Annotated in this window: 92 protein-coding genes and 1 tRNA gene (2 of these 93 only partly in view); 37 read left to right on the forward strand and 56 right to left on the reverse strand. The window is 43.1% G+C overall.

What is annotated here, in order from left to right; translation table 11 throughout:
- From L4D74_RS06980 to L4D74_RS07025, 10 genes are all read right to left on the reverse strand, one after another.
- On the reverse strand, positions 1-387 hold the 5' portion of the coding sequence (locus L4D74_RS06980; RefSeq protein WP_428751405.1) for a hypothetical protein. It extends 93 nt beyond the left edge of the window; the window shows 387 of its 480 coding nt (coding positions 1-387); it begins with the start codon at positions 385-387; the stop codon falls past the left edge of the window.
- Positions 387-1,208 (reverse strand): carbohydrate ABC transporter permease, encoded by an 822-nt coding sequence (locus L4D74_RS06985; RefSeq protein WP_428751406.1) that lies wholly within the window; start codon positions 1,206-1,208, stop codon positions 387-389. Before L4D74_RS06985 ends, L4D74_RS06980 begins: the two co-directional genes overlap by 1 nt.
- Positions 1,205-2,086: a carbohydrate ABC transporter permease gene (locus L4D74_RS06990; protein ID WP_428751407.1), complete on the reverse strand. Its 882-nt coding sequence runs from the start codon at positions 2,084-2,086 to the stop codon at positions 1,205-1,207. The genes L4D74_RS06985 and L4D74_RS06990 overlap by 4 nt, the downstream gene beginning before the upstream one ends.
- Before the next feature lie 42 nt (positions 2,087-2,128).
- The gene (locus L4D74_RS06995) at positions 2,129-3,373 is read right to left on the reverse strand and encodes an extracellular solute-binding protein (protein WP_428751408.1); all 1,245 of its coding nucleotides are present in this window, start codon (positions 3,371-3,373) and stop codon (positions 2,129-2,131) included.
- A gap of 109 nt (positions 3,374-3,482) precedes the next feature.
- A complete protein-coding gene (locus tag L4D74_RS07000) occupies positions 3,483-4,469 on the reverse strand; it encodes a LacI family DNA-binding transcriptional regulator (RefSeq protein WP_428751410.1) in 987 nt (328 codons plus the stop codon).
- A gap of 188 nt (positions 4,470-4,657) precedes the next feature.
- Positions 4,658-8,041 carry a GH36-type glycosyl hydrolase domain-containing protein gene (locus L4D74_RS07005; protein ID WP_428751411.1) on the reverse strand — a complete coding sequence of 1,128 codons (3,384 nt, stop codon included), beginning with the start codon at positions 8,039-8,041 and terminating at the stop codon, positions 4,658-4,660.
- A gap of 42 nt (positions 8,042-8,083) precedes the next feature.
- Entirely contained in the window at positions 8,084-9,193 is a 1,110-nt protein-coding gene (locus L4D74_RS07010; protein WP_428751412.1) for an ABC transporter ATP-binding protein, read from the reverse strand.
- A 419-nt stretch (positions 9,194-9,612) separates the two neighbouring features.
- Positions 9,613-9,966: a DUF2799 domain-containing protein gene (locus L4D74_RS07015; RefSeq protein WP_428751413.1), complete on the reverse strand. Its 354-nt coding sequence runs from the start codon at positions 9,964-9,966 to the stop codon at positions 9,613-9,615.
- Positions 9,967-10,361: 395 nt separating this feature from the next.
- Entirely contained in the window at positions 10,362-12,077 is a 1,716-nt protein-coding gene (locus tag L4D74_RS07020; RefSeq protein WP_428751414.1) for a sulfatase family protein, read from the reverse strand.
- An 86-nt stretch (positions 12,078-12,163) separates the two neighbouring features.
- Positions 12,164-13,495, reverse strand: coding sequence for a hypothetical protein (locus L4D74_RS07025; protein WP_428751415.1), 1,332 nt, complete (start codon positions 13,493-13,495; stop codon positions 12,164-12,166).
- 720 nt (positions 13,496-14,215) lie between these two features.
- Between L4D74_RS07025 and L4D74_RS07030 the strand changes: the two genes are divergently transcribed.
- From L4D74_RS07030 to L4D74_RS07060, 7 genes are all read left to right on the forward strand, one after another.
- Positions 14,216-14,554 (forward strand): hypothetical protein, encoded by a 339-nt coding sequence (locus L4D74_RS07030; RefSeq protein ID WP_428751416.1) that lies wholly within the window; start codon positions 14,216-14,218, stop codon positions 14,552-14,554.
- 83 nt (positions 14,555-14,637) lie between these two features.
- Positions 14,638-16,068 carry a sulfatase-like hydrolase/transferase gene (locus tag L4D74_RS07035; protein WP_428751417.1) on the forward strand — a complete coding sequence of 477 codons (1,431 nt, stop codon included), beginning with the start codon at positions 14,638-14,640 and terminating at the stop codon, positions 16,066-16,068.
- 307 nt (positions 16,069-16,375) lie between these two features.
- Positions 16,376-17,677, forward strand: a complete 1,302-nt coding sequence (locus L4D74_RS07040; protein WP_428751418.1) for an anaerobic sulfatase maturase — start codon at positions 16,376-16,378, stop codon at positions 17,675-17,677.
- Positions 17,678-17,797: 120 nt separating this feature from the next.
- Positions 17,798-20,416: a glycoside hydrolase family 3 C-terminal domain-containing protein gene (locus L4D74_RS07045; protein WP_428751419.1), complete on the forward strand. Its 2,619-nt coding sequence runs from the start codon at positions 17,798-17,800 to the stop codon at positions 20,414-20,416.
- 150 nt (positions 20,417-20,566) lie between these two features.
- On the forward strand, positions 20,567-21,976 hold the full coding sequence (locus L4D74_RS07050; protein WP_428751420.1) for an efflux transporter outer membrane subunit: 1,410 nt from the start codon (positions 20,567-20,569) through the stop codon (positions 21,974-21,976).
- Complete coding sequence (locus L4D74_RS07055) at positions 21,973-23,265, forward strand: efflux RND transporter periplasmic adaptor subunit (RefSeq protein ID WP_428751421.1); 1,293 nt, start codon at positions 21,973-21,975, stop codon at positions 23,263-23,265. The genes L4D74_RS07050 and L4D74_RS07055 overlap by 4 nt, the downstream gene beginning before the upstream one ends.
- On the forward strand, positions 23,258-26,374 hold the full coding sequence (locus L4D74_RS07060; protein ID WP_428751422.1) for an efflux RND transporter permease subunit: 3,117 nt from the start codon (positions 23,258-23,260) through the stop codon (positions 26,372-26,374). Before L4D74_RS07055 ends, L4D74_RS07060 begins: the two co-directional genes overlap by 8 nt.
- A gap of 100 nt (positions 26,375-26,474) precedes the next feature.
- Here the strand turns inward: L4D74_RS07060 and L4D74_RS07065 are convergent, their stop codons facing one another.
- The 4 genes from L4D74_RS07065 to L4D74_RS07080 form a co-directional block, all read right to left on the reverse strand.
- Positions 26,475-27,917: a pyridoxal phosphate-dependent decarboxylase family protein gene (locus tag L4D74_RS07065; protein ID WP_428751423.1), complete on the reverse strand. Its 1,443-nt coding sequence runs from the start codon at positions 27,915-27,917 to the stop codon at positions 26,475-26,477.
- Positions 27,918-28,002: 85 nt separating this feature from the next.
- On the reverse strand, positions 28,003-29,040 hold the full coding sequence (locus L4D74_RS07070) for a helix-turn-helix transcriptional regulator (RefSeq protein WP_428751424.1): 1,038 nt from the start codon (positions 29,038-29,040) through the stop codon (positions 28,003-28,005).
- 215 nt (positions 29,041-29,255) lie between these two features.
- Positions 29,256-30,029, reverse strand: coding sequence for a helix-turn-helix transcriptional regulator (locus L4D74_RS07075; protein ID WP_428751425.1), 774 nt, complete (start codon positions 30,027-30,029; stop codon positions 29,256-29,258).
- A 245-nt stretch (positions 30,030-30,274) separates the two neighbouring features.
- Positions 30,275-31,315 (reverse strand): hypothetical protein, encoded by a 1,041-nt coding sequence (locus tag L4D74_RS07080; protein ID WP_428751426.1) that lies wholly within the window; start codon positions 31,313-31,315, stop codon positions 30,275-30,277.
- Between the two features lie 361 nt (positions 31,316-31,676).
- Here L4D74_RS07080 and L4D74_RS07085 point away from each other — a divergent pair, with 361 nt between their 5' ends.
- Complete coding sequence (locus L4D74_RS07085) at positions 31,677-33,569, forward strand: DUF3604 domain-containing protein (protein WP_428751427.1); 1,893 nt, start codon at positions 31,677-31,679, stop codon at positions 33,567-33,569.
- A gap of 87 nt (positions 33,570-33,656) precedes the next feature.
- On the opposite strand, the gene L4D74_RS07090 is transcribed toward L4D74_RS07085, so the two are convergent.
- The 8 genes from L4D74_RS07090 to L4D74_RS07125 all read right to left on the reverse strand — a co-directional run bounded on the left by L4D74_RS07090 (position 33,657) and on the right by L4D74_RS07125 (position 45,726).
- Positions 33,657-34,598, reverse strand: coding sequence for an esterase/lipase family protein (locus tag L4D74_RS07090; protein WP_428751428.1), 942 nt, complete (start codon positions 34,596-34,598; stop codon positions 33,657-33,659).
- A 90-nt stretch (positions 34,599-34,688) separates the two neighbouring features.
- The gene (locus L4D74_RS07095) at positions 34,689-35,963 is read right to left on the reverse strand and encodes a hypothetical protein (RefSeq protein WP_428751429.1); all 1,275 of its coding nucleotides are present in this window, start codon (positions 35,961-35,963) and stop codon (positions 34,689-34,691) included.
- Complete coding sequence (locus tag L4D74_RS07100) at positions 35,963-37,213, reverse strand: hypothetical protein (protein ID WP_428751430.1); 1,251 nt, start codon at positions 37,211-37,213, stop codon at positions 35,963-35,965. Before L4D74_RS07100 ends, L4D74_RS07095 begins: the two co-directional genes overlap by 1 nt.
- Complete coding sequence (locus L4D74_RS07105) at positions 37,206-40,283, reverse strand: DEAD/DEAH box helicase (protein ID WP_428751431.1); 3,078 nt, start codon at positions 40,281-40,283, stop codon at positions 37,206-37,208. Before L4D74_RS07105 ends, L4D74_RS07100 begins: the two co-directional genes overlap by 8 nt.
- A 5-nt stretch (positions 40,284-40,288) precedes the next feature.
- Positions 40,289-41,113: a serine/threonine protein kinase gene (locus L4D74_RS07110; RefSeq protein WP_428751432.1), complete on the reverse strand. Its 825-nt coding sequence runs from the start codon at positions 41,111-41,113 to the stop codon at positions 40,289-40,291.
- Positions 41,104-43,152, reverse strand: coding sequence for a protein kinase domain-containing protein (locus L4D74_RS07115; protein WP_428751433.1), 2,049 nt, complete (start codon positions 43,150-43,152; stop codon positions 41,104-41,106). Before L4D74_RS07115 ends, L4D74_RS07110 begins: the two co-directional genes overlap by 10 nt.
- A gap of 25 nt (positions 43,153-43,177) precedes the next feature.
- Positions 43,178-44,065 carry a hypothetical protein gene (locus L4D74_RS07120; RefSeq protein ID WP_428751434.1) on the reverse strand — a complete coding sequence of 296 codons (888 nt, stop codon included), beginning with the start codon at positions 44,063-44,065 and terminating at the stop codon, positions 43,178-43,180.
- Positions 44,065-45,726, reverse strand: coding sequence for a DUF3696 domain-containing protein (locus L4D74_RS07125; protein WP_428751435.1), 1,662 nt, complete (start codon positions 45,724-45,726; stop codon positions 44,065-44,067). Before L4D74_RS07125 ends, L4D74_RS07120 begins: the two co-directional genes overlap by 1 nt.
- 262 nt (positions 45,727-45,988) lie before the next feature.
- Here L4D74_RS07125 and L4D74_RS07130 point away from each other — a divergent pair, with 262 nt between their 5' ends.
- Complete coding sequence (locus tag L4D74_RS07130; protein ID WP_428751437.1) at positions 45,989-46,519, forward strand: hypothetical protein; 531 nt, start codon at positions 45,989-45,991, stop codon at positions 46,517-46,519.
- Positions 46,520-46,643: 124 nt separating this feature from the next.
- Here the strand turns inward: L4D74_RS07130 and L4D74_RS07135 are convergent, their stop codons facing one another.
- The 7 genes from L4D74_RS07135 to L4D74_RS07170 form a co-directional block, all read right to left on the reverse strand.
- Entirely contained in the window at positions 46,644-47,810 is a 1,167-nt protein-coding gene (locus tag L4D74_RS07135; RefSeq protein WP_428751438.1) for a restriction endonuclease subunit S, read from the reverse strand.
- Complete coding sequence (locus L4D74_RS07140; protein WP_428751439.1) at positions 47,807-49,345, reverse strand: type I restriction-modification system subunit M; 1,539 nt, start codon at positions 49,343-49,345, stop codon at positions 47,807-47,809. The genes L4D74_RS07135 and L4D74_RS07140 overlap by 4 nt, the downstream gene beginning before the upstream one ends.
- Before the next feature lie 193 nt (positions 49,346-49,538).
- Positions 49,539-52,916, reverse strand: a complete 3,378-nt coding sequence (locus L4D74_RS07145; RefSeq protein WP_428751440.1) for a DEAD/DEAH box helicase family protein — start codon at positions 52,914-52,916, stop codon at positions 49,539-49,541.
- Between the two features lie 134 nt (positions 52,917-53,050).
- Positions 53,051-53,299, reverse strand: coding sequence for a hypothetical protein (locus L4D74_RS07150; protein ID WP_428751441.1), 249 nt, complete (start codon positions 53,297-53,299; stop codon positions 53,051-53,053).
- A 504-nt stretch (positions 53,300-53,803) separates the two neighbouring features.
- The gene (locus L4D74_RS07155; RefSeq protein WP_428751443.1) at positions 53,804-54,037 is read right to left on the reverse strand and encodes a hypothetical protein; all 234 of its coding nucleotides are present in this window, start codon (positions 54,035-54,037) and stop codon (positions 53,804-53,806) included.
- A 581-nt stretch (positions 54,038-54,618) separates the two neighbouring features.
- Positions 54,619-54,693 (reverse strand) — tRNA-Gly (locus L4D74_RS07165).
- 244 nt (positions 54,694-54,937) lie between these two features.
- Positions 54,938-55,585 (reverse strand): outer membrane beta-barrel protein, encoded by a 648-nt coding sequence (locus L4D74_RS07170; protein WP_428751444.1) that lies wholly within the window; start codon positions 55,583-55,585, stop codon positions 54,938-54,940.
- 276 nt (positions 55,586-55,861) lie between these two features.
- Here L4D74_RS07170 and L4D74_RS07175 point away from each other — a divergent pair, with 276 nt between their 5' ends.
- From L4D74_RS07175 to L4D74_RS07190, 4 genes are all read left to right on the forward strand, one after another.
- A complete protein-coding gene (locus tag L4D74_RS07175) occupies positions 55,862-57,025 on the forward strand; it encodes a threonine/serine exporter family protein (protein ID WP_428751445.1) in 1,164 nt (387 codons plus the stop codon).
- 434 nt (positions 57,026-57,459) lie between these two features.
- Positions 57,460-57,669, forward strand: a complete 210-nt coding sequence (locus L4D74_RS07180) for a cold-shock protein (protein ID WP_428751446.1) — start codon at positions 57,460-57,462, stop codon at positions 57,667-57,669.
- Between the two features lie 147 nt (positions 57,670-57,816).
- Positions 57,817-58,353, forward strand: a complete 537-nt coding sequence (locus tag L4D74_RS07185; RefSeq protein ID WP_428751447.1) for a YaeQ family protein — start codon at positions 57,817-57,819, stop codon at positions 58,351-58,353.
- The gene (locus L4D74_RS07190) at positions 58,350-58,889 is read left to right on the forward strand and encodes a hypothetical protein (RefSeq protein WP_428751448.1); all 540 of its coding nucleotides are present in this window, start codon (positions 58,350-58,352) and stop codon (positions 58,887-58,889) included. The genes L4D74_RS07185 and L4D74_RS07190 overlap by 4 nt, the downstream gene beginning before the upstream one ends.
- 60 nt (positions 58,890-58,949) lie before the next feature.
- Here the strand turns inward: L4D74_RS07190 and hmpA are convergent, their stop codons facing one another.
- On the reverse strand, positions 58,950-60,146 hold the full coding sequence (hmpA, locus tag L4D74_RS07195) for an NO-inducible flavohemoprotein (protein ID WP_428751449.1): 1,197 nt from the start codon (positions 60,144-60,146) through the stop codon (positions 58,950-58,952).
- A gap of 412 nt (positions 60,147-60,558) precedes the next feature.
- Here hmpA and norR point away from each other — a divergent pair, with 412 nt between their 5' ends.
- The 3 genes from norR to L4D74_RS07210 all read left to right on the forward strand — a co-directional run bounded on the left by norR (position 60,559) and on the right by L4D74_RS07210 (position 63,147).
- Entirely contained in the window at positions 60,559-62,142 is a 1,584-nt protein-coding gene (gene norR / locus L4D74_RS07200) for a nitric oxide reductase transcriptional regulator NorR (RefSeq protein ID WP_428751450.1), read from the forward strand.
- A 162-nt stretch (positions 62,143-62,304) separates the two neighbouring features.
- A complete protein-coding gene (locus tag L4D74_RS07205; RefSeq protein WP_428751451.1) occupies positions 62,305-62,652 on the forward strand; it encodes a DOPA 4,5-dioxygenase family protein in 348 nt (115 codons plus the stop codon).
- A gap of 135 nt (positions 62,653-62,787) precedes the next feature.
- A complete protein-coding gene (locus L4D74_RS07210) occupies positions 62,788-63,147 on the forward strand; it encodes a glutaredoxin family protein (protein WP_265674947.1) in 360 nt (119 codons plus the stop codon).
- Positions 63,148-63,251: 104 nt separating this feature from the next.
- On the opposite strand, the gene L4D74_RS07215 is transcribed toward L4D74_RS07210, so the two are convergent.
- Positions 63,252-63,995: a type 1 glutamine amidotransferase gene (locus L4D74_RS07215; RefSeq protein ID WP_428751452.1), complete on the reverse strand. Its 744-nt coding sequence runs from the start codon at positions 63,993-63,995 to the stop codon at positions 63,252-63,254.
- A 308-nt stretch (positions 63,996-64,303) separates the two neighbouring features.
- Between L4D74_RS07215 and L4D74_RS07220 the strand changes: the two genes are divergently transcribed.
- Positions 64,304-65,431: a ribosomal protein uL16 3-hydroxylase gene (locus tag L4D74_RS07220; RefSeq protein WP_428751453.1), complete on the forward strand. Its 1,128-nt coding sequence runs from the start codon at positions 64,304-64,306 to the stop codon at positions 65,429-65,431.
- A 93-nt stretch (positions 65,432-65,524) separates the two neighbouring features.
- Here L4D74_RS07220 and L4D74_RS07225 read toward each other — a convergent pair whose 3' ends face one another.
- The 3 genes from L4D74_RS07225 to L4D74_RS07235 all read right to left on the reverse strand — a co-directional run bounded on the left by L4D74_RS07225 (position 65,525) and on the right by L4D74_RS07235 (position 67,958).
- Positions 65,525-66,178 carry a DUF3313 family protein gene (locus L4D74_RS07225; RefSeq protein WP_428751569.1) on the reverse strand — a complete coding sequence of 218 codons (654 nt, stop codon included), beginning with the start codon at positions 66,176-66,178 and terminating at the stop codon, positions 65,525-65,527.
- 95 nt (positions 66,179-66,273) lie between these two features.
- Positions 66,274-66,501 (reverse strand): hypothetical protein, encoded by a 228-nt coding sequence (locus L4D74_RS07230; protein WP_428751570.1) that lies wholly within the window; start codon positions 66,499-66,501, stop codon positions 66,274-66,276.
- Positions 66,502-66,779: 278 nt separating this feature from the next.
- Positions 66,780-67,958, reverse strand: a complete 1,179-nt coding sequence (locus tag L4D74_RS07235) for an MFS transporter (RefSeq protein WP_428751454.1) — start codon at positions 67,956-67,958, stop codon at positions 66,780-66,782.
- Positions 67,959-68,282: 324 nt separating this feature from the next.
- On the opposite strand from L4D74_RS07235, the gene L4D74_RS07240 reads away from it, so the two are divergent.
- From L4D74_RS07240 to L4D74_RS07250, 3 genes are all read left to right on the forward strand, one after another.
- A complete protein-coding gene (locus L4D74_RS07240; RefSeq protein ID WP_428751455.1) occupies positions 68,283-69,023 on the forward strand; it encodes a nucleoside recognition domain-containing protein in 741 nt (246 codons plus the stop codon).
- A complete protein-coding gene (locus tag L4D74_RS07245) occupies positions 69,023-69,490 on the forward strand; it encodes a YjiG family protein (protein ID WP_265674953.1) in 468 nt (155 codons plus the stop codon). The genes L4D74_RS07240 and L4D74_RS07245 overlap by 1 nt, the downstream gene beginning before the upstream one ends.
- Before the next feature lie 134 nt (positions 69,491-69,624).
- Positions 69,625-70,119, forward strand: a complete 495-nt coding sequence (locus L4D74_RS07250) for an RNA methyltransferase (RefSeq protein ID WP_428751571.1) — start codon at positions 69,625-69,627, stop codon at positions 70,117-70,119.
- Positions 70,120-70,299: 180 nt separating this feature from the next.
- Here L4D74_RS07250 and L4D74_RS07255 read toward each other — a convergent pair whose 3' ends face one another.
- From L4D74_RS07255 to L4D74_RS07300, 10 genes are all read right to left on the reverse strand, one after another.
- A complete protein-coding gene (locus tag L4D74_RS07255; protein ID WP_428751456.1) occupies positions 70,300-71,670 on the reverse strand; it encodes an MATE family efflux transporter in 1,371 nt (456 codons plus the stop codon).
- Positions 71,667-72,122 (reverse strand): GNAT family N-acetyltransferase, encoded by a 456-nt coding sequence (locus L4D74_RS07260; protein ID WP_428751572.1) that lies wholly within the window; start codon positions 72,120-72,122, stop codon positions 71,667-71,669. Before L4D74_RS07260 ends, L4D74_RS07255 begins: the two co-directional genes overlap by 4 nt.
- A gap of 32 nt (positions 72,123-72,154) precedes the next feature.
- Complete coding sequence (locus L4D74_RS07265) at positions 72,155-73,372, reverse strand: type III PLP-dependent enzyme (protein ID WP_428751457.1); 1,218 nt, start codon at positions 73,370-73,372, stop codon at positions 72,155-72,157.
- The gene (locus L4D74_RS07270) at positions 73,363-74,703 is read right to left on the reverse strand and encodes a DUF6271 family protein (RefSeq protein WP_428751458.1); all 1,341 of its coding nucleotides are present in this window, start codon (positions 74,701-74,703) and stop codon (positions 73,363-73,365) included. Before L4D74_RS07270 ends, L4D74_RS07265 begins: the two co-directional genes overlap by 10 nt.
- Complete coding sequence (locus L4D74_RS07275; RefSeq protein WP_428751459.1) at positions 74,685-75,689, reverse strand: phytanoyl-CoA dioxygenase family protein; 1,005 nt, start codon at positions 75,687-75,689, stop codon at positions 74,685-74,687. Before L4D74_RS07275 ends, L4D74_RS07270 begins: the two co-directional genes overlap by 19 nt.
- A 938-nt stretch (positions 75,690-76,627) precedes the next feature.
- Complete coding sequence (locus L4D74_RS07280) at positions 76,628-78,628, reverse strand: methyl-accepting chemotaxis protein (RefSeq protein WP_428751460.1); 2,001 nt, start codon at positions 78,626-78,628, stop codon at positions 76,628-76,630.
- A gap of 172 nt (positions 78,629-78,800) precedes the next feature.
- Positions 78,801-81,338, reverse strand: coding sequence for a choice-of-anchor D domain-containing protein (locus L4D74_RS07285; RefSeq protein ID WP_428751461.1), 2,538 nt, complete (start codon positions 81,336-81,338; stop codon positions 78,801-78,803).
- A 276-nt stretch (positions 81,339-81,614) separates the two neighbouring features.
- Entirely contained in the window at positions 81,615-82,934 is a 1,320-nt protein-coding gene (locus L4D74_RS07290) for a TRAP transporter large permease (RefSeq protein ID WP_265674956.1), read from the reverse strand.
- On the reverse strand, positions 82,924-83,616 hold the full coding sequence (locus L4D74_RS07295; RefSeq protein WP_265674957.1) for a TRAP transporter small permease subunit: 693 nt from the start codon (positions 83,614-83,616) through the stop codon (positions 82,924-82,926). Before L4D74_RS07295 ends, L4D74_RS07290 begins: the two co-directional genes overlap by 11 nt.
- Positions 83,617-83,677: 61 nt before the next feature.
- Positions 83,678-84,694 carry a TRAP transporter substrate-binding protein gene (locus L4D74_RS07300; RefSeq protein ID WP_265674958.1) on the reverse strand — a complete coding sequence of 339 codons (1,017 nt, stop codon included), beginning with the start codon at positions 84,692-84,694 and terminating at the stop codon, positions 83,678-83,680.
- A 233-nt stretch (positions 84,695-84,927) separates the two neighbouring features.
- On the opposite strand from L4D74_RS07300, the gene L4D74_RS07305 reads away from it, so the two are divergent.
- The 6 genes from L4D74_RS07305 (at position 84,928) to L4D74_RS07330 (ending at position 92,836) form a co-directional block, all read left to right on the forward strand.
- Positions 84,928-86,355, forward strand: coding sequence for an NAD-dependent succinate-semialdehyde dehydrogenase (locus L4D74_RS07305; RefSeq protein WP_428751463.1), 1,428 nt, complete (start codon positions 84,928-84,930; stop codon positions 86,353-86,355).
- A gap of 3 nt (positions 86,356-86,358) precedes the next feature.
- Positions 86,359-87,681, forward strand: a complete 1,323-nt coding sequence (gene gabT, locus L4D74_RS07310; protein ID WP_428751464.1) for a 4-aminobutyrate--2-oxoglutarate transaminase — start codon at positions 86,359-86,361, stop codon at positions 87,679-87,681.
- A gap of 180 nt (positions 87,682-87,861) precedes the next feature.
- Positions 87,862-89,643: a MocR-like pyridoxine biosynthesis transcription factor PdxR gene (gene pdxR / locus L4D74_RS07315; protein ID WP_428751465.1), complete on the forward strand. Its 1,782-nt coding sequence runs from the start codon at positions 87,862-87,864 to the stop codon at positions 89,641-89,643.
- A gap of 176 nt (positions 89,644-89,819) precedes the next feature.
- Complete coding sequence (locus L4D74_RS07320) at positions 89,820-90,737, forward strand: LysR family transcriptional regulator (protein WP_428751466.1); 918 nt, start codon at positions 89,820-89,822, stop codon at positions 90,735-90,737.
- A gap of 196 nt (positions 90,738-90,933) precedes the next feature.
- Complete coding sequence (locus L4D74_RS07325) at positions 90,934-92,097, forward strand: hypothetical protein (RefSeq protein WP_428751467.1); 1,164 nt, start codon at positions 90,934-90,936, stop codon at positions 92,095-92,097.
- Between the two features lie 73 nt (positions 92,098-92,170).
- Entirely contained in the window at positions 92,171-92,836 is a 666-nt protein-coding gene (locus L4D74_RS07330; RefSeq protein ID WP_428751468.1) for a hypothetical protein, read from the forward strand.
- A gap of 210 nt (positions 92,837-93,046) precedes the next feature.
- Here L4D74_RS07330 and L4D74_RS07335 read toward each other — a convergent pair whose 3' ends face one another.
- The 8 genes from L4D74_RS07335 to L4D74_RS07370 form a co-directional block, all read right to left on the reverse strand.
- Complete coding sequence (locus L4D74_RS07335; RefSeq protein WP_428751469.1) at positions 93,047-94,681, reverse strand: ABC transporter ATP-binding protein; 1,635 nt, start codon at positions 94,679-94,681, stop codon at positions 93,047-93,049.
- A gap of 15 nt (positions 94,682-94,696) precedes the next feature.
- Positions 94,697-95,719 carry an ABC transporter permease gene (locus L4D74_RS07340; protein WP_265674966.1) on the reverse strand — a complete coding sequence of 341 codons (1,023 nt, stop codon included), beginning with the start codon at positions 95,717-95,719 and terminating at the stop codon, positions 94,697-94,699.
- Positions 95,720-96,808, reverse strand: coding sequence for a microcin C ABC transporter permease YejB (locus L4D74_RS07345; protein ID WP_428751470.1), 1,089 nt, complete (start codon positions 96,806-96,808; stop codon positions 95,720-95,722).
- 9 nt (positions 96,809-96,817) lie between these two features.
- Entirely contained in the window at positions 96,818-98,635 is a 1,818-nt protein-coding gene (locus L4D74_RS07350) for an extracellular solute-binding protein (protein ID WP_428751471.1), read from the reverse strand.
- A 183-nt stretch (positions 98,636-98,818) separates the two neighbouring features.
- Positions 98,819-99,760 (reverse strand): sensor domain-containing diguanylate cyclase, encoded by a 942-nt coding sequence (locus L4D74_RS07355; protein ID WP_428751472.1) that lies wholly within the window; start codon positions 99,758-99,760, stop codon positions 98,819-98,821.
- 309 nt (positions 99,761-100,069) lie between these two features.
- Positions 100,070-100,972: a protein translocase subunit SecF gene (secF, locus tag L4D74_RS07360; RefSeq protein ID WP_428751573.1), complete on the reverse strand. Its 903-nt coding sequence runs from the start codon at positions 100,970-100,972 to the stop codon at positions 100,070-100,072.
- 2 nt (positions 100,973-100,974) lie between these two features.
- A complete protein-coding gene (secD, locus tag L4D74_RS07365) occupies positions 100,975-102,801 on the reverse strand; it encodes a protein translocase subunit SecD (RefSeq protein ID WP_428751473.1) in 1,827 nt (608 codons plus the stop codon).
- A gap of 131 nt (positions 102,802-102,932) precedes the next feature.
- Positions 102,933-103,475, reverse strand: coding sequence for a hypothetical protein (locus L4D74_RS07370; RefSeq protein ID WP_428751474.1), 543 nt, complete (start codon positions 103,473-103,475; stop codon positions 102,933-102,935).
- 176 nt (positions 103,476-103,651) lie between these two features.
- Between L4D74_RS07370 and L4D74_RS07375 the strand changes: the two genes are divergently transcribed.
- The 3 genes from L4D74_RS07375 to nfsA all read left to right on the forward strand — a co-directional run bounded on the left by L4D74_RS07375 (position 103,652) and on the right by nfsA (position 105,647).
- A complete protein-coding gene (locus tag L4D74_RS07375; protein ID WP_428751475.1) occupies positions 103,652-104,041 on the forward strand; it encodes a hypothetical protein in 390 nt (129 codons plus the stop codon).
- 263 nt (positions 104,042-104,304) lie between these two features.
- Positions 104,305-104,676 carry a thiamine-phosphate diphosphorylase gene (locus tag L4D74_RS07380; RefSeq protein WP_428751476.1) on the forward strand — a complete coding sequence of 124 codons (372 nt, stop codon included), beginning with the start codon at positions 104,305-104,307 and terminating at the stop codon, positions 104,674-104,676.
- Between the two features lie 248 nt (positions 104,677-104,924).
- Positions 104,925-105,647, forward strand: a complete 723-nt coding sequence (gene nfsA / locus L4D74_RS07385; RefSeq protein WP_428751477.1) for an oxygen-insensitive NADPH nitroreductase — start codon at positions 104,925-104,927, stop codon at positions 105,645-105,647.
- 96 nt (positions 105,648-105,743) lie between these two features.
- Here nfsA and L4D74_RS07390 read toward each other — a convergent pair whose 3' ends face one another.
- Complete coding sequence (locus tag L4D74_RS07390) at positions 105,744-106,262, reverse strand: hypothetical protein (RefSeq protein WP_428751478.1); 519 nt, start codon at positions 106,260-106,262, stop codon at positions 105,744-105,746.
- Positions 106,263-106,484: 222 nt separating this feature from the next.
- On the opposite strand from L4D74_RS07390, the gene L4D74_RS07395 reads away from it, so the two are divergent.
- Both L4D74_RS07395 and L4D74_RS07400 read left to right on the forward strand, forming a co-directional pair.
- Positions 106,485-107,219, forward strand: coding sequence for an IclR family transcriptional regulator (locus tag L4D74_RS07395; RefSeq protein WP_428751479.1), 735 nt, complete (start codon positions 106,485-106,487; stop codon positions 107,217-107,219).
- A 63-nt stretch (positions 107,220-107,282) separates the two neighbouring features.
- A complete protein-coding gene (locus tag L4D74_RS07400) occupies positions 107,283-108,146 on the forward strand; it encodes an arginase family protein (protein ID WP_428751480.1) in 864 nt (287 codons plus the stop codon).
- A 185-nt stretch (positions 108,147-108,331) separates the two neighbouring features.
- Here the strand turns inward: L4D74_RS07400 and L4D74_RS07405 are convergent, their stop codons facing one another.
- A complete protein-coding gene (locus L4D74_RS07405; RefSeq protein ID WP_428751481.1) occupies positions 108,332-108,757 on the reverse strand; it encodes a septal ring lytic transglycosylase RlpA family protein in 426 nt (141 codons plus the stop codon).
- 319 nt (positions 108,758-109,076) lie between these two features.
- On the opposite strand from L4D74_RS07405, the gene artP reads away from it, so the two are divergent.
- From artP to artM, 4 genes are all read left to right on the forward strand, one after another.
- Entirely contained in the window at positions 109,077-109,805 is a 729-nt protein-coding gene (artP, locus tag L4D74_RS07410; RefSeq protein WP_428751482.1) for an arginine ABC transporter ATP-binding protein ArtP, read from the forward strand.
- Between the two features lie 138 nt (positions 109,806-109,943).
- Positions 109,944-110,675 (forward strand): arginine ABC transporter substrate-binding protein, encoded by a 732-nt coding sequence (locus L4D74_RS07415; protein ID WP_428751483.1) that lies wholly within the window; start codon positions 109,944-109,946, stop codon positions 110,673-110,675.
- A 1-nt stretch (position 110,676) separates the two neighbouring features.
- The gene (gene artQ / locus L4D74_RS07420) at positions 110,677-111,369 is read left to right on the forward strand and encodes an arginine ABC transporter permease ArtQ (protein WP_428751574.1); all 693 of its coding nucleotides are present in this window, start codon (positions 110,677-110,679) and stop codon (positions 111,367-111,369) included.
- Positions 111,366-112,037, forward strand: coding sequence for an arginine ABC transporter permease ArtM (gene artM, locus L4D74_RS07425; protein WP_428751484.1), 672 nt, complete (start codon positions 111,366-111,368; stop codon positions 112,035-112,037). Before artQ ends, artM begins: the two co-directional genes overlap by 4 nt.
- 187 nt (positions 112,038-112,224) lie before the next feature.
- On the opposite strand, the gene L4D74_RS07430 is transcribed toward artM, so the two are convergent.
- A complete protein-coding gene (locus L4D74_RS07430; RefSeq protein ID WP_428751485.1) occupies positions 112,225-112,710 on the reverse strand; it encodes a hypothetical protein in 486 nt (161 codons plus the stop codon).
- 422 nt (positions 112,711-113,132) lie between these two features.
- On the opposite strand from L4D74_RS07430, the gene L4D74_RS07435 reads away from it, so the two are divergent.
- Positions 113,133-113,291: a DUF3012 domain-containing protein gene (locus L4D74_RS07435; RefSeq protein ID WP_428751486.1), complete on the forward strand. Its 159-nt coding sequence runs from the start codon at positions 113,133-113,135 to the stop codon at positions 113,289-113,291.
- Between the two features lie 119 nt (positions 113,292-113,410).
- On the opposite strand, the gene L4D74_RS07440 is transcribed toward L4D74_RS07435, so the two are convergent.
- The gene (locus tag L4D74_RS07440; protein ID WP_428751487.1) at positions 113,411-113,812 is read right to left on the reverse strand and encodes a DUF4345 family protein; all 402 of its coding nucleotides are present in this window, start codon (positions 113,810-113,812) and stop codon (positions 113,411-113,413) included.
- A 355-nt stretch (positions 113,813-114,167) separates the two neighbouring features.
- Between L4D74_RS07440 and L4D74_RS07445 the strand changes: the two genes are divergently transcribed.
- On the forward strand, positions 114,168-115,343 hold the 5' portion of the coding sequence (locus L4D74_RS07445) for an MATE family efflux transporter (protein WP_428751488.1). It continues 189 nt past the right edge of the window; only the first 1,176 of its 1,365 coding nucleotides appear in the window; the start codon lies at positions 114,168-114,170; its stop codon lies beyond the right edge, outside the window.

Below are 115,343 nucleotides of genomic sequence, written 5' to 3' on the forward strand. Positions count from 1 at the left end.
TTCGAGCAGTATTTCTGCAACCTCAGGGACGTATTTACTATCTAACTGCACATACAAGTCGATGAATTGGTATAGCTCTTCGTCAGACAGCTTTGGCATGAGCCGCTCAGGCGCTAACAGGGCATCATCATAAAACGACGGTGTTATCCCTAAGGTGACATTGTCCCAAGCCTCTATCACTTGTTGATAGCCCCCTAGGTATTGCTCATCGTTGCGGACCTCCAATTTATTCGATCCCTTTAGCGCAATGACGTAATTACCTTGTTTTTCTTGTTGTTGAGCGAACTCAAAATAACTTTTTGATAAAAAATAGACTTTGCCCCACGCGAAGAAATAAGCAATCAGTATGAAGCCAAGGAGCATGCTGATTCGTTTTAACTGCACCATTATTTGACTCCTACGCCCGTGAATGCCTTGATAAAGTTTTTCTGCATAAAGAAGAAGACGAATACAACGGGTACAGCGATCATAGTTGTCATCGCCCAGACCTGTTCAAGGTTACCTGCCGGTATATCTTGCTGGAACTTGAATAGTGCCATTTGCAGCGTCAGCATAGAATCATCACGAATATAAAGTAGCGGTCCCATGAAGTCGTTCCACGCCCCCATAAACGTTAAGATACCGACGGTTGCCATCGCGGGGCGCATCATTGGCAATACCACTTTAAAGAAGATACGCATTTCACTTGCGCCATCAATTCTCGCCGCTTCCAAATACGCCTCATCAACCTGCGTCATGAACTGGTACAGAAGAAATATATTGTAAGCACTAATCGCACCGGGAATGATAAGCACGCGATAAGTATTAATCCAATCCCATTCGTACATCATCATATAGACAGGGATGGTAAACAAAATCGCCGGAACCATCATAGAAGACAAGATCAATCGCAGCCACACCTGACGACCGGGCATATTGGTTTTAGCAATAGCAAACGCAACCATCGCCGATAACAAACAGTTCAGTACTGTGACTGATACCGATACAAATATCGTATTGAAAAATATACGTCCAAGATTCACGCTATTAAAAATCTCAATATAACCATTTAGTGACCATGTCGTTGGCAATGAGTTTGGAGAGTGCATAATTTCCGAACCCGGTTTAAACGAGTTAATAATCATAAAGAAAAATGGATAGAGCACGACAATACTAGCAATCGTGAGTGATACGTATATCATCACCTTGCCTTTATTCAGTTCTTTCATTCTTTATTACTCCCGTTTGTTATTTTTAACTGAATCATCGTCAATATAAAAATCACGATGGCAAGCAATAAGCCGACGGTCGATGCTTCGCCCATTTTCATTTGCTCAAAACCAATTTGGTACAAGTGAAGTACAGGTGTTAACGCCGAATTATGAGGACCACCTTGCAAATCAAAGTTCATAAATACTTCGGTAAACATCTGCAAGCCATTGATAACGTTAATCGTAAGGACAAAGATAATCTGTGGCTTAATGAGCGGTAGAATTATCTTTGTGATCTTTCTAGACCACGTGGCACCGTCAATATCAGCAGCCTCTAACAGTGATTTGTTAATGCTTGCAATACCACCGAGGAAAATGATCATTTGTACACCAAACCACTTCCAAGCACTAAACACAGCAATGACTGGCATAGGCAACCACTTTTCAAACTTCCAGAACACGGGAGAATCAAGCATTTGAATCTCGAGCATCGTCGCTTGAATAGGTCCGTTTGGTCCTGCGATGAAATCAAAGATCAGCATGGCAACGGTGACCGATGTCACAACGGGTATAAACAATACTGTTCTAAATAAGCCAGACAACACGGTCACTTCGTTCAGCATCAGAGCCGCACCTAGTGCAATCACAAAGCTTAGTGAAATAAATATCGCCTGATTAAAGAAAACATTAAATATCGATTTCCAAAACTTATAATCTGTAATGGCATTAACCCAGTTTCCTATACCAACAAATTCAGTATTTTCAGGGTTTAGTATATTAATATCCAAAAAACTATTTTCTAACGACAGAAAAAACGGATACAACATAAAAACCAGAAAGTACGCAACCCAAGGCAACATAAAAAGGTAAGACACCCAGTAACGCTTAATATTCATAACTATTCCAATATAATAATTGTCAGAGATGTTTTATTCACACTATCTTTTTAGTATTTTTTTAACGTCTTCTGCCGCAGCTTCTACCGCAGCTTCTGGCGTCATTTTTTCCATAACAACAGATTGAGAATAGTACTTAAGCACAATACTAGACACTTCAGACACGGCAGCGGATGATTCGTTCATTACGACATTATTCAACTGATCGACAAACGGCTTGATATCTTCTTGTTGGAAATAAGGATGAGACTGTAATGAACCTAATGTCGGGAGGTTCTGCAACTCCATGTTCGCTTGCAAATGATTATCCTCTTCCATTAGAAGCTCAATAAGTTGCCAACTGCGTTGTTCAATTTTTCGTGTATTTTTGAATACCATCAACGCTCGACCATCCAAATTGGAATAATGTGTTCCCTCTTCCGATAATGTAGGAATCGGCGCTATCCCAACATCTTGACCAATTTGCATCGGATAACCCGCTGCGTCTTGTAAGTTGGCTTTCCACGCAATACCGTATTGTGGCCACATCCCTATTGTTCGAGAGAAAAAATTCTGTTCCATTGTCAACGGGGCGAATTGCTGTACTTTTTTCATCGTTTCTAAAAACGCAACCATCGATGCTTCATCTTTATCAAATACAGGGTGCGTACCATAACGATTCAGTAACTGATACTTTCCATCATTAAAGTTGTAGTAAAGCGGTGACAGCATATTCCAATACCAGCCTCCCCAAGATAAAGCATCATTCCATAACGCTGCACCGTGGACATTAGCCCCATTTTCTCTTGCTGGAAGATTACTAATTTTTTCAGCCGCAGATAAAAAATCATCCCATGTTTTTGGTGGCGAATCTGGATCTAACCCTGCCTCTCTAAACAAATCCTTGTTGTAGATCATCATTTGAGTCGTAGCGTGCCAAGGAATATAGTAATTACGATTAAAATGCTTAGCCATAAATTGAGGTTCAATTCTTTCTTCTAATTGATTGAATCCGTCGAACTCATTTAAATACATTAAACGTCCGAGCTTTGCATATCTCGGCACCATATAACCAAAAACACCGGCATAAACATTCGGATAATCTCCGGCAGCCATACGTGTTTCTAAATTTGAATCATTGGTCAATATTAAAGTTACATCAGGATAACGGCGCTCATATTCGGGTTTTATAAACTCGTTTACAAACGTCATTTGCTCCCCTGACGACACCATAAACTCAATTCGTTCCTTTGCCACTACTGAAGAAGTAAATGTCAGTAGCATAATCGTAAGCCAACGGTTTATCATGTGTTATCCTCGTAAGGCTATGTAAATCACATCTGAACAATTGCGGCACATTATTGCCATGATTTCTCATGGCAATAATAAAGAACTAAAAAAGTGTTTTATTTAAATATTAAATAGAGTCTCGAGCAACGTACTTAGTTGGTAATATTGTTACAGGCTCAATATACTCTTCATTATTCATTGCATTAAATAGTACTTCGACAGATTTAACTCCCATATCAAATTTGTCATGAGTGACGGTACTTAACGCAGGCAAACACCTTTCAGATTCTCGAATGTCATCAAAGCCAACCAGCTTTAATTGTTCAGGAATTTTAATATCTTTCTCATTAGCGGCTTTAATTACACCGAGGGCCATTTCATCATTACCCGCAAAGATTGAACCTGGTATCGATTTCTTAGAAAAAAGCTCAAGCGCTTTTTCATAGGCGTCTTTTTCAGTAAAATCTGAACGAATGATCAGTTCATTATTGAACTTTAGATTATAAAACCCGAGTGCGGCGATATAGCCATCTAACCGTTTCTGGTTGTCGTACGAGTCGGTAGGACCACTCATATAGTAAACTTCTTCACTACCACTATCGATCAGTTGCTTAGTCGCACTAAATGCACCACCAAAGTTATCAATCAAGATATTGTAGATATTAGGTGCGGTAATTTCTCTATCAAGCACAACAATAGGAAGGTTGTTTGCTGCCACAGATTCTAAGAACTCATCATCAAACGCATTACTCAAGATAATAGCGCCATCGATCATCTGATCTTTCAGATAACGATGAGCTGTTGACTCTGCACCACCAAAAAGGCTACAGGCAATTAAGTCATACCCCATTTCATGCACTTTTTGCTCAATTCCTTGCACAAGTTCACTATAAATTGGACCAAACCAAGAGTTAAAGAACACCCCTATCGCGCCAACATTTTTTTGTCTTAGACGTTTTGCATTACTGTTTGCCGAGTAGTTGAGTCTTTTTGCAACTTCGAGAACATGTTTCCGCGTTTTCTCACTAATACGGTCACTGTTGTTCATTGCGTAAGAGACGGTCGAAATTGACACATTCGCTTCTCTGGCAACATCTTTGATTGTATGTCTCATTTCAGTATTGACCCTTCACTTTAATAGTATCCTTATCTAGCTGAATCACTTGCGTTTTCTAACCGCTTTATTGGAGTATACTGCATTAGATAAAACGTTTCTACTAATCAGCAATAGGCATAATCTTTAATAGAGCTACATTCAAATCATGGTATATTCCCCCCCACCTAGGTGGGGGGAGACAGACATTACAGCCAAACCGTCAACTGATTAGACTCATCACCTAACATACTGTTTAAAATAGTTTTTTCTATCTTAGCACCACCCGTCCGATAGGCATTACTCGTTAATAGAACCTCTATGTCATTACCATTTAGATCAATTCGTTTAGGCGTAAATTCCCCTTCTTCCGGCACAATGTGTAACTTGCAAGGTTTACCGTAAAGCGTGAAGTCTAAACTCACCTTACCCATCGATTTTGCGATGATTGGATCGAGAATAAGAGAATCGTTTTCATAACGAACGCCAAGTACGTTGCTGATCACTTGGTTAATGTAGATACCCGGGCCACTAGAATAAATTCTCCAACCACCTTTTACCGCCACATCACCGGATTTTAGTTTGTCAAAATCACGATAGGCTTCATAGCGATCGTTGAATTTGCCGTCTGAGCTTGAGAAATAAGCATTAGACTGACGAATTTCAGCGTTAGGCACAGCTTGTTGAATTCCAACTGGCACAATTTTATATAGATTTTCTAGAACTTTATCCGCCTTACCCATCTTACAAAGCGCTTCAATAAAGCGAATATGAGCGTGACAGTATTGCAGACCTACTTCTCGGCCAAGGTTTGCGGCTAACTCAGCGCGTTTAAAGTAACTTTGCTTGCCGCCGTTGTACTCCGCCATTTTTTCCATCAATCGAACACCATCCGGATGAACCAGATTTTCTTCGATAATATTCATATGACTTTCAGCCATCTCTTTGCTGAATGTCTCAGAGATGATAGAGCGTGATGCTGGAAGTAAGCGGTACTTGATACCCGTTTTTTCATCTGACGGATGTAGAAGATACTCGACTTTACTCACATCTTTGTTTGGTAAATGAATGAAGCCAGCGATCACGCCGTCCTTTACCAAAAGTTTGTTGTAGTCAGCTTCCATATTAATCGTAAGTTCACTAATTAGATTAACAAAGTCACCATATTGCTCATGCGGGTTCAATGCTTTTGCCAGTGTTTTCAACGACTGAAGTGTTAGAGGAATCGTCCAACCACTCACCATATTTTCACGCAATGATTGATTCGCTGGTTGCAACGTATCATCCCAGTCACCATCGCCGTAACAAGACAGGTGTGTGCCCGGTACTAGGTTGTCAAAAATATGCTTAATTTGGCGCTCAACATGGGCAAAAATTGTGTACTTTTCATCAGTGAAAGCAAAGCCATTTTCAATGCTTGTATAAGGGACTTCGCGATTAAGAACATCGATATCACCTGTCGTCGTGATGTAATCGGCAATTGCCTTTAACGGCCAAACCACAATATCGCCATGACAATCTTCTTGCTGAATCTTTGAGTATTGATCAAACATAAACCATTGTGGCCACGTACCGGTTTCAATGTGTTGGTGGCTATAAATAGTATCCAGTAAGTCAATCACTCGATCGTAGCGTTGCATAGACATGAACAGCTCAAATGGGCCTTGAGAGACGTCACGCGTTCCCCAAGCGGCCCCAGAATACTGCTCTAGGCCATGTGGCGTCGCATAGTGAACCAGCGCGTTGTGAGTAAACCACTGCATGGTGTCGTTTAGTTTTTGAGCATTATATGCATCACGTTCAAATTCAACATGGAACTGATTTAACAGTCCATTTTGCGCAATTTGATAAGCCTTAACTTCATTATCAAAATCTAGTGTCGTTGTATCTAGACCTGTTTTACCATCCAATGTACCAGAGATCGTCAGACTCGCTTTGCCTGTTACTGACCCGTTGAGTAACAGGTATCGAGTCGAATCTTTACAGACAATCGTAGAAACATCCGTTAGGAAATCACTGGCAGACATTACGTACGACATTTCTGGGTAAGTGGAACCTACCAGTTCATTATTACCATCAATGCGGAAAGTATTCCCTTCACAAGTCACCGTCACATCATTTTCGTTTTCATTATTCCCCATCAACAACTGGTTGGTGATAACGATGTCTAACGCATCTGACAAACCTTGCGTTTCTATATCAAGTTGAACCGCCGTTTGGTCTTGTGAGCTAAAGCTAGTGACAATGATGTAGCCGCCTTGGTACTTATAGAACCAACGAGAAAAGTTAAGACCGATTTCGTATGCTGATGGCATGGTTAAAATACGGTACTCTTCGCCCTCTTTCACCCAAATTCTTTGACCACTAAACTTGAACATATTTAATGAAGTACGCTCAACGCCTAATAATTTGTTAAAAGAAGTATTACCGAGAACAATGTGAGAGTTGAACACACCATACATGCAATGAGTCGAACTCATCACAGCATTTTCGAAATTTTGGTTGTTTCCAGTTGATACCATATGGCCAGTCGAACGCTCAAGAAGACGTTCTTTACTCGCTAATGTGACATAGCGACTTTCACCTTGCTTGTCACCGTAGAAAAACGACAGCAACTGACCATGATTCTCTTCTGAAAAACGCTGTTCTTTTGAAAAAAACGTTTCGACTTCAGCTAAAGAAAAATCTTCGCCAGCAACGCTATTAGATGCATCTAAATAGAAGTGAATCAATGACTGCTCTGATGCACAGATACGATTTGGTTGAAGGTAATCATTACGAAGTTGATTAAGCTCTTTGGCTTCGCTTACGTTAGAAAGAGGAAGATTAGAGCCGAAGTCGATATAGAAAACCGATTCTTTAACGTCTGATGCCAACAAGCTAACTTTTTCAGTCTGCAACGCAATATAGCCCATTTCAAACTGAAGTTTAAAGTTCTCTAACTGCTCTTGGAACAAGGCTTCTGGTTGCGCTTCAAAGCGGTAGCTCTTGCCAAAAAACTGATAACCGTCAGTAGAATAACCTACAATCCTGTCAGTCAACGAGCCGATTTGAGTGCACGGGTTTCCCGTACTTTGTGGTAGGTTTTGTCGTGAACAAACGACATAGCCTTCTTCTTTAGTTTCAAATACTTGATGATCTAGGTATTGGCTCACATAACATTCGTTGCTTTTCACTGCGCCTTCATCGGCTAGCGCTAAGTCTTGCCCGAACACAAGATCATATGTCATTGTTGATGCAGATAGATTTTCAACCTGAGTAGTGAAGTACAGCTTTTCGGTATCTGCCGCGAAAGAGATAACAACGGAAGCACAAAAGGCGTCCGTTTTCGTTTCCCAAACGACTAAACCTTCATCATTACGATAGGTGCGCATAGTTTTGTTGAAATGCATTAATGGCGTGAACTCAATCGTATCTTCATGATGAGTACGAAGATAAATATTGGATAGCGCACTCTCAAATTCGCTTGGGCTATACAAATTAAGCATCACCGTGCCATGCTTAATTGTATGCAGAACGTTATGCTCTGAGAAATCTAACGTTAGATGTCCGTTAGTGATTGAATGAAATGAATCAGAAATAGCGTGAATCATGTAAAAGTACCTACTTACTAAAAATTAAAATGGGTCATTCTGTTAGAGAAAAATATTTTGTTCGGTTTCTTTATCAAACACATGAACTTTATTCATATTCAGTGACACGCTATGGACACTCTGCTTGCAAAGAGAAAGCTCCGGATTCGTTTCCTTACAAATAAGCTGCTCTCCATTAAAATTCAGATAAAGGAACGACTCTGAGCCCATCTCCTCAACCTCGGTGACATATGCATCAAAATTATTGTCACCTGGTGTCATCGATAATTGCTCTGGGCGCACCCCTAGATAGACTTCCTGACCAACATAGCCAGCAAGGTGACTTTGCTTGTCTTTAGGAAAAGTAAAGATGTTGCCATTAACCTGGATAACAACCTCACCATTTGTCCCTTCAATTAGCCTGCCCGAGAGCATGTTCATCGTGGGAGAACCAATGAACTCTGCAACAAATTTATTCGCAGGCTTGTGGTATAGGTTCATCGGTGTATCGACTTGCATGATGGCACCCCGATTGAGCACACAAATGCGGTCACCCATCGTCAATGCTTCAACTTGGTCATGAGTCACGTAGATCATTGTGGCGGGCTTACCGGACGTTTTTAAGTCTTCATGAAGCCTAGAGATTCGCATACGCATTGAGACTCGAAGTTTGGCGTCTAAATTTGATAGTGGCTCGTCAAAAAGAAAAACTTCTGGCTTTCGAACCATCGCTCGCCCTAGCGCAACGCGTTGACACTGACCACCAGACATTTGTCCCGGCTTGCGATCAAGTAGCTCTGTAATCTCTAAAATATCAGCCGCTTCATTAACGCGTTTCGCGATTTCATCTTTCGGCTTTTTACGTGTCTCTAGACCAAATGCTAAATTCTCTCGAACGGTCATATGTGGATATAAAGCATAGTTCTGGAATACCATCGCAATACCACGATCTTTTGGTTGGACGTCATTACATAACTTTTCGCCAATGACGAGCTCTCCACTCGAAATACTTTCTAATCCAGCAATCATTCTTAATGTCGTTGATTTGGCACATCCCGACGGACCAACCAAAACCATGAATTCGCCATCTTTAATGTCGAGTGTGAAATCATGAACAGCGTGAAAACCACCTTTATAAATCTTGTTTATATTTTTGAGCTTGACCTGAGCCATAAGCATACTCTTCTGAATAAGGTTGTAGAAACGTTTCAATAGATATTATGAGAGACAGCTATAAGTGTCAACAAAAGGTGCGAAATCATGAACTTTGGTCACACTTTTTTTTAGACATGTGTCAAAACAGTAAATTGGAGTTTTGCCACTATTAAGAGAGGATAAAACTTTAAGATAAGCAATTGAATAATATAGACTTAACTCGTAAGTCACTTTATAGCCAAAGCTCTAACCCATCACACCAAAAAGTGGCTAGTTGAATAAAGTGTGAGCAAGCTCTAACTAAACTTAATTAACATCGAAACGTTAAATGTTGAAATGATGAAATTTTGTAGAAAAACGCAGCCACCATTTGAGCTAGATGAAAACAATCGAGACGAGTAAAGCTGAAGATTGCCCGCAACTTTACTCGATGTAATTCAATCTCGACTTAGATAGTCCCAATCTTCTTGTTGCATGTCATTTAAACCCATGTTGTATTGCGCCATGAACAATGGATTGAGCTTCTCACAGGTATTTTCGTAATCGACTCCTGCCCAAGCCACTTCATAACCATTTTGGCGACAGAACTCTGTTAAGCCTTTATCATAACCGGCCTGATACAACGCCACTTTATCGGTAGGAATGGACTGGTCTTGCGCCATTGCTTTACCTTGAAATGCTAAGTCATAGCCCCTTTGTCCCCAATCCTTTGATGCAACATCGTTGGTTGAAGAACACCCGGACACTAGAAGAATAGTACTCAATACAACTGCTGATTTTAAAAACCTCATATCCCCTCCTTATGTGACTTCATAGCAAACAATATTAGGATGTTCGTGAAGCTACATTTGCCTATCTACAAGAGCCTTCTAAGCGTAGCTTAATTAGCATGACTCGTCGGATTCACTTTCAGTATAGCAGTAAAAAAACCCTATAAATCATATAAATAGCTTTCGACACAGAATCGGCACTCTAGCGAATATTTGTCAAAACGTTTAAGCCTATTGGCAGCAATGAGTTAACTGTAACTTGGGCATTTCAAATTTCTGTCAAAAAAATTCTTCTCCATTCAATTCCTTCGAAATAATGGAAACGTTAAAGCTAGGGTTGTTATTCAATTCCAGCAGTGATTAGACATAAAAAAGCCAGTAGCATAGCTACTGGCTCGATCCATCACGGGGTTCGTTTATAGACCTAATTTCTCTCGCTCTTGTCTCATCATGAACGGGTATGGTGCTTTAAAGTAATCTTTTGGTACTTCATAGCGAACTCGCGCATTCTCAAGCTCTTCCATCATTTTATCTTGGACTTCTTTGTACTTAGGATCACCATAAACATTATTGACTTCTTTCGGATCCATTTTCAGATCATACAATTCAAAGATACCTTTACCGTTTTCCTGAGAGTAAAAATCAATCAGCTTATAGCGCTCACTTCTAACACCATCATGACGCGGCACATTATGAGCCCCTTCCATGTAATAATGATAGTAAACCACTGGACGTTCTTCATGCCATTGAGCATCCGACGTTTCACCAAGCAGAACCTTCAAAAATGATTTACCCTGCATCTCTTTCGGAGCTTCTAAACCAACCGCGTCTAAAAACGTTGGTCCAAAATCCATATTTTGAATCATTGCCTGTGGACGCTGCTCTGCTGGAATTTTAGCAGGCCAACGAATCATGAATGGCATTTTAAAACCTTCTTCGTACATGTAGCGCTTTTCTGCCCATCCATGCTCACCAATAAAGAAACTTTGGTCAGAGCTATATACTACAATGGTATTTTCCGCTAATCCCGACTCATCTAAATAATCAAGGATACGACCAACGTTCTCGTCAATCGTCATCACGGTCGCCATGTAGTCACGCATAAAGCGTTGATACATGTATTCGGTACGTGCCACTTTAAGATCTCTTGGCACATCGCCCCAACGACGTGCATACATAGGATCCTTCATCTTTTGCCAGTAATCGACATTCACATCATCATAGGCATCGTGAAACGCTGCCAATTGCTCTTCATTTAGTCGATTAACAAACTGATCGAAATGCCACTTTTCGTCGTTTGTCATGCTCTTAATCCACTCTTCTCGAATGCGCGCCTTTTCTGGTGTGCTTGGAGCTGGAGGAAATGCGTTAATTCCAACAGGTGTCATACCATATAGCTGCATCCAAGCATTGTTCGCATGGTCACCTCGTGTTGCATAATCATCAAACAACGTGTCAGGTGTTGGGAAATTATGGTTAATGAAGGTCTTCATATGACGAGCTGGCGGGCGCCTCGGGGTATGAGGCGCTTTATATTGCACCTTCAGTAAAAATGGCTTATCCGCATCTCTGCTTTCTTCAAGCCAATCTAACGACATATCAGTAATCAGATCAGTAGAATACCCTTCCATGACTGTTATCTTGCCATTTTGATCAATAAACTCCGGGTTATAGTAGGTTCCCTGTCCACCAGAGCCATTTAATACAAACGAGTAGCCAAATTCATTAACTGGCGTTGGCTTCATATGCCACTTCCCTATCAACGCCGTATCGTAACCACTTTGCTCCATGATTTTAGGGAAAATGACCTGATTTGGGTTCCAGCGGGAGCTGTTATCGATCACACCATTTTTATGCGAATGCTTACCTGTCATTACTGATGCGCGACTTGGCTGACAGATAGAGTTCGTCACAAACGCTCGCTCGAAGATGGCACCTTCATCAGCGATACGATCAATATTAGGAGTATGACCTAACGTAGGGTTGTATGAGCTAATAGCTTGGTTTGCATGGTCGTCAGAGAAAATAAATAAAATGTTTGGCCTTGTATCTTCTGCAGCAACGCTTGCCATCGCACTTGATGCCAGTAATAGCCCAACCCCTTTAGAGAGAATAGAACGATTGATATTCATATATATAACCTATTAAAGATGAATACTTAGCGAGCGTAAATAGATATTCACACTCACTACGTAGTTTTGTATTTTCTGCTACTTAATTAGTTGTTGTAGTGATTGTTTTTATTGAAGAAATCAAGGCCTAAGTGCTCTGGCATTGCTGCCAAACCAAACAAGAACGTGGAAAAATCAACACCTTCTATCCACTCAGCCTTCCACTCAGGTTGGTCATGGCTATAACGCCATAGAATTTCATACCCACCGTCTAATTCAAACTTCGCGTTAATCGAATCATCTCGATACGTCGCAATGAGATCGTCTTTCGCTCGCTCATTGAACGGTAAATAACCCGCAAGGATATGGGGTGAAACAACGAGGTTCTCGTTAAACTGGCGATCACCTTCAAAGTGAAAACGGTCGACACAATAGCCGTTGGGACAAGCACCAGCGCCACTTCCCCATTCATATTCTTTGATGTCTACACCTTCAATATCAACATCTTGCCAAAAAGCATAGTCCGCTTTTGCCGATTGCTTCAAAGCTTCAGAAAATTGAGTATTAGTCGAAAAGTCACTCATTAAGTAATTATTAAAAAGGAAATTAAACTGAGAGGTAAACCATGTTTCACCTTCCGAAAGCACTGGGATATTATTATATTTAGCTACTGGCAAATATTTGGTCGATGCATACCAAATATCCCAAAATTTACGAGCATTCGCTGGATTAGCCGTCTTGATTCGCTTATCTTTTGCCTGCTGATTGGCCACTGACGCTACGAGCATATATTCATTAAACGCTTTCGTTCGCCATTTTTTAAAGCTACCGTCTGTGTACTGAGCAAGATAAATTCGCCCTGTTCTCACATCCGCGATATACGGTGTTAAATCCGTATTGCTATATAAAAAATCGGCTAAGCGGGTAATTTCAGGGTTGTCGCTGAAATAATTTTTTGCGAACTGAGCACCAAGAATCATAATTGCACTATCCACAGGGCTCCAGTCATCTCCTGCTGCTTCACCGGTTTGCGTATTATAGAAGTGGATAAATGTATTCGTGGCATTTTGGGGAACAGTAATTGTGGGATCTTCTCCTGCAAGCATGCGTAATGTTTGTAATGCCAACTGTTCAGCTTCCGGCTCCCAGCCATTTGCGTGACCAATAGTTAAAGCGACTAACCCCATACCCGAGTTCGCAATCGAGCCCAGATGGTCTCGGTGACCATTTAAATGCAGTTTATCTTCATAAGAACCATTATCATTGCGCAGTTGCTGCCAGTATGCGTAGCCACCTCGGTACAAACTTTCAATTATTTCAGCATCACTCTTTTGCTCTACTCGAACGGGGGAAGTTTGTTCGACGTCATTTGATGCATAGGTTGGAAGGCTAGCTGATAACATTGCCCCGACGATAAGAGCCGTGATTTTCTTTTTCATGTGTTTGATTCCAATATTATACCGACATACGTCCTGACCATCATACGCAGTCAGACTGTCACTAAATCTCAACCCAGTATAAACGTTTCTATATATCACACAATACGAGCATGAATAGACTGTGCGCTAAATCACTTGATACAAGCTCTAAAACAACTCTCCAACACAGTAAAACACCCTTAATACAGCACCCTATCTAACTGAATTATATTAATTTTAATCGAATTTTTCGGGCAAATCCCCACGCTACCTACTAAAACAATTAGCGCCGTACTTTGCTGGATAACTTACTTTATATCGAACGATAGAAATATTTCCCCAAATGCAATACTACAAAGAATTATGATTTAACAATCAGTGAGTTAAGTTTCAACACACCACCAAAACCATTAAAAACAATAAAATCATGAACTTAAGTGAAACAATATTTTACAAAATTGCATTACCACTGCGCATTGATAGCAATAGGTTTTGCTCGCTATTAGCTAGGTTCCACACCAAGCTCGATTTTTCCTTCTCCCTAACTAAAGCTACGAAAGACCATAAATTCATATGGGGAACAGTTATACATTCGTGATCCCCATCTCGAATACAATATACAAACAAGACCTTAATCACACTAACCTAGCTATTCATTTGCCATTTCAAATATGTACGCATAAGTTAGCCTCAACCAATGCGAAACGTTTATATTAATTCACTATTTGGAGACCTACAATTATGAGAAAACTGTTTATTGCGGCCACTGCCATTACTACGATGTTTCTTTCCACTACCGTATTGGCAAATGTTGAAATTAAACCCAACGACTTAAAGCGAATCACTGGTGAAGTTCATGAAATGACCGTATTTCTAGACCTATCAGAAGCAGAGTCCAACGCGATTCTAGATGCAAAAAAGAACCTAGCAAGTGCTAACTATGACCTTGTCGATAAATACGGCGCTCGTACTGCGGAATATAAAGAAGCAAGAAAGCCAGTGTGGCGCGACTACCAAAAGTCTCTTTTTGCTGTCATTAGCAAGGAAGACTTAAAGCGATTTAATCAATCAAAAAAGTAACACTCATTATGAAATCCGGTGTGCGCATTGAGGCTAGTAATCAGTTCGTTACGCCGTCTACCTTGCCAATGGAACTATAATTCATGACTTCTAAATTTGTAAAAAAAGGAATGGGCATTGCTATTGCCTCTGTGATGGCAGGCGGTATGGTGGCTAATACAGCTGTCGCCGATACCCCCTCTCCAGAACCTCAACAACCCAATGTTGTACTTATTTTCGTCGATGACATTGGCTATGCGGACATGGGATTTCAAAAGATTAGAGATGACGTTGTCACCCCGCACATGGATAAGATTGCCCATGATGGTGCGATATTTTCTGCTGGATATGTCACAGGTTCTGTCTGCGGCCCATCTCGAGCTGGTCTATTAACTGGACGCTACCAACAACGGTTTGGCTATCACGACAATATTGGACCACGTATTAGCGAAAAGGGTATAGAGCAAGGGCTAGATCTCTCAATTAAAACGTTTGGCAACTACTTCCAAGACGCTGGTTATGTCACAGGGTACATTGGTAAATCACACGACGGTGATGATAAAAAATACTGGCCTCATAACCGCGGATTCACTGAGTTTTATGGATTTAATAACGGCGCTGCAGATTACTTTGTAAGTGGCCACAACGTTGAAAACTCAGAAGAAAAAGCTTTTTCTTCTCTGCATCGTAATGATGAAGTAGTCGAAAACTTTGATGGCTATTTAACGGATATTTTCGGAGACGAGTCCGTCAGTTTTATCGAACGCCACAAGGACAACCCATTCTTCTTATATGTACCATTTAATGCCTCTCATGGCCCTATGCACGCAAAAGAAGAAGACTTAAAGAAATTTGCTCATATCAAGGATCCGCTTCGCCAAAAATCCCTCGCCATGACTCACAACATGGATATCAACGTTGGTAAGATTGTTGATAAATTAGAGCAGCATGATTTGATGGACAACACCATGATCATTTTCTTATCTGATAATGGTGGCAAGCCAAAAAATAATGGTTCAATGAATACGCCATTAAGAGCGATTAAAGGCACCACATGGGAAGGCGGTATCCGAATTCCATTCGCCATCTCCTATCGCGGTCACATTCCTGCTAATCAGGTGATCGATGAGCCAGTGATCTCTTTAGACATTTTACCGACAACTCTCGCTATTGCCCGTATTGAACCTAAAAAAGAGTGGCAACTAGAAGGCGTAAACCTAATGCCAAGATTAACGGGTGAAGTCGATAAACTTGAGCCTCGATTCTTATACTGGCTGACCGCTGCTCGTAGCGCAATCCGTGATGATGAATGGAAGCTTGTTGTACCAAATGTTCATGTAAAGCGTCCTCGCTATGAACTGTACAAAATTAGCGAAGACATCAGCGAATCTAATGATCTTGCAAAATCGCACCCAGAACAAGTCGAGCGACTAAAACAAGAGTTTGAGCGTTGGGACTCTGAAAATGAAACTTCTCGATGGGGCTGGAATAAAGACCGTTATCCATATACCAATGGATGGAGAGGTCGCGACTAATTAGAAGCAACACTCAATGCGCTAGTCAGGAGTACCGCTGGCTAGCGTATCACTGTGATATCTAGTTAACTTGCTTAAGACTGCCATCACACTAATCAATAAAAGCTCATAGATAACGAAGTTAGTCATGAGGCAAGCCTTGAATAGAAATCGCGCCTCTTGTATAAACCTTAGCAATATAAACGTTTAAACAGATTCACAATAAGTCGCCATTACGGCGACTTCCTCCAAGGTGGAGCAGTGGTAATCACGGATATGGCTAAACAGAACACCACTAATTTGAATATCGATCGACTGAGGAGAAGCAATGACTTCCGCTAATCAATGTCACGTAATGGCAAAGCCCAGCAGTTCCGTTTGCAACCTGGATTGTACCTATTGCTTTTACCTAGAGAAGGAAAAGCTTTATCCAGAACGTAAAAGCCAATGGAAGATGTCGGAAGGTACGCTGGAACTATACGTGCAACAATATATAGACGCACAAGATGGCGAACATATTGAATTTGCTTGGCAAGGTGGTGAACCGACACTGCTTGGCTTGGACTTTTTCCGTAAAGCGGTTGAGTTTCAAAGTAAGTACAAAAAACATCACCGTATCACAAATGCATTCCAAACCAATGGTCTGCTACTAAACGAAGAATGGTGCCAGTTCTTTAAAGAGCATAACTTCTTGATTGGTATCTCCATCGATGGACCCGCTCACGTCCATGATCATTACCGAGTATCGCGCTCTGGCAACCCAAGCCACGCTAAAGTGATGGCTGCTATTGATTTAATGAAGGAACACTCTGTCGATTTCAATACTTTGACAGTAGTTAATAACGAAAATGCTAAGTATCCAGAAGAGATTTACGACTTTCTGGTAGGGATTGGCTCTTCTTATTTACAGTTCATTCCAATTGTTGAACGTGAAGCACAAACGGAATCAGAAAATGGCTTGTATTTAATCAGCCCAGAGCACACTCAAGATGCTAAGGTAACCAATTGGTCTGTGGCACCAAAAGCTTACGGTGAGTTTCTAAATCGCATTTTCGATCGCTGGGTAAAAAAGGATGTTGGCAAAATTTTCGTTAACACCTTTGATTCAACATTGGCGACCTGGTGTAACGAGCCTTCCGGTATTTGCGTGCAATCAGAAACCTGTGGCCATGCCTTCATTCTTGAAGCTAACGGTGACATGTACAATTGTGACCATTTTGTTTACCCCGAGCACAAACTCGGTAATGTTCATCAATACAGCATCAAAGAGATGAACCAAACCGATCGTGCCCATCAATTCGGGCAAGCGAAAAAGGACACCCTGACTTCACAATGCAAACAATGTGAATATCGACATGCTTGCCATGGCGGTTGTCCTAAACATCGCTTTGCACTTTCACAGTCTGGCCAACCCGGTCATAGCTATTTTTGCGAAGGTTACCAAACCTTCTTTAAACACACAGAAAAAGATATGAAGACCATGCGAAACCTCATCAATCGCGGTCGCCCACCCTCAGACATCATGTACGTTTACTTGCAAAAACAACTTGCTAGCCACCAATTCACCGGTGGTCGTAATAGCCCTTGTCATTGTGGTAGTGGCAAAAAAACAAAACGCTGTTGCGGGTAACATCTTGCCCCTAACTTCAGGACAAATAGTGAACTAACATTCATTATTAACTCGTTAATGAAGAGCAACTAGACTCTTCATTTTTTTAACTCTCAATAGAAACGTTTCAACGGACTCATTATGAAAAAAGTATTACCTCTGTGTTTTGCCGTGTTGAGTACATCGGCGCATTCTAGCCCTCCACCAAACGTTAACCAAGATATTCCTTTTTACGATCATACTCTATCGATTGAACAACGACTCAACGATATCAGCGAACGTTTAACTGATGAAGAAAAGGGACACATGATCACCCTGTGGAATCAAGGGGTTCCGCGCTACGGACTAAAGTCTTTTATGCCAGGTGAAGCCCTACATGGTCTGGCATCACCTCGAAATAACGCCGCTACCGTCTTTCCTCAGTCAATTGGGCTCGCCGCTACTTGGGCACCAGAAGCCATTCAACGAATGGGAGATGCGGTTTCGGATGAAGCAAGGGCGCAGTACCATAATGGTCCAGTGTTAAAAGACGGTAAGAAAGGCCCTCTCACTTTTTGGTCTCCAGTTATTAATATCGCCCGAGATCCTCGTTGGGGTAGAACACAGGAAGCTTATGGTGAAGATCCTCTAATTAATGGCACGATGGCAAGCCACTATGTCAAAGGCTTACAAGGTGATCACCCTAAATATTTGAAAACAGCAGCAGGCGCAAAACACTTCGTTGCCAACAACGAAGAACACAACCGCTTCAACGGTAACGCGAATATTTCAGAAAAACAGTTACGCGAATACTATTTCCCAGCCTATAAACAAGTTGTCCAAGATGCTAATGCGCAAATTGTGATGACAGCGTATAACAAGCTTAATGATGAGCCAGCTGTGACCAATACTTGGTTAATTCGAGACGTGTTACGTGGCGAATGGGGATTTGATGGATTCGTGCTCGGTGATTACGGCTCTGTACTGATGACGACAAAAGGTTGGGGAGAGCGAAGCTTCCACGGCCACGACATCTATGACAACTATGTTGATGCGACTGCAGCGGTACTCAATGCGGAAACCTTGGATTTTGACAACACCAGACTTTTCCGCCAAGAAGCGATAACGGCTATCGCACAAAACAAAACCACCAGTGCTCAATTAGACCGAGCATTTAGAAATACAATGCGCGTCGGGTTAAGACTTGGCATGTTCGACCCAGAAGAGCTGTCACCATGGAAAGATATCCCGTTTGAAACAATGACGACATTTAAGCCGCTCGCGCTCGAACTTGCAGAAAAAAGCATGGTTTTGTTACAAAATGAGCCCGTGGATAGCAAACCCGTGCTACCTATCGACAAATCGACAACCAAAACTGTCGCAATCATTGGCCCTAACGCGAACGTTTTAAACTTCGGTACATATTCGGGCACAGCCAAAGATCCCATCACGCCATTACAAGGCATCCGCAATTATCTTGGTGATGACGTAAACGTCATGTATATCCCATGGACTCACAACCAAGGTGAACTAAACCCTATTCCGCTTGAAAGTATTACCTTGCTTGATAATCAAGGGCTCGGTGTCTGGAGCGCAGATTATTACACTAACCGAAATGGCAGCGGCACCCCTATTGCTAGCAATACGGTTGGGAATATTGATTTTGACTTTGGCAAAAACACACCGCACCAAGACTTAAACAGTGAAAACTTTGCCATTAAATACACCACGACTATCGTCCCTCCTCAAAGTGGGCTATATACGCTAGGGGTCGAGTCCAAAGGCTATGAGATGGTGTTTGATATAGATGGTTCCACTATTTTCCGAGACCACGGTAATAACAACGAGCCACTTCGAACCACAACAGAGATTGAATTAGACTCTCAGCAAACTTATACGTTTACAGTCCTAGCAATGGAGAAACGTGGCAGCTCCGAGCGTTCAGTTAAATTTGGTTGGGAATTGCCATCAGAAGACACTTCCTATGAAGGTGCAGAGCTAGACGCTGCAAAAAAGGCCGATGTCGTCATAGCTGTGATGGGTTTATCGACAGAGTACGAACGAGAATCCATCGACCGTACCTCAGAAGGACTGCCTTCAGAGCAAATAGACTTGCTAAAAAGTGTCCTTAAGGTCAATCCAAAAACCGCTGTTGTGCTGCAATCGGGATCTTCTATCGAAAGTCCATGGTTGAAAAATAACGTTCCAGCGATTTTACAAAGCTGGTACCCGGGCGAACAAGGTGGCGCTGCTATCGCCAATACTCTGTTTGGTGACAATAACCCTGGAGGAAAATTACCGCTAACCTTCGTTAAATCTTGGCAAGATCTCCCGGCATTTAACGACTACGACATTACTAAGGGCCGCACCTACCTTTATTTTGATAAAGAGCCTCTATGGGCATTTGGTCACGGACTGAGTTACACCAACTTCAACCTCAAAAATCTTGAGATGAAATCAACCTCAGTAAAAGCAGACGGCACAATCGAGCTATCGGTGCAGGTTGAAAATACCGGTGACCTAGCCGGAGACGAAGTGGTTCAAGCCTACATTGTTGACATGTTTGAGCGTAGCGAAAAGCCGAAACAACGACTCAAAGCGTTCCAACGAGTGAGTGTACCAGCGGGTCAAAGCCAATCTGTCACGCTAAACATTGATGTCTCTGATCTTACTTATTGGGAAGAGTCCACCAGCAGTTGGCAGTTGGGCGATCAATATAAAGTAATGGTTGGCAACGCATCAGACAATCTTGTCCTATCCAAATCTTTCACTATTAAATGAATATAATCCAGGCCGTAGTACAAGCCGTTTTGTACTAACCCTCGATTAAATGAAAGACATCAGTGGCGAGTGAATTCACTCTGCCACTGATGTAACCAAATACCTTTCTATGAGGTCATCATGCACCACAACGGCACACGACTAAATATCATGATAGTAACTAGAGTCCTCACCGCCTCCTTGGCAGCGATGACTTTACTTGGCTGTAGCAAAACAATCCTAGTCGACCCTCAACCTCTATTAGTTAACTATCCAGATAGTTTTAGCGAAACAGGCTTGATTAGCACCAACGATAATTGGTGGCGGGAGTTTGATGATCCAGCCTTAAACGCCTTAATCAATAAAGCATTTACAGATAATTATTCGCTACAATCTTTTCAATCTAGACTGACGAAGGCAAGAGCATTAGCCAACGTAGCGGATGCGCGTCGCTACCCTGAACTAATGGCATCAGCCTCAAGCCAGATCGAGGCAGAACGAGGAAACTCAGACAACAACATCGACCAGCATTCATCTCTATTTACGTCCTTAAACGCCAGCTGGGAACTTGATTTATGGGGAAGAAATCAAGCGCTGTCTGATTCTTCCTTCTACAACTTACTCGCGACAGAAGAACAATTCCGCGCATTCAGCGATACGTTAGCGGCGAATATTGCCCGTACTTGGTATCAGCTCGTGGAGCAAAAAAAATCCATCGACATACTCAGCAAACAAATCTCCAATACCAAGATAATTACTGAAGTCACCGACCATCGGTATAAAACAGGTCAGGAAGGTATCAGTGCGGTTTGGCGCCAAGAGCAACTCCTTGAAAATCTACAGTCAAGACAAGCCTCTGCAACGAGTAATTTCGACGTGTTAACCAAACAGCTTAATGTATTGATTGGCAGCGTGCCGAACTCTGCCATTGACTTAACGACGTTAGCCTTTCCTACCTATCCCGGGTTGCCAGTCGCTGGGTTGCCAGCCGAATTATTGCAACGACGCCCAGATGTCAAAGGGGCATGGTATCACTATCAATCTTATGAAATGAGTGCCGATGCAGCCGAGAGTGCTCGCCTCCCAAACATCACGTTGAGCAGCCAACTTCAATCAAGCGATATGTTAGACAGCATTGATCTGTGGCGTCTAGGGTTGGGTATTCGAATCAACGCCCCGCTTTTCAACGCAGGTAAACTAAAGAACCAACAAAAAGCCGCCGAAGCTGATGCTCAAAGTGCACTCTATCAATATACCCAAACTGTCATAGAGGCCATTGCTGAAGTTGAAATGAGTCTGCTAAAAGAGAAGCAGCAACAAACTACACTCCTCTCTCTAAAACGACAAACTAAGCTCGCTTCCAACACCCTAGATGCAGAAGCGATTCGTTACAGCCTTGGTGCTCAAGGCTATTTAGATGTGCTCAACGCTCAAGAGCGATTATTCACCCTAGAACAACAGTCATTAGTTGCAGAAAGGCAGTTGTTACTTAGCCGTATCACCACTTATCAGTCACTGGGCGGCCACTCCTCTATTCAACCGCGCCCTAGTTACGCTGCACACGATGAGACATTAAAATGAAGACCAAGTTTCAATCCCAGCCCTCACAACTATTACAGCGTATCAGTACGGCTCTTAAGGTGTTATTACCCTGCGTCATTTTGATTGCAGGTGTATTCATCACCTCTCATTTCTTAGAGGGCAAACCACCGGGTCGAACGCGAGTCGGTGAGCCACCAAAACGCACTGTCGATATCGCCCCCATTTTATTTACTCAGCAAACACCACGTGTCCGAACCAGTGGTGAAGTTGAGCCAACATTGTCGGTTAACCTGCGATCTCAATTACGAGGTATCGTCACCGACGTCAACGCACAGCTTCTGCCCGGTGGCTTTGTTTCTAAAGGGGAAAAGCTGCTTACTATCGATGCGCGAGAGCATGAGTTAGCGGTACTTGAAGCAAAAGCAAACCTTGCTCGCCAACACGCGCTCTATCAAGCCGAAGACGGGCGTAGGAAAGCCGCCGAAATTGAATATAAATTATCGGGAAGACACTTATCTACAGAGCAATTAACGCTGGTACTTAGAGGGCCACAATTAGCTCAAATAAAGGCCGATTTGGCAAAACATGAAGCACTGTTAAAACGAGCTAAGCTGCAATTGTCTCGTACGTCCATTTACGCCCCTTTTGATGCACAGATTGCCGATATGACCTTGTCGAAAGGAGCGCTACTTAGAGACAACACCTCGCTTATTGACCTCGTCGCAACCGATTCATTTTATCTCAAAGTCAATGTTCCGGCTTCGCAACTTCGTCTTATCGATGTTCCTAAAACGTACACTAAAACCAAAGCAAGGGCTGAGTGCGTAGGCGCTTCTGTTACCATAAAAAACCCTAATGAATGGCAACAGCATCAATCCAGACAAGGTTGTGTCGTGAGTCAGTTACCCAACCTAGATAGCCAAATTAAATCTGCCTCGCTGCTGATTGAAATCCATGACCCATTAGCAATACAACCTGAGAACGCTCAGCAACCTCAAGTATTACTCAACGCTTTCCTACAAGCTGAAATTGAAACAAAACCCTTCGACAATGTTGTCAAAGTCCCGCGTCGTTACCTAGAAAAAGGTCAGTCTATCTGGGTAATGGATGATCAACATAAATTAGCTTCACGAGATGTGTCTATTGCCTTTCGCGAACAAGATTACGTGTTAATCGACGCCGGGCTAACCCAAGATGAATACATCGTCACCACACCTATTCCCGGCGCGGTCTCGGGTATTCAGCTTGAAGCGAGAAACCTCGCGCAGTTTGAATCACATAACAAGCAGACCGCCGCGAATGAAATGGGAGCGCAGAGCCATGAATAACGCCAAAGGCGCTATCGCTTGGATGGCGAACAACGTCGTGACCGCGAATCTCCTGATGTTGTTTTTCATCATAGGTGGGTTGCTCATGTCGTGGCAGATAAAAAAAGAGGTTTACCCAAATTTTCAGCACAATTCTATTCGTATATGGGTCCATTATCCCGGTTCCACTCCGCTAGAAATGGAACAAGGCGTCACCTTACCTATCGAAAATGCCATCAGTGGCATAGAAGGCATTAAAGAAGTACATGCGTGGGCCAACTCTGCGGGGACCAATATAACCGCAGAGCTTATCAATAACGTTAATGTTGATCGTGTGCTAAGAGAAGTAGAAAGTGCCGTCAATTCTGCCTCTCTCCCAGATGGAGCGGAAAAACCTAACATTTCACGCAAACAAACACGTGATGAGTCAATGGAACTCATTTTGTATGGTGACGTGAGTCCGGTCGCACTCAAAGAAATGGCAACAGAGCTGAGAAGTATATTGCTGTCCGCTCGTGACGTCACTCAAGTAGAAATTGCCGGTTTTCCCAAATACCAAGTACAAATTCAAGTAGATAGCCACACCTTACAACAATATGGACTGACCATTGATGAAATTGCCAATAGTGTAAGCCGTCACTCCGTCAATCAGTCAGGAGGAAGAATTGAAACCTCTGGTGGAGACATTCTGCTACAAATTGATGAGAGCCGAGGATGGGCGAAAGAGTTTGATGACGTTATCGTCAAAAAGACGTCTTCCGGTGGCACACTCAACATCGAGGATATTGCTCACGTACAAGATGGGTTTGCTAATCGGCATAACCGCTTTTATTACAACGGACAGCCTTCTGCTAGTATTCGTATTTATCGCGTCGCAGACCAAACACCTGTCTCCATTTCAAAGTCCGTTCACGCGTTAATGCCCGAACTCACCTCCTCTTTATCACCGGGCATGAGTATTGATATCGTTAATGACGACGCCATCATCTATGAACAACGGATGGAGTTGCTGTTAAAAAACGCTTTTAGCGGCCTTATTTTAGTGCTCATTGTTCTCGCGTTATTTCTAGATGTCAGACTGGCATTTTGGGTCACAATGGGAATTCCCACCTCGTTCCTCGGAGCAATGCTGTTCCTGCCTGGTATGGATGTATCGATTAACATGATTTCCATGTTTGCCTTCATCATCGCGCTAGGAATCGTCGTCGATGACGCCATTATCGCGGGGGAAAACATTCATGAAAAAATGAGCCAAGGAATGAACTTTATTGACGCGGCAATTATCGGCGCGAAAGACATTTCTGTACCGCTCACGTTCAGTATTCTAACCAATATCGTGGCCTTCATTCCGATTTGGTTTCTACCCGGCACACTTGGGCTGACATTTAAAGTCATACCCATCGTTGTTGCGACCGTATTTGTGATCTCTTGGATAGAGGCGCTCTTTATCCTTCCTGCTCATGTCGCACATATAAACAATAAAACGCAGCCAGTGTGGATACGACCGTTTCACTACGTTCAGAGCAAGGTGGATAAACTCCTACAACGCTTTATCAAACGATGCTACGCCCCCGCCCTACATCGGTTATTGCTATGGCGTTACCTCGTTATTGCTATTGCCATTGTATTACTCAGTGCTTCTATCGCGTTTGTCTCCGGGGGGCACATGGGCTTTAGTACCATGCCTCGCGTTGAAGCTGAGTTTTCCGTCGCACGCGCTTTTATGCCTGTGGGAAGCTCAGCAGACGAGGCACATCAGGTCCGAGAGCAACTTGAAAATGCGGCTCAAGAGGTAATAGCAAACCATGGCGCAGCAGATCTCGCCAAAGGAGTCGCCACGCAAATGTGGAGCCGCGATGGTGAGTTTGTCATTATATCGAGGATCTTCTTACAGCCTTCGGAGATTCGTAGTCTGTCTACACGAAAAGTATCGCTACTTTGGCGCGAGGTCACTGGTGATATACCACAAGCCAATGCCGTTCGCTTTTCTGCTACCGGCAGCGGACCAGGCGCCGACGTTGCTGGCGTTACATTAGAGCTCACTCATCGAAACAGCGACATGCTTGCCGAGGCCAGCGAAGCACTAGCGACATCATTAGAGAGCTATCATGGCGTGGTTGATATAGAGAACAGCTTAATGTCTGGTAGCCAACAAATTTCTCTCAAGTTACTACCTGAGGGGATTCGTATGGGGCTCACCGAACAGAACTTAATTCGTCAGGTTCGACACGCCTTTAATGGGGTACGAGCCATCAGACAACAACGTGGCAGTGATGAAGTTGATGTGATGGTGCAATTACCGGAATCACAACGTTCAAGTGTCTATCATTTGGAGCAATTGCCTATTCGAGTAGGTCAGCAGTACATTCCATTATCCCAAATTGCAGAAATACATAGGGAATATTCAGCCTCCGCGATACACCGTCGGGACAACCGCCGCCGCGTGACCGTAAGCGCCGATATTACGCCCTCTTCGGAATCTATGGCGCTATCGCAGACATTGTCTAGAGAAGTATTTCCTCAGCTACAAGCCCAATACCCAGGCTTAGTGATTGGATTTCGAGGAGATCAAGCAGAACAGAAAGAAAGTATGGCCTCACTAGCCGTCAATGGTGCATTGGTCGCCCTTGCCATATATTGCCTACTCGCTATCCCATTTAGGAGCTATCTGCAGCCTCTCATTATCATGTCGATCATTCCTTTTGGTCTTATTGGTGCGGTTTTTGGCCACCTACTTTTAGGCTACTCCATGAGCATTGTCAGTTTGCTTGGCATCTTGGCGTTAAGTGGCGTGGTTATTAATGACAGCTTGATTTTAGTCAATGAGGTCAACCGACATCGAGCGCAAAAGACAGAGGTATTTTTAGCTATTATCAAAGGAAGCACGCGACGCTTTCGTCCGATCATATTAACGACACTAACAACCTTTGGTGGTTTAGCCCCAATGATTTTTGAAACAACCAATCAGGCTAAGCTCATGATTCCCATGGCGATATCACTAGGGTTCGGCATTTTGGTTGCCACACTCATCACACTAGTACTTCTGCCATGCTTGTACGCCGCATTAGAGGATTTAAAAGCGTTGTTTAGCCGCCAAGACCAGCTAACTCACAGTGATGAAATACATTAAATAGCCGTCACATACCGTCAGACTATAAAGCCCCAACTCAGCATTGGGGCTTTTTAATCATTTACCGGTTTAACATTGTGCTCGTCCTGCCAATTTATACTTAGTTAGCGGCGTTCATACACTCTTGTTCCGTTAAGTAGGCTTCAATAATTTTTTCTGCAGACAAATCAATATCGGCGACAGAGGTATGACAGCTCAAGACAGAAAATAACATGGTTTTCAGCCCTTTATATCCTGATGTTGACGGGTATAACGTGCCTTCTTCTTGCAACCTATGGACCACACGCGCGGTAAGTTCATTACGATACTCGTCATCGCCATGACCAAACTGGGCTGAGAATCGGTTAGACACCACATCGTTGAGAATGGTAATCCCATCTATGTCTGCCAGTGTGCTCGCCATACGTTTTGCTAAATCGGTACAGTGGTCAATATGCTCAACGATTCCTTCCTTGCCAAGTGATTTAAACGCCGCGTAAACCGGCACACCACGAGCACGTCGAGACGCAGAAATACCAAAATTAATCGCATTACGATCAGGTTTGTCCATCGCGTCATTCAAGTAATCACCCATATTGCTGCCGCCCATTGCTTTGGACAACGCCGCCGCATCTTTTACGACAATCATGCCGCTGTCATAAGGCATGTTGAACCACTTATGCCCATCGGTATCAATAGAATCTGCTCGTTCAATACCCGCGAGTAAGTGTTTTTGTTTATCGCTTGCTGCCGCCCATAAACCAATCGCGCCATCAACATGTAGCCAAGCGTTACCGTGCGCTTCTACTGCATCAGCCAGTTCATTAAACGGGTCAAAGGCACCAGAATCAATGCATCCCGCTTGTGCACAGACAAGGGTTGGCCCTGCTAGTGACCCAATAGCTTCCGTGAGATTATCTGGAATAATCCGCAAGTTATCATCCGTCGGCACTGTGATAATGGTTTCCAAACCAATGCCAATCATAGAAAGCGCGCGTTTGATGGTAGAGTGAATTTGGTCGCTCACGACCACATTGATCCTTGGCGCATCAAAAAGACCTTGTGTCGCCACATCCCAGCCTGCTCGTTCAAGCAAGGTATTTCGAGCCGTAATTAATCCAGTATAAATGGCTTCTTGTGCACCAGAAGTAAAGCCTACCGCGGTGTCTTGGCTTAACCCCAGTAACTCAACCATCCAGTCGGCTGCTGTTTCTTCAACTACTGACATTGCTGGGCTCGACACGTAGTAAGGCACATTTTGATCCCATGCGCTTACTAACCAATCTGCAGCGAGTGATGCTGGAAATGAACTGCCGATCGCATAGCCAAAGAAGCGAGCACCGCCTGACGCGATAAGTCCTGCATCAACATTCTTCACCATGTCATCGATGACTTGTGATGGGTCAGTCGGTTTTAATGGCAAACGTCCACCAATTGCCGTCCGTAATGCTTGTGAACTCGTCCCTTTATCTACCGGTCTGTCTGCCAAAGACTCTAAGTAAGAAACCGAATGTTTTAGCGATTGCTCAAGTGGTGAACGATATTCATTAAAGCGATGTGTCATGATAATTTCTCTCTTTGCGTTGTGTGTCTTCATAATATGGAATTCAACGTGAGGAAAATTGTCATTTCGTGCCACCAGCTCAATCTTATCTTCTATCCCGACTAACGCCCGCTTTAGCGCTCTTTTGACACCGATATTGGGAAGGCGTCATGGCCATTTTCCGTTTGAAAAATCGAGTAAAATTAGCAGAGTCACCATACCCCATATTCGCGGCGATCGCCGTTATGGATAAGCAAGAGTTGAGCAACAGATCTTGTGCACGCTCAAGAACGATTTCTTCAATAACATCACGGTATGTCAGGCCCACGGCATGCAGACGTCTTTGAATGGTTCGGGTATGTAAGCATAAAATCCTTGATGCTTGTGACAACGGCAGCTTACCCATACGTACATAAGGTTGCAGTGACTGTTTAAAGGCAGGAACAAACTGAATGGGTATTGGACGGAGTACTTGCGCGGCATGGTTCGAAGGATAGCGATGTAGCAAGGCGTCGGTATTCAGAATAGACGCATCTAAACGGATGCCTGTTACAGAGCGATGCGTAAAAAATTGGATATGAGCCAGCTGTGGACAGGTAATAAAGGATTCCATGTCTGAGGTTCTTAATGTCACGTATGTATTCCAATGGCGACGTCCGGATAACGCTGATACCAACTCATTCATAAAGATGACTGAGAACACTTCCGCATATTTAAACCAATCTTCACACACGCCCTCTTTATCACGAACAAACCAGTCATCCCCATTAAAGTGCGTGAGGGATAGTCGAGCACCGCTTGAGTGGTCACTAATGATTTCATTAAATTGTTCCAGCGCCGACCTAACCGTCTTCGGCCCATATTGGCTTAGCTGCGCGATCACGCTGGGGATATAGCGCGTCTTACAAGCGTGTTGTATAGCTATGATGAACGCTTGCGGCGAGCAACTTTCTCCAAAGACCCTAATAAGACGACGTAGTGTCGCTTCAGGTAAGAAATCTTGATGGCATTGTTGAACATCCAATGGAGCGCTGATACTTGCAATCAGAGCGTGAATGTCAGGATTTTGCTCCTTATAAAGCTCCCCTAAATCGTGCAAACTATCAGCTCTAATAAGAGGAATACCGTGAGTAACGCGCGTCATACCACCTCTCTATCTACTGTGGCTCATAGCCGTGAAATTCATTAAAGTTTTACTGCCTATAATCACTACTGACAGCAACTTAGACCAAAACCTGGCAGTAAACTTGTCATTTCACGACAATACAACATTTAGCTTTATAGTCAGCGATAGACGAGCGGAAAAATGACACCAATGTGACAGCGTCACTGAACTCGTTGTTATACGAGGAACATGCCTTAGTCGAACGATTCGATACCTAACCCATTTCTCAATGCGAACTGAACCAACTCGGTGTGATTATCTAGGTCTAAAATATCAAGCATCCGATATTTGTGTGACTCAATCGTTCGGGAACTTAAAAATAGTTTTTCAGCACACTGTTTTGCCGTATAGCCTTGCGATAATAGTGCCAGTACCGTGCACTGTTTCTTACTCAGCAGTAGCAGTTTTTCACTTTCGTCAATAACAGAACTATCATCCAAACTAAGGTTTTTGGTTATTGTCGCGTGTTGCCAAAAGCAAAGCCACATGTCGGACAGTAATTTTAAACGTTTAAAATTCTCTTCGCTGAGTGGCGGCTCATCCACACTAAATCGCGAAAATGCCAGCGCCCCCCACGTCTGACCAAACAACTCTAAACGAATAATCCCGTGCCAGCACGCCCCTTCTCGGTAGAGTTCTTTTATCGGATCTAACGGGTGATTTTCAAGCGCTTCACTATCAAAGATCTGCCACGGTTGTTTTGAGCGCAAAATCCTTAGGTAATCCTTATAATTTCCTTTCAAAAATCGCTGCTTATCTAACTTTGGTATCCCTTTCCTTGATACTGAAATGGTCTTTCCATCGTTTAATAAAATCATTGAGTTTGGAAAAACGGTCAGCCTGTCGAGTTTAAACCACTCCAACGCATCCTCAACAATGCCTACAAAATTGTCTAAAAAGTCGTTAGGTCTACTGGCGGTAAGTCTATTTGATTGGTTCATCATCAAGGCTTCAAAATTTGTTATCATGATTCTGACCATCTCTGAGAAAGTTATAATGAAGGAGCTAAAGTGCGAACCGCATTTTACAACGATGTATTAACATCCATATACACTCGTATAACTATCGGTTTTAATTAAAAATTAGTCTTTCAATGGTACAGTGTCAATGCGCTTTACTTGAATAGAAGAAAACGCTATCGCTCCCAACGAAAAAAGGCCAGTAGCAGAGCTACTGGCAAAAGGTTCATAATGAAACGTCAAAGACAAAAAAGTTACAGACTTACGTTTGCACGTAAAAACAATTTATCGTCATCTTCAGAGGCAAATTTGTAATCCGTCACAAATTCTAAATGCTCATTCAAACGATAAGATGCCCCCAAAGTAAACCAATCATCTTCCATGTATGAACGGCTTGACTCGGTAAAGTTATACTCTTCAGCGTTGTAGGTTGAAGAGATAGATAGATTCATGGTCGCTTGATAGGCAATGCCTAACGCATAGCCTTTGGTTTCTTCGTTATTCGCGCTGATGGCCTCTACGTCAGCAAAATCATACTTAACCGCAAAGTTAAACTTATCCAACACGGCAACCGCACCTACCGTATACACCTTCTCTGAACGATCTTGTGCTGCCGTCGAGTTCTCACCTTTTGAAATATCAATGTAAGTACCACCAATCACAACTGGGCCTACCGTTGTCGAGCCACCAACAGCCCAGGCGTCATTCGAATGCTCCCATGCGGCACCGATATCGAAATTCTCTCCGAAGTAGTGATGGTTTAACTGCTCGTCGGTACATGTAGCTTCGTCCGCTTCAGCACCAATCCCGTGCTCTTTGGAAATATCACCAAAACCGAGATAGACGTCTGCAATACCACACTGTTTACCAAATGTTGTTACGCCAGCTACTGAATTCACTCCAAAGACAAAACGATCGACGTAGTTAACTGGCTCTACTTTCTTATCATATCCAGCCCACTCATAACGCGCTTCACCACCAATCAAAAGCGAAAAGGAGTCCGTCACCGCGTAGCTTAAGTCGGCACCAACTTTAAACATATAACCATGGGCGAAGTTACTGTTATTTTGATCATCAAACAGTACATTGCCACCTAATTCAGCACCAGAATATGCAACACCTGACAATTTATCATTCTCGATAAAATCGTAAAGATTATTAGGCTTGTCAGCAGTAGAAGAAAGTTCAGAAATATTGGCTGCTGAAGACTGTTCAGTAACAATGCCTGCATCGTTAGTTTCTGCAATAGTAGGAGCGGAAAGAATCATCGCAATCGCGACGGCTAGCTTTTTCATAGTAATATCCCAATAAATTGTAATCGCTGTTGTGACGGTGCCTGACGGCTTGTTTTCTGGTGCCAATACTGACCTGTTTCGCGATTTACCAATACGGTAATATTACTGAATCTAATTTCTCCCCTCTGATTCATGTCACAATTTTATGTGCTTAAGAAGTGATCACCTTTTATTTCACGCTCAATTATTCCCCCTATGAACCAGCCCTAATCTTTATCAACTACCTCTATCAACTGCGTTTATTTTCTGCCTTTTATGACGGCTATCATACAGCCCGAGCGCGCTATTAGATTTAAATAGAAACATAGAAAGCCGTTCGAAATAACGACTATTCCGATACAGATATAGAGAAGCGAAGATTATGGAAATATACACTTATCAAGATGAGCTGGCGACGTTTCGAGTGACGCAAGAAAAAGAAATTGAAGTCAATGGCGAATATGAATGGCGCCTAGACGTAGAACCAAAGTGTACGTTACCAGCGGGCACTAAGTTTGTTATCACTGTCCAGCCTTATCAGCATCAATTGTCTGATGAATATTTACAATGTTACGACTACTGGAAACCCAGCTACCTCTATGCATTAGCTGATGAAGAAAGCCTAGAAATTGACGTTGCTATTCACAAAGTCAAAACAGAATTTAGCCACATTCATCGCTGGAACGACTCATCTCGCGAAGCGCACATCTCGCTCATTGACGAATTTCAAACAGGACAAGCATTTTTTGTTCAATTCGGAGGTGTCGACCGTCTCTATCTTAAAGGTGATGCAGCGCCTACTCGAATTGGTATTCGCGCCTTTAACGACGACGTATGTCGCATAGAAAAAACCTTTGATATGACGCTCGGCGGCTCTAACAGCACACGTCGCTTAGCGGTTTTCCCAGACATCACATTAACACCTGCTGCTGCAAAAGAGCTGTCACTGGTTGCGCCGACTATCGCCCAGCAAGGAGAAGCCTTCAAACTGTCTATGTTGGCAGTGGACCGTTTTGAAAACCCAATAAAAAACTATACTTGCTCTCCACTGACGGTTGTTTTCACCAACCTAGACAACGATGAACAGACCCGTATTGCCAATGTAGAATATGGCGACGTAACCTGCGAACTTAAACAAGGTCGTTACCTTGCCACTATTGAAGGTACCGACCTTCATGTCGCCCCTGCCGTTATTAAAGTCGTTGAGAAAGTGGAGCACAATATCTACTGGGGCGACACACATACACACTCTAACCTAACCGCCAACATTCGTGATAATGATTGTGGGGCTTACCCACGTAACGCATACGCTTACGCCAAAGAAGTGGCTCGATTAGACTTTGTAGGGCTGTCAGAACAAACCTTTACGTTCAATGAAGACCGAACCGTCAACATTGATAAAGCCACATGGAAAACCATTGGTGAAGAGTGTGACAAGTTTAATCAAGACGGTGAGTTTGTGACTTTCTGTGGTTTTGAACTGCATGGTCGTCGTGGTGATACCGTTGCACTATTTAAACATTCGTTATTGGAAGAGAAGTACCCCGATCGTGATGTCACCATCATTCACGATATATGGGATATCTATAAAGGCCGTGAATTCATTACCATTCCGCACCTGCACCGTTTTTGTAATGGTCGCAGTCCAAAGCACGTCGACAACCAAGATGCAAAATTCGAGAAAGGCTTCGACCTCGCCAACTGGGAAGCGAGTAGCGAAGATGAAACGATGATCGAAGTCTATTCCGCGCAATGGGGGCGTTTTGAGTATGCGAAAAACCCAATGCTCCACAAAGCCCGTAACAATGTAAAAGATAATACCGTCGTCGACTTCTTAAACCGAGGTAAAAAATTCGGGTTTGTCTCCAATAGTGATGGTCACGATGGTAATCCCGGTTATGGCGGTATTACGGGAGTGATAGCCAAGCAGCAAACCCGCGCTGACATATTTGACTCGATGAAAGCGCGCCACACCATTGCTACCACACATCCCCGTATGTTCTTAGATCTTAAAATAGACAAGACGACAATCGGTAATGATGCGCCAAAGGCAGACACTCATCATTTAACCATTGAAGCCATCACGCCAGACCCTATGTCAAAAGTAGAATTAGTCGTAAATGGCGAAGTATTAGAAAAATGGGCGGTAAACGGACATAAGTTCACCGCCGATCTGAAAGCTTGCGCATTAGGTTCTAACGCCTCGTATGTTTATCTACGCGTATTCCAAAAAGACCGCAACATTGGTTGGACAAGCCCAATTTGGCTCACTTAATACCCATTATGGTTTCACTCAGTAAACGTTAAAAAAGTAAGCGTCCGTGGCGCTTACTTTTTCGTAATGAGAGGCAATAAAGCAACGCTAGATAAATCGCTGATAAATTTGATTCACCGATGTAGTAAAGGTTTCGACTTCTGAGGGGGCGGGTTTGGCCATCAAACCATACCTTTGTAGCACTTCAATCAGTTTCCAAGGGGTAACGGTTTCACTACCAACAATTTCAGCATGCCCTGCATGGACGGTTATTGGCTGACCTTGCGTCGAACTGTCCACCATAGATTTAGTTTGCTCGACGAGTGAGAACACGTAATCATCTTGAATACACTGTCCCTTGGCATCTTGAGTTCGGCATGTGTTTAGCTCATCAGTTTTAATAATGAGGTGACGGTCGAGTTGCGGTATCAATTCACCAGGCGTTTCAATAAAGTCCGCCTGTGGTGGGATGTCGAGATATTTGGCGCCAGTCACTGCGTAGCAAATCGCATCCACTACCCCGAGAGACGCGATTCTTAACCAATTTATGCCGCAATGCGATGCGGCTTCGATGCCTTTAAATGGCGCCGATATCGTGGCGATCTCTATGGAAGCGTGAGTGATTTTTTTACCATCATTGCGCTGACTAGTAGCAGCTCGCCTAGTAATTAATCCACCTTGGCTATGACCTAAAACAGTAAGTTGTTGCTCGCCTAATACGGGGCTCAGTGTATTAACCGCTTCGATAAGCCTACCAGCGACATCATCTAGCCTGCGTCTATCATCATATTCAAAGCATGCCGCCTGTTGCCCTAATTGCCCATAAACTTCCGACAGTGCTTTAAACTGCCCTTCAGACGCAAGACAACCATGAACAATTAGCACTAAGGGTTCATTATTATTGATGTGTAGAGACTGGTTTGAAGTACCACACGAGCGCACGGTTTTGTCTGGAAACAGCGTCGACAAGTCAACCGTCTCGGCTTGAATACTTGAACTCATGCCAACGGCTATTGCAGTGCTAGTCACCAAACTACGCCACATTCCCATTCCCCACTCCTTGGGTTATTTTCAGTTAATCATTACACTCTCTTAACTCAGTGTCCAAAATAGCTGTTGCGGCTCGATTTGCATCTCTTATCAATCTTTACTTTTCAAATAACGCTTAAGTGGCGGCCAGATCATCACAATGGCAGTAACTAGAGTGATTGTTCCGGAAATTGCCCAAAAGGTAAGATTCATTTGTTCTTTTGTTAATGCCATTATTGTAGCTATAGAGCTGGCGGGGACGAGCAAAGCAGCCACGAGGGATACCAACAACAAAACCGTATTGGATGACTCATCTTTCTCTTGCTTCCATAAAGCATGGTTATGCTCGAGCTCAACGAATGCTTTCTGTTCTATCAACTCCAAATCTGCCTGGCAACACAGATATTGATACAGCCTTTCGGCAAAAGGGTAAGTAGAAACATGAGACATTTTATACGACCGTCTAAACAAAGATATCCGCTCGTATAGCTTAGCTCTTTGCTTGTTAGGGCTTAGAATCATCTCATCTTTAAAACGGCCGAGCGTTGTTCTTTGGCAAATGACCGCGGCTAGCAAATCAAGGTAATAATGGTTAGTCGACAGGTTCCAGTTAAGTGATGACTCCCCTGGAGTTTGATCTACGAAAACAAGGCGATTGAGATTGAACTGACAACGCCAATCAGACCAATAGTGGAATTGGTTCTCAACAAGTCGCTGTGTTTCAGTTTCAGAAAGCTTATACCTTGGATTCGAAAAATTGATCCCAGCACTAAGTTCACTCACACAAATAGCGTTAGATTGCTCAAAGTTATTCACCTGCTTAACCCAAGAGCAGCTAACAAGTTCATGGCCAAAAGCATCTTCCTCATAGTGACTGTTATTGCCTAGAGGAAGACCTAACAAGTCACCAATGTGCTGTTTTAGTCCTTTCTGTTGTTGTTCTGAGTCTTCCCATAAACAAACGTTATGCCTTTCCGTTCTGGGCTCCCACTGAAAAACCGTCCTATTGAGCTCTGAAATATTCGCTGCACTTAGGCTCTCGGTAGATTCAAAATGTAAATAAAGCAGACTCACTTCACCCATTTGAAGAAGCTGTAGCTTGGTGATACACACCGAAAACGAGTGATTAAGCGATTGTTGATTGCGAGCCAAAGAAAACAACGGGCGATCATTCGCTTTAGCTTCAAACACGTAACGACCTTGTTTCATTGGCCGTAACAAATCAGCACTAGCACGGGTATAAAAACGTCTTATGTCCTTGATTTCATGATCTTGTAGCTCTTCGCTCCAATGCTTCCAATTACCCGATCTCACGATATCTAAGAATGATTTCTTTGAGATAAAGAGTGGTAAAAAGCCCCACCCCTGCCATTTGTACTCTGCCATTAAACTTCAACTGCCTGTATCTTGGGTAAATTGTTGCTAATTCGAGCTATTGAATAGCGTTCTGCAAGCTCACGTATGTGCTCTATATGCTCAACTGATAGCGTATTTTCAATATAAGCACTTAATTTAGAATAAGGTCTGTCATCTCTAGGAATCGTCATATACGAGTCACATAACTCGGTATACTCTCTCAAGCTAGATGCGTCACTTCGTAAGTTTTCTTCCAACAAACAGTACCGAATCGTCAAGCCAGATATATTTGATAACTTACCCCAGGCTTTCAGACCAATAGGCTTGGCAGGCAAACCTTGAGTCCCACACATGAGGATGGCCTTTTGTCCTGATTCTAAACCTTTCGATAACCAATCAAGATTTGCCCGCGTAATATTGACAACAGGGAGGCCGAACTCATCAAGGGTGACTTGTCCATCGCCAAAAGAAACCTTTTGCCTTTGGTGAAACTCGTTTAGCTTCTCTATGATGTTTTCATCATCTAATGCTGTAATTGTCGACAGTATTTCTTCTAAGTCATAATCAACGCAGGTTTCTCCGAATGCCACAATCGCTCTTTGAGGCCTATTTTTGCCGACTAAAAAGACCCGTGTTTGAAGGTAACCAGATGAGTATCCAATAATCTCATCAAAGGATAAGGCTTCATCGGTAATACCAAGTGCTCTTTTCGAACTCACCTTTGATAAGTCCAAGCCTTTAAGATTAACTAATTGACACTCTTCTAAGATATGGTTCGAGCTAATCTTACGTGTGAAGTCACTAGACCTAAGCTTGTCTACTTCGGTGTAAGGCAATCTGTACGCTTCTTTCGGCAACAGTTGTTCTGAGACAGCACAATAGCGATAAGCACGTTGCACCGTACGAATCGGCACGCCATGTTCAAGTGTTTCTTCACCCAACGCTGTTAGTTTAAATCGTCCACTAGTAAAAGTAACAAAGGAACGGGCTGCCATTTCACTTAAATGCTTAGTGACCAGCTTGTCTGCTAAGCCAGTCAAAGTTACGATAGATTTAACAGAACTGATACCTTGCTCTATCAACTTGAAGATCATTAAATCTATGTCACTTAGCTCCTCCCTACTTCGCTCTTTTACCAATATTTTTACATTTAGAATGGGTAACAGACTGTCTCGAACATAAAAGAGCGTTTCATCCGACCCAATCTGAGAATTTAGTACTTCAGCGTAACTCTTCAAGACATTGAAGTAAGGATTACTATTTGTTTTCTTTCTAGCCATTTTCACTTACCAACATTGTTTTAGAGCTACGGTTGTGAGTCGTTTTACGTTTGTTTTGAGCTTGTGGTCGCTGAACAACCTTTTCGTTCGGTAGAAAACGACTCGCTTGGATTAGTGCCCCTTTTTCATAGCACTGACTCTTAAGCAGCACCATCGCTTTCTTGAATTCCACATCGTGTGCACTTTCTCGGTCTGCACCTTTCGTTAATGTTTGAGAATCACCGATCATAACAAGCTGTTTCTTCGCTCTTGTTTGAGCAACATTGAGTCGGCGCCAATCCGAAAGGAAGCCGACCTTACCTTGCCGATTCGAGCGCGTGAATGTAAATATGATCAAGTCTCGCTCTTGACCTTGGAAGCTATCTACAGAAGCAACAAGTTCATTCAATGGCATCTTGAGTTCGAGTAGCTCACCACGCCTTTGTGCTCTGCGTATTGCATTCTGGATGGCTTTTACATGATTTGCGTAAGGAACAATCACCCCTATCTCTCGATTCTCAGCGAGTTCTGGCATCTCCTGAATTGAAGACTTAAGAAGCTCGACAACCAGATTCGTCTCACAAACGTTGTCTTGTACCACCGCTCTACCCTCTTCCGAGGTCGACTTTTCACCTTTACTTTCTAACCAAGTCGTATCTACCCAAATCATTGGCTGTGGGCAGTATGAAAGTAGTGGCTTTTTCTTATCCATACCAACACCAGCGAAATAGTTGCCCTCATAGAACGCTTCTGAGACAAAATCACTAATAATGGACGGACAGCGGAACTGTGTATCCAGCATTATTTTTCGATCATCTGGCGCTGCATTCCATAGATGCTCAAACCAACTGAAACGATAAAGGTCTTTGTAATCACCGAAGTCTTTGGCTTCGACCTCTTCCAATACTTCATCACTGACAACAGGAGGTAACTGTTTATGATCCCCTACCAAAATGGCTTTATTCGCACGGGACAAAGGGACAATCAAGTTGTGTAATTGTATTTGGCCGGACTCATCAACAATCACTACATCAAAATCGAGTTCTCTAAACAACGCCTTGGTATTAATCCCTATGCAGGTAGCACCAACTACGTTTACGTTTTCGATTAAGATCTTATACAACACCTGTTGGCGCTCAGTTTTTAGCTTATTAAACCACTTCGTGAGGTTGGCATGAATCCCCGAAACTTTAGTCAACAGCTCATCCAATTGAACCAGTTCTAATTTCGTTACCCTCTCCTCAGATTGTCCCGGAAGCACCACCTCATCAACTAGGGAAGTAACTTTTTTAAAGTAACCATCAATCTCTTGATTACAGCTTTCAACAAGCTGCTGAGCTTCATTGATGGACTTTTCAGTGTTAACGATAGAGGCCATCGTCGTAGTTCGTGACTCACTAAGCTTCCCGGATTTTATATGAGTGTTTTTTATACGGCGATTGACTAAATTGGTCTTTTTGGAATTCAGCCATCGAGAGACAGATTTAAATATAGGCCACTCTTTTTGCCCAATTTCCTTTAACTGAACATTTAACCGACGAATCTCACTATCGTGAGAAAGAATATCCGACTCTATTTCAGCCAACTCCGCATGTAAGCTTTTCTGTCTGTTTATATGATGAATTTGGTTACTTTGGGCTATATCTAAATTATCTATTTTCGAAATAATTTCATTTCTACTGGCAAGTAGTTCATGGATATAAGTGAGTTGGGACTCTAGGTTATTCAGCGTCTCATCAGCTGAACTGAACATACGCGCTTGCAATTCAGCAGCTTTGTTATCGAGTGTAATATCTTCCAAGCAAGAGCTTATTTTGTTTTCGTTGCCGATTCGCAAACATTCAAAATCATCCTCTTCAGCCAAACGTTCTAAAACATTGTCTACCGCTTTGTTGTTTTGTGATGTAACAAGAACACGCTTTCCTCGAGCTGCGAAGTATTTAACCCATTGAAGAATAACCGTTGTTTTACCCGTGCCCGGAGGTCCAAGAACCAAAGTGTAATCATCACTACCAGCACCACTATCAATCGCCTTTACTTGCGACGGGGTTGGAGGGAACTTACTTGGGGGCAATGGCACTTTAACTGGGGTAAGAGGCGCATGTTGATACACGTTAGCGGCTAAAGGTAGCAACCATGGATTCTTTGATGACTCAGACTCTAAAGAGTCTACAACCGAATTTCTTACTTTCTTTAACGTCGGCAGCGCTGCAATAGCCAAAAGCGCTTGATCAGGTATTTGTGAATTTAACGCTTGTTTCTCAATGCTAACGTGAATGATAGGTTCATTCTCTACAGGCGTAAGATCTGCCACCTCTAATAATATGTCTGTTGGCTCTCGCATTTCGTCGAGCATTTCGAGCAATGTTGGTTGTACTTCAAGTAAGCGTGAATAATCAAATTCATCTAACGTCATTTCATAGTGAAGGCGGTAAGTTGTACGCTCACTTCGAGCACTGATAGAGGTTGCATTAAAAGGCATACACTGCTGCGCAGCCACTCTTTCTAACTCATATTCAGAATCAATGAAACAGCGCAGCACATCGACCATTTCTTGCTCTTCGTCGCAAAGCGCCTCCTCTTCTGTTTGTTCTGGCTCGAGCTCTTCACCCTCCACATTCCATGGAGATTTGATCGCATTGAGTAACTCTGTTGCGTACAAACCAGACCTAAACCTTAAGTCGCGTGCTTCCAATCCATTGCCAAATTCGCGCCCAGTCAAAAACTCAATGCCATCAAATTCCAGCAAAGCCCCACGTTCCAGCATACGCTGACGATCTTGGTTGTTAGCGTAATAGATACGGCTCACCCAAAGCCTAGGTTTCTCTTCACTCTTGGCAACATTGATTGTGATTTTATATTTACCAATAAGTAAGGTGACGATGACGGTATCTTTTGGCTTAAAAGAAGAAGCCCAAGCTTTGTTCGCCGACTTTATTTGACTTATGACCGTCTCTAGTCTCTCACCATTGTCAGGCCAGTTTTTATCCAAATAATTGTTTTCTAAACGATACAGTAGAGGAAGAACGGAACCATATTTAGCTGCTTTATCTTCTGGCCAAAAAGGAACGGATTGATTATATGCTGACATTACAATTACCTCTTACCATTGAGTTGCTTCGAAGCCTCTTGTAAGGCTTTCACGATAGTAAATACTTGTTTACTGCGCTTACCGGAGTCGAACGCTAGCCCCTGCAGCAATGCATCATGTAGCTTTCGGGGGATAGAAGTAGGTAAAGTAATGTTCAATTCATCCCAACCTGAATTATCAAAGTTAGGCTGAAGTAGCAATGGTTGGCCCGTCAACAAATAGTGGACGAGCTGGCAGAATGAAAAAATGTCAGACGACTGAGTCAGACTCACGTGTCTCACAAATTCTTGTTCTGGGGAGCGGTAGTGTGCGGTCCCTTCTTCAAGGTAACGCTTTTGATTAGATAAACCAAAGTCAATAAAGCTGACCCCTGCCACATTCTGATTTTTGTCGCTGTGCACAATGATATTTTCTGGTTTGAGGTCTCGATGAGTTACACGATAGCGATGAAGTTCAACCAGCTTCCAACCAATTTTCTCAGCCAAGCGTAGGCGTTGCGCTAACTCTCTGCGATTGTCTGGTGCGACCGTTATAAGCTCATTAAGAGGCTTACCTTCAACCCAGTCCATGAGAAGATAGTGTTTGTTTCCCTCTTGCCAATATTGATGGCACTTAGCTGCTACACCAAAAGGCAAACGGTTCAGAGCAACAATCTCATTTCTGATCGCTTTACTAGCCTTTAGATCCTCTACCTCAATCTCTTTTAAACCATAATACAAACCAAGCTGTGGCAATTTAACACGATAAAAGGCACGTTTCGTCGCTTCGCACTGATAGATTACCTTTTCCTTGGGATACTGTTTGGCATAGCCACTTGTCGTCATTTCCATGTCTTTAAGACCTCTATCACTTGCTCTATTGTTGGGCGGTATTTAGGTGTCACGTGTAGGATTCGCTGCCAAAACTCAGCATATTGCCCAGATAGTTCTAATTTTTGGCACAGCTGTTTCCAAAATGCTGGGCGACGCCCCTTACTGACTAATTCTTTAGTCGATTGCTCAAACGGTAGCTCCCCACTCAACGAAAAAAACACAACGAGTCCAAGACTAAAAACATCGGAAGCAAACGTAAGAGACTGACCGGGTTCACTCACTTCTGGCGCTTGGTACTTCTGCTCGAACGTTCTTCTGGCATTAAGAGGTAGCGTCGCAACCATTTCTTGCTGGCATAGCTCAAAGTTTATCAACATAGGCTCGTTTCGCTCGGTGACACGAATGTTTGATAAGTTAATGGCTCGGTGAATAATCTCGGGTTCACCCACGCTCTGAATCTGTTGAATGGTTTCTGCTAATTCGATCAGTAGGTTTAGTTTTTCTTCTGTGGTTGGGTTTGTACTAAGCCAGTATTCAAGTGTTGCAGCAGGTGCTTTTTCAACGAATACGTAAAACTTGTCTTCGACCAACTCCTTATCTTGATAGCGTTGAACACCATCTACTCGAGTTAAGCGCTTTAGAACCAGGGCCTCTCGCCCCAAACTCTTAAGCTCACTTTGACGGTGTACGGCACTTAAGTGATCCAAATTAAAGCACTTAGCCCAAACCTGCTCGTTAAAGAGAACGGCGTTATAAACGGTAAAGTAGTCTGTTGATTCTGACTCGACCGCTTCAAGCTCTACTTCATAGTCTCCAACGGTAATTGCGTCTTGAGACTGTGCAACAACAGATGTCGTCAGCTCTTGAACGAGTTGGTTTATTTCCGATTCAAGCAAACGCCGTTTCGGCTTTTTACCGAATCGAGAGCGACAGAATTTAACAAGTAGCGAAGATACCTGCTCGGTTTGTGCAACCATGACTTCGCCCATTTCCATAAAAGGAGCAGCAACCGTTTGACCGTCATACATGCACTCAACATTGGCGTTACGACTCGTAAATAGTACTAAGCCAGTGTTTTTTAATTCTGGCAGCAACGCCTTTAGCTCCGGTAGGTCCCCAAACCTTCTTAATGCTTCTCTGAGTTTGGTGACTGGGTTCGAGAGATACGTACGCCCTAAGTCGTTATCAACCAGCAAGCTGTTTCTTTTATTCGTGCACATATCAACGGCGATGTTGCCGTGATGATCTTTCAATTCAAGTGGGATAACACCAAACGGATAAACGAGCAATCCATCAAACAAGCGGGATGAGTTTTCACTCAAGATTGGCGGACAAGCAACAATTCTAAAACCTTCAAATAGCGGTTGTGTGAAAAGTTGAGTTGCTAACTCAGCTAACCCTCTACGCTCGTGAAATCGCTCTTCTTGGGCTCCGACAAACGGATTGTATGGCCAGTCATTTACTACAAAAGAGTGCGTGTTTGCCATAGGAAAAATGAGTGCAGACCAGTCTTGGTCAACAACCGCCGGGAGCAGCTTTTTTTGAAGCTGGCCGCTGCTTAGCGCATCGGAGGTTAATTTAAGCTCGCACATCCTTTGGCTGCTTAAACCGTCACTGGTTAGAATGTACTTCGAGATGCCATCATTCTGAAGGTTGACGTGATGCACGATGGGCACTACTTCACTACCAACAACAGAAATAGGTTGTGATTCAAAACCGTAAGATTCGGCTCTTGTAACACTCTTCCCAACTCGATAAAGCCGAATATTTCCTACCCAATACAACTCAAAGTGTTCTTCCTTCTGCGTGATGATTCCAAAAGTAGATTGAACCCCATTTTTGTAAAAGAGTTGATGCAGATCTTCTATTATTTGCTCCGCGACAAACAGATCATTGGTTTGATTGACGGTTAACCAACTACTTAGCAGGTCTATACCCCTAGCAACATCGCAACCTGACACCATATCCGCGATGAGCGCTTGACGTCCTGATTGATGGATCCAAGTAAAGTCACCAATATTGTCTTTACCGGACACGTCCTTAAACTGTAATTCCATAATATTTAACTAAGCCATTATTTTATTATTCACCCAAAGGCGTGCACATTTCTGGATGCTTTTTTTGATATTCGTCGATGCACGCTTTGGTTTCTCTATACTCTTCTAAACCACACAAACTGATGCTTAATCGATCAGACTGAAGACCTTTTTCAGGTGCTGTCGAAAAGCCTTGCCCCGCTTTTATCGCCGCTTTGTCACTCAGTAAATATCTATCGTGTATAAACCCGTGTGGCACACGAACATAATTCACCAGAGGTAAATCAGCCATTGAAGCTTGATACTCACGTTCAAAAACACCAGATAAATTACTGCAATCCATTGTGGTCACAATACTCACTTTGCGAATACCAGAAGATGAGGCCCTACGTAGAATAGCTTTGAGCAATGCATTACCTGGCAACTTAAAATAGGGGTCTGCGATCATTAACTCTTTCCCCACATTCAGTAGTGGAACAATGACACCTAGGATATTTTGCTCGGATTTTTCTATCCAAAGTGTTGGAGGAATCGACCAACTCGCATCCCCATCAATGATTTGCTCATAATTGATATGCTCTGTGCCCGATTGCTCAGACACAACGGCATTGAATGCTCTCAATGAATGTTGTGATGTCATCCAATTTAGCCAACTACCGTAACCGCTCTGCTGTGTTGAATCTGCGCGGTCTTTTGGCAACAAAATAAAAGGGGTGGCTTTATCGCGCTGCAGCTTATTAAGAAAATTAGTCACTGACTTTTTCTTGGTTGGCGAAATATCGGAAGCCTTAACACATTGATACGCCTCCCTCACCCACTCTCTCGTTGGGGCAACCAAATAACGGCCACTTTCAAAACCAAAGGCACTTTTAAGCAACGCATAATAGTGATATTCCGACATACAGTGAGGATCGAGTGCTATCTCCTTATACATTAAAAGAGCTCCTCATCTCTTTCATCAAAGAAACCGCTCGGCCAACCTGTTTCTAAGTCACCATCGTCCGTAAGCAGTGTTTTATGTGCCACGACTCCAGACTCGGAAGATTCAAGATAAATGATAGAGAGATCCTCTTTGCTCACTGGCGTAAAACCACTCGGCAACGTTTGTTCTGTCGTTTCTCTGATACGACGAAGCAAGCGCAAAATTAAATGCTCACTGTGAGTTTCTATTAGGTAGTGGTTTTTACTGTCTGTTTGAGTCAGCAAATCACCCAGCGAGACCTGAGCTCTGGGGTGCAAATGTAATTCTGGTTGTTCACAGCAAATAACGCCGCGCTTGTCAGATTCAGCGGCAACCACCAGCGGGAAAACTTGCGAAATGCCAGCACCAACGTCACTCGCGGACACCTCGATATCATTTGAAAGATCCCACAACGTAATCACATCTTGTTGATATTCTCGTGAAGAAAAGTACTTATGGTTCGTGTCTTCGGTTGACTCTTCATCCAGTTGTCGACGTGTGAAATCACTAAACTTATCGCCATCGCTGATATAGTCAATTCGTCCTTGCTCAGACTTTTCAACCAGCGCATAACCGAGATCGAGCCACTCACTGCCTGCCATCCAACGGTTAACTCGATGAACAACGTTCATGTCGGCGTTAAAGATAGTGTCCCAACTCGCTTTGCCCGAGTACCAATCCTTTTGAATCACCTTATCTTCAGCATCGAACGTAGAATCAGGGATTTGTCTTAGCGGCCCAATAGCCACACTCTCTGAAAGAACATCAGATAAATTGGCGAGCGATGCGACAATCACATCACTGAAAATCTCCTCGATTCTGCGAGTAATCAAATCATGCTCAGACTCTAAGCTGGTTTCTAGCTTTTTATCTAGCTTTGGCAACGCCCCTGCTCTAGATTGAAAATGAAACGGTGCGTGAACAAACCTTTGCTGACTGTTAGGCAACAATACATCTATCGGCTTAGATGTTGCCGCTTCTAGAACATGGTAGTGAAACTCACTGCATAAACCGTCTTCACGAAGAGCAGGATCTGTATCGTCTTCATCATCTGTCTTAAATAATGGGTGAAGATAGTTAACTCGGCTCACTTCAGCATTGTCGTTGGGCTTAGTGTTCGCCACTTCCAGAATAAACTCATTGTCTAACCAGACAGATTGGCGGCAGACAAACGCTGTTTTGTCAGCAGAAGACCACTTAATTTCAAACTCAATTGCGACCTCGTCGGCCCATTCACTTGGGCTGCTCATGTTTAATAGCGGCTCAGACAACGCCTCTCCTCGCTGCGCCGCTTTTTGATGTAAACCCTCTATAAACCAAGTGCTGTCATCGAAGCTGTGTCCCGCCTGATTTTTGGGTTTCTGGTACTCAACTTTGATCACCATCGATTTAGAGAGATCTTTGCCGTTAATGAGGTTCTTAAAGCCGCCAACGTATTTGTTACCTAGCGCTTCAATTCGTTGAGGGTCACATTGCCCCTTATTAATAATATGCTGTAAGTAAAACAGAGCCATAAGTACACTGCTCTTGCCGACACTATTTGGGCCAAACAATAAGGTAACGGGTGCAAACTCAATGGTTTGTGCTTGTTGGAATGAGCGGAAGTTGGTAAGAGATAGCTTGGTGATATTCATGTTCAGCGGTAATTATTAACTTTTGGTGGTTATGCTGATAAAAATCAGCGAGTTAACTTACACTAATATCATCACATTGCATATATTTATAGAGCTGACATCACATTTATAAATTAAAGAGCAAATCAATCGTTGTTAGTGAAGGATGGACTGCAAATCTCTACATTGATAACGGCACAAAATGGGTTAATTGCTATTGTTTAATCATGCCTGTGACTTAGCAACGCCTATTCTTTGAACATGTGGAGTAATGAGGCTCTTTATGAAATACATCTTAGCTTTTCTTTTTCCCGTCATCGGCCTCATGATTGGCTCATTCGCCATACCTTTCGGGATTTTCATCGGAGTGTTTAGCTACTTTTTCGTCTCTCACATGACTGAGACCAGCGACTTTCCCCCGATAGCTTCAACTTCAGCTTCAGGCAGTGAACATTCAGACACCACGCCCGATAACGACCAAGATGATCTGTTTGAATCCGACACTATTAATAGCACTTTGTTTGTAGAAGACACCCCAACATTCGATGACAATGCAATTAACCCTGCTACGGGGTTACCTATGGTGGGTGGTTTTGGAGGCGTGGATGTTGAAGGTAATCCATTCGGCACAGATTCATCAGATAGCTTTGATAATACCAGCGTCTTTGATGACTCATTTAGTTCACTGAGTGACGATAGCATGACCATTAGTTTGTTTGATGATAATACCAGCAGCTGTTTCGATGACTCTAGCCTATTTGACGATGATAGTTTTGGCTGTGGGAGTTCAAGTTTTGATGACCCGTTTTTGTAACTTAGCCTGATAGTAATTTAAGGGTTTGAGCGGAATAGGTAATAAAGGGTGGTCTTTATTCTTGATAGCAATGCTGAAGTTTCTCAGCATTGCTAATTTAAAGGATTTAATCTAGAGCTTGGCGTTACAGTTCGCCAGAGAATGCTTTTTGAGAAAGTGAGCTAAATAATTGCTCAAGCTCAGTACTACTAGATTTGTGTGTCGTTATTTTTTCATAAACGGCTTTAACTAATAGCTCGTACTGATTTTGTAACTCTATCGGTGGTAGTAAGATATTAATATCCTGCAATTCTTGAGCATTAATGTTAGCCATACCAACAATACTTTTACACATACCAGCTAGCACTTTTTTTCCATGCCCAGAGTTTAGGTAACCCGATATATAGTAATTATTACCATGCATATTCGGTCGAACACGCACCAGATAACCGGCGAATGCCATAGGGTCGTCTTCATTGTATACCGCCGTTTTTCCAACAAGCTCACGGCTATTGGTTCGGTTAAACAATAAATCGCCTTTATGTACAAGGTATTTTGGTAGCTCTTTCTCGGTCAGGTCAAGATACTTTAAATCAGTAAAATCCCATCCACCTTGATAAGTTATGTTGCCCATGCGAAGAACTGGAAATTCCCCATCAGTCTCTGATGCTTTTCCTGATGTGCCATAGTTTGCTGTATCAACTAAATCTCGAATCGTTCCCAGTGGGAAGCCTTTCGGATTAGTCACCGGGTCACCAAACATATCCAAAAACACACTGCGTAGGAACTCATCGGCTAAGTTGATGGCTTGCTTTCGCTTTTGGCGGATGGCATCCGCTTTATCTAAAATGGCGGCAATGAGTTTTTGTTCGGATAGTGGTGGGAGCGGGATTTCATGATCCCAAAAAACTTTCATTGAAACACGAGGCATCTTCGCCCCCGCCACTTGCTCACTAACCCAGTTAACAAACTTATTTGAGCGTAGATAGTGAGCTAAATAACTCCTATCTAATCTAGCCTCATCTGGCAACATAGGCACAAGTTCGGTCGTTGCCAAGCCATATGTGTCCGGAAGCACCACTTTGTTTAAATATGGTCGCAGTTTAGAATACAGCACGTGTTTATCACTAAACCAATGAGTCGACGAGCCAGATTCTTCGACAGTTCCAGTAACTTTATTAATAACCCTTCCGGATTGTGACTCAACCATGTCCAAGTTAAGAAGCCACACCTTCTTATTGGTTTGAACTGGTGTAGTCTTGAGCGGGCGTGAGGGTGCAACCTCTCCTAACTTAACTAGTGGCCAACTCATAACATCCCCTCCAAGTCATTCAAGTCAGCCAGAATCTCGTTCTCAAGCGCTTTTAACTTGCCAAGAATCACTTTAGGGTCTTCGTACACTTCTTCCTCGTACACCACTTCTTTATAGCGGTTGATAGAAAGGTCATACTTTTGCGCTTTAATGTCTACCGCCGACACCATAAAGGCTTTCTGCGTCTTATCACTAAACTCAGCGGTTAGTGCAGTTGCATCATTGGCTTGGTATAGCTCACTGTAACGCTTCCATTTGGCCAGTGCGTCTGGAATGTCGTTGTCTTTAATTGGGTTACGCTTATCATCGAGCGAATAACCATCTGCCTGCATGTCATAGAACATCACATTGTCAGTGCTACCGCCTTTAGTGAAGATAAGTATACCGGTTGATACACCCGCGTATGGCTTAAACACCCCACTTGGCAGTGAAATCATTGCTTCAAGTTGGTTTTCTTCAATCAACTTTTGACGCAAATCTTTGTGTGCTTTTGAGCTGCCGAAAAGAACGCCATCAGGCACGATAGTCGCGCTACGGCCGCCTAATTTTAGCATACGCAGGATAAGTGCGACAAACAGAAGCTCGGTTTTCTTGGTTTTCACCATAGAAAGCACTTTCGGGTTCACCGATTGTTCGTCCAAGCTGCCTTTAAACGGCGGGTTGGCTAGGATTTTGTCGAAGAAGTTCTCTTCTTGCGGAGCATCCGCAAAATTTTTATTCAAACTGTCTTGGTAGGTGATATTGGCTGAGCTCACGCCATGCAGCAGCATGTTCATCGCCGATACGCGAAGCATGGTGCTGTCAAAATCAAAGCCCCAGAACATTTTGTTGTCGATGTGGTCTTGGTAATCGTGCAACAGGTCACCGGTGTAAACTGGGTTACCGTCTTCATCATGGTAAATGCTTTCTGGTGACGTATGTACGCGGGTCAGATATTCCATAGAGCGAGAAAGAAAGCCCGCGGTGCCACACGCTGGGTCACAAATGACGTCTGTTGGCTGCACATCAATCATTTCAACCATCATGTCAATGATGTGGCGCGGAGTACGGAACTGGCCGTTGATACCCGCAGAAGAGAGTTTACTTAACAGGTATTCGTAAATATCCCCTTTTACGTCACTTTGCTCAAGCGGTAGCTTGTCGACCATCTCTACCGCAGACAGCAGCACGGATTCACTGCGAATTTCAACGTCGGCATCGGCCATAAACTGGGCAATATCTGAGCCGTTTAGTTCAATGTTTGCGAAGTGCGGGAACACCTTGTTACGCAAATGAGGCAGCAGTCCTTTGCCGGACATGTTTTTGAAGTTCTGCCAACGCAATAACTGGCCTTCTGGCGTTTCTGGAAACTGACGATTAAACGGCTTTCCGGTTCGACCCGCCTTTTTCTCAGCCGTGGTTTCTTGAATGTCGAGCATACGCGAGAACATCAAATAACTGATTTGCTCAATCACCACTAATGGGTTGGTGACGCCACCTGTCCAAAATTTCTCCCAAAGCGCATTGATGTCGTTACGTAGTTGACCAGTTAGCATAATGTTCTCTTATTTTGATGTGACGATTATCGCCATTGTGCTGTTGTTCGCTCTAATCTTGAGAGCAAAACGAATGATAGGATTTTACCGAGAAATTAGGAGTTCGTAACCTTACGAACTCCTTTTTTTGCGTGAATACGGTGAGCTTTTGTGCAAACAACACTGTTATTGGCTTGACCAAATCACTTAAAGACTAGTGCGGCAATTTAAAAGGCTCAATTAATGCCACCAGTTCATTGACAACATTATCGTTAAATATCTCTAACCCATCGCCGTTGGTTAAGCGCTCAAACTGCCCTTCATACAGATTGGCTATTTCTATTTTTCCGTTTTGGCAAATGAATCGTTTGAGCTGGTTTAAAAACTGAGTTTGCTGATAGGTTAGCTGATGGTTTTGCATAAACGTCGTAAATCGCTCATTCACAAGCTCTGCATCTAACCCCACCAGCTGCACCAATGTTTGGTTTAGCTGCTCTGGCGTTCGACCATAAAAGGCGTTGAGTGCATTAGCGTCAACCCCTGGGTGTTGAGTCAAAATGGTAGAGGTGAGTGATTTAAGCTCATCTTCGGTCACAGGCTGGTTTTGGTGAAGTTTTTGCAGTACAGGGTTGCTTGCCAACATGTTTTCTAAAATGTCTTTAAGACGTTTTCTGTACACCATCGCTTCGCTGTCATCGCCTATCATCACAACACGATCTTTTTCACGTATCTCACCATCTTCGGCGGTTGTGGTTTGAATCGTATCGTATGGCGTCATCTCTTTCTTTTTAAACTTCATGATGCCACGCAGTTTGTTACGGGTAGCCTCAAGTTGCTTTAATGACAGTGAGTCCCAATATTCTTGAGTTTGCACTGTCGCAATTTCATCCCCTTGTTTGCGCACATCGGTAATAGTGACGGCTAAGTTTTGGATACGTGAAATCAGATCGGCTTTAAGGTTTTCAATCTCACTGCTGCCGGTCAGTTGCGCGGTTTCAACTTGAGATATTAGACGATCTAACATAGAAGCATCTTTGTCTTTTAAGGTTCTGGAGCCCATAAGAGGTGCGATGGTAGTTTCTAATAAATGCCTTGTGGCACCGTTCATTTCCAGTAGCTGATCCGTTTCTTGTAGTTGCTTAACATTACGAAGTTCACGGCGAACCGCAATCGTCCCCTCAGGTAAATCACAAATATCGGCTTTCATCTGTGTACATGCCAATTCAAAAGCGGCAACATCGGCTTTTTTACGCGCTTCGTCCGCTAAAGCCAAGCGTGCCTCGAATACGGTTTGTAATAGTGAGCGGCTTACGCCCGTATCAGCTTCAACGTATTCTTCTTCAAAGTACTCAAAGTTGCCGTAATGGTCGAAGATCAGGAACTCTTCTTTGTCTTTACCGGGTCCAAAGAGGTTCTCACACAAACGCGTGCCACGGCCAATCATCTGCCAAAACTTCACCCACGATTTAACAGGGCGAGCAAACACAAGGTTGACCACTTCAGGTACGTCAATCCCCGTGTCCATCATGTCTACGGAGATCGCAATACGAAAATCATTGTCAAGATTTTTAAATTCATCAATACGCGCTTCTGGGCGATCTACTTTATTGTGAATGACCTTGCAGACCTTGCTTCCGTATTGCGGATAGAGGTTTTCACAAAATAGCTTTTCAAGCTGTTCGGCGTGCGCTTGGTTCTGGGCAAAGATGATAGTTTTCCCCACCAGCGAATTGGTGGCGTCTTTGATTCCATTCTCAACGAGGTTTTCTAGGATGGCGCTATCCGTATCAACACTGAATATCTTCTTGCCGATATCTTTGCCTTTGATTGTGGTGTTTTGTGCCTCTTCTTCGCCCAAATCTTCTTCAAGCTGTGCCTGTTGTTCTGGGGTCAGCTGGTTGTAGTGGATCCCATCACGTAAGAACTCGGTTGTGAATTCTTTTACGCGAAATGGATTAAGAAAACGCGGCTCGTGGGAAATCGCTTCAGCGAGATCGAAGTTAAAGGTTGGATCACCGTTTTCACAACCAAAGAGATCGTAGGTATTGCGTGCAATGAATTTCACCGGAGTGGCCGTTAAGCCCACTTGCATAGCGTCAAAATAATCAAAAATATCACGATAGCGATTATAGATACTGCGGTGCGATTCATCCGCGATGATTAAATCGAAAAAGCCCACATCCAATTGCGAGAAGCGGTTCATCATCCCAGGGTAAGTGGAAACGAAAACACGAGACGACTGGTCAACCTTGTTCTTTTCACCAATCACACAGCGCGGTTCACTAGGTAAGAAATCTTTAAACGCACCATCGGCTTGACGGCGCAGTTCTTTACGGTCACATAAAAACAGGACGCGTTTTACCCAACATGAGCGAAGAAGCAGTTCTACCAAGGCTATCGAAACGCGGGTTTTGCCCGTTCCGGTTGCCTGCACAATCAATGCTTTTCTTCGCTGATTTTGTAACTGGCTGGTGACCGATTTGATGGCTTCTATCTGATAAGGTCGTCCTGCAATATCGACATTTGGATTGAGAAGCTCAAGGTTTGGCTCTTTATGTTGGTACTGGTATTGGAGAAATTTCAGGCTTTCTTTAGAGTAAAAGCCAAACACCTGACGGTACGTATTGTATTGCTTGGTGTCCCAAATACAGATCTCGTAACCGTTGGTATAAAAAACAATTGGCTCTGGGCAGTTGAATTGCTTGGCTAGGCCTTCTGCATAATAACGAGCTTGCTCTCTGCCTTTTTGCATATGTTCACGCGAACGTTTAGCCTCTACCACAGCAAGTGGCGTGCCGTCGTCATCCCATAGAACATAATCTATATAGCCAATGCCTGACTCTGTTGGTTGATGTTCAACCTCGATTTCCATACCCACTTTATCTGGGTCATTAATATCCCAGCCTGCTTGGGCGAGTTGTATATCGATGAGCAGTTGACGAGTGGTATCTTCATCCCACTCTAGACTATTGGCGGTTTGCTGACTTCGAGACTTGGCTTGCTTGAGCTGTTCTTTGGTGCGCTCTACTTTGGTTTCAGCAGCTTCTCGCTTTTGACGTTCGCGCTCAAGTTCTTGAAGTAAGGCTTCTTGTTGCTTTTGGTTTTCTTCAATAACTTTGTCTAGCTGTTTTTGGGTCAAATCAGAAGAAGCTGGTCTCTCTGGATATTGAAGCTCTTTCAAATCCGCTAGCTGAAAACCGTAGTAGTTGATCGCAAGGTATTTAGACAGAGAATGAGCAGTACCCAGCGCAGCATGGGCTTTTCGACTTGAGCCATGACCGCCGTGAGCCGTTTCATTCCCCTCGATTCTTAAAAAATGAAGTTGGTCACGTAGTCGTTGCTCTGTAACATCAATAAAAGCGTCGTTTTTAAGCAAATCCATAAAGTTAGCTTGCGGAGGACGTTGCAAGCCATCAATGGCGTAAATCTCTTTTGTCACTTCTTCTGCAAAACCACGCAAGCGTGTAATGGCGCTACCTGGGTCAAGGTGCAGTATTTGCTCTGCAAGCCCGCCAAGGTTGGCCAGTTTTTCATTGTGCCCGCGTATTAGTTCGAAGTTTAAAGATGTCGTCATAAGCCATTGATACTCCATGTATGAATCCTTAGTCTTATATCAGAAATTTGTGACCAATTCGATGATCTACCCCACTTGTTACACATTGAATTTCAACAATAGCATTTAGTATCCAGTTTATGCGTAAACCAAGACAATAAACGCTGATGCTGCTAGACAGCATCAATGCGTGAAATCATGACTTCTATAGGTAGGTCTTTCTCTTGGATAAGAGCAACCACTTTGGCTATATCCTCCTCTCGGTTTTGTGCAATCGCGGTGTTCAAGTCATCAATTAACATCAATACTTGCGCTTTGCTAAGCTGTCGTAACAGGCTCACTCGATTGTTTGTTGACATGCCCATGAGTTCGGTGGCGGAGTTGGCATGTTGCTTACTCTCACTATTCGTTTTTGTTTCCACCGTGTCGGCTTTTTAATCCAACTTAACATTTAATTGCCGAATATTTTGGATAATGCAACATTGGTTATTTGGGATTGCTCTTATTTGTGTTAACTTACTGTCTAATAGAAGGGACTAATATAACCCGTTTGATGACTTGTGAAAGAGTCAATACCAATCTACCTAACTCTTAATTCGCTTTTTACTCAGTAAATTAAATATACTAAGACATTAAACGAACATGACCTAATTACTCAACGGGGAAAGAAATAACATGGAATATCCTATTCAAGTGTACTTACTATTCGGATTCTTCACTACTGTAGTAATAGCTGCAGCTATTGGTTATGCGATGTACTGCTCTAAAAGAAAATGAGCTAGTCGAGTGACTAGCTTAAGACTGAGGGCTCAAATTATTAATGTCACGCCATCTCTATGGCTAGACTTATCTACCGCTCTACAATGCAAAGAATCCACTTGCAATCTTCTGCTATCACATCATCAAAATACTGGTTTTGAATTACATCAAAACAAAAACTGGTACAGTGCACCGCTATTGACGAATAACGAGCCAAATATCGGTAGTAGGTACTTGTTCAATACGCCTTCGGCATCGACTAGATGGCTGTGACTCCATTCGGCCTTAACCTCGGCTAACCATATTTCAGCGACCTCCTGAAACTTTGGTGACTCAGGAACTTCAAAGTAACTTTTCGCCGTTTCCTCTCTTGGTCTAACCTCAGAAAAGCGCTTAGCCATAGAGCTTTTGAGAAAGTAAGCTACATAGTCAAGTATCTAGAACGATCTTGCCATTTCGAACATTCAATATTCCCGAGCCCCCTCAAACAGTATGCTCCGCTGCAAAACAAGATTTATCATAGACAAATTCTTTTTCAAGAATCGTTAATCTACTGGGGAACATTTACCAGGAGAAGACCATGTTAAAATACCATCTGTCTCGAGCAATGGGCGAGAAAACTCAAAATTGCGGATATCGCGAGGAAAATGGGTATCATTAGAGGAACAATGACTCGTTTATGCAATGAGACAGCAATACGAGTGAATTAGAGGTAATTGATACGCATTGTGACTACTTGGAAATTTCAATTTCGGAGTGGTTCGAAAGGATCCCTGAACGTACTGATTAGATGAGGTAATGTGGGACTGACAATTTTTATGTTGAAGCTCATTTTACGCCGGATAATCCCCTAAATGACTTTGGCTACCGTTTGGTCTCCAACTCATTGCTACGAGTGTAATCCTAAATTATAGATACAAAAAATCACGCAATTAAGCGCGTTATTTCAATCATTTGGATTGTGTAATCGTGGAGAAGAAATTGGAGCGTGCAGCGGGAATCGAACCCGCATCATCAGCTTGGAAGGCTGAGGTAATAGCCATTATACGATGCACGCACATCGTTGGTACGAGATAGATAATGCCACAATCACTCAGAATGAAAAGCGTTATTTTGCACTTAAGTGTTTGTTTGCTCGTTTTTTATTCTTACTGCTTAGTGCTTGTACACCAAACAGCGTGCACAGAACAAAAACCGTGATATGTCACACGGTTTATGACTCTGGTAGTTGAATCTATCGTTTAACCCTGTGGGCAACAGTCACGCTCACACTAGAACGAATACTCCCCGTATAACTCCGGTCAGAACTGATAATGGACGCCCACCATAAACAAACCAATCTCCGCATTCCCAAGATTCACGCCACTACCGTGTTCAAAATTGGGCATCATATGCGTGTAATCTAGCCTCATATTAACGCTATTGTTCATCGCTATATTAACGCCAATGCCAACATGAGTACCTATACCATACGAGTAATCGTTGGCACTCTCTTTATGTGGTTTGCCGTCCCAAGCCATTAAAAGCCCTGATACCCCTAGTTTTGTATACAAGGCGACATTATCATTAACATAGTAGGAGAACTTGGGCGACACTGACACGACTCCCGCAACCGATGATAACCCAGTCACTGAAGTGTTTGCGCCTAATACCTGCCCTTCTAAGCCAAACCAATCTGTAAAATGGTAGCCGGCATAGACGGCTATCGCGGGACTTGAATGATTATAGCGTTCACCTTCGAAGGTGTTTTCAACCGAATGTGTTTGCATATTACCCAAAGAACCACCCACAAATGCACCTTGCTTGTCAGCTGCCTGTAGCGTAAATGAAGAGAATAAGAGTGCGCTTACTAGAACAACGTTTTTAGGAAGACTTATGGGCGATAATGACGCCATATAAACCGATAGATTGTTAGAGATAGAAGTCTGCTGTGTATTCTGTATGGTCATTGGCGCCACCTTTTTATATGTTATTGTGATGTTCTAAGGTCACTCTATCCACAGCGCTAATAGTGTGCTTAGCAATGCGATAAAAAGGGATAAATGATGGATGAATGGTTATATTCGCCGACAACTTGTCAGCCTCTATCATGCGCAATTAATGGCCAATTTAATCCACCAACACAAATCCGTGTAAATTCGCATAATACCTCTCGTCAAAACCACAAAGCTCTGCTACCGTTACGCCACTTAACAACATAGTTACAATCTGAGTTTGACGCACTTATGCCTTCACCTCACACCATAAAAAAAATCGTTGAAATTGGTGATACATTACACCGCAGTGGCTGTGCTCCTTATAAAGTAGAAAAGTACGCGCAATACTATGCTCAAAAGCATGGTATCGACGTCATGGTTCAAGCAACGCCTACCGCGATTAATTATCAATTCCCTGATAAAAACAACACTGTGGTATTAAAGCGACTCAAACCAGCATCCATCAACCTTGGCCTACTGGCTAATACCATTATTCGTATTAACCAGCCCAGTAACGAGCCCGTTCCTGAACCGATTGGTTATCCAAAGTGGGTCGTTGCATTGGCAAATATGGGGATCCCACCCGCCTACTTAATGCTGGTTGGTAGCACCCTAGAAGCCGTCGCCTATTCCGTTGTACTGGGTTTGATTGTTTGGCTCACTCAGTTAGTTGTGAAGGGGCGTAACTCAATCGCCGTCGAATTTGTGGCTGCACTGTTAACCGGAATTTTTGTGGCATTTATCGCCAGCACAGGAGCAGCAATTCCCGTTTGGGCATTATGTATCGCCACTGTGGTGCTTTTTGTTCCCGGACTCTCTATTGCCAACTCATTGGAATGTCTAGCGTTTAATGATTTAGTCTCTGGTACGGCCCTATTAGGGCAAAGTGCATTAACACTGATCAAACTGTTCATTGGTGTGATAATGGGACTCAATATTGGTGAAGCGTGGTGGGGGCAAGCAGAATCTTTATCCTACACCAACGAAGTCCCTCTATGGTTGCACTGTTTTGGGTTACTGTTAATTTCATCATCTATCGGTGTGATTTTTAACGCTCGTCCAAAAGATATATTGCTCGGATTACCCGTTGCTGTCCTTGGTATGTGGGGCCCTTTTTATCTTGGCTTTAGCAGTGGTTGGATTGTCGGAACATGGATTACAACCGTGCTCATCACTTTATACGGGACTTGGGTAGCCAAACGACTCGATCTTACAGGCTCTATTTATATCGTCCAAGGCATCATCATACTGGTCCCCGGTAGCCGAGTATTGGTCAGTGCCAGTCAGTCGGTGTTTGAACAATCGATTTTGCCGATCCCCAACATCGGTTTATCCGCATTATTTATGTTCTCCGCTATCGTTGCAGGGCAAATTACTGCTTATTCTTTGTACTCCCCTAAAATAGATCGTTAGTCATACTCGGGGCTGGACTATTAGTCCAGCCCCGAGCAAACCGCTTTATATTTGTTCCAGTAAGTTTACAAATTTATTAATTTTCGGCTAAAAATTATTCTTTTATATCAAAAGGTTAAAAATTTGTTTCTTATTCTCCCACCCTACTTTAATTAAGCGTTTTGTCAGAGAAATGAAATGTCATGTAATTGAAATCAAAAAACTAGCTTAAGTTCAAATATTCCATACAAGCTCCACTTAGAATCGTTGACTTAACTCTGTAGTGGCTTATATTAATTTCTGGCTAGAAATGAAGTTACGTTGTTTACAAAAGACATTCGTTGAATTCGAAGCAATTCCTTGTCGTGTTGTACGCAATAGCAATTTACTTTTTCGCGCTATAGCTGCCGAATCGGCAAAACAAAAAAGAAAATACTAAATTTTAGGATTACACTATGTCTAACACAGTAACTGGTACCGTTAAGTGGTTCAACGAAACTAAAGGCTTTGGCTTCATTCAACAAGAGAATGGCCCTGACGTGTTCGCTCACTTCAGCAACATCAAAGCAGACGGTTTCCGCACTTTAGCTGAAGGCCAAAAAGTTGAGTTCAAAGTAACTCAAGGTCACAAAGGTCCTCAAGCTGAAGAGATCATGCCAGTTTAATTACTGTTGATACCCCAGATACGAGTAGCCAGCGCAAGCTGGCTATTTTTTTGCCATTTAATCCATTAACTTGCCAATTCTGTACCAATTTGCCACTAAGCTACGTAAGATACCCTGTCTTCTCATTAATTGTGTTGTATTCCACCTATGGCTATCAAACCGACCATCTACAAGTTCCGTGTTGCACTTACTGATATGAATCGTGACTATTACGATTCACTTAACCTCACTGTCGCATTACACCCATCAGAAACTCACGCACGAATGATGGCGCGTCTGATGGCATTTTGTTTGAATGCTTCACCTGAACTTCAGTTTACAAAAGGCCTATCCGATATCGAAGAGCCAGACATCTGGCAAAAAACACTCGATGACCAAACCGAAATGTGGATTGAAATTGGTGAGCCCGATGTCGAGCGAGTGAAGAAAGCAACACGCTTGTCCAAGGAAACCAAAGTTTATAGCTTTAATACGAAAAGTGATGTTTGGTGGAAACAGAACCAAGGAAAATTTGGCTACCTAAACGCCAGCGTATACCGCTTCAACAATGAATCTATTGAAGCCTTAACCAGTCTAGTGGCTCGCACCATGGATCTATCCGTTATGATTACGGGTACGTCTTTATTCGTCGATGGCGATAACGGTTCTGTGGAAGTCCTTGTTGAGGAACTTCAAGAAAAATGAGCCCACTAGAAACGCATCTACGTCAATTCAACATTATGAATATTGCCGCGGTTGCCGATCACACTGCGTATTTCTCCGAGCTATGCGCTCGGGAAAACGCACTGTTTGAACGCGCTCAAGCCAACAAACCAGAAACGCCAACACTTCAGTTGTTACTTGGGCTCTTTACAAAAATTCATATTGAATCACTAAGCTCATTGCAAGCACACTCTGAGCAAATCCACAGCATGCAGCAGAGTTTTGAACAACAACTTGGCAAGCAAGGCGCACAAGTTTTCAAGCTTCCTATGCTCGATGAATTGCAGCTTGTCACCCATGCTTGGCTTTATATTCAGGGCTGCCTAGGCATGGATTACAGTTTGGCTAATGACCACGCCCAGCAAACCAGTTCGCTGCTCAGTAAGTTTACCAATGGTGATATGGATCATTACCGAGTTGCGTTTAACCAAAGCTACTATATTGGTTTTCGTTATTATGAAGCAAACAAACCACCGACTTCCGGTTGGAAACGATGGTTTGAGAAATGGTTTAATTAGAGAGCGAGAGGTAAGCTTAATAACCTCCTCTCACTTCGTACTAGCGCCTAGTACGTTCGTTTATAAATAAGCGTGCGGTCCAAAGACTTCATAATGAATTACATCGCGTGATACACCTAGTGCCTCTAGCTGCTTCACCACACTTTCCATAAAGACCACCGGACCACAAATATAAAAGTCACCATTAGCTATCGGCAGCTGTTCAGCGATATGGCTAAGCTGCATTAGCCCTGCAGACTCACTATCAAGGCTCAATTCACTCGTCGGCTTGTTATACCACGTGTGGCTCATCCATCCTTTGGCAGCAATAACGGTAGCCGTTTCATCCAAAAATGAATGCTGCGCCTGATTTTCGCACGCATGAAGATACGTAACTTCTTGCTCTTTGTTGCTTCGTACTACCTGTTGTAATATTGCTTGCATCGGTGTACATCCCACACCAGCGGAAATCAGTACAACTGGCTTATGCTTTTCGACATAAAAGAAATCTCCTGCTGGGGGCATTACGTTAATCTTATCCCCTACCGATACCTCATCATGCAAATAGTGCGAAACTAAACCCTGATGCGAGTCTTGCGCTTCTTTTTTAACCGAAATACGATAATTCTCGCCATTTGACGCCTGTGACAATGAATATTGACGGATCTCGACATTGTCACTTTTAGATGGTGTCACTTCAATCCCTAGATATTGACCCGCGTTATAGCCGATAACGGATTGGCCGTCTTCAGGCACGAGTACAAAGCTTGTCACCGCGTCAGATTGTGTCACTTTCTCCGCCACTACAAATGAACGAGCACCACGCCACCCGCCTGTAGCAACTTCACTGGCTAAATATAGCGCTGACTCACGGTCAATAAATACCTGCGCCAAGAATAAGTAAGCTGCTGTCCATGCTTCTTCAACGTCAGCCGTAAATGCATCTGGAGCGAGCTCTCTCAATGTTTCGATTAAATGCAAACCAACAATCTGGTAATGCTCGGCCTTAATATTAAAACTGGTATGCTTATGAGCTATACGCTCTACAGCTAAACTTAGCGCCGCCAAGTTTTCAATATTTTTTGCGTAAGCGGCAATGGCTTCAAACAACGCGACGCTTTGACGCCCCGTTTCTTGATGAGTCATGTTGAAGATATCTTTCAGCTCAGGATTATGAGAAAACATTCTTTGGTAGAAATGTTGTGTTAACGCTGGCCCTGCCGATTCCAATAGTGGAATGGTACTTTTAATGATATCGATATGGGTATTATTTAGCATATGCGCTCCCTTGAAGGCAAAAGTAACGATCACGTTAGTTTTAAAATAACGTAAATCATTGATTATTAACTTACTTTACTATTCACTTGGCGATGTACTCTGAGAAGATTTCAATAGACAAATCAGGCACTCGCTCTTTTATTGGTATTATTTTTACGGGTATAGCTTTTATAGATCTAGTCTTACTAGTATCAATTGTTACTATCACATAGATAGCACACATGTGAGTTGAGAATCACACGCATTTGTCTTCCGACCTACAGGGTAAAGCACAGAACATGCCAACTTTACCAGCTACTGCTATACCATGATTTTCAACACTATTTTCTAAAGCAATATGTCCAATTGACGTCTTTTAATTAAGTCAATTAGACACTACAATGAACTTATAACTCTTTAACGTTGGCTAACTATGCAAGATTTCTCTCCCTCCAATCTGGTTGAACTCACGATAGGACTGGCAAGCAGCAGCAATGACCAGCAACGATTTGACACGTTGCTCAATACCATCCGCAAAACCATTCATTGTGATTCGGTCGCGCTGCTTTCCCAGCAAGGTGATACGTTAGTACCACTTGCGATGCAGGGCTTATCTCGAGATACGATGGGACGGCGATTTGTCATCGCCGAACACCCACGATTTTCACAAATCTGCGCGGCGACCACGCCCGTTATTTTTGATGCAGACAGTGATCTTCCCGACCCTTTTGATGGCTTGCTTATTGATCACCATGGCGATTTACCGATGCACTCTTGCATGGGGCTTCCGCTGATTTTCGGAGATAAAATGTTGGGCGCACTGACGTTAGACAGCTTGTCCACGAATGCGTTTGACGATATCCCTCAGCGTAGCCTTGATGTTTTGTCCGCCATCGCCGCCTCTACGCTGAAGATGGCGATGACCTTTTCTCAACTTGAATATCAGGCAAAGCAATCCAAGCAACTGCTGGAAGAACTCAACGTAGAAGCGTGGGAACGAGATGGCGGAGAGATGATTGGCGACAGTGCACCAATGCAAGCTATGAAGTCTGATATTGAAATTGTCGCCCCATCAGATTTTAATATTCTCATCCACGGTGAAACCGGTGTCGGTAAAGAGCTTGTGGCTCGTACTCTTCATCATCAATCTGCGCGCAGGCAACACCCGTTGGTATACGTCAACTGCGCGGCGATCCCAGAAAACCTCATCGAAAGTGAATTATTTGGTCATGTCAAAGGTGCCTTTACTGGTGCAGACCAAAATCGAAAAGGCAAGTTTGCACTGGCCGACGGCGGTACTCTTTTCCTTGATGAAATTGGCGAGCTTCCGCTAGCCGCGCAGAGTAAGTTACTACGAGCACTGCAAAACAATGAGATTCAACCTGTTGGTCGCGACGAAATTCAAAAGATCAACGTACGTATACTGGCAGCGACCAATCGGGAATTGAAAGAAGAAGTCGAACAAGGTAAATTTCGCGCAGATTTATATCATCGCTTAACCGTGTACCCGATTTCCGTCCCTCCCCTTCGAGAGCGCAACGGTGACATTGAGTTACTCACCGGATTTTTCCTTGAACAGGCACGTCGAAAACTTGGGATTTCTCAGCTAAAATTGAGCCCGAATGTCAGCGCCTATCTTAATCGCTACAACTGGCCGGGTAATGTTCGCGAGCTTGAGCACGTGATTAATCGAGCGACGTTGAAAGCAAAGGCTCGCATGTTCGACAAGAAAGTGATTTCTGTCAGTATTGAAGACTGCGGACAATTTGACGATGAGTCGGCACCAAATGTCACCACAAGCCACGCTCAATCTCCTATTAGCATTGACACTAACAGTGGCTTACGAGAAGCAACAGAAGAGTTCCAAAGAAAGGTTATCTCTGATGCGCTCATTCAAGCTGATTATAACTGGGCTCAAGCCAGTCGAGTACTCAAAACCGACCGTGCTAACTTAATACGACTTGCCAAAAGGCTTGGCATCACGGTCTCCAAAAACCCTCAAATTAATCGCATGTAGCTATGTTGTAAACGGTAATGCTGCAAACGGTGATGTTGCAACCCCGATGGTGTAAATTCGGGCATTGTAAATAACGATCTTACCAATGACGGCTTTGTTATAAGCCGTCATTGCCTATGGCAACACAAACATAGGTTTAAGCTGAATAAATAGGAATGTAAAATGAATACCCCACAAAAACCCATCAATAGTCATAAAGACTATCACGCTCATGTCTACTTCGATAAAGAGACACTAGAATTTGCTTCTAACTTGTGTCACCGCGCAGGTGAGAAATTTGGCCTTGAGATAGGACGAGTTCATCAAAAAAACGTCGGCCCTCATACCAAGTGGAGCTGCCAAATTTTGTTCAGCGACCAATCGTTCGATCAACTGGTTCCATGGTTAGAAGCGAACAGAGGAAATTTAAGTGTACTCATTCACGCTAACACCGGTGACGACATCAAAGATCATACGACCTTTGCTTATTGGCTAGGGGATGCAGTGGCATTGAATTTTGAAGCCTTCTAATCTCACTTTTACGTGAGGACACTATGACAGGAACAATATCAACGGTTCTGTCGCTATCATAGTAAAGAGATGTCTGAAGCGTGAATAAAATGTTAACATCGCCCCACAATAAAAAACCGCTCAATAAAGGTCGTTATGAAAGTCATTCGTATTGTTCTTGGAAAAATTATTTTGGTGCTGAATTTTGTGTTTACCCCACGCGGTGTAAAACGTTCGAGCGAAGCTCAGCAACAAGCCAACGAAAAAGCAAAAGCACTGTCACTTTATCAATTTGAAGCTTGTCCTTTTTGTGTCAAAGTTCGCCGTGAAATGAAGCGCCAGTCTGTCAACATTGAGCTCAAAGACGCTAAAAATGACAGCATTGCACGCGAGCAACTGCTAGAAGGCGGTGGTCGTGTTAAAGTTCCTTGCCTGAAAATTGAAAAAGATGGACAAGTTGAGTGGATGTACGAATCATCAGATATCGTCACCTACCTGCAAAAAGAATTCGCGTAACTTCCCCTTAGCATTTGTACATAGAGTTATTAATTTCTGAATCGTTTTTTAACGTCATCCAGCTATTAATAACTCTAGTCTTTTCCAATTCACCACAACAATCATTACGTCGTCATTTCATCAAGGGGATCCGCTTGACGCTTTTGACTTCCTAGTACAAAGAACGCGTCTATCCAATGCAGAATAAGCACAGAGTCTTGGGGCTTATCAATTTGTTTAAAGGCATCTTTATAATGGTGGGGCGTAACAAGCTCTTTGCGTTGTTCCAGTACTTTTGTTGTGAACTCAGAACTAAACTCTGGATGCCCTTGCACAGTTAAGACATGATTGTCTTTGACTAACATGAAGTTGGGGCAAAATTCATTACTGGCAATCACTCGAACCCCTTTCGGCACAATCGTGACTTGATCTTGGTGGCTCACTAGCAAACGAATGGTGTCCATAGACAAATTCATCCATTTCTTTTGGGCAGTGACAAACACTTCGTAACTACCTAACCCCCAGCCTTTGGGTGACTTTTCTACCGTTCCCCCTAACGCTCGCGCAATCACTTGATGACCAAAACAAATCCCCACTAACGGCTTGCGCCTTGCTTCACACGCTCGGATCCAATCCATAAGATCATGAATCCACGGTAGATCATCATAAGCGTTATACACACTGCCACTAACAATAAACCCATGGTACTCATCAAGGCTGGGTAATTCTCGTTCCAACACATTGAAGTTTACAAATTCAAAAGCATGGTTTACCTCAGCTAACGATGCCTTGATCATATCAAAATATTGCCCGTGTTCACTCGAAAGCGCCTGATCTACGTAGCCACACGTTAAAATCCCTATTTTCATTTGCCACCTTTTCTTGTTGCCTACGGTGATACTATCTCTTCGTTTTATCTTTAATACGCTCAGACAGCCCCACGTCAACCTACCTGTAGAATTACTCTATTTTTCAATATCTTCGTCAACGTACTCTGCTCTATATTTTGAGTATAGAAGTGATTTCTATCAATGCCATTGGAGATAGCACCCGCTTGAAAAGATATTGCCCGTGCATGTAGAGGGCAATAATCCAATAAAAGGTATGAACGCTTTTATGACTCTTGCCCAGTTCTTGCTAGAATGCGATCAGATTTCATTAGAGTAGAACTCAAACCATGTACCAATTAACTTTCTCGCTCCAAGAATTTCTTTCCACTTACTGGCAGAAGAAACCCACTATCATTAAAGGTGGCTTTGCTCACTTTCAAGATCCACTTTCGCCAGAAGAACTCGCCGGATTGACCATGGAAGAGGAAGTCGACTCTCGCTTTGTTTCCAACCTTAATGATGAATGGCAGGCCGCCCATGGCCCATTTGATGAGGAGAAATTTGCCTCATTGGCGGAAACTAATTGGTCCTTCATCGTTCAAGCGGCTAACCATTGGCATGAAGGTGCCGCACAGCTCGTCACGCCTTTTAAAGCAATGCCACAATGGTTATTCGATGACCTAATGATTAGCTATTCGGTTAAAGACGGCGGAGTTGGACCTCACATTGATCAATATGACGTATTCATTATCCAAGGCATGGGTAAACGTCATTGGCGCGTTGGCGCAAAGGACATAGGTCAGTATAAAGAAACTTGCCGTCACGAAGCCTTGCGTCAGATCGAATCTTTTGACGCTGAAATTGACCAAATTTTGGAGCCTGGCGACATTCTTTATATTCCACCGGGCTTTCCTCACGATGGCTACGCACTCGAGCCATCAATGAGCTATTCCATTGGGTTCCGTTCTCCAAAAGAGCAAGAACTGATCAGTAACTTTGCTGACCATATCTTAGCTCATGATTATGGCGACGTGCACATGCACAAACCTGAGCTAACCACACAAGATAACCACGGTGCCATTAGTGCTAGTGATTTAGCATCGCTAACCGAGATGCTAAAGGCGAAACTCGATGACCCGCTGATTGTAAAAGATTTCATGGCCACGATGCTCAGCCAGTCTCGTCATCATTTGAATGTCATTGCGCCAGAGCCTAAATGGACACAAGAAGAGATGGCACAACACCTCAGTAACTCAGGCGAATTGACCAAAGTTGCAGGGTTGCGTGCACTGCATCATGAAGATGAGCCTTCCATGCTCTACGTAAATGGCGAAACGCTAAAGGTGCCAGAAGAGCTAGCACCTCTCATTATGGCGTTGTGCCACAATGTGACGATTCAGCTACCAGCGCCTTCCACTAGCGCTGTGTCTTTGCTAACCGAACTGGTAAATAAAGGGTATTGGTACACCGAGTAAGCGTGACTATCGGACTTCACGGCCATCGAGAACAAAAATACGTTCAAGAAGAAGCTCGTTACTCATCTTTAAAGCCCGCTTCATAATAGCGGGCTATTTTCTCTGGTGTAAATGTCTGATAAACGAAGAAACGTTATCCGAAATTTCCTGAACATCTGGCTCAAGTAACTTTACCGTTATTTCTGAGTCTCGATTCTCTAACACACCCTTATCATTGATGACAAATAATCGCTTTCCGATGACTTGTTTGCTTTCGCTCTCAATAAGTTCGACCGAAACGATCAAACGTAAGTTACGATCGCGCGTTCCCGAAACGACCTTAGCTAAATCGATTACCGCGCCAATTGGAATAAAATCCGTTGGCTTCACAGCACCAGACACGCCTTCAATGTTCTGTACATCAACGGCAATTTCCAGGATTTGATTGCTCTTAGTCGAAGATTCTACAGAGAGGCTTCCCATTTGCTTTCGTAGTAATTGTTCGAGCTCAGAACGCAATGTCTCAACTACATTTTGAGACACATATGCTTGCTCGACTTTACGCTCTGCGGTGACCGCGCCCAATTCAACTGCAGAGTAATTATCGAGCTTAAAACCGTCGTCATACCAAGAAACGCCGTCATACTTCCCTATCGTTTCAACCGAAAAATGTCGATAACTGTCTTGCGGCTTATAGTCTGCCTGTGTCGGCAGCGTATTTGTGCATCCCGTTACGGCTAGCATCATCGACAGCATCAAAATTTTCACTTTCAAACTCTAGAACTCCTCTATCAGCACCTTTCAAGCATAGGTACCACTCGCTTAATAGCCAATTTTGAGATCAAAAACGTGAACCATCGTTATTATCGGACTTCAAGACCAAGATTATACTGCGCGAGGCAGCGTCCAACGTAGCTGACCTTCAATACCGCAGCAATCAGAATAGTACTGATGTGTGCGAACACTTGAGTCGTCAGTGAAAAATGATGTGCCATTGGGTACGCGATAACGATACTGAGCAACATCAAAAATAATGTCGCACCTAAAGTAACATTAGAAATAAAAAGTACGGTTTGAAATTGTTGTGTCATATCGACCTCACGAACATGGTAGTTACTAATGATTATCATTAAGCAACTACCATTCCAACTTTGACATCGCTGTATTATCAATATTTAACCTAATACCACAAACAAAAATAGGTTATATTGACCCATCCAATAATAGGTCAATACAACCCAATAACGTCAAATTAAATTCAATATTGGCGAAGACTCCTATTGAACGTTGAGGTGTTTTCTTCAATGACTTTCAACCAAAGGCTCACGAACGAATTCTGTGATTTGTCGTTGAATAATTTCACGACGAATCACTTTTCAGAACGGTTTATCTGCGTAAGTACAGCTATCGCCAACATTAGAGCTAACAAAGCACAAGCTGCCACAAACATAAACATACGCTCCATTCCAAACTGTTGCCCTACCACGCCACCTAAGCTTGTTCCCGCCGCGTAACCGCCTGCAATAGCAAATAGTAAATAACCTTGAGTGGAGGCTGGTGGTAACGTCGTGACTTTCGAGACAATAGCGGGTTTCACCATGTCCACCATCGATAAAAATTGCATGAAAAGTAAGTGCATGAGAAGCGGCAAGTAGAAATAACTCCCGTCACCGATAACGAGATAAGATAATACGCCACCAATAATCGCATAGCCCGTTAAACCAATGACCCAAACAGCCCCGGCCCCCATTTTATTGAGAAGGCGTCCAGACAAGTCGAGCGTTACTAGCGAGATGATAGACGAGACCATCAGTAATACCGACATCGCTGACTTATCAATTGCAAAAAGTTGCTCAAACAAATTCGGACCTTGTGCGACTTGGTTACTACTGGCGAACATCGCAATAAATACTGCAAGTAAGAAAGTAATGAACGTTAAGTTCCAATGCCCCTTATCTGCATCGTCATTACCTTCCGCGTGAGCAATGACTAGCTTTGCTGCCGCTTTGACATTGTCAATTCTTACAATCAATAACGCGATTACAGACATCACTGCGATCAGTAAGAAACTAAACTTCACGGCTTGTTCGCTCACTAAGGCCAGTAACGCCCCCATCACTATCGCCCCAACAAAGATACTCTGGTTCATTCGAGTTAAACAAAGCGCTTCATGGTCTTTATCCAATCCTGCTGCAACAATGAACGACGGATTGACTACCATTAGTGTAATTGACCCTAAGCCAATCAAAAATGTCGCAACATACATTGCCCATGTTTGATTGACAAAGGCAAATATCACCATCGCTGTCGCATGTAACACTAGAGCACTGCTTTGGGCAGCGGCATGAAGTTTATATCGATCAATTGCCCCTCCAATTAGCGGGGCAATAAAACCACTTAGTCCAACAAACGCTAAGGCGCTGCCACTATGAAACATCGAGCCAGAGACCTGATAGATATGACTTGGAACTAAAATAGGGAGCGCCACTAACTGAATCGCGCCAAACATAAATGCGGCGGCATACCAAAACGAAAGACCTTGCTTCATTATTACCTCTTCAATCGTAAACCAAATAGAAAAATGATACGGAAAGTTCGCTCTTTGCAGAAGTTACACCGCAGTATGACACCTACCAGCCCTTCCTGTTACCTATGATAAAACTTCCTCTCTTTTCATCACATTTCACTTAATTTTCTCATTTCGCACCCTAATCTAATACCAGAATAAAACACTAAAACATCCAATAAATCACAAATAAACAACAACTAATTTTTACACATTTAAAATTAATCATTACATTGACGGCGATCATTCTTCGCCAATCAATGTCGCGCCACAATATGCATCCTGTTCTAATTACAAGGATTTATCATGTCTGATCCAACTGCTCCAGAACGCAAAGTCACCATAGGAAGTTACTTGGCTCTTGCGTTTGCAATCGTTTTCTTTTCTGGTCTATTACAATCCAACGAATGGTATGGTGTTTTCGACTTTACGACACTTAATGGCTCGTTTGGTCAAGTGGCCCATTCTGTTAGCGAAACCTCCGACGGTGTCGTTGAAGCGGCTAAAACCACCTTCCGTGGTGTCGGAGGAAGCGGCGCCCGCGATGGCTTTATTTTCGCATTAACGCTTATTCCAACGGTGATGTTTGCCTTAGGAATGATCAACGTGTTAGAGCATTACGGTGCACTAGACGCTGCTCGTAAGTTACTTTCTCCGCTTCTTCGCCCTTTAATGGGTATTCCTGGTAACTCAGGGCTAGCGCTCATTGCGTCGTTACAAAGTACTGATGCTGGTGCGGCGATGACTCGTCAACTTAAAGATGAAGGTCATCTGACCAAACGTGAAACCGACGTGTTTACCATGTTCCAATTCACAGCAGGCGCAGCCATTGTTAACTTTTTCTCTTCTGGCGCTGTATTGTTTACCCTGACTATGATGGATGGCTCTCTAGCCGTAACATCATCGATAGGGCTCGCGGTCGCCGTAATGTTCATATTTAAGTTTGTTGGTGCAAACCTATTTCGCCTTTACCTCAACATTACAGAAGGCAAGGAAGACAAAAACCAAAATGACAACGACACAGCAACGAAGCAGGAGATGGCATAATGAGTGAAGTGAAAGCGAAAAAGCCAATGGTAACGGACATTTTTGTTGAAGGCGCAAAGAAGGGCTGGGTCATCGCAACGACTTCAACGGTCCCTAATGTGTTGATGGCGTTTGTCATTATCAAAGCACTGCAAATCACTGGCGCACTTGGCGCTATGGGCGTGCTATTTTCGCCAATCATGGCAGTCTTTGGTTTGCCTGGAGAATCGGCTGCTGTACTAATTGGCGCATGGATGTCGATGGGTGGCGCAGTTGGCGTCGTCATCACTTTATTTGACCAAGGTATTCTTAATGGTACGCACATTGCTATTCTCGCGCCCGCTATTTATCTAATGGGCTCACAGATTCAATATATGGGTCGTATCATGGGTCCTATTGGCACTGAAGGCCGCTATATTCCAGTGATGATTGCCATCTCTGTACTGAATGCTTTTGGCGCCATGTTCCTAATGAACATCCTAGTTTAGCCCTTAGTAGGCATAAACTTCGTATAGAACGGCCTTTCGAGGCCGTTTTTTTTTGAGTAAGACTTATCAAGACTCAATTTGTAGGTATACTCCCCTACCTAATTAAATAGAGGAATTCTGTTGTGGCAAATGATATGTCTGTGATTATTGGTCTCGTTAACCCAAAAAGTCCAACCAACGTCGGTGCGGTAATGCGCGCTGCAGGTTGCTATCAAGCGTCGGAGGTTCGTTATAGTGGCGAGCGATTCGATAAAGCCGCAAAGTTTCAGACTGATACTCAAAACATAAACAAAACTATTCCTCTTGTCGGAACCGAAGATTTACTCGGCTCCTTACCTCAAGACATGAAAATTGTTTGTGTCGAGCTAGTGGTAGGGGCAACACCATTACCCGACTTCGTCCACCCAGAAAAAGCAATCTATATCTTTGGCCCGGAAGACAACTCCATTCCAAAGAAAATCGTTAAGCAAGCTGATGAAGTCGTTTATGTACCAACGATTGGCTGCATGAACCTTGCAGCAACAACCAATGTTCTACTCTACGATCGATTGGCGAAATCAGCGCAAGTGATTAATCACGACGAACTCATCAAAAGCAGCCGAGACAAAAATAATCACCTCAAAATTTAATGCTTTTTGAGCGCTCGTTTTCCGTTTAACGTTCATTTAGTCGTGTCAATTGTTGGACGGGTCAACACTGCCTACTCGCTATGAATGGAAAAGTGGTCGCGACAATCGTCGTAACCACTTTTATTCATCTAACCTTGCCATTAAAAGTAACAAAGATTCACTTTATTTAGACTCAAGCGCTTACGCCGATACCATCTGACTCTTGACCCATCTGCCTGAACGAATTCGACTTGTGCATAAGAAAATTTTAACCAATTCTTCCACAAAAAATGCCATATAAATTACAACGAATGCCGTCGGGAAATAATAGGCAATACCAATAATAAAGGGAATACCTACTCCCCACTGCGCAAAAACATCTTGATATAGGCAAAACTTATTATCCCCACCAGAACGAAGAACGCCAATAATCATGCATATTGGTAAACTTCTTATCACCAAACCAATCAAGAGAATATTATAGAATTCGCTGCTGATCTCCCTAACATCATGAGATAAAGTAGGGAATAGGTTTAAGATATGCGTTTTCAATAGTGCCAGAACCACACATATCAAACACCCAACAATAAACGACATAACTATTGTCAATCGAGCTAATCCAAGTGCATTATCATCATTTCCGGCACCAATCTCGTTACCTAATATGACCGACGATCCAGTTGCGAATCCAATCAAAAAGGAGGTGGCTATTGACTCAATTGGAATCATCACCGTGAACGCAGTAAGGGCGCCGAGGTCCACATACCCAAACACAACACTGTAAACATATAGCCCTAGAGAATAAATTAGCATATTAATGGTCACAGGAAGTGCAAGTCTAAGGATATTGTTGAATTCATCTTTACTGAAACAACAAGCCAACTCTTGACGTTTTGGTATAAGTACAGAATTGCCTTTAATTAAGTAGCTAAATAACAGTATAAGTTCAATTAGACAACTCACCGATGTTGCAATGGCTGCCCCTTGAATGCCGCGTTCCTCAAACCCAAAGTGACCAAAAATCAATATGTAATTAAGGAAAATATTGATAATTAACCCAATAAGACTAAAAACCATAGGAACATTCGCTTTATGTATCGAGCGCAACCCAGTGGATAGACTTAATGTTATGCCCATCGGAATCATCGATAAAGAAAACATGACTAGGTATTCAGAGCCTAACTTTTGAACCCCTGTAAATGAAGTCGAAAGCTCCATCATCAACATGGAAGAATCAACGAACAAGAGTAGAAAAACGGCCCCAATCAATAAATTTAGAAGCATACAAAGGAGCTGTACTCTTTTTAGCGACAGCCAAGATCTCGCCCCATAATACTGAGATAGCAAGACCCCTGCGCCTGTATTGACACCAATAAAGACCAATATCGCTACGTATACAATTCTGCCCGCAATGCCCATCGCGGCCACTTCTTCTTGACCAAGTTGACCGATCATCATTACATCTATCATGCTTTTCGATGAGAAGAGCAGCATCTGTAAACTGACTGGTATTGCGATTAAGGCGATCTTATACAGTAATCGTATTCGTGACACAGGAACGTCATCAATCATTGAACAACCTCAAGCGTCATGTAACTCGAGTCAGAACCATAACCACCAAGATCATACGTAGATCTCTGACACCTCCGAAAGCCCAAATACCGCCAAAAGCCGATAGCTTGAGGGACAGATACAATTGAAACGGTCAAGTAACTCAAAGCCGATAACGATTGATAGAATGCCTCAAGAAAACACCTATAATATCCATTTCCAGAAAAACTACGCGTTATCACCATATCATGAATATGAATGTTTCTTGTTTTAGTGTAAGCGTCACCACTTACCTCATTGAGCAACGGGAAACATCCCTGTCGTACTGGCAAAGAAATAAAATAACCCACAACTTCAACATTATCTACTAATACGAAGCATGTCTCTGGCGATAAGAAGACCTTACTTTTAAGTGATGACTCCGATTCTATATATTCCGTTCCGTATACCTCTGACTGTATATTCATAATCATAGGCCAATCTGTATCAATTATATTTCTTACTTTCACGATACTTTTTTCCTTGTGCCGATATCTATGCAATTTTCAGAAGTCTTATTTCCGATAAACACGTGAGGAAGTGGAGCAAAACCGTTAAAACCAGTTGTCATATAACTAGTAGAATAAGCACCACAAGATAAGATCCAAACGGGATCACCTGACCTTAAGTCTTTCGGTACAGGTATCACATTGTCTTCATCATTAAATACATCATCACTATCACAGGTGGGACCAGCAATGACCGCTTTGCAAAACTCATCACTTTGACTTCTCGGAAATACCATTTTATACCTAAGTGCATCTGTTTCATAAAGTCCATTAAAACGACCGCAACTCAAGAATAGCCATTTCTGTATAGTCCCATCTGGCTGTACTCTCTCAGAAAGCCGCAATACAGAAGCTCGGATAATTCCGTGATCTGCTACAATATATCGACCAGGTTCCATAATGAATTTAATTGGATACCCTAAACTATCTCGCATATCCTGCATGCCTGCTTGTATCGCACTAAAAATCTTATCTCTAGGTGGTTTGAGCCGTTTACCAGATTTATCCGAGTACCCATCTGCTGGTAAGCCTCCGCCAAGATTTATATACTCAAGTTCGATTCCACTGCGTTGCAACTTGATTAATATCTTATTTATCTTTTTGAAGATATTAATCCATGCAGATTCAGTCATCTGTTGAGAGCCGACATGGACGGAGATACCTGCCGGAACTAAACCTAAGCGCTTTGCCTCTATTAAATTTCTAATTGCCGAACTATCAGAACTGCCAAATTTTCGACTCAAACCATATACCGCGCCTTTGCCATCCGTTGCAATTCTACAGAAAACTCGAGACTCTGGAGCATTGAAAGCAATAGCACGAATATCATCGATACTATCCGAGGCAAAGTCTCGAATGCCTAAATCATACGCAGTACGTATCTGAGAGTTTGACTTAATCGTATTACCAAAGTGAATACGATTAATATCGCCTCCTGCCGCTAAGGCCATTTCAATTTCTGTTACACTTGCTGCATCAAACCCTGCACCACAAGAAGCTAGCGTTTCAAGCACACTTGGTATTGCACATGATTTTATGGCAAATCGTATATCCAAATCAGGCAGCGCGTTGGCCAATATGTTATATTGATTGCGCATTCCATTTAGATCAAAAAGTATAGAATCTTGATGACCTTTTTGTAATTCATGAAGGTTAACTACGTTAATCATAGACATAGCTCTTCCTCCTCTTTAGCGTTCACTTGCAGCGCCTTGGCCGCCAATATTGCCGACTCCCAACATTCTGCCAAAAATACGAAATCCGCCATATCCTCTCTTGCTTGCGCAATTAATAATTCAGCTTTTTCATTTAATTGGTTGGCAAATCGTTCATACTTACTCCCTAATGCACAGTATGTACTAATAAGCTGCTCGATAACCCTATAACCCTCTTCACTCGAAATCGTTAAACTTGACCGAAGTATGTCTAGGACACATGGCACGTTAATAGCCTGATTTTTGTCTAATAGGTTGCTGTTTTCCTCCGCCATCAACCGATAACACTCATGATAATAAGGCATGGACAATAAAAACTTCACGAACCTAAATTGATACTCTCTAAACCCCTGCTCTGTCCTTCTTTCTGGTGTATAGAAGTTATCGATATGCCGATTATGAACTACACCGGGAAGAGACGAATTGTGAATAAGATGCATTAGAAAATAATCTGAACCAATGGTGTTTTTGGCAGGCGGTAGTGGAAACTGTTCATGCACATTTTCAAATGCGATGTTACACATATCCATAAACATAGGATCTGCCGCACCAAGTTTAGTTTCATCCTCAACAAACCTAGATTGCCCCCCACCCCTAAAGGATTTTTCTACCAACGCTCGCTTCTCACTTGGGTTAAGAGAAGGCTTTGCCCATAGGCTGACCGTGTCAAAATATGCTTGTTGGTTTATTGATGCAATCTCACCTATATCAACGGACATTTCACCAATGAAAGAGGCCCCAACAACGCTAATCGGTAACTCTTTCTGCTCTGTTGTCAGGTCAGTTTCTGTCATTAATTCACATACATCTGCTGCTTTTTCTCCGATTGCACGCAGTTCATTATAAAGTGGATAAACAATCGCCCCATTTTTACTTTGGTAGGTACAGTCTGAATCCCTTCGATGGATAGAACTACAACCTAGGGCCGACGCAATAATGAAAGCTCGATTAGTACACGCTCCGTAGGACACTGACTTTGGAAGCATGAGCGACTGGAATCTGTCCTCTGGAATTTGTGCTTTCTTAGCAATGCGACTCAAGAATGCTCTTTGACTTGATTCGTCTAGGTAGATAACTTCTACTTTATCTGTCGGCCTAATTTCATTTACGGCATTTCTATTTTTAATCGCAGCTTCACCAATAGATGTATCAAGAACCAATAATTTTATTTCAACCATGAAATGGTCAATTGCACTAAGAGACTCGCGATATAATAATTCAATTGTCGACGCACACTCTCTATTGGTAGGTAAGCATAAGCATATTTTTTTCATTATAGTCCCGCCTCCCATGTCTTGAGACCAAGTAATTTTTCTCCGAGAGGAGTGAGTGTAGCCTTATTATATCGCTCCGATTCGTGCTTATATTTATCACCAATCAGTGTCGAGTTCCAACACGGAGTTTTCAGTGATTTCCATGATTCTATGCGAGACTCTCGTAACTTCTCATTGTGATTTAGTGCTGGCATCATTGATAGGTATTGGCATGCTCTAATATCCTTGTCTGAACTATTAGGTCCCACGCCATGAGCTAACCAGCCATTGAATATAAGTAGGTCACCCGCAGATAACTTTGGAATAATAATAGGGTATTCGTCGGTATCAATCGTAGGCCGAACAGGATCTCGATTGTCAGGCTGAGTTTTAACCCATTCATCATATTGACTGAATAATGAGGGGCTACACTGAAACCCACCTACTTCGTCAGTAAAGTCATTCAGCGCGATAATGCCTTGTACTCGCTGTGGTTTATAGCGATTTGTAGTTTCAACATCCCAATGCAATGAAATATCAAACCCCCTATCCGTTTGTGGGATCAAAGAACGGGATCGATTTCTAACATTCGGTGGATTAACATTAACACGGTCTAGCGTGGTCCAGAGCTCTTCCGTATCCCAAATATCTACAAATGCGTTGTATACTCTCTCATTCTGACGAGCATCCCACAGCAGTTGATGTTGGTACATTTCAATAAAACCATATATATGCAGCTGCTGTTCAAGATCATTATCGAAGTGTTTTTCTTGGTAAAAAGAATCTAGGTTATTTCTGTCTACTCCCTGAAAATCACAGGCGGTATCCAATATTGATTCGGCATGCCCTTTTGTAATTGCATCTTTTACTATAACGAATCCGTACTCTTTCCAGTGTATCCAATCGGATTGAGAAAGCACTCTAAGAGGTAACTTCTTATCCATATTATTTAGTGAGTACTTTGTAATATATGATTCGCCATCATTACTAATGTAATCATTATTAAATCGTCCTTGATATTCCATTTTCTTCCTCGTTCAATATCTATACATATGCAACAAAGCATTTATTTCGAACCAAAAAATAATACCGATATATATTGATGTCAACAATTAACTTACCAATCCTTTACAACACCAAAAACAATAGATCCACAACATCAATATTAAGAATAAGTGCCATTCATACAATGGATCCAACGTAACGATAGCGCTACATTAAAAATCTACTTTTCTATGCGTCTTTTACTTTCAATTAAATCAATAAGTGTTGGGGTTGCTAATTTAGTCAATTGCAATCATATACTTAGCACTAAATATATTACTGATAATTTTACAATTAATAAATAACATCTAACTATTGATTATTTTGAACTGCACTGCATATTACGTAACTTTATTCTTCGTCATAACATAGTTTATTTTTTCATATGCTTAGGCTATTTTCTCATATACATAGTTTTCGGTTAAAAAAATCCAACTTGCTGCTTGGTTAAATTACTTCTATTAACATCTATTTACTGACGTAATAAACACCAATAATGCGGTTACTAATCGATATGTTAATTATGTACCTAGGGTGGTATTTATGCAGGTAGGGCACCACGTTTGGTGGGTAATACCTCCCCGCATATTTGCTAATACCATGCATTAGTATTTGAGGCGAGAGATGCATCCAAGCTCATGAGTATTACTTATCATTGAATAATGACGTTAGGATTAGAGGTGAAGTAAGACAGCTCGTATATCTCTAATAAATTCTAGAGAACAACTAATGGAAATAAAGTGGCATTTCGGAGGCAGATTTAGAGTCAAGAACTATGGGAACTCTTTGATCTTCTGACGTTTAGGCTCTCTGCGATAGCTCTATCAAATGATTGATTTCGTTAATTTTAGATAAGAAAAAGGGGTATCTATGTACCCCTAATCAATAATCAAGTGTTTCGCTTATCGAGTTTGGTCGCTCAACCACACTTAAACTGCGCCACTTGTCCGCTAAGCTGCTCTACTCGCGCAGTCACTTCATCTGTAACGCTATTGGCATCGCGGGATTGCTGCGCGACCATTTTTAGTGCTTCGTTGATTTCATTAACCAATGTTGAAATAGACTGTGTCGCAGAGGCTTGTTGCTCAGCCGTTGCCGCCAACGTACTCATTTGATCGTTGACGTTTTCCACTTGTTCCGCCGTCGATTTAATTCGCGAAGCCGCCATATTCGTATGGGAGACGGCTTCACCCGCAATCGTATTGCCAATGCCTATTTGCTCAACAACTTTCTCGGTTGATGATTGAATCGCCTGAATTATTCCGTTAATTTCACTGGTTGACTCAGTCGTGCGGCTTGCCAGCATGCGTACTTCATCAGCAACCACCGCAAAGCCTCGTCCTTGCTCTCCCGCTCTCGCGGCTTCAATTGCCGCATTGAGTGCCAGTAAATTAGTCTGCTCAGCCAGCCCTTCTATAACATCCGTCACTTTACTGATTGCTTGGCTCTCTTGGCGAAGTGTCTCAACAAGTGCTGCCGTGGTTTCAATCGCTTCTGCTAACAATGTCATGCTTTCTTGGTTCGCCTTTAATGCCACCTCTCCACTTTGCAGTTCCGCTTTAGAATCAAATAACGTCGACGACGACGCTTGCACCTGATGTGCGGTTTGCTCTGCACCTACAGCCACTTCTGATAACGAATGACCAATTTCATCAACATGTTGAGATTGGCGCTCCATTCTCTGCAGTCCATCTCGGCTTGATTGCATTAGTTGCGCCATGCCGCCTTGAACCGACACGGCGTTCTCCGTGACGCCACCCACTAAATCTGCCAATGATTGGTTCATCGAATTCACTGAACGTGTGAGGTCTGCAAGTTCATCGCTTCCTGTAATCACCAACGCAGGATTGGATACATCACCTGAGGCGATTTGCTGTGCTCTGTTCGCTAGCGTTTTGATACGCGCGCCGATATGATGCCCCATCACACTCGACACCACGAAAGCACTCAACAATGCCGCCCCACAGCTAGTCATCAGAATGATAACAACCGTGGTGATACTCGTTGTTATACTATCTTCGGTCTTCACTGCATTGGCTTGCTGCTGAGAAACGATGGTATTAAGGGAGATTTGCATTGCGTCGACAGCAGGCACAAGCGAAGAAGACATCAGGTAACTTGCACGGTTCCAATCTGCCGATTGGCGAATTTGAATAACTTGCTCTGCCAGCGGAAAGTAAAGCTGCTTCATTTCGTTGAACAGTGACCACAAACTTTGATCGCTTGAACTTAGCAGTGACGTTTTACTGGAGATTTCATCGACAACCTGTCGATGATATTTCATTAAGTCATGGTATTTGTCTAAATAATCTTGTTGACCATATTGCAAATAGTCTCGCAGAGCCGCGAGTGCGTTGGCTAACGATGTGTAGCCATCGGCATAAAGCTTGAACAAGCGTTTGCGCTCTCCTCCCTCGGTTCTACCAGCTTCATCGTTAATCAAACCTTGTAGCTGATCTAATGCAACTTCAGCAATAGGGGCGGCTTCATTGATAAACATAGAGTGAGCTGGAAGGTTGTCATCTGTATGACTGAGCGTCACAATTTCTTCAGCAGTCAGCTTGATGTTAGACCAAGCACTATCTAAGTCATGATACTGATTTGATGAAATCAGTGACTCCAAACTAATCAGTTGAATGTCGGTTGTATCAAACGCCTCTAGCACTCTTTCCTGACCGAAACTCTGGCCATTATCTGAATCGTTTAATAACATGTACCCGCGAAGCACAGAGACCGTCGATTGAAGGGATTGCCCCACCTGACGACTCGCATCAACCGTTGGCAAATCATATTGCAGCAAAGATTGTGTGTGGTCTTGCACTTGAATAACGCTTCGATAAACCAATAGCGAAGAGACGATAAACAGTACACCAAGCGCTAGAAAACCCATTCTAAGCTTACCCGATATCGAGAACTTCATCCTTAATCCTTTTATAAATTCCTTGTTATCTCGGTACTATATCGACAAATATAACAAAATCTATACATTTTCATTGTGATTCTAGAGTCGCACCATTTAACCGCACTCGATTCTATTTCGAATAAACAATGAGAACGCTGCCGTTCTCATTGTTATCAGGTAACGCGATGCTTTACTGACAATACGCAGCAAGCTTACCCGCTTCAGCTAACGCTTTGTCCCACACGAACTCATTGTTATCACTCACATAGTAATAAATAACATCGTTGGGTAGCATCACAAACTGAATGCCTCCATACCCAGACATGTAAGGAACGTAGTCTTCACAACCACCCGCCAGCACTTTTCGTTTGGACCACATACTATTACTGTAATATTTACTATCCGCCCTCACGTCGAGTGGTGGCGAGGTTGGATCAGCAAACATTGCTATCTCGAGTTCCGCAGGATCCAACATTGGCTGACCATTAATATATCCCCTATCGATGCTGGTAAATTTTGTAATCTTAACGATGTCATCACGCAAGTAAGTTAAACCATAGCCGCCGAAAGGCATCGATTCAGAATCGTAGGTTCTACGGGTATCCTGAGTGCCAAGATCGACATTAAGTGGTTTCCAAATATCGGTAACGATAATGTCAGCAAAAACATCAGCGGTTGCACCACGCTCGTTTCTTACGAAGTTTTGTGCGGCGACCGTAGCGATATAGGTATCTGTCGTATGGTAGTTAAAAAAGGTACCCGGTTGCGCTTTTCGTGGATAACGACTTAGGGAATAATCCAGTTTTCCTGCATGATCTAATACTAAGAAAAAGCCCGTATCATTCGCTGTTGAATATTCGTCACTTAAATACCCTGATGACAGACGGTAGTTTCCTGTTGCCATATCGATCGCATTATTGGGCGTCACATCATTCCAATCGCCTTCTGGGTCTGAAGCTGCTTGTGGGATTAACTCCGTGAGCTGGCTGTCCATATAGCCCGGATAAAGTAATTCAAGACGCATTGATGCCGTCCCAGCAAGGGTCGTCTTCGCTGTCGAATACGAAGGCACTCTTAAACGCTCGCAATAAGGATGACTTCCTTGCCTTGTATCACAGCCACTGGTGTAGTGAACCCCTTCGGCAAAAACACCAAAGAATGTCATATGTTCAGGTGTCACTTCTGAAGCATGACCAAAATTCGCAACCTCAATATTGGATGATGGGAAATCAACGGCCAACTCTTGTATGGGCTTACTTGGAATTTTGCTTGATTCATAAGATTGATGCGCTTGCTTAATTTCCAAGCTATTTGAGATGACACTTGGTGTATACGTGGCATCGACACTTCCCCACATGTCGAACTGATAGTACAAACACGTTTCCGAAGCGATCTGATAGGCCACATCACTCATGGTATTATCATCATACGTGAATGTCATGAGACCATTATGCACACAATTCGAGTTTTTCTGCATCAACGCAAAAGGAATTGATGCGCGAGACTTACCATTGTCCCCCTCTTCTTTCCATACTCGACCAGGTTCGAGAATATATTCCCAATACGCGTGTGAGTTAAGCAAAATACCACGCTGCACGGGTACAAGGTGTGTACCGGTTTGAACAAATTCATAATCAAAGTCTGGGATGTGCTTTCTTGGATCATCAGCATTCGACGTATAGCGATAAGTGTCTTTGTGTTCGCTAAATTGCCCAACTCCCGCACTACCCGGGTTATTCAACGTAATTCGTCCCTCAAAATGGTGTGCCGACTGTGCAGCCTGTGCCGGAATCGCAAATGCTTCTGTGGACACTCGCTGTGTGATTGTTCCCGCGTTAAGGTCTTCATACGTTAATTCGGTTCTAGAATACTGACCGCTGCCATTCAATGGATCGTAATTTTCGATGTAACCTTGTCCATGCTCCTCTATCCCATAGCCCAACAGCGCAATCGTTGCTTGAGGGGTATCTGGGTCATTAGATTGAATGGACAACGTGGCATTGTGTCCCCCTATTGACTGAGGGCTATAGGAAACCGTGATGTCGCACGAACCACTTTGTGGAAGTTCACTATTGCTGCAAGTGTCAGTCACAATAGCAAAGTCACCAGTCAACGTTGACATTGTTGTTATCGAGAGAGGTTGCTGACCCGTATTCTCAACCGACAATACGCGCTCCGCGCCGTTACCCATAATTACCGAACCAAATGACACAGAATCTGGCACAACAATATTGGGTTCTAGTATCACGGGAACACTGTCACCTTGAATCAGTACATTTTCAACATAACAGTGGTCAGCACCGCCAGTTTGCGCTCGAAAGCGTACAATTACGTGGTCATTACCGTCATCAATAGACTGACTATGAGCGTAAAAGTTACCATTATCTTGACCATTTCCAAGAACAGACATGGTGACAAAGTTTACGCCTCCGTTAATAGAGTATTCTGCGTAACAGTAATCACTATTTTCCAATAACCTTGATGCCAACGAATACTCGACAGTCACCCCCAACGACCCAGATAAATCAATAGTCTTTGATAGCTGACCGGTTTCTTTAAAATACGCTGATGACCCAGACAAACTGTAATTTGAGGCGGTTGTAACATTCCCCGAAATATCCCATTGCACTAATCCCGAATCAAAGTCATCTGAGAAAATAATCTCTGAATAAACGGGTTGAGATAATACCCCTCCAATAATAAGAGGGATAAGTGACGAAAGTTTCATTCTATTCTCCATATACAAATTAATTTTGATATCCTGAGAACTCAGACAACCGACAACATTTAAGGCTAACACTTCAGGTGATTTAGAAGTTGTGGCACCACTTAGCAGCCACACTGCTCCCCTTAGACACTAAGGAATAAAGGCATTACTTTAATTAAAGCGACTAAATTACGAGCGATGAATTTCTTGTCTTCCAATCCTGAGGGACACGACATTAGAAGAAATACTGCATCGCCCGAACCCATAATGACGAACCCTCAAGTTAACTATCAAACACTAATTCATTACCTTATTTGGCAACCATAGTACTAACTCGGGAAACATCATACATATTATCAGTACAACTAATTGCACTAAAATAAACGGCGTGACAGAACGATAAATATCCATCATGGTTACCCCATTCGGCGCAATCCCTTTAAGATAAAAAAGCGCAAAGCCATAAGGTGGTGTTTGTACAGCCACTACAATATTTAAAATCATGAGAACACCGAACCAAATAGGGTCATAGCCAAGTGTTACTGCGACAGGAGTGAATATTGGCGCGCACATTAATACAATAATGAACTCATCGATAATAAACCCAAGAAATAGCATTATCAGCTGAAACATAATAATGATCATAATTGGCGGTAAATCAATGCTAGTTGCAAAGTTAGACACCATATTTTGTACTCCCATCAGTAGATGGAAGTTACTAAATATCGACGCACCTAAAATTATCCACATCGCGACACTCACTAACAGCGCGGTTTGCACACCTGCTTTATGCATCATTTGTGGTTTAAAACGTTTAAACAGTATCGCTAGAATGATCGCCCCAACGACACCAATTGCCCCCGATTCGGTTGGGGTAGCAATTCCCATAATGATACTACCCAACACAGCAACAATGAGAACTAATGAAGACAACCCGTCTCGTATGGTTCTAAACAACTCAAACCCTTTTGGCACTTCAATATCATTTTCAGTATCGAGTGGCGCTCGGCTCGGGTTTAATTTACAACTAATCACTACGTAAGCGATCAGTAATGTGATCGTGATAAGTGCGGGCACCATTGCGGCTAAAAACATCCTACCCACTGAATTTTGCGTAGCGGCAGCAAACATGATCATTGGAATACTCGGCGGGATCAGAATACCCAGCGAACCACCAGCCATGATAACCCCTAGCGCCAGTTTTTTATCGTATCCCCTATCAAGCATCGGCTTTAACGCGATACTGCTTGACGTCATAATTCCTGCACCGATAATTCCCACCATGGCACCAATCATCGAACATACACCAATAACACTGATTGCAAGCGACCCTCTGACTCTCCCGATGAGAAGTTGGCTAGCATTAAACATGGCATCACCAATACCTGAGCGAGTCAATAATTGCCCCATGTAAATATACAAAGGGATCGCAAGCAAAATAAAACTAAAAAATGTCGACTCAACCGTGGTAGGAATAATATTGAACAACGCATCTCCCCACGTCATATACCCTATACCCATCGCAATACCAGCAAGCGCTAGTCCTACCTGTGCTCCCAACGCAAACATGACTAGAATGCAACTAAGCAACACCAGTGTTAATACTTCAATTCCCACGAGATTCCCCTACGATAATACTGTCTGATATTGGGTGAGTTTTGCTTTGTGAGTCAGCATATTCAGCATCCCCCGTCACGTCGGGTTCAGTAATATTAGCTTTCTTTGTATCAGCGTTGTCGGGCTGATGCTGAGCCGCATGCAAATGATCCACATAGGCACTAGGAATAAGTTCACGTTTTGTTATCAATGCAAAAAGATGACAAATAAACTGTACGGAATATTCAGCAATAAAAATCACTGCAGCCACTGCCATCATGAGCCAAAAATGGTCCACCCGCGGCGCCCATTCAGTTTGACGTTTGAAACCGTATTGATACGTCTCGAGGAATTTTTCAAAACATAGTTTTGCCATTACGATGAGAAAACCGACCGCAAGAATGATGGTAATGAGGCTAAAACAATGTCGAACAAATACAGGCACTTTTAAATAAAGAATATCAACATTAATATGTGACTGCTTTTGTTGTGCATAAGCCCCTCCCAATGCAGAGATATAGCCAAACAAGAACAGAGAAGTATCATAAGCCCATATTGTTGGCGAATTTAATACATATCGGGCAAACACTTCAAATGCCACAACGCCCGCCAAAACAGGCATAAAGAAAGACACCGTACGGCCAATGGCCCACACGATGTAACGTACACTTCGGCAATAAACCACCAATAACTTTTCTAACATCTCAACCTCCTAGAAAAGAAAAAAGGCGGAGCATTGTGCACCACCTTTTTCAGTCACGCTTCTACAGACTTTCTAACTGTTCGACTAACTGTTTCGAGTATTTATCTTGGTTGGCATACTCTTTTGCTAGTGATTGACCCGCATTTTTCCACGCCGCCGTATCCGCTTCTGAAGGTTGCGGGCTCCATTTCAGTCCCTTGCCTTCCATTTCTGTTACGGCTTGAGATTCCCACAAAATTGACTTAGTCATTTGTTCTTGTGCGTGAATCGTTGTTGCCGCTTTTACGATTGCTTGAAGATCTTCAGGCAATTTATTGTATTCCTTTGTATTGACGACAATAGGAAGTACCTGCGCGCCAGCCAATGGCAATGGATACATGAATTTAGCCACTTCTACATGATTACCATCACGGTGATCAATCATATTCGACCCAATAGAGGCATCAATAACGCCTGTCGCTAATGAGGTGTATATCTCACTCCATGACAAGGTGACAGGTGAAGCACCTAAATTACGTAAGAATTTGCCATAAGCACCGGGCGCACGAATTTTCATGCCTTTAAAGTCTTCAATCGACTTAATCTCTGTTTTTGAAATAATATAAACCGCAGGTTGAATATACGGGTCAAGCCATGTCATTCCTTGCGAACCATAAGCCGCCTTTAACGTGTCTGACCAGCCTTTTTCATGGAACAATGTACTTAATTTACCAACATCTGCAGTGCCACCAGGCAAACCAATTTCAACCACACCAGCGGGGAGTTCACCCGCATGCATTGACTGGAATGGCGCCCCCATCGTTACTAAACCAGACTTAACGGAAGACAAAATACCACTTGTTCCCACACCTTCGCCTGAATACAAAACTTGAACTTCAATTCGTCCATTCGACATCGTTTCAATATTCTTTGCTAGATTTTCATATACCTCTCCATACGCCGTGCCGCGTCCGTAAAGGTTAGCAAATCGCCAGTTATGTTCAGCGGCATAACTGGCGGCTGAGGCGGCTAGTGACGTAACACCGATCGCAGTTGCAAGTAGGCTACTCAGTAGTTTTTTTCCATTACTGTTCGACATTTTTCTTCCCCGTTCCATGTGCTGATTGCAATTAACATTCATCCGATATGTTGCGTAAATGTTTCAATAATCAATATAGAAGTCTGAAATAATTGGTGTTAGAACCAGTTGCCGACTTCATGTGGTACCAGCTACAAACCGTTGGTACCATAAGAAATCCGCATCTGGCACTAAAAATCCCCGCTAACTATTCCTACTCTTATTGCATTCAGGTCAATACATGGAACTAGTGAATGGAACATATAATTAACAAATCATTACTTGCAGCATGCTGTGAACCCAGCGACCACGCTATATCGGTTTACAACCCCGCCACTCAAGAGCGCCTGACACATATCCCGTCAATATCCGCCGAAATGCTACTTGATGACATAGAGCGCTCAAAGATTGCTCAGAAGCAATGGGCAGCGACGACGGCATCCGAACGCGCAAGGGTGCTCAAACGCTGGTATGACCTAATTATTGAAAACAGTGACGACCTCGCCAGAATAATGACATTGGAACAAGGTAAACCGTTAACGGAAGCGAAAGGAGAAGTCATGTATGGCGCTTCATTTGTCCAATGGTTTGCCGAAGAAGCAAAACGCACGTACGGAGAAACAATCCCAAGCCCAGCGGGCAACAAACGTACCATGACTATCAAGCAACCCGTCGGTGTCGCGGCAGCAATCACGCCATGGAATTTCCCTATAGCCATGATTACGCGCAAAGCCGCACCCGCACTCGCCGCAGGTTGCAGCTTTATCGTAAAACCAGCAAACCAAACGCCACTGTCCGCATACGCTATTGCCGAACTAGCCTATCAAGCGGGACTCCCCCGAGAACTGCTGATCGTGGTCAACAATCATTCTTCGGTAATGATTGGCGACATTTTGTGCAGTCATGCCGACATCAAAAAACTGTCATTTACCGGGTCAACAGAAGTTGGAAGACACCTCATTAAGCAAACCTCACAAACGGTAAAAAGAACATCCATGGAGCTTGGAGGTAACGCCCCCTTTATTGTTTTTGAAGATGCAGATATTGATGCAGCTGTCCAAGGAGCACTGGCATCTAAATTCCGAAATGCCGGTCAAACTTGCGTCTGTGCCAACCGATTGTATGTACACAGCGCCATCTATGATGAATTTGTTGCCAAATTAACCGATGCTGTAAGCCAATTAAAAGTGGGCAATGGACTCGATGACGGCGTGTCCATTGGTCCTCTCATCGACCAAAATGCCAAGAATAACGTGCTCAAATTAATCCAAAGGGCCGTAGAGCAAGGAGCAAACTTAAGCCATGGCGGCGCGTCATTACATGGGCAATATATGGAGCCAACGATTCTGACTGGCGTAACTGCACAAATGGATATCGTTCAAGAAGAAATATTTGGTCCAGTGGCACCCATTATCGCATTCGAAGATGAAGACGACCTTATTATCCAAGCCAATGACACCATCTACGGCTTAGCGAGTTATTTCTACACCAGTAACCTCAACCGAGCTTTTCGAGTCGCAGAAGCACTTGAATACGGTATGGTCGGCATAAATGAAGGCATCATTTCAACCGAAGTGGCCCCATTTGGTGGCGTCAAGCAATCTGGCTTTGGTCGAGAAGGTGCCAAGCAAGGTATTGATGAGTACATGAGTGTTAAATATATCTGCCTTGGAGGGCTATAGCACATGCAAGAATCGAACATAACTGCCCAGCAAGGCGTCACTCGGTCGCAATCTTCGACCAATCAACAGTGGCAGCAACGAAAAGAAGCCGTGATCGCAAAAGGCATGGGGAATTTGACCTCGATTTTCGTCCAGTCTGCATCTAATGCCACCATTACGGATATAGAAGGGAGAAATTATATTGATTTTGCATCCGGAATTGCCGTCACAAACACTGGACACAGCCATCCAAAAATTCAACAAGCCGTAGCGCAACAGCTTGAGCTGTTTAGCCATACCTGCGCCATGGTGACGCCGTATACAAGCTTTGTCGAATTAGCCGAAAAAATCATCGATAGAACCCCCATTTCAAACGACAAAAAAGCCGTTTTTCTCACAACAGGAGCTGAAGCGGTTGAGAATGCGGTTAAGGTCGCAAGAGCCTATACGAAGCGTTCAGGCGTCATCGCCTTTCGTGGTGGCTTTCACGGTAGAACCAATTTATGCATGGGGCTCACTGGAAAGGTCACTCCATACAAGCGTCACTTTGGGCCGTTTCCTGGTGATATCTATCACGCGCCATTTCCTAATCAATATCACGGCGTCAGTGAAGAACAAAGCCTCCAAGCTCTAGATGATCTGTTTGCTTGTGACATTGAACCTGAACGCGTCGCCGCTATTATTTTGGAACCTGTTCAGGGTGAAGGTGGTTTCTATCAGGCTCCAGTGACTTGGGCCAAATCACTTCGACGTCTCTGTGATGAACATGGCATCATGTTAATTTGTGATGAGATTCAAACCGGTTTCGCTCGAACGGGCAAACTATTTGCCACAGAGTACCTAGAGATCGAACCGGACCTCATTACTATGGCAAAAGGTATCGCAGGTGGGTTCCCAATTTCTGCTGTGATAGGTAAAGCACACATCATGGACGCTGCACCACCGGGAGGTTTAGGTGGTACTTACGCCGGCTCACCACTTGCTTGCGCTGCTGGACTCGCAGTATTAGACATCATCGACCAAGAACACTTATGTGCCAGAGCTCAAGAGGTCGGCACCCTATTTAAACAAAAACTCATCGATATTCAACTTCAGTGCCCGCAAATTGGGGATATCCGCCAGTTAGGCGCCATGATTGCCATAGAGCTAAACGATCCTAGCGATGGCTCCCCTCTCACGGAGCTCACTAAATCAATAGTCCAAACATGTGCTGAAAATGGGGTTATCGTTCTGTCCTGTGGCGTAAAGGGGAATGTTATTCGATTTTTACCGCCACTTACCATTGAGTTCTCACTCATTGAGAAAGGCTTAGAGCAAGTCAAAGCATGTTTACTCGCCAACCGCTAACCCTAGAAAAGGTTATCACTCGTCGCACATCAAACAGTACAACGTTTGGTGAGCGGCCACTAGACCTTAGTCGTATGTCTATGTTTTTTATAACCATTGAGACCTAAGTCTCATCTATAAATAAAATTATCATCAATACTAATTAATAATATTTACCCGATGAATCGATATTGAGCGTGCATGTTAGAACAATATATTCAGTTAGATGCTAACCATCACTTGACGCTGCAAGACCAAATTAAATCAGGGATCACCCAAGCGATTGCTAATGGTTTCATCAACACTTCTATGCCAATAACCTCATCTCGTAAACTGGCTCAAGATCTTAAGGTTTCCCGTAATACCGTTCTGCGTGTTTATGATCAACTCAGTGAAGATGGTTTTCTTATATCCAAAGAACGAAAAGGCTATTTTGTTAACCCAGATATCAGTGTATCGGCGATTCCTAGAACACCGCCAGTCAAGCAAACCATCGATTGGAACCACTACATACAAGTTAAACCATCATGGCATCAAGAAGCACCTAGAGACCTGAAAAATTACCCCTATCTCTTTGTTCACGGAATGATGGACCACTCATTATTTCCAGTGAACGAATGGCGAAAATGCAGTATTCAGTCGCTCAACAAAACCAACAGTAAACAATGGACATCCAGCGACAACGATTACGACGATCTGGTAGAGCAAATTCGAACTCGTGTGTTACCTCGCCGGGGCATTTATGTGCAATCTGACGAAATTATGGTAACTATCGGCAGCCAACAAAGCTTAAACCTTATTGCCAAACTACTTACGAGTGACACTTCAACTATCGGTATTGAAAATCCGGGGTACCCTGAAGCATGGGCGCAATTTGAATCAAGGAAAGCACGACTACAACCACTCGATGTGGATGATCAAGGCTTAGTTATCGGCGAGCTATTGAACCAGTGCGATATTGTATACACAACGCCTAGCAATCAATTCCCTACCACCGTGCGGTTATCGTCAGAACGACGTAAAAAGCTTGTTGAAGCGTCGGAGCAGCACAATTTCCTAATTGTAGAAGATGACTTCGAACACGAGGTTTGCTTTATTGAAGAAAATACTTTTGCATTAAAAGGCGAGTATTCAAGCGAAAGAATTATCTATTTATCTAGCTTTTCATCAACCATTGCTCCAGGACTACGAATTGGGTTCATTGTCGCAGCACCAGAGTTTATCAAAAGAGCAAAACATCTACAGCGCTTAAGTCATACCTACCCTCCGAAAAACAACTGCCACACTTTGGCGCTATTCATCAGTCTCGGATATTATGATGCCTTAATGCAACGACGATTAAAAAAGCTTCGAAGTAAATGGCTAACAATGGAGAAAGCATTAAATTACTATTTCCCCCAATCGGGCGTCGTCCCATCCTTAGCTGGCACCTCTTTTTGGCTAAACTACGATGCAAGATTCGATGCCAATACACTTTATGAAAAGGCTGAACAAATAGGGATTCTTATCAATCCTGGCGATCAGTACTACATTGAAGATGATAAAAAAAGCAGCTTTCGGTTGAGTTTCAGTTCTATTGAAGAAAGTGACATAAGAGAAGGCATTAGGCGTTTATCAGAAGTGGCTAGGGAAATACTGCCGTTAGAACACATCGCTGATACTCACGGTCAACAGCTCTCTGGCTCTGAAATAAGAAAACTATTCGACCATCACACCGTACTGACTAGTGACTGCTTTAATATTCCATACCGCATTGAATTTCAACCGGATGGACGAATGTATGGTGTATCGGATAGACCTAACGATGAGGATGAAGGCTACTGGTGGGTAGAAGGTAATACTATGTTTTATCAATGGAAAACATGGCAGTTTGCCGATATTCGTGAAGTCAGACTCGTCCTAGATGGGCATCAACTAAAACGGTTCGATCGCAATGGATTTTGTGTCAATACCGGGAAAATATCGCCTTCTGAGGCTTGGTAATATCAACGAGCAAACTCGGGCCCAACTCGACCTAATCAGAGCTTCCCCCTACTGTCTAATAAACACTGCGGTTACAAAAAGAAAACATATTTCTTGTAACGCACATTAATAACTCTTTGCACCAATGAACATTTATTCTTAATATGAAGATGTCGTACGCTGTATAAGGATATCCCATGGCCAAAGACCTATTTTCTAATCTCGACCTCAATTTATTGCGTACCTTCATCATTTTGAATCAAGAGCGCAATATGAGAAAAGCCGCTGAACGACTATTTGTCTCCCAGCCAGCGGTGAGTAAAGCGCTACAGCGGCTCAGAGATCACTTTGGCGATGAACTGTTTGTCAAAACCCATCATGGGCTACGCGCAACAGAGAAAGCCAACATCCTTGCCGAGTCTGTCAGTCCCATTTTGGATGAGCTCTCTAACGCGGTAAATCACTCTTCCGACTTTGACCCTAGTGAACTAGACGGCACACTCAAAATTGCCATATCTCCCTTTTTCCTATCAGGGATTGCGAGTAAGTTATTTCAATCAATAAGAAAAGAAGCACCAAACGTTCAGATTCAGTTACTCAATTGGAACAAAACTACGCTACAAGACATAGTGAATGATGACGTACAACTGGGTCTCAATTACTCTATTGCCCACGCGCCAAAGGAGCTGGTACAAACTCAACTAACCACTGATACTTTTCGAGCTTACATACGTAAAGATCACCCGTGCGATAAAGATGAGATTGAAATGCAAGATGGTGGAAAATTTGAGATCGCGACGCTGATTGCTGCGGATTGGAACTCCAATATATCCAACACTGAAAAAATATTAAAAATGCGTGGCATTGAATCCAATGTCGTCTTTCGTTCAGAGCTACCATCCGCTGTCATTGATGTAGTAAAGAACTCCGATATTCTTTTCCCCGCCTCTATGTTCCTAAACCTTGAGGCAAATTCAGGCTTACGTTCACTGCCTATCTTGTTTGGTAGCGTAGGCGTAAATACTGATATCAACACCTTTTATCACTATAAAAACCGAAATAATGCCACGACACAATGGTTGCGTAAAAAGCTGCATCAGACGCTTACCGCTTAACATCAGAACTCATTAATAACCTAGGGTTATTAATGAGATTCACCTAGTTTATTAATAACTTAACGTTATTCCCCTGATAAAACCCTTTCATTAGTCTTTAATTCGTCCCATCCATATACTTCTCTCCATCGGCTAGGAACGCCACTTCACAAGCATGAAGCGCACTTTTAGTTCCAACACATTTTGAGAGAAACGAATGAAACTTAAACTTATCAGCACACTTATCGCAGCATCTTTTTTAGCGGGTTGTTCATCGAATGGTTCTAGCAACGACACGGACTCAAACAACCCAACAGGTGTTGCTGATGTTCACGTATTTGAAGGCGAGAATGCAAATCTTGCAATGCTTTCCGGTGACCAAGGAGAGCACAATGCATTTCTTCTTCAATCTGAAGAACACAACATTATCGTTATCAATGGTGAATACTTCACAGTAAGCGACGGACTGGTTTACGATTCAAATAACCAAGCAGTCGGCACGGTTGATATTTCTGATGGACAAGCAACACTCGTTGGATTGCATGGAGCGTCGGTCACTCTTGAAGTGGTAGATGGTCGCCTTATCGCATCAGATATAACCGCACCTATCGATCCGGATTACGACAATGGCTTACCTCTATGGGGCGAAGAAGGCGCTAAAGAGCTAAAATTAGTTGAAGTTGAAGGGATTGGTCATGTCATCGTTATTGGTGATAAACCTGTAGGTGTTATCGATGGTGAAAATAGAGTTATCATTAATGGTGAAGTTGTTGGTTCAGCGTCTGGCAATGGAGACAATCGTAAAGTAATTAGCCTAAATAATGGCGCAACAATTGTTGCAGACAGCAATACTAATAAAATAACGATTGATCACGCAGATGGAACTAGAACGGTTATAGATCGTGAAAATGGAAGCATTATCAGTGACAATGCTCCAGACTTTGGTACTCCTTGGATGCCACAAGTACCCGAGTATGAAAACCCAATTAACGATATAGATTTCGAAGATAAAGGGAAACAGATTATCTTCACAAAAGACGGTGAAGAGATCGGTAAGCTAACTCAGGTAGAACGCGGGCACCAAGACGTTATCACCTCTGCAAATATTGTAAACTCTAACGGTGACAAAATAGGCAGCATTGAAAGTATTGGCACAGATATCAATAACCTATACCAAATCAATATTACCGAAGGTCAATATGCTGGCACTTATTACTTTGATAGAAACAATGGTCAAATTCACGCCAAAGGTCCTAAATCACTTGATGTCAACCTAAGTGCTGAACAGAAACAAGAACTTAAATCTAAAATTCAATCTCTATCTCAAGAGCAACGTCAGCAAATCAAACAGGCGGTAAAAGACCGAGTTAACCGCTCATAAACACAAATATAATAATGACTGTAAAAATCAAAGGAGCCGATTTCATCGGCTCCTTTTTATTTGAGTAATACCGATGAAAAAACTGATTGCCCTATTATTGTTACCGCTTAGTGCCTATGCCAGTCATCATGATTTAGCCTATTACGAGCCTTCTATGAGCCTACAAACATCAAAAGTTGGCGACTCATGGGTGGGCACGGTTTCCGGAACCGTACAAGCGACAGAAGAGATCAATTTAGGCTTTGAGCTAGACTCTACAGGTTACCTTGAGCTTGGCGCAGGTTATGGCATGCTGCTTGGTGAAACCTATACCGAGGCTTTCGTTAGCTATGGCCGCGCCGATATTGTTGATATTTATAACGTTGGCGTCTTTGCTGGAAGAATGTTGACCGATGACGTGTTGATTTTTGGTTCTACATCCTATGAATGGCGAAGAAATGTGATTGGGAAAATCCTAGAGACAGGCGTATCCCCTCATCAAGAGTGGAAAACCAGCCTAGGAACCAGCTATACCCCGATAGACTGGCTGAACTTTAGCTATTCACTTAATCATGAAAGAATTATGTCATACACAGACTTAGAACCTAATATCTTGCATGCTGACTTCACGTTAACGTTTAAGCCTAAATACATCGAACCGTACGTCAAATATCGATATGGTCAGCACCGTGTTCGCCCAGGCGAACCAAGAACGACAGAAGGCAGCTATGAATTTGGTTTTAACTTTAACTTTAAATAGATCCGATGCACTTGATTATCAACCTAGCGATGTTAACCATTTTAGTCATCATTCTTTCAGAGCTAGTTATCTTACTTAGTTACCTAGTTACTTAGTTGTTCAGGTGTTTAGTTGTTTAGTTGTTTAGTTGTTTAGTGACTAGGTTATTTAGTTTCACACGTTTCATCGGTGACTCTCTCCCCTTAACGCACTATTTGTTAAGGGGATTTTTTAAAACGACGACAACGAAACCAAGGTTTTGGTATAGTCATGCTGAGGCGCAGAAAACATCACTTGTGTGTCACCTTGCTCCACAATCTCACCATTTCGCATCACAATTGTGTAGTGACACAGCGATTTCACTACGTTTAAATCATGGCTAATAAACAAATACGTCAAACCATGCTTAGTCTGCAATGACTTCAATAAGTCGAGTACTTGCGCTTGCACTGTGCGGTCTAATGAAGACGTTGGCTCGTCTAGAAGAATAAACTCTGGTTTTAGAATGAGAGCCCTTGCGATAGCAATACGCTGTCGCTGACCGCCCGAAAACTCGTTGGGGTAACGGTGGCGCGTCTCTGGGTCTAGATCGACCTCCTTCATCACGTCACAAATCATGCTGTCCAACCGCGCTTCATCATGCTCAAAATGGACTCGCAATCCTTCTCCAATCACCTGAGCGACGGACATTCTAGGATTAAGCGCTGAGAATGGGTCTTGAAAGACCACCTGCATACGGCTTCGATAAGGTAACATTCCTTTTCTATCTAAGCGTTGAATGTCCTGCCCATCGAATTCAATCACCCCTTCACTTTGCACAAGTTTAAGTATCGCCATACCTGTTGTCGATTTACCAGAACCACTTTCGCCTACCAAGCCAATGGAATGCCCTCGTTTAAGTTGAAATTGCATCTGCGTCACCGCTTTAACATGATCCACGACTTTTTTGAACAATCCCCCTTTTATTGGAAACCACACTTTCAAATCATTGACCGACAGGAGTGTTTTCGCGTCGGGTTCAATATCAACGGGCAGGCCTCTCGGATCTGAATCAATCAGTGTTTGGGTATAGGGATGTGACGGCGTAGTAAAGACTTGTCGACAAGATCCAACTTCAACCAGTTCACCGTCTTTCATTACAGCGACTCGGTCCGCGATACGTCGCACAATACTCAGATCATGAGTGATGAATAACATCGCCATACCAAGCTCTTGTTGCAACTCCTTTAGTAAATCTAATATCTGGGCTTGTACTGATACATCCAAAGCCGTAGTCGGTTCATCGGCGATAAGTAATTCAGGTTCATTAATTAACGCCATCGCGATCATAACGCGTTGACGTTCCCCACCTGACAACTCATGAGGATAGGCAGAAATCTTACGCTCAGGAGACCGTATTCCCACCTTTTTTAACCACGACACGGCTAAAGCTTCTGCTTTGGTTGCTCTCATGCCGCGATGAATAGCCAATGTCTCCACCAGCTGTTTACCTATTTTGTGCAAAGGGTTCAAGGACACCATTGGTTCTTGAAAAATCATTCCAATTCGACCACCACGAATACCGCGAAGTTGACGAGCACTGCACGACAACATATCGATACCATCGAATGTAATCGTACCGTTTAGATAATGGCTTGAACCTTTCGGCAGCAACTTAAGGACTGAATTGGCCGTTACGGACTTGCCGGAACCGCTTTCTCCTACGAGAGCTAAGGTTTCCCCTTTTTGAATGCTTAAGGAAACCTTATTCGTCACCTGCTCTACACTTTTGCCACGCCCAAAACCAACGGAAAGATTATCTATAACCAGTACGTGGCTTGGCTTATCTTGTTTAACTTCTGTTGGGGCTATATTGTCTTGGTTCATAATGAAATCTCAGTATTAGCCCTGTCGATGTGGGTCAAAGGCATCGCGAACGGCTTCACCAGCAAACACCAATAACGTCAGCATGATCGAAAGTACGGCAAACGCCGAAAGTCCAAGCCAAGGCGCTTGAAGATTCGCTTTTCCTTGCGCCAGCAGTTCACCTAATGACGGGGAACCCGCAGGTAGACCGAAGCCAAGAAAGTCCAGCGACGTTAATGTCGTCACCGATCCAGATAAGATAAATGGCATCATAGTTAACGAGGCCACCATTGCATTGGGTAGCATGTGCCGCAACATAATGCGCTTATCACTGACTCCCATGGCATGCGCGGCTTTTACATAGTCAAAATTACGGCATCGCAAAAATTCAGCCCGCACAACCCCCACTAAACTCATCCAACTAAACAGCACCATAATTCCCAGTAACCACCAAAAATTAGGCTCAACAAAGCTCGACAAGATAATCAATAAAAACAACGTTGGCATGCCCGACCAAACTTCAATAAAACGCTGGCCGATTAAATCAATCCAACCCCCGTAATAGCCTTGTGTAGCACCCACTGCCACACCAATAACACTCGACACTATGGTTAAAATAACACCAAACAATACCGAGATACGAAAGCCATAAATTATCCTCGCTAACACATCCCGACCTTTATCATCGGTTCCCAACCAGTTAGCAGAATCGGGTGCCGACGGAACCGATGCGACAATATTGTAATTGATCGTATCGTAGCTAAAACGAATGAGTGGCCAAATTATGTAACCATTTTCTTCAATAAGATCGCTCACATAAGGGTCGGTATAGTCGGCTTCGGTTTCAAACTCACCACCAAACTCCGTTTCTGCGTATTGGCTAAATATTGGGTAGTACCATTGATTATCATACTCAACCAACAGCGGTTTATCGTTCGCTATAAACTCCGCAAATAGACTTAAAAAGAACAGTAGACAAAAGATCCATGTTGACCAGAAACCTCGTTTGTTGGCTTTGAAACGCTGCCATCTTGCGTGAGTGAGCGGATTCGCTGCCATCTATCGCGCCTCAAAATCAATACGTGGATCGACCCACATATAGGTTAAGTCAGAAATAATACTCAAAATCAGACCTAAGAGCGTCATGATATATAAAGAGCTAAATACCACCGGGTAGTCTCGCTGAATGGTTGATTCAAAACCTAGCAATCCTATTCCTTCTAACGAGAACATAACCTCAATAAGCATTGAGCCCGTAAAGAAAATACTGATGAACGCACTTGGGAAGCCAGCAATGATAATCAGCATGGCGTTACGAAAAACATGCTTATAAAGAATGCTGTTTTCATCTAACCCTTTGGCTCGAGCAGTCACGACATATTGCTTGTTAATTTCATCTAAAAATGAATTCTTAGTCAGCATACTGAGTGTGGCAAATCCGCCAATTACCATTGCAAGAATCGGCAAAGTTAAGTGCCAAAAGTAATCAATAACCTGTTGGTACCACGTCAACTGATCAAAATTGCTCGACACCAGCCCCCTCAATGGGAACCAACTGAAATAATTACCGCTGGCGAATAGGATGATTAAGATGATAGCGAACAAGAAACCCGGAATCGCGTAACCGATAATGATCATGGCACTGGACCAAATATCAAACCGAGAACCATGATGAATGGCTTTAAAGATGCCTAACGGTATCGAGATTAAGTAAATAATCAACGTACTCCATAATCCCAATGAAATGGAGACAGGAAGGCGGTCTTTAATCAAATCAATAACATTACCACCACGAAACAGGCTATCACCAAAATTAAACATGGCGTAATTCTTCAACATATCAAAATAACGCTCGTGGATAGGCTTATCAAAACCAAATTGCTTGCGAATCGCCTCCACCACTTCTGGGTCTAGGCCACGCGACCCTTTGTACCCAGTCGACACATCGTCAGAACTGCTGTCGAGTTCCACTTCCTTACCGCCACCACTAAAACGCTCCATTACGCCTGAATTCAATCCCTGCATTTGAGCGATGGCTTGCTCTACCGGTCCACCAGGCGCGACCTGAATAATGAAAAAGTTAATGGTGATGATTGCCCAAAGCGTTGGGATAACCAGCAATAGTCGCCGGAAAATATAGGCCGCCATAATATCCTCTTATCGACGCTTTTCAGGAAGCTTGTCAGCTTTCTCTTTAGATACCCACCAGGTATCAATACCTAGGTCATAAGTAGGTAGGACATCAGGGCGTTCAAATTTATCCCATGTCGCCACACGATATTTTTTGATGTACCACTGAGGAATGATGTAGTAGTTCCATTGCAGCACACGATCGAGCGCACGGCCTAATGCTAGAAGCTGTTCAGGATTATCTTGATTATCGGCAATTTCATCGGTTAATGCGTCAATGACAGGATCCATCACCCCTGCTGTATTGTACGTAGAATCAATAAACTTCGAATTCCAGACAATTTTAAGATCGGAATTTGGGTAAGGATGAGCAAAATAAGAAGAGGACACCATGTCAAAGTCACGATCTCTTAAGCGCTTAGTGTATTGAGTGGTATCAATGGTGCGAATTCGCATGTCGATACCCATCGCACGCATATTTTTCTGAATAGGGATCGCGTAACGCTCTGTCGTTGGACTATAAATGAGCAATTCAAAGCTCATCTTCTCGCCCGTTTTGACATTTGTCATCGCTTTATTTTTCAGCTCCCAACCCGCCTGTTTTAGCAATGCAAACGCCTTGCGCATTTGCGGACGAATCCGACCAGAGCTATCTGTAACTGGCGGATTGTACTCTTCACTAAACACTCTCGCAGGGATCTTATCTTTATATTTATTAAGTACTTCAAGCTCCGCATCACTAGGCAAGCCTTTCGCCTCATAATCGGTATTTTGGAAGAAACTTCTTGTTCTAGTATATTGGTTATAGAACATGTTCTTATTCATCCACTCGAAGTCCATCGCATAGTTCAATGCTTCACGCACCTGAGGGTCATTAAAAACTGGCCGTTGAATGTTAAACACAAATGCTTGTGTTGCCATCGGTTTGTGGTGCTCAATCTCTTCCTTTTTGATATAACCTTTATCGAAGTTGGCTCCGGTATAAGAACTTGCCCAGAATTTGGCGCTGGACTCCTGCCTGAGGTCAAACTCGCCCGCTTTAAAGGCTTCTAACATGACCGTATCATCACGATAATAATCATATTGGACAGTCGCAAAATTGTTACGACCGACATTCACCGGTAGGTCTTTAGCCCAATAGTTTTCATCCAATTCATAAGTAACACTCTGACCCGGCTTATAGTCAGTAATTTTGTACGCGCTACTTCCTACTGGCGGCTCGGTGAGAGGCTCGGCAAAATTTTTATCTTTCCAAAAATGTTCCGGTAATACTCGTGTGCTCTGTGCCAGACCAAATAACTTTTCTTTGTTTGGCCTTTCCATTTCAATTCGAACCGTCAGTTCTGATATTGCTTTCAATGATTTGACATCTTTATAGTAAGCGCGATATTGGGGCACACCCTCCTTCATAAACTTGTCAAAAGAAAACTCAACATCTTTCGCCGTAATTGGATGTCCATCATTAAAGCGAGCTTTAGGGTTTATGTCGATTTCCATCCACAAGTAATCATCCGAGTAACGAACTCGCTCAGCGATAAGTGGGTAGTAAGCGTTAATTTCATCGCTTGGTGAAAACATTAAGGTGTCATAGAGGTTGCCTGATGCTGCCGCCGCGACACCTCTAGAAGCAAAACGATTAAAATTATCGTAGGTGCCGATTTGACCATAAGTCACTTTGCCAAATTTTGGCGCATCGGGATTGACGTAATCAAAATGGGTGAAGTTTTCAGGATACTTGGCGGTACCAAAACCAACCAACGTGGTACTTTCTATTGTATTTGCGGCGATTGCACTGGTGGCGAACAATCCTAGCGTAACCAATGCAACGTTTCTCAATACTGCCATCCCTTTCTCCCTAAAATAGAAAAAGGGCGTTTTAAGGCGTCCTTTTCCTTACAAGCTAACAACAAGTAAATTTGATTATACTGTTATAAATAGCTGTATTTCACGGGGTTTTCAAGGGGTAGGGTCGATTAAGAAATGATTTAACATTAAAGTTTGCAGTGGCTTAGCAAAGGTGCTGAATTCTTAGCCGCATAAGTCACAAGCGACGATGTCTTGCCGCTCTGAGCAATACATATGCACCCGACCACGACAGCCTTTTTTCGACACGTAAAGCGCCTTGTCAGCACGTTCGATAATATTGCCTTCAATCGCCGAATGCGTCGCGACACCAATAGAACATGACACTCCAAACGCTTTACCGCTGCTGCTGACGAAGCTCAGCGCATCTATTTTTTTTGAAAGACGACTCGCCAATAAGTGGGCTTGTTCAAGACTACTTCCCGGTAGGATTAAGACAAACTCATCACCACCATAGCGGCACAATAAGTCTTCTTCTCTGGTGCCTTTATTTATCGCGTTAACCACCGCTACAAGTACCCTGTCTCCGACGGAGTGGCCGTATTTGTCATTAATGGGTTTAAAACGGTCAACATCAATAATCAGAACAGAACATTGCGTACTGTCATTTCGGTATTTTTGATGCTGCTCTTCCAACGCCAAATGCAAATACCGACGATTATAACAGCCTGTTAATCCGTCCGTATTGGCCTCTTCTAGTAGCGTTTGACGCTCTTCCATGTCTTTCGATATATCAACAGCGAAGCCAATCACGCCCAGTACTTTCCCGTTCTTAACAATCGGGGAAGAGACCGTCAAATGGTACAGCTCTTCATCACCAATAAAAAACGGGATCTTTTGTTGAGTTGGTTTACAGGTCGCTATCACCCGCTTGTCACTAGCACGCATCAATTTAGCCGTGCCATAACTAAATAGATGCCAATCTGTTTTACCTCGAATGCCATCCAGCCCCACACCAAACGTATCGATCGCCTTCTTATTGACGTATTGGTAATTACCTTGACTGTCTTTTATGAAAATATACGCATCAACGGCGTCAAAGACTTCTGATAAGCCCAGTAACTCCTCTTGAGAACCTTGATGTGCAGACAGTATGAGATCGAGCATAAATTCGCTTTATAAAATGCATTGGATTGAATATCGAATGCTAGAGTCTAAACCCTAGATTGTTATTTTTCTCGATGAAAGGAGAGTTTTCTAAATTAAAAGTTTATTTTTGATAGATAGAGCACATTTTTGAATGAAGATCACAAAACAAGCCACAGTACACTACTTCTTGTTTTTGCAGGCATTTATTCAAATTAAGCTCTCGTAAAGATCGTTTACATTGTTCGTGTACCGGATAAGCTACACAGCCACTCTACAAACACCCTGTAAATTAAAGGGCAACAAAAATGCTGCCCTATAAATTTCTGCTTACGGCGCTGAATCAATCTCAACAGGTTGGTAATGCTTCCCTTCCAGCTTGAGCCATTCTGGTAGCACCGTACCCATTGAAATGGAGGACCATGTACCAGAGAAGATGCCGATGAACATAGCCGTCGCAAAGCCTTGTAGGGCGTCGCCACCTAAGAACCAAAGTGCTCCTACCGTCATTAGCGTGGTACCCGATGTCACCATCGTGCGGGCAAACGTCCCTAATACCGCTTGATCACTAACTAACGCAGTGTCTTCATGAGGTTTGAACTTCAGAATTTCACGAATTCTATCAGCAATAATGATCGAGTCATTCAAGGAATAACCTAGTATTGCCAAAATCGCTGCGAAAACCGTGAGGTTAAACTCCATCTGAGTCAATGCAAAGAAACCTAAGACTAAAACCACATCATGGAGTAACGCCGCCAGTGCACCACTCGCGAGGCGCCATTCAAAACGGAAACTCAGATAGCCTAGAATACTCAGCAACGATACCAGTAGTGCTAAGCCACCTTGATCGTAGAGATCTTGCCCTACTTGAGCGCCAACGATGCTATCACTCACAATACTTGAATCAGGATATGCCTTGGCTAGTGCTTGCTTAAACTCTTGATGCACGGCGTCGCCACGGTCAGCAGAGTAACGGATAGTCCAACGTCCTTCATCACCAGACTTGGTCACTGAAATGCCTTCACCCAATACTGGACTTAATGTGTCACGCAGCTCCGTTTGAGTCGTTGGCTGCTTTAACTGAACTTCAGAGACCACGCCGCCAGTAAAATCTAAGCCCAAGTTTAGACCTTTGATACCCACCACAATGATAGATAGCACCACAAGAGCGATTGACAACATGTTAGTGAAATAGCGAATTGAACGAATATGAGTGGTTAGATAATTTTTCATCATTATACCCTTACTTCTCTGCGAGCATCTTTGCCCCACACAAGATTGATGATGGCTCGAGAAACAAAAATACCGGTAAACATACTGGTCAATAGACCTAGACCTAGCGTCAAAGCAAAGCCCTGAATTGGACCATTACCCATTGAGTACAAGATAACTGCAGTAATCATCGTGGTGATGTTGGCATCCAGGATAGTGGCAACGGCCGAATTAAAACCTTGGTCAATAGCCTGAGCAAAGCTTCTCCCCTCGGCGAGTTTGTCACGTATTCTTTCAAAGATGAGCACGTTGGTATCCACCGCCATACCCACAGTAAGTACTAAACCGGCAATACCAGGCAGTGTTAATACCGCACCAGGGACCAATGCGATTAGGCCTAACAAACAGCTCATGTTGAGCATCAGCGCCACATTCGCAACCCAACCTAGACGTCGGTACCACAGCGCCATGAATGTTAGCGTTAGTCCAAGACCCAGCGCTAGCGCAGCAAAACCATTTTGAATATTTTCCGCACCTAGTGAAGCACCGATAGTGCGCTCTTCAACAATGGTCACTGGGGCCGTCAATGAACCTGCACGTAGCAATAGTGCAAGCTGCTGTGCTTCTTCTAAATCACCCGATCCGGTAATTCTAAACTGGCTACCAAGCTGAGACTGAATGGTCGCAACACTGATCACTTTCTCGCTTCTTTGGGTTTCTCCACGAGCATTCACACCATATTCGCGATACACCGTTGCCATAGGTTTTCCAATGTGAGTGGCAGAAAAGTCACTCATCATTTTTCCACCCATGTGATCGAGGGAAATATCAACTTCCGGACGATGCATTTGGTCAAAGCCAACTCTGGCGTTGACGATATGCTCACCAGTGAGGACTGGTTTTTTCACAAGAACAACCATGCTGCCTTGCTCGTCTTTTACTCTCAGTGTTGATACCGCTTCACCACCCGGAGTTTTAACTTCATAAAATGCTAGGCTCGCCGTCGCACCGATAACACGCTTCGCCATGGAAGGGTCTTGCACACCCGGTAATTCGATACGAATGCCTGATTCGCCTTGGCGCTGTACTAATGCTTCAGTAATCCCTAATTCCTCAATACGTTGACGCATGATTTTTAGGTTCTGCTGCATTGTGAGGTTAAGAAACTCACTACTATTTTGCTCACGCAGAGTAATAGAGAGTCCTTCACTGTCGCCTTTAGCTAACCACTCTGGATATTGGCTATTAATGAACTGACGTATGGAGACTTCGTCAGCTTTATCTTTGGTTCGCACTAACATACCGTTGCTATTTTTAGGGCTAACCGTGACACCAAATATTCGTTGCTCGCGTAGTGCTTGCTTGACTTCATCGATAACGGCATCGCGCTGCTCAGAAATCGCTTGGTCAACATCCACATTCAGCAAAAATTGAACACCACCACGCAAGTCAAGACCCAGCTTTATTGGAGCAAAACCCATTTCTTTTAGCCATGCTGGCGCAATCGACGTGTAGGAGTAAGACAAGCTATCACCTTTACCTATTACGTCATTGAGGGTATTTCTGGCTTTGGTTTGATCCGCTTCATCATTAAAAACTAGCGTCGCTTTGTTGCCAGTCAGCGCTATCGATTCGGCTTTAACACCTTGAGCATCCAGTAAACTGCTAATTTTGAATGGAGTGTCGAACTGACTACTGCTATCCGTAAACTTCAGCTCAATGGCGGGCTTCTCACCATACCAAGATGGCAAAGCACTTAACGCTAACAGCAAACACGTGGTAATAAGGACCAAATATTTCCATTTGGAATAGTGGTTCAAGCGCTTTAATGGTTTATTTTTTACACGCATAATTCTTCCTCAGCACTGGGCTGACAATTAAAAATTGACCTTAGGAGCGGAGACAAAATCAGACTATTCACACATCGTGAACCCTCTATTATTTTGTTATCCGCACATTGTTATTAATTAATTTGGAAGCGTTATGCGTACTGCCCATTTAGGGCAACATAGAAGGTATTGCTGTCTTTCCAACCACTGACACGGTGCTCACTGATATGGAAATAATAATTAGCAAATGAGAGGCGGATATCTGTAATCAAGCCCACTTTGAAGCAGCAATAAGCATCGCCAACTTCTGTAACGACACCAAAGTTTGCAGATTCAAACTCATGGGGTTCGTTGCCGTTACTGATCCAACGTAGGTTCGATAAAATCGCTTTAATTCGATTATCATCAGAATGCGTGGACATCGGGTGAGCAGGTTGAGACGACGTCTGATTACGGTGAGGGATCGGAATAACATCCGGCGTAAATGACGATGTACCCTGCCCTGAGGCAACACCTGAACGTACATCAAAAGAAATGCTAGGCTCTGTTACTACAGAGCGACTGTTAAATTCAAAGGAAGTTGCAGCATAGTCCGTATTCGGAGCCTCTGTTAAGTTTTCAGACGCAGTGACTCCAAAGGACGTAAGAACTACGACACAAAATGAAAGCACAAACGACAACAAGGACTTCGACACAACTTAACCTCAATGAATTTACGCCGCCATTATTCGCCCATCTGAGTACAAACACAAATAAAAAATACTAAATTCATCACTTCAATTAACCCCTGTCATCTTGAGGGAACAAAAACTGACCACTATAGTAAATACAGAGGCGCTGAATAATTCAGGCACTTAATTGAAGGTGAATAATGGAACTGTCGCAAAATGAACGACTTACATTAGTTAAATACGCCCTCACCATTCTTGATGGATGGGGTGCCTCAAATATCCAAACAGAAGCAATATTAGAGCTTTCTCCAGCCCAACATGCCCGCCTTAAAATTACGCCCGCTACGGTTGCGGTTACCCCCTCAACGATGGAGAGAATCCACATAATCGTTGAAATAGATGGCTATTTACGTACGGCGTTTGACAACTCGCACTTCATCAACAACTTTATTAATGTTCGCAGTAATACCAATCGTTTTAACGGTTATGCACCCATTGAGCATATTGAATGTGGTGAAATTAGTGGATTACAGCGACTCAAACAATGCGTTCAAGATTTAGCCAGTGATGTACAAAACCCATCATCTTAATATGTTAAATACTCTCAGGGGTCGCATCATTAACCCTGAAGCTACTCATTAACATTGCATCCGATACCATCACCCACACATAAAATATTCTACAAACACATTATTTATCAACGATGTAAACCAACACAATGATTATCTATCGTGGTGACAAAATTCGCTAGTTGATGTCTCTTGGAAACATCAACTAGTATGCGCTGCAAGTTAAGAGCGGGCGAAAAGCGTCCTTTCTTTTAAACTGATATGAATCGTTTGGAGTAATTGTCGTGAATGCATTTAAAAATTTATGTTCCGATAAAATGAATAAAGAACGCATTAAACGTGAGCATGATTTGCTTAAATTGAATTGTGTGAGTGACAACGAGTTCAAATCTCGAATGGCAATTTGGGATAGTTTAGCGTTTGCACCTGCGCCACTAGAAGAAGCAAAAAACTTCATCAATACTGTCTTCGGTAAATTGCAGCAAGATGTAAAAGATACGCAGCATGAACTTTCAGTAAGCCACTCTGAGTTTGTTCACTTTGCGACAGAAGAAATCACCTACATTAAGAACAATGTAGCCAACCAAACCACGCAATATATTTGGTACGCAGTTATCGCACTGACTACTGCTGGTATTGTTGCAATCTGTCTATAACTGAATAAGCCCCCGAATAAACTAAGAGCGTTACGCAAGCTAACGCTCTTATACCTCTCTCATTCCCCACTTAGCTATGGATAAACCAATCCGACGCTACCCATGAAATTTGTCCGATGATTTGCAACGGCCAAATTTATGTTAACCGTTCCATCTTCACCATCTGCGATGCCCATCATTTACCCTACGAGAAATTCTCGATAAGCTAGTTTGTTGTATAACTTCAACTCTCAAGGATGATGTGAATCATGAACCAAACTATCGCCACCATATTGGGGCACCGCTCCATTCGCCAATTCACGCCACAGCCAATAAGTGCCGAACAACGGGACATGATTGTACAAGCCGGTCTAGCGGCATCTTCTTCAAGTTTGCTGCAAGTCGTTTCTGTCATACGAGTGACGGATAATAAAAAGCGGAGTCTTTTAGCGGAATACGCCGGAGGGCAAGCTTACGTTGCCTCTGCTGCTGAATTTTTAGTGTTCTGCATTGATTACCAACGCCATATGGCTATCAACCCCAGCGTACAGGCTGACTTCACTGAATTAACATTAATCGGTGCGGTAGACGCGGGCATTATGGCACAAAACTGTTTACTGGCAGCTGAGTCTCTAGGATTAGGCGGTGTATATATCGGTGGTCTACGCAATAACGCACAACAGGTAGACGAGCTACTCAATCTACCTGAAGGAACTGCGGTATTATTTGGCATGTGTCTAGGATATCCAGATCAAGATCCAGACGTAAAGCCACGTTTACCACCTCATGTCATTGTGCATGAAAACCAATACCAAGCTTTAAACATGGCCGACATCGACGTCTACGATGAATCGATGCAGCATTACTACGCTCATCGTTCCAGTAATCAAAAACAAGAAACGTGGTCCCAACAGACAACCAGCAAACTCTCTGGAGAATCGCGACCACATATGCTCCCTTACTTAAACAGCAAAGGGCTGACTAAACGGTAATCACACAGCTTGCTCAAAGCATGTAAAGTATTCACCTATAACGAACCACACCGCATTTCGTTATAGTGAATACTGAGCTTGAATCACACAATACCGTTAAAACGACCAACCCACTTTAAAGTTAAATGCCGTTTCAGAACGATCAACAAGTGGCAATTGGCTGACGCCGACACTGCCTGTCCACCCTTCATTTTCAACGATGAAATCAACCCCTGGCGTAACACCCGTGTAAGTATGGTGGTCAACATGGTCGCGTCCGGCATAAAAGTAACTTCTGTCTAATGTTGAATGAATTACCCCCAAACTCGGTGCGATGTAAATCTGATCAGTCACACCGTAAGTGAGCGCAAGCCTAGCGGCATAAAAATCAGATTGCGTATAGTATCCGCCATCCGGATTTTCATCGATTCGCCCAGCTTCAACCCCTCCACCAAAACCCCACTGCCCTTGCCCGTTTAGCTGATAAACACCCAAAGAGTACGCTTTAGTGGAATTTAGAAAAGACACCCCTGCTAACGCAGAGAGCTTCCCTTCAGTATCTTTTGCAAAAGCGGGAACGGTCACGGCAGCGATAAGTGCAACACAGAAAATCATATTATTACGTGGTCTGTTCATTCAATTTATTACGTTTATAGGAAAGTAAGCCGCACTGTAGGCAACCCTTGGCTCAGGGTCAAAGTATTCTATCGCCTTTAACAAAAGCCTGACGAAACCACAAAGTTCCAAAGGTTTTGGTCATTTTTTCATTCAGTAAGAAACTATATGCGAATTTATATTCCCTTTCTTACTGTATAGGAATATAAATTGCGCATACGACCTGAAAAGTAGATAACCAATATGGACAACACGCAGCGTTCCACCAATCAAGTTAATGAGAAGCCTCTTCAGCTTCTGATGCAAGTAGCGCTTTCAGAAATACCTGTGTCAGCCAAAACACTCAGCATACAAATGGGTGTACCACTGAGCAGCCTATATCGCCATATTAAATTACTAAAAGAATGGAATTTAATAGAAGAAAGTACTCAAGACAAAACCCTGATTGTCGGTCCTGCTGCTTTGATGCTCATGCACAGCTATCAATCAAATCCTCACAACTCTGAGGCGATTGAGAGCATTCTTAGTCGCTTACAAAAACAGACCGGAGAAATGGCAGCATACATGGTGCCCGTCGGTTATCGTGCGTTGTGCGTAAGCCTACAAGAAAGTGCACAAGCCATTCGCTGTAGTTATGTTCGCGGCCAAAGCCAACCCCTACTACGCGGTGCTTCGTCTAAGGTTATGCTCGCATTTTTACCAGAGATGCGTTGTGAAAAAATTCTTCGCTATTTCGGTGAAGAAGAGCATATCGACCGCTGGATGGCAGAATTAACACTCATTCGACATCAAGGATTTGCTGTCAGTACATCAGAATTCGACCCTGGCGTAACCGGTATCAGTGCCCCTGTTATGAAAGGAAGCAAGTTATTAGGCGCGGTCTCTATCATGGCTCCAGCGTATCGAGTCGAAGCCAATAAAGACCGATTCATACTGCACGTATTACAAGCGGCCCGAGCACTGCCACCAGAAAGGTAAATCACTAATTTTCTAGGTGATTTAACCTCTCGTAAGGTTATTTACTCTCGCAGGTTATTTACTATGTTAAGCGTCTTCAAGCAATTATGGAAAAACCGTTACCATCCAACCGTTGAGCACAAACTGCCTATTTTTACGGTTTGTGAATCAATCAAGCCGATCAGTAACGTGGCATTTGAAGACGCTGAATCACTATTAGAAACTGCTTATGACTGGCTAACTGGACAAAGTCATTCTCACTCAATGAGAAACTTAGGGCATTTTCCGTTACTTTCTGTCTACTCAGCGGATCGCCCTTACTTTGAAAGCCCCTATGCCAATACTGCTCTGAACACTCTGCTCGTTGAAGAGCTTTCCTATGGCGCAACACCGATGGTCATTACCAACTGCCATGAAACACTACTCAACCTGCTACCTAGCCTAATCATAGACTCGGATCAAATTGGCATCATCAACATCAATGCTGATTTTTTAATGGATCAAACGTTAGAAGTAAAAACTGGCTCAATGCTCCATTTTGCCCTAAATCGACACAACGAATGCCGCGCCTTCCACATTGGGATTGATCCAAATGCTGCGAGCAAAAGTCAGCTAGATTACGCCGAAGATATGGGGTGTGATTGGGCACTGCTAAGTGAAGTTAACTATCGAAATAAAGGCATGATTAAATCTCAAGTCGCGCGCTTTTTGCACCACTGCGATAAAGTAATCATCACCATCGACCTACCTTCTATCTCAAAAACTATGTCTAAGTTAGAAAATCAAAAGCTCGAACTATCTATGGTTCTTAGGATCCTGCGTCAATGTATGAGCTCTAACAAGACCACCTTGATCCAACTCGTCGGCAATAAAGAAGAGCACATATACTCTGCGTCGACACAGCTAATTGTTGAGCAAGCGAGTCACTTTTATTATTTTTCTCATTAACCCCGCATTACCTACAAGCCTATCGTGACTTATTGAGGTAAAGGGGAAGATAGAGGTAGAGGTAGAGGATAGCAAGTCCAGCTATCCTCTGCGACGGAATGAACGAATCATTACAAAAAGTTCGCCTTTCGACGACTTTCTTTGAACCACCATCCACGGTTGGTTAATCACTCAGGCTCGATATTTTAGTGTTTGTACCTAAATGTACGAGTGTCATCTAAAATTTCAATCCTGACGGGAACAACGCCTTGCTTGATGCTGCCCACTTTCTCAAAGGCTTTCTGAGAAAGATCGATGGTTCGTCCTTTAACATAGGGACCACGGTCATTAATTTTCACATCCACACTCTTATTGTTCTCAGTATTGATAACTCTAACTACCGTACCAAAAGGGAGTGTTTTATGGGCTGCAGTAAGCGCTCTCATGTTGTACTTTTCCCCACTCGCGGTCAGCCTGCCATGGAATTTACTGCCATACCAAGAAGCAAGCCCAGTAAGTTGATGTTTTCTCGCATACTCTTGCGTTTTAGGAGACGCGTTAGTTGAAACTGATGAACAGCCCGCTAGCACAGTCAATGCTAAAACGGTGGATATAATCGGTAACGGTTTCATGCTATTACAATGTCACTTTTCCTTAAATGTGTGCGTTAAGTATTAACGGAGATATTTAGGCGTTCATCAATACTATGTCAGTACTCGGCAATTTCGCTTCAACTCAATAGCACCCTTACTACCGCCTACTCGCACTATGCACTCGAATTGCCCAAGTTAATGTGAGCCTAGCGATACGAAAGGCAAAGTCAACAAGACTAAAAAACCACCACTAATCGAAACAAAATAGTAACAATTGAAATTTTTATACATTTTTATTGCATAAAACATCATTTTGAGTAGTATACATACCTAGTGACTATTAATGCAGTAAATCAGCATGAGAATTCAAGTTAAGCAAGTAAACAAATCCTATGGTGAGACACAAGTGCTCCATGACGTCAGCTTTACCTGCGAGCAAGGTGAAACTCTAGTATTACTTGGTCCAAGTGGCGCAGGAAAAAGCTCTTTGCTCCGGGTGCTGAACTTATTGGAAACCGCGAATCATGGCACTCTCGATATCGCCGAGCAGACCTTTGATTTTGCAGCAAGCATTACCGAAAAGCAGGGCTTAGCGCTGCGCAAAAAAGTAGGCATGGTATTTCAACAATACAACTTGTGGCCGCACATGTCAGTCATGGACAATTTGATTGAAGCGCCAATTAAGGTCGCTGGCATGAATAAAGAAGAAGCAAAAAAAGAGGCGTTAAAAATATTAGCCACCTTGCAACTTGCAGACAAAGCCGATGCCTGGCCACTGCAGCTTTCTGGTGGTCAACAACAACGAGTCGCGATTGCCAGAGCGCTCATGATGAAGCCAGACGTATTGTTATTTGATGAACCAACTGCGGCACTTGACCCAGAAATTACAACTCAAATAGTAAATATCATCAAAGAGTTAAGCAGCACTGGCATCACCCAAGTTGTGGTAACTCATGAAGTTGACTTTGCTAAAAAAATTGCCAGCCATGTGCTTTATTTGGAGCAAGGTAGAATTGTTGAGCACGGGACTAACGCCTCGTTTACTCAGCCTAAAACTCAAGCCTTTGCTGAGTATTTAACACACTAATTCACTCGCCAACCTATCACGTAACCACTCCACTCATTAGCGCCACCGCTATTGAGATGAGATCGGCGTAGTCCTTAAGATGGCGAAAAAAATATCAACGAGGATGCCACCATGGTTTACCTCACTTGGAGAAATATTATGAAAAAAATTCTACTCGCATCAATCATCGGCCTTGTATCTGCTAACGCGGTTGCTCAACAAGAAATTAAATTCGCGATGGAAGCCACTTACGCACCATTTGAGTACGTCGATGAAAACAACCAAATTCAGGGATTTGATGTTGACCTAGCAAATGCACTTTGTAAGCAAATAGATGCAAAATGCAGTTTTCACAATCAAGCATTTGATAGCCTAATTCCAGCACTAAAATTTAAGCGTTACGACGCTGCTATCTCTGGTATTGATATTACAGAAGCTCGTCAACAGCAAGTTAGCTTCACTGCGCCTTATTACGATAACTCAGCGGCATTTGTTGCCCTGCAAGGCAAAGTCGCCAACCACACGGCACTCGAAGGCAAGCGTGTTGGCGTACAAAATGGCTCTACTCATCAAAGCTACCTACTTGAACAAATGACAGGTGTGACTGCCGTACCTTATGCAAGCTACCAAGATGCCTTTATCGATATGCAAAACGGTCGTATCGATTCTGTATTTGGCGATACTGCTGTAGTTGCTGAATGGTTCGATAAAAACGACAAACTTACTTATGTCGGTGAACAAATCACCAACCAACAATACTTTGGTAATGGTTTTGGTATTGCCGTTAACAAAGGTAACCAAGTGCTACTTGACCAGTTGAATGCAGCGCTTAGTACAGTCAAACAAAATGGCGAATACCAAGCTATCTTCGACAAGTACTTTGGTAAGTAATATGGGACTAACGGGCTACTCCTCCTCACTCGTTCAAGCAAGTTGGGTTACGATCCAACTTGCCTTTGTCAGCCTGCTAGTTGGGTTGATTCTTGCCGTGATTTTCGCAGGCGGTGAAATGTCACGCAGGAAGTTAATCTCTTGGCCGACCACCGCGATTGTTACTGTCATCCGTGGGCTGCCAGAATTATTAGTGGTGCTTTTCATTTTCTTCGGCTCTACGCAAGTTTTGTTTCTTATTACTGGCGATTTTATTGAGGTGAGTCCGTTTCTTTCTGGTGTGATTGCGCTGTCATTAATCTTTGCCTCCTATGCGGCGCAAACAATTCGTGGCGCATTAAAAGCGGTTCCTAGCGGGCAAAGTGAAGCGGCACGCGCACTGGGTATGGGTCGCTCTCGTACTTTCATCAAAATAGTTTTACCACAAGCGGTTAAACATGCGCTTCCCGGTCTTACCAACCAATGGCTTGTGCTATTAAAAGATACCGCGCTCGTGTCATTAATTGGTGTCACTGACTTAATGAAGCAGGCACAACTGACGTCAGCAGCAACGCACGAAGCCTTTACCTGGTACGCCACCGCTGCTGCAATCTACTTGGTTATTACGCTGATCACGCAGCAAGCCGTGAAGCGCATTGACAACAAGTTCTCGGTTCAGCAAATGTCTGCATCGAATAAAGGAGTCACCGCATGAATCAACAACACGTGTGGCAAATGCTTGAAGGATTAATGACAAGTTTACAACTTACTGCCGCGTCATTACTTGTTGGCTGTATTTTAGCCTTATTCATGACCTTGAGTCTTATTCTGCGCACCCCTCTCGTCCACTGGTTGAGCCGTGCCATTATTACCGTATTTACAGGGACTCCTTTGTTGATTCAAATCTTCTTAGTGTATTACGGTCCTGGGCAGTTTGACGTTATTAGAGAGAGTATTGCGTGGCACTGGTTAAGCCAGCCATGGTTCTGTGCGATGTTCGCGCTGGCACTCAATACTGCCGCTTACAGCACTCAGTTATTCAAAGGCGCTTTTCGTGCGATCCCTGATGGCCAATGGCAGGCTTGTCGCGCACTAGGCATGGATATGAAAGCCACGCTTGGCGTATTACTGCCGTTTGCTATTCGTCGCGCGGTCCCAGCGTATTCGAATGAAGTGATCTTAGTCTTTAAAGGAACCTCACTTGCCAGCACTATCACCATTATGGACATCATGGGTTACGCTCAGCGCATTAATGCCCAAACCTATGACACATTAACGGTATTTGGTATCGCGGGATTATTCTACCTTGCCGTCAACGGGTTACTCACACTGCTATTTAGAAAGGTAGAAAGGCAAGCTCTGGCGTTCGAATCCAGTCGTTAGCAGTAATCGAATCAACGAAAAGTCGCCTAGCTTTCCCTGTTGGGAAGTGGAGCGCAGTGAAAATGAAAGAAGCTACTATCTAAATATAAACAAGCGACAATGTAATTATAAACAAACGATAATGTAAACAAGCCGCCCCATTTGATTTGCTCAAAGGGGCGGCTTGTTTATTTATTCGCTAAAATCATTAAATCATTACTTTAAGGGAAAACACCAATACATCGGTATACAGCGCCGTTTCAAAACCAAAATGGCTATAATGAAGAGTAATAGTTGGGGCGAAAACAGGTGTAATACCGCCAATCTGTACGCTGTTATCCTCTTTAGAGTAGCCACTGATGCCACCAAGCCTCAAGCCAACTCTAGCCCAAGATTTCCAATCATATTGAGGATGATAGGAAACAATGTATGAGCGATTATCAAAACTATTAATCAGCGTAAACGCCTCAAATTGTTTGTATCTAAAACCCACAATATAGTTGTCTTGATTTCGTCCTGTCGATGTCAAGTGCTCTGTCCACCCTGCATAGGTGAGATCAAAGTTCCCTTTAAGTGGGTCACTGTCTTGAGCGTTCTCTGAAGAAACCACTTTAGTCTGTAGCGCTTCAGGCTTTACTTCGTCTGCGAACGCAACCGTACTCACGCACATAACAGCCGCAAACATCCACCTCATAGTTTTACTTTTTATTGTATTTATTATATTACTCATTATTTTCGTAGCATCTCAATTAGTTTCAGCCGCTATTTTAATGGAATGTTCGCCATTAAGTTCGTCTCAATTTGTAGACAATTGTCTTTATCTATATCTATCCCAACAAGGTGTTTCTGTTTGTAACACGATGTATTGTATGCCTCCGACAGATTAATTCAAATATATCATTACGATCCAAGCTCCATAATCAATGTCAATGGCTTGTATACGAGCAACGGATGAAAAGTAGATGTAACACTAGCAGTATGAATTAGGCTCAATCCTACACAATAAATAGACTCCCTTTCAGTAGAGAAGATAGATGATAGTGCCAAGTTTCTGTGACAATGTTGCGATTATTTCGATAAAATGACGCGATTAGATAACCCACAAGGAAAGTAACCATGAAAAAAATCGCCCTTATGTTATTCGTAGCCACCTCCCTGATGGCTTGTACAGAAGTAGGTAGCGAGGCGTGGTGTCAGGACATGAAAGAGAAACCAAAAGGTGACTGGACTGCCAACGAGGCAAGTGATTACGCAAAACACTGTATTTTTAAATAGTTACGCGCTACCTTTGAACTCAGGTGGCTAAGCCGAATCCCGTCCACCTGAATTCAACAAAAAACGGATACTGCAAGCCACAAGCTATGTGCCCCCAGCGAGCAATAATAAAATAATCATTATTTAAAATAGAATCGTCGTGAGCGCAGCTTACGAAGAATCAACATTCCCCATACAGCAAACACAGCCTCCATAAAGAAAAACACCCACATAGTATCATTAGGGCTTTGAACCACTGCGATAGCCAGCCAACGAGTTAATGCCATTAGACTGGCAATCCACGTCGCCGCAAGGACAGCTGTCCTTAACGTATCAGTCGCCCACACCAACTTTGCCAATATCACCCCAACCGCAATCGATAAGCCCCCATACATGGCACTGATATCAATCATACCCGAGGTCGAAGTAATCTCAGCATCGGTCACCCTTTCAAACATCACGCTCGGCGCAACGACAAATAGTACGCCAAAAATGATAAATACAATGATAGTGAACCAAACCATTAGTTTTGCTTGAAACATAACGTCGTCCATTAATTACCTGCTCATCACTAAGCGTAATGCAGATCGTATAATCCGATAGCTCGAAATAACGAGACTGTCGTCTTTTGCCAACAAAAACACAGAAAACTCATTTCAGAAGCAAACCGTCGTTACGCATGTATGGGCTGAGATGAACGCATCGCACACTTTCATCTTAAGACGTAGTCAAAATCATTTCGGTGTCATCAGTACATAACAAAATGCGATTCAGTTCAAAACCTTATCCCAGTAAAAAAATTGAGCTCATTAGATAAACCCGTTACCGTAGTCACTTAGTCATTATTTACGAACAGTTATTATTTACGGACAGTCAGCTATCAGTTAAGGACAGTCAATGAAACAACCTACATTTCAGACCTTTATCAAAAGAGTAACCGTGCTTGGGCTTCCTATTGCGCTACAAAGCTTACTCTTTAGTAGTCTGGGGTTTATTGACACTCTTATGATTAGCCAACTTGGCACAGAAGAAGTGGCAGCCGCTGGGATCGGCGCTCGCATATTTTGGGTTTCCATTGTTTTTCTTTGGGGACTCAGCTCTGGGATGGGGATTTTACTGGCGCAGTATTGGGGGGCTGAAGACAATAACGGATTTAAAACCAACTTTGCTCTCGGAACGATTGTGGCGCAATTCTTCGCCTTTAGTTGCTTCGTGGTTTGCTTCTTTTTCCCCAGTCTACTGCCTCGCCTCTTTAACCCCTCTGAAGCGACTCTGCTATTGTCACAGCAGTACGTACAACTGCTTGGAATTACATTGCTATTTTCCGGTATCGCCCTATCAGTTGACACCGCGTTGCGCTCCATTGGGCAAACTAAAATTAACCTGTATTTTTCCATCGTCGAGATTGGTCTAAATATCATTTTCAACTATGTGCTGATATTTGGTCACTTTGGTGCTCCACAGCTCGGGCTACTAGGTGCAGGCATTGGTACTGTGATGGCGAGAGGGATTCGTTTGAGCATTGCACTGATCACTATCTACGTTCGCTTCCCTATACTAATTTTGAATAGCCTCCATTTCACACAGGCACTAAAGCGTGAACTTGTTGCTGCTTTTACGCGCATCACCTACCCCATCGTCATCGGAACCTTCATCTGGTGTGCTGGCATCTTTACTTTCCACCTTATCCTTGGGCGAATGGGTGAAACTGAACTTGCGACGATGGCGGTCATCACGCCACTAGAATCTCTTGGATTATCGGCCGCTCATGGCCTCGCCAGCGCAGTCGCGATCATGATCGGCAACGCTCTGGGGGCAAACCTTTTTGAGGTTACTCGTTTGTACGCAAGATGGGCACTGCTTTGCGCTATTGCTCTTGGCACAATATTGGGGCTAACATTACTCGTAATGCAAACGGTCATCTTATCGCTTTATGGCGCATTATCAGCAGATGTGACGACATTAATGACCTTTAGCTTTCCGGTTATCGCTCTGAGTATTTTAATGCGCACGATTAATATTACACTGATTGTTGGTGTCCTGCGCAGCGGAGGCGACAGCAAATTCTGTATG

The organism is Vibrio cionasavignyae (genome assembly GCF_050337155.1).
Taxonomy (GTDB): Bacteria; Pseudomonadota; Gammaproteobacteria; order Enterobacterales; family Vibrionaceae; genus Vibrio; species Vibrio nomapromontoriensis.

Excerpts from the sequence above, each read along its gene's own strand:
- L4D74_RS06985 (WP_428751406.1), bottom strand. The coding sequence starts at position 1,208 with ATGAAAGAACTGAATAAAGGCAAGGTGATGATATACGTATCACTCACG.
- L4D74_RS06990 (WP_428751407.1), bottom strand. The coding sequence starts at position 2,086 with ATGAATATTAAGCGTTACTGGGTGTCTTACCTTTTTATGTTGCCTTGG.
- L4D74_RS06995 (WP_428751408.1), bottom strand. The coding sequence starts at position 3,373 with ATGATAAACCGTTGGCTTACGATTATGCTACTGACATTTACTTCTTCA.
- L4D74_RS07000 (WP_428751410.1), bottom strand. The coding sequence starts at position 4,469 with ATGAGACATACAATCAAAGATGTTGCCAGAGAAGCGAATGTGTCAATT.
- L4D74_RS07005 (WP_428751411.1), bottom strand. The coding sequence starts at position 8,041 with ATGATTCACGCTATTTCTGATTCATTTCATTCAATCACTAACGGACAT.
- L4D74_RS07010 (WP_428751412.1), bottom strand. The coding sequence starts at position 9,193 with ATGGCTCAGGTCAAGCTCAAAAATATAAACAAGATTTATAAAGGTGGT.
- L4D74_RS07015 (WP_428751413.1), bottom strand. The coding sequence starts at position 9,966 with ATGAGGTTTTTAAAATCAGCAGTTGTATTGAGTACTATTCTTCTAGTG.
- L4D74_RS07020 (WP_428751414.1), bottom strand. The coding sequence starts at position 12,077 with ATGAATATCAATCGTTCTATTCTCTCTAAAGGGGTTGGGCTATTACTG.
- L4D74_RS07025 (WP_428751415.1), bottom strand. The coding sequence starts at position 13,495 with ATGAAAAAGAAAATCACGGCTCTTATCGTCGGGGCAATGTTATCAGCT.
- L4D74_RS07030 (WP_428751416.1), top strand. The coding sequence starts at position 14,216 with ATGAGAAAACTGTTTATTGCGGCCACTGCCATTACTACGATGTTTCTT.
- L4D74_RS07035 (WP_428751417.1), top strand. The coding sequence starts at position 14,638 with ATGACTTCTAAATTTGTAAAAAAAGGAATGGGCATTGCTATTGCCTCT.
- L4D74_RS07040 (WP_428751418.1), top strand. The coding sequence starts at position 16,376 with ATGACTTCCGCTAATCAATGTCACGTAATGGCAAAGCCCAGCAGTTCC.
- L4D74_RS07045 (WP_428751419.1), top strand. The coding sequence starts at position 17,798 with ATGAAAAAAGTATTACCTCTGTGTTTTGCCGTGTTGAGTACATCGGCG.
- L4D74_RS07050 (WP_428751420.1), top strand. The coding sequence starts at position 20,567 with ATGATAGTAACTAGAGTCCTCACCGCCTCCTTGGCAGCGATGACTTTA.
- L4D74_RS07055 (WP_428751421.1), top strand. The coding sequence starts at position 21,973 with ATGAAGACCAAGTTTCAATCCCAGCCCTCACAACTATTACAGCGTATC.
- L4D74_RS07060 (WP_428751422.1), top strand. The coding sequence starts at position 23,258 with ATGAATAACGCCAAAGGCGCTATCGCTTGGATGGCGAACAACGTCGTG.
- L4D74_RS07065 (WP_428751423.1), bottom strand. The coding sequence starts at position 27,917 with ATGACACATCGCTTTAATGAATATCGTTCACCACTTGAGCAATCGCTA.
- L4D74_RS07070 (WP_428751424.1), bottom strand. The coding sequence starts at position 29,040 with ATGACGCGCGTTACTCACGGTATTCCTCTTATTAGAGCTGATAGTTTG.
- L4D74_RS07075 (WP_428751425.1), bottom strand. The coding sequence starts at position 30,029 with ATGATAACAAATTTTGAAGCCTTGATGATGAACCAATCAAATAGACTT.
- L4D74_RS07080 (WP_428751426.1), bottom strand. The coding sequence starts at position 31,315 with ATGAAAAAGCTAGCCGTCGCGATTGCGATGATTCTTTCCGCTCCTACT.
- L4D74_RS07085 (WP_428751427.1), top strand. The coding sequence starts at position 31,677 with ATGGAAATATACACTTATCAAGATGAGCTGGCGACGTTTCGAGTGACG.
- L4D74_RS07090 (WP_428751428.1), bottom strand. The coding sequence starts at position 34,598 with ATGGGAATGTGGCGTAGTTTGGTGACTAGCACTGCAATAGCCGTTGGC.
- L4D74_RS07095 (WP_428751429.1), bottom strand. The coding sequence starts at position 35,963 with ATGGCAGAGTACAAATGGCAGGGGTGGGGCTTTTTACCACTCTTTATC.
- L4D74_RS07100 (WP_428751430.1), bottom strand. The coding sequence starts at position 37,213 with ATGGCTAGAAAGAAAACAAATAGTAATCCTTACTTCAATGTCTTGAAG.
- L4D74_RS07105 (WP_428751431.1), bottom strand. The coding sequence starts at position 40,283 with ATGTCAGCATATAATCAATCCGTTCCTTTTTGGCCAGAAGATAAAGCA.
- L4D74_RS07110 (WP_428751432.1), bottom strand. The coding sequence starts at position 41,113 with ATGGAAATGACGACAAGTGGCTATGCCAAACAGTATCCCAAGGAAAAG.
- L4D74_RS07115 (WP_428751433.1), bottom strand. The coding sequence starts at position 43,152 with ATGGAATTACAGTTTAAGGACGTGTCCGGTAAAGACAATATTGGTGAC.
- L4D74_RS07120 (WP_428751434.1), bottom strand. The coding sequence starts at position 44,065 with ATGTATAAGGAGATAGCACTCGATCCTCACTGTATGTCGGAATATCAC.
- L4D74_RS07125 (WP_428751435.1), bottom strand. The coding sequence starts at position 45,726 with ATGAATATCACCAAGCTATCTCTTACCAACTTCCGCTCATTCCAACAA.
- L4D74_RS07130 (WP_428751437.1), top strand. The coding sequence starts at position 45,989 with ATGAAATACATCTTAGCTTTTCTTTTTCCCGTCATCGGCCTCATGATT.
- L4D74_RS07135 (WP_428751438.1), bottom strand. The coding sequence starts at position 47,810 with ATGAGTTGGCCACTAGTTAAGTTAGGAGAGGTTGCACCCTCACGCCCG.
- L4D74_RS07140 (WP_428751439.1), bottom strand. The coding sequence starts at position 49,345 with ATGCTAACTGGTCAACTACGTAACGACATCAATGCGCTTTGGGAGAAA.
- L4D74_RS07145 (WP_428751440.1), bottom strand. The coding sequence starts at position 52,916 with ATGGAGTATCAATGGCTTATGACGACATCTTTAAACTTCGAACTAATA.
- L4D74_RS07155 (WP_428751443.1), bottom strand. The coding sequence starts at position 54,037 with ATGGCTAAGCGCTTTTCTGAGGTTAGACCAAGAGAGGAAACGGCGAAA.
- L4D74_RS07170 (WP_428751444.1), bottom strand. The coding sequence starts at position 55,585 with ATGACCATACAGAATACACAGCAGACTTCTATCTCTAACAATCTATCG.
- L4D74_RS07175 (WP_428751445.1), top strand. The coding sequence starts at position 55,862 with ATGCCTTCACCTCACACCATAAAAAAAATCGTTGAAATTGGTGATACA.
- L4D74_RS07180 (WP_428751446.1), top strand. The coding sequence starts at position 57,460 with ATGTCTAACACAGTAACTGGTACCGTTAAGTGGTTCAACGAAACTAAA.
- L4D74_RS07185 (WP_428751447.1), top strand. The coding sequence starts at position 57,817 with ATGGCTATCAAACCGACCATCTACAAGTTCCGTGTTGCACTTACTGAT.
- L4D74_RS07190 (WP_428751448.1), top strand. The coding sequence starts at position 58,350 with ATGAGCCCACTAGAAACGCATCTACGTCAATTCAACATTATGAATATT.
- hmpA (WP_428751449.1), bottom strand. The coding sequence starts at position 60,146 with ATGCTAAATAATACCCATATCGATATCATTAAAAGTACCATTCCACTA.
- norR (WP_428751450.1), top strand. The coding sequence starts at position 60,559 with ATGCAAGATTTCTCTCCCTCCAATCTGGTTGAACTCACGATAGGACTG.
- L4D74_RS07205 (WP_428751451.1), top strand. The coding sequence starts at position 62,305 with ATGAATACCCCACAAAAACCCATCAATAGTCATAAAGACTATCACGCT.
- L4D74_RS07210 (WP_265674947.1), top strand. The coding sequence starts at position 62,788 with ATGAAAGTCATTCGTATTGTTCTTGGAAAAATTATTTTGGTGCTGAAT.
- L4D74_RS07215 (WP_428751452.1), bottom strand. The coding sequence starts at position 63,995 with ATGAAAATAGGGATTTTAACGTGTGGCTACGTAGATCAGGCGCTTTCG.
- L4D74_RS07220 (WP_428751453.1), top strand. The coding sequence starts at position 64,304 with ATGTACCAATTAACTTTCTCGCTCCAAGAATTTCTTTCCACTTACTGG.
- L4D74_RS07230 (WP_428751570.1), bottom strand. The coding sequence starts at position 66,501 with ATGACACAACAATTTCAAACCGTACTTTTTATTTCTAATGTTACTTTA.
- L4D74_RS07235 (WP_428751454.1), bottom strand. The coding sequence starts at position 67,958 with ATGAAGCAAGGTCTTTCGTTTTGGTATGCCGCCGCATTTATGTTTGGC.
- L4D74_RS07240 (WP_428751455.1), top strand. The coding sequence starts at position 68,283 with ATGTCTGATCCAACTGCTCCAGAACGCAAAGTCACCATAGGAAGTTAC.
- L4D74_RS07245 (WP_265674953.1), top strand. The coding sequence starts at position 69,023 with ATGAGTGAAGTGAAAGCGAAAAAGCCAATGGTAACGGACATTTTTGTT.
- L4D74_RS07250 (WP_428751571.1), top strand. The coding sequence starts at position 69,625 with ATGTCTGTGATTATTGGTCTCGTTAACCCAAAAAGTCCAACCAACGTC.
- L4D74_RS07255 (WP_428751456.1), bottom strand. The coding sequence starts at position 71,670 with ATGATTGATGACGTTCCTGTGTCACGAATACGATTACTGTATAAGATC.
- L4D74_RS07260 (WP_428751572.1), bottom strand. The coding sequence starts at position 72,122 with ATGATTATGAATATACAGTCAGAGGTATACGGAACGGAATATATAGAA.
- L4D74_RS07265 (WP_428751457.1), bottom strand. The coding sequence starts at position 73,372 with ATGTCTATGATTAACGTAGTTAACCTTCATGAATTACAAAAAGGTCAT.
- L4D74_RS07270 (WP_428751458.1), bottom strand. The coding sequence starts at position 74,703 with ATGGGAGGCGGGACTATAATGAAAAAAATATGCTTATGCTTACCTACC.
- L4D74_RS07275 (WP_428751459.1), bottom strand. The coding sequence starts at position 75,689 with ATGGAATATCAAGGACGATTTAATAATGATTACATTAGTAATGATGGC.
- L4D74_RS07280 (WP_428751460.1), bottom strand. The coding sequence starts at position 78,628 with ATGAAGTTCTCGATATCGGGTAAGCTTAGAATGGGTTTTCTAGCGCTT.
- L4D74_RS07285 (WP_428751461.1), bottom strand. The coding sequence starts at position 81,338 with ATGAAACTTTCGTCACTTATCCCTCTTATTATTGGAGGGGTATTATCT.
- L4D74_RS07295 (WP_265674957.1), bottom strand. The coding sequence starts at position 83,616 with ATGTTAGAAAAGTTATTGGTGGTTTATTGCCGAAGTGTACGTTACATC.
- L4D74_RS07300 (WP_265674958.1), bottom strand. The coding sequence starts at position 84,694 with ATGTCGAACAGTAATGGAAAAAAACTACTGAGTAGCCTACTTGCAACT.
- L4D74_RS07305 (WP_428751463.1), top strand. The coding sequence starts at position 84,928 with ATGGAACATATAATTAACAAATCATTACTTGCAGCATGCTGTGAACCC.
- gabT (WP_428751464.1), top strand. The coding sequence starts at position 86,359 with ATGCAAGAATCGAACATAACTGCCCAGCAAGGCGTCACTCGGTCGCAA.
- pdxR (WP_428751465.1), top strand. The coding sequence starts at position 87,862 with ATGTTAGAACAATATATTCAGTTAGATGCTAACCATCACTTGACGCTG.
- L4D74_RS07320 (WP_428751466.1), top strand. The coding sequence starts at position 89,820 with ATGGCCAAAGACCTATTTTCTAATCTCGACCTCAATTTATTGCGTACC.
- L4D74_RS07325 (WP_428751467.1), top strand. The coding sequence starts at position 90,934 with ATGAAACTTAAACTTATCAGCACACTTATCGCAGCATCTTTTTTAGCG.
- L4D74_RS07330 (WP_428751468.1), top strand. The coding sequence starts at position 92,171 with ATGAAAAAACTGATTGCCCTATTATTGTTACCGCTTAGTGCCTATGCC.
- L4D74_RS07335 (WP_428751469.1), bottom strand. The coding sequence starts at position 94,681 with ATGAACCAAGACAATATAGCCCCAACAGAAGTTAAACAAGATAAGCCA.
- L4D74_RS07340 (WP_265674966.1), bottom strand. The coding sequence starts at position 95,719 with ATGGCAGCGAATCCGCTCACTCACGCAAGATGGCAGCGTTTCAAAGCC.
- L4D74_RS07345 (WP_428751470.1), bottom strand. The coding sequence starts at position 96,808 with ATGGCGGCCTATATTTTCCGGCGACTATTGCTGGTTATCCCAACGCTT.
- L4D74_RS07350 (WP_428751471.1), bottom strand. The coding sequence starts at position 98,635 with ATGGCAGTATTGAGAAACGTTGCATTGGTTACGCTAGGATTGTTCGCC.
- L4D74_RS07355 (WP_428751472.1), bottom strand. The coding sequence starts at position 99,760 with ATGCTCGATCTCATACTGTCTGCACATCAAGGTTCTCAAGAGGAGTTA.
- secF (WP_428751573.1), bottom strand. The coding sequence starts at position 100,972 with ATGAAAAATTATCTAACCACTCATATTCGTTCAATTCGCTATTTCACT.
- secD (WP_428751473.1), bottom strand. The coding sequence starts at position 102,801 with ATGCGTGTAAAAAATAAACCATTAAAGCGCTTGAACCACTATTCCAAA.
- L4D74_RS07375 (WP_428751475.1), top strand. The coding sequence starts at position 103,652 with ATGGAACTGTCGCAAAATGAACGACTTACATTAGTTAAATACGCCCTC.
- nfsA (WP_428751477.1), top strand. The coding sequence starts at position 104,925 with ATGAACCAAACTATCGCCACCATATTGGGGCACCGCTCCATTCGCCAA.
- L4D74_RS07390 (WP_428751478.1), bottom strand. The coding sequence starts at position 106,262 with ATGAACAGACCACGTAATAATATGATTTTCTGTGTTGCACTTATCGCT.
- L4D74_RS07395 (WP_428751479.1), top strand. The coding sequence starts at position 106,485 with ATGGACAACACGCAGCGTTCCACCAATCAAGTTAATGAGAAGCCTCTT.
- L4D74_RS07400 (WP_428751480.1), top strand. The coding sequence starts at position 107,283 with ATGTTAAGCGTCTTCAAGCAATTATGGAAAAACCGTTACCATCCAACC.
- L4D74_RS07405 (WP_428751481.1), bottom strand. The coding sequence starts at position 108,757 with ATGAAACCGTTACCGATTATATCCACCGTTTTAGCATTGACTGTGCTA.
- artP (WP_428751482.1), top strand. The coding sequence starts at position 109,077 with ATGAGAATTCAAGTTAAGCAAGTAAACAAATCCTATGGTGAGACACAA.
- L4D74_RS07415 (WP_428751483.1), top strand. The coding sequence starts at position 109,944 with ATGAAAAAAATTCTACTCGCATCAATCATCGGCCTTGTATCTGCTAAC.
- artQ (WP_428751574.1), top strand. The coding sequence starts at position 110,677 with ATGGGACTAACGGGCTACTCCTCCTCACTCGTTCAAGCAAGTTGGGTT.
- artM (WP_428751484.1), top strand. The coding sequence starts at position 111,366 with ATGAATCAACAACACGTGTGGCAAATGCTTGAAGGATTAATGACAAGT.
- L4D74_RS07430 (WP_428751485.1), bottom strand. The coding sequence starts at position 112,710 with ATGAGGTGGATGTTTGCGGCTGTTATGTGCGTGAGTACGGTTGCGTTC.
- L4D74_RS07435 (WP_428751486.1), top strand. The coding sequence starts at position 113,133 with ATGAAAAAAATCGCCCTTATGTTATTCGTAGCCACCTCCCTGATGGCT.
- L4D74_RS07440 (WP_428751487.1), bottom strand. The coding sequence starts at position 113,812 with ATGTTTCAAGCAAAACTAATGGTTTGGTTCACTATCATTGTATTTATC.